The organism is Marinobacter sp. G5_S1_61_S3 (assembly GCF_054968585.1).
Map to the genome: position 1 here is coordinate 113,413 of NZ_JBQKUK010000005.1, position 111,868 is coordinate 225,280.

At 56.7% G+C, this 111,868-nt stretch carries 115 protein-coding genes and 6 tRNA genes (2 of these 121 running past the window's edge); 81 read left to right on the forward strand and 40 right to left on the reverse strand.

Annotated elements, in window-relative coordinates; all coding sequences use genetic code 11:
• Positions 1-611 carry the 3' portion of a three-Cys-motif partner protein TcmP gene (tcmP, locus tag ACTRWH_RS06200; protein ID WP_462826088.1) on the forward strand. 502 nt of this gene lie to the left of the window's left edge, so the window shows 611 of its 1,113 coding nt (coding positions 503-1,113); the start codon falls outside the window, past its left edge; its stop codon occupies positions 609-611.
• Here the strand turns inward: tcmP and ACTRWH_RS06205 are convergent.
• From ACTRWH_RS06205 to ACTRWH_RS06215, 3 genes are all read right to left on the reverse strand, one after another.
• The gene (locus ACTRWH_RS06205) at positions 592-1,335 is read right to left on the reverse strand and encodes a DUF5131 family protein (protein ID WP_462826090.1); all 744 of its coding nucleotides are present in this window, start codon (positions 1,333-1,335) and stop codon (positions 592-594) included. The two genes, tcmP and ACTRWH_RS06205, sit on opposite strands and share 20 nt — an antisense overlap.
• Before the next feature lie 360 nt (positions 1,336-1,695).
• Entirely contained in the window at positions 1,696-1,986 is a 291-nt protein-coding gene (locus tag ACTRWH_RS06210) for a hypothetical protein (RefSeq protein ID WP_462826091.1), read from the reverse strand.
• On the reverse strand, positions 1,979-2,188 hold the full coding sequence (locus tag ACTRWH_RS06215; RefSeq protein WP_462826092.1) for a hypothetical protein: 210 nt from the start codon (positions 2,186-2,188) through the stop codon (positions 1,979-1,981). Before ACTRWH_RS06215 ends, ACTRWH_RS06210 begins: the two co-directional genes overlap by 8 nt.
• Before the next feature lie 53 nt (positions 2,189-2,241).
• Between ACTRWH_RS06215 and ACTRWH_RS06220 the strand changes: the two genes are divergently transcribed.
• Together ACTRWH_RS06220 and ACTRWH_RS06225 are read left to right on the forward strand one after the other, a co-directional pair.
• Positions 2,242-2,904, forward strand: coding sequence for an SOS response-associated peptidase (locus ACTRWH_RS06220; RefSeq protein ID WP_462826094.1), 663 nt, complete (start codon positions 2,242-2,244; stop codon positions 2,902-2,904).
• Positions 2,905-2,919: 15 nt separating this feature from the next.
• A complete protein-coding gene (locus ACTRWH_RS06225) occupies positions 2,920-3,078 on the forward strand; it encodes a hypothetical protein (protein WP_462826096.1) in 159 nt (52 codons plus the stop codon).
• A gap of 11 nt (positions 3,079-3,089) precedes the next feature.
• Here ACTRWH_RS06225 and ACTRWH_RS06230 read toward each other — a convergent pair whose 3' ends face one another.
• The 12 genes from ACTRWH_RS06230 to ACTRWH_RS06285 all read right to left on the reverse strand — a co-directional run bounded on the left by ACTRWH_RS06230 (position 3,090) and on the right by ACTRWH_RS06285 (position 8,891).
• The gene (locus ACTRWH_RS06230; protein WP_462826097.1) at positions 3,090-3,464 is read right to left on the reverse strand and encodes a hypothetical protein; all 375 of its coding nucleotides are present in this window, start codon (positions 3,462-3,464) and stop codon (positions 3,090-3,092) included.
• A 125-nt stretch (positions 3,465-3,589) separates the two neighbouring features.
• A complete protein-coding gene (locus ACTRWH_RS06235) occupies positions 3,590-4,435 on the reverse strand; it encodes a DUF2303 family protein (RefSeq protein ID WP_462826098.1) in 846 nt (281 codons plus the stop codon).
• Positions 4,436-4,440: 5 nt separating this feature from the next.
• Positions 4,441-4,815, reverse strand: a complete 375-nt coding sequence (locus tag ACTRWH_RS06240; protein ID WP_462826100.1) for a hypothetical protein — start codon at positions 4,813-4,815, stop codon at positions 4,441-4,443.
• Between the two features lie 20 nt (positions 4,816-4,835).
• Positions 4,836-5,219: a DUF7673 family protein gene (locus ACTRWH_RS06245; protein ID WP_462826101.1), complete on the reverse strand. Its 384-nt coding sequence runs from the start codon at positions 5,217-5,219 to the stop codon at positions 4,836-4,838.
• A gap of 10 nt (positions 5,220-5,229) precedes the next feature.
• Positions 5,230-5,424, reverse strand: a complete 195-nt coding sequence (locus ACTRWH_RS06250) for a hypothetical protein (RefSeq protein ID WP_462826103.1) — start codon at positions 5,422-5,424, stop codon at positions 5,230-5,232.
• A 27-nt stretch (positions 5,425-5,451) separates the two neighbouring features.
• Entirely contained in the window at positions 5,452-5,715 is a 264-nt protein-coding gene (locus ACTRWH_RS06255) for a pyocin activator PrtN family protein (RefSeq protein WP_462826104.1), read from the reverse strand.
• The gene (locus ACTRWH_RS06260) at positions 5,712-5,990 is read right to left on the reverse strand and encodes a phage antirepressor KilAC domain-containing protein (protein ID WP_462826106.1); all 279 of its coding nucleotides are present in this window, start codon (positions 5,988-5,990) and stop codon (positions 5,712-5,714) included. Before ACTRWH_RS06260 ends, ACTRWH_RS06255 begins: the two co-directional genes overlap by 4 nt.
• Positions 5,987-6,415, reverse strand: coding sequence for a LuxR C-terminal-related transcriptional regulator (locus ACTRWH_RS06265; protein ID WP_462826108.1), 429 nt, complete (start codon positions 6,413-6,415; stop codon positions 5,987-5,989). The genes ACTRWH_RS06260 and ACTRWH_RS06265 overlap by 4 nt, the downstream gene beginning before the upstream one ends.
• A gap of 197 nt (positions 6,416-6,612) precedes the next feature.
• Positions 6,613-6,957 carry a hypothetical protein gene (locus tag ACTRWH_RS06270; protein ID WP_462826110.1) on the reverse strand — a complete coding sequence of 115 codons (345 nt, stop codon included), beginning with the start codon at positions 6,955-6,957 and terminating at the stop codon, positions 6,613-6,615.
• Positions 6,950-7,582 carry a hypothetical protein gene (locus tag ACTRWH_RS06275; protein ID WP_462826111.1) on the reverse strand — a complete coding sequence of 211 codons (633 nt, stop codon included), beginning with the start codon at positions 7,580-7,582 and terminating at the stop codon, positions 6,950-6,952. Before ACTRWH_RS06275 ends, ACTRWH_RS06270 begins: the two co-directional genes overlap by 8 nt.
• A complete protein-coding gene (locus tag ACTRWH_RS06280) occupies positions 7,579-8,379 on the reverse strand; it encodes a TIGR04255 family protein (RefSeq protein ID WP_462826113.1) in 801 nt (266 codons plus the stop codon). Before ACTRWH_RS06280 ends, ACTRWH_RS06275 begins: the two co-directional genes overlap by 4 nt.
• Positions 8,380-8,483: 104 nt before the next feature.
• Entirely contained in the window at positions 8,484-8,891 is a 408-nt protein-coding gene (locus tag ACTRWH_RS06285; RefSeq protein WP_462826114.1) for a helix-turn-helix domain-containing protein, read from the reverse strand.
• 112 nt (positions 8,892-9,003) lie between these two features.
• Between ACTRWH_RS06285 and ACTRWH_RS06290 the strand changes: the two genes are divergently transcribed.
• The 7 genes from ACTRWH_RS06290 to ACTRWH_RS06320 all read left to right on the forward strand — a co-directional run bounded on the left by ACTRWH_RS06290 (position 9,004) and on the right by ACTRWH_RS06320 (position 11,994).
• On the forward strand, positions 9,004-9,228 hold the full coding sequence (locus ACTRWH_RS06290) for a YdaS family helix-turn-helix protein (protein ID WP_462826116.1): 225 nt from the start codon (positions 9,004-9,006) through the stop codon (positions 9,226-9,228).
• Positions 9,229-9,255: 27 nt separating this feature from the next.
• Positions 9,256-10,209, forward strand: coding sequence for a hypothetical protein (locus ACTRWH_RS06295; RefSeq protein ID WP_462826117.1), 954 nt, complete (start codon positions 9,256-9,258; stop codon positions 10,207-10,209).
• Positions 10,210-10,237: 28 nt separating this feature from the next.
• Entirely contained in the window at positions 10,238-10,600 is a 363-nt protein-coding gene (locus ACTRWH_RS06300; RefSeq protein WP_462826118.1) for a hypothetical protein, read from the forward strand.
• Positions 10,590-10,928, forward strand: coding sequence for an antiterminator Q family protein (locus tag ACTRWH_RS06305; protein ID WP_462826119.1), 339 nt, complete (start codon positions 10,590-10,592; stop codon positions 10,926-10,928). Before ACTRWH_RS06300 ends, ACTRWH_RS06305 begins: the two co-directional genes overlap by 11 nt.
• Before the next feature lie 157 nt (positions 10,929-11,085).
• Positions 11,086-11,505, forward strand: coding sequence for a glycoside hydrolase family protein (locus tag ACTRWH_RS06310; protein WP_462826120.1), 420 nt, complete (start codon positions 11,086-11,088; stop codon positions 11,503-11,505).
• 8 nt (positions 11,506-11,513) lie between these two features.
• A complete protein-coding gene (locus ACTRWH_RS06315) occupies positions 11,514-11,780 on the forward strand; it encodes a hypothetical protein (RefSeq protein ID WP_462826121.1) in 267 nt (88 codons plus the stop codon).
• The gene (locus ACTRWH_RS06320; protein WP_462826122.1) at positions 11,770-11,994 is read left to right on the forward strand and encodes a hypothetical protein; all 225 of its coding nucleotides are present in this window, start codon (positions 11,770-11,772) and stop codon (positions 11,992-11,994) included. The genes ACTRWH_RS06315 and ACTRWH_RS06320 overlap by 11 nt, the downstream gene beginning before the upstream one ends.
• Positions 11,995-11,999: 5 nt before the next feature.
• Here ACTRWH_RS06320 and ACTRWH_RS06325 read toward each other — a convergent pair whose 3' ends face one another.
• Positions 12,000-12,290, reverse strand: coding sequence for a hypothetical protein (locus tag ACTRWH_RS06325; protein WP_462826123.1), 291 nt, complete (start codon positions 12,288-12,290; stop codon positions 12,000-12,002).
• Between the two features lie 34 nt (positions 12,291-12,324).
• Between ACTRWH_RS06325 and lysC the strand changes: the two genes are divergently transcribed.
• The 22 genes from lysC (at position 12,325) to ACTRWH_RS06435 (ending at position 33,649) form a co-directional block, all read left to right on the forward strand.
• Entirely contained in the window at positions 12,325-12,570 is a 246-nt protein-coding gene (gene lysC, locus ACTRWH_RS06330) for an Rz1-like lysis system protein LysC (protein ID WP_462826164.1), read from the forward strand.
• On the forward strand, positions 12,570-12,953 hold the full coding sequence (locus ACTRWH_RS06335; RefSeq protein ID WP_462826124.1) for an HNH endonuclease: 384 nt from the start codon (positions 12,570-12,572) through the stop codon (positions 12,951-12,953). Before lysC ends, ACTRWH_RS06335 begins: the two co-directional genes overlap by 1 nt.
• A 91-nt stretch (positions 12,954-13,044) precedes the next feature.
• On the forward strand, positions 13,045-13,506 hold the full coding sequence (locus ACTRWH_RS06340; RefSeq protein ID WP_462826125.1) for a P27 family phage terminase small subunit: 462 nt from the start codon (positions 13,045-13,047) through the stop codon (positions 13,504-13,506).
• Complete coding sequence (locus ACTRWH_RS06345; RefSeq protein WP_462826126.1) at positions 13,506-15,194, forward strand: terminase TerL endonuclease subunit; 1,689 nt, start codon at positions 13,506-13,508, stop codon at positions 15,192-15,194. The genes ACTRWH_RS06340 and ACTRWH_RS06345 overlap by 1 nt, the downstream gene beginning before the upstream one ends.
• Complete coding sequence (locus tag ACTRWH_RS06350; RefSeq protein ID WP_462826127.1) at positions 15,188-15,382, forward strand: hypothetical protein; 195 nt, start codon at positions 15,188-15,190, stop codon at positions 15,380-15,382. The genes ACTRWH_RS06345 and ACTRWH_RS06350 overlap by 7 nt, the downstream gene beginning before the upstream one ends.
• Positions 15,382-16,647, forward strand: a complete 1,266-nt coding sequence (locus ACTRWH_RS06355; protein WP_462826128.1) for a phage portal protein — start codon at positions 15,382-15,384, stop codon at positions 16,645-16,647. The genes ACTRWH_RS06350 and ACTRWH_RS06355 overlap by 1 nt, the downstream gene beginning before the upstream one ends.
• Complete coding sequence (locus tag ACTRWH_RS06360) at positions 16,635-17,567, forward strand: S49 family peptidase (protein WP_462826129.1); 933 nt, start codon at positions 16,635-16,637, stop codon at positions 17,565-17,567. The genes ACTRWH_RS06355 and ACTRWH_RS06360 overlap by 13 nt, the downstream gene beginning before the upstream one ends.
• A 73-nt stretch (positions 17,568-17,640) precedes the next feature.
• Positions 17,641-18,921, forward strand: a complete 1,281-nt coding sequence (locus ACTRWH_RS06365) for a phage major capsid protein (RefSeq protein WP_462826130.1) — start codon at positions 17,641-17,643, stop codon at positions 18,919-18,921.
• 81 nt (positions 18,922-19,002) lie between these two features.
• Positions 19,003-19,350 carry a hypothetical protein gene (locus ACTRWH_RS06370; RefSeq protein WP_462826131.1) on the forward strand — a complete coding sequence of 116 codons (348 nt, stop codon included), beginning with the start codon at positions 19,003-19,005 and terminating at the stop codon, positions 19,348-19,350.
• 45 nt (positions 19,351-19,395) lie between these two features.
• Complete coding sequence (locus ACTRWH_RS06375; RefSeq protein WP_462826132.1) at positions 19,396-19,935, forward strand: head-tail connector protein; 540 nt, start codon at positions 19,396-19,398, stop codon at positions 19,933-19,935.
• 3 nt (positions 19,936-19,938) lie between these two features.
• Positions 19,939-20,490, forward strand: a complete 552-nt coding sequence (locus ACTRWH_RS06380) for a hypothetical protein (RefSeq protein WP_462826133.1) — start codon at positions 19,939-19,941, stop codon at positions 20,488-20,490.
• On the forward strand, positions 20,490-21,044 hold the full coding sequence (locus ACTRWH_RS06385) for a hypothetical protein (RefSeq protein WP_462826134.1): 555 nt from the start codon (positions 20,490-20,492) through the stop codon (positions 21,042-21,044). The genes ACTRWH_RS06380 and ACTRWH_RS06385 overlap by 1 nt, the downstream gene beginning before the upstream one ends.
• Complete coding sequence (locus tag ACTRWH_RS06390) at positions 21,041-21,490, forward strand: hypothetical protein (protein ID WP_462826135.1); 450 nt, start codon at positions 21,041-21,043, stop codon at positions 21,488-21,490. The genes ACTRWH_RS06385 and ACTRWH_RS06390 overlap by 4 nt, the downstream gene beginning before the upstream one ends.
• 4 nt (positions 21,491-21,494) lie before the next feature.
• Complete coding sequence (locus ACTRWH_RS06395; protein ID WP_462826136.1) at positions 21,495-22,247, forward strand: phage tail tube protein; 753 nt, start codon at positions 21,495-21,497, stop codon at positions 22,245-22,247.
• Positions 22,248-22,284: 37 nt separating this feature from the next.
• Positions 22,285-22,440, forward strand: coding sequence for a DUF7210 family protein (locus tag ACTRWH_RS06400; protein ID WP_462826137.1), 156 nt, complete (start codon positions 22,285-22,287; stop codon positions 22,438-22,440).
• A 65-nt stretch (positions 22,441-22,505) separates the two neighbouring features.
• Entirely contained in the window at positions 22,506-25,706 is a 3,201-nt protein-coding gene (locus ACTRWH_RS06405; RefSeq protein WP_462826138.1) for a hypothetical protein, read from the forward strand.
• On the forward strand, positions 25,703-26,101 hold the full coding sequence (locus ACTRWH_RS06410) for a hypothetical protein (protein WP_462826139.1): 399 nt from the start codon (positions 25,703-25,705) through the stop codon (positions 26,099-26,101). Before ACTRWH_RS06405 ends, ACTRWH_RS06410 begins: the two co-directional genes overlap by 4 nt.
• Entirely contained in the window at positions 26,098-27,564 is a 1,467-nt protein-coding gene (locus tag ACTRWH_RS06415; protein WP_462826140.1) for a hypothetical protein, read from the forward strand. The genes ACTRWH_RS06410 and ACTRWH_RS06415 overlap by 4 nt, the downstream gene beginning before the upstream one ends.
• A gap of 9 nt (positions 27,565-27,573) precedes the next feature.
• A complete protein-coding gene (locus tag ACTRWH_RS06420) occupies positions 27,574-29,652 on the forward strand; it encodes a hypothetical protein (protein WP_462826141.1) in 2,079 nt (692 codons plus the stop codon).
• On the forward strand, positions 29,652-31,496 hold the full coding sequence (locus tag ACTRWH_RS06425) for an RCC1 domain-containing protein (RefSeq protein ID WP_462826142.1): 1,845 nt from the start codon (positions 29,652-29,654) through the stop codon (positions 31,494-31,496). Before ACTRWH_RS06420 ends, ACTRWH_RS06425 begins: the two co-directional genes overlap by 1 nt.
• A 3-nt stretch (positions 31,497-31,499) precedes the next feature.
• Complete coding sequence (locus tag ACTRWH_RS06430; protein ID WP_462826143.1) at positions 31,500-33,416, forward strand: hypothetical protein; 1,917 nt, start codon at positions 31,500-31,502, stop codon at positions 33,414-33,416.
• The gene (locus ACTRWH_RS06435) at positions 33,416-33,649 is read left to right on the forward strand and encodes a hypothetical protein (RefSeq protein ID WP_462826144.1); all 234 of its coding nucleotides are present in this window, start codon (positions 33,416-33,418) and stop codon (positions 33,647-33,649) included. The genes ACTRWH_RS06430 and ACTRWH_RS06435 overlap by 1 nt, the downstream gene beginning before the upstream one ends.
• A 76-nt stretch (positions 33,650-33,725) precedes the next feature.
• Here ACTRWH_RS06435 and ACTRWH_RS06440 read toward each other — a convergent pair whose 3' ends face one another.
• Entirely contained in the window at positions 33,726-34,847 is a 1,122-nt protein-coding gene (locus tag ACTRWH_RS06440; RefSeq protein ID WP_462826145.1) for a hypothetical protein, read from the reverse strand.
• 187 nt (positions 34,848-35,034) lie between these two features.
• Here ACTRWH_RS06440 and ACTRWH_RS06445 point away from each other — a divergent pair, with 187 nt between their 5' ends.
• On the forward strand, positions 35,035-35,979 hold the full coding sequence (locus tag ACTRWH_RS06445; RefSeq protein WP_339752636.1) for an IS5 family transposase: 945 nt from the start codon (positions 35,035-35,037) through the stop codon (positions 35,977-35,979).
• A 242-nt stretch (positions 35,980-36,221) separates the two neighbouring features.
• Here ACTRWH_RS06445 and ACTRWH_RS06450 read toward each other — a convergent pair whose 3' ends face one another.
• On the reverse strand, positions 36,222-36,689 hold the full coding sequence (locus ACTRWH_RS06450) for a DUF4124 domain-containing protein (RefSeq protein WP_462826146.1): 468 nt from the start codon (positions 36,687-36,689) through the stop codon (positions 36,222-36,224).
• A 492-nt stretch (positions 36,690-37,181) separates the two neighbouring features.
• Between ACTRWH_RS06450 and ACTRWH_RS06455 the strand changes: the two genes are divergently transcribed.
• Both ACTRWH_RS06455 and ACTRWH_RS06460 read left to right on the forward strand, forming a co-directional pair.
• Positions 37,182-37,961, forward strand: a complete 780-nt coding sequence (locus ACTRWH_RS06455; RefSeq protein ID WP_085680064.1) for a CLCA_X family protein — start codon at positions 37,182-37,184, stop codon at positions 37,959-37,961.
• Between the two features lie 41 nt (positions 37,962-38,002).
• Positions 38,003-38,773 (forward strand): SDR family oxidoreductase, encoded by a 771-nt coding sequence (locus ACTRWH_RS06460; protein ID WP_462826147.1) that lies wholly within the window; start codon positions 38,003-38,005, stop codon positions 38,771-38,773.
• 32 nt (positions 38,774-38,805) lie between these two features.
• Here the strand turns inward: ACTRWH_RS06460 and ACTRWH_RS06465 are convergent, their stop codons facing one another.
• Positions 38,806-39,144, reverse strand: a complete 339-nt coding sequence (locus tag ACTRWH_RS06465) for a hypothetical protein (RefSeq protein ID WP_075194767.1) — start codon at positions 39,142-39,144, stop codon at positions 38,806-38,808.
• 194 nt (positions 39,145-39,338) lie between these two features.
• Here ACTRWH_RS06465 and ACTRWH_RS06470 point away from each other — a divergent pair, with 194 nt between their 5' ends.
• A complete protein-coding gene (locus ACTRWH_RS06470) occupies positions 39,339-40,253 on the forward strand; it encodes an AEC family transporter (protein WP_075194768.1) in 915 nt (304 codons plus the stop codon).
• Here the strand turns inward: ACTRWH_RS06470 and ACTRWH_RS06475 are convergent.
• A complete protein-coding gene (locus ACTRWH_RS06475; RefSeq protein WP_085680066.1) occupies positions 40,233-41,210 on the reverse strand; it encodes a zinc ABC transporter substrate-binding protein in 978 nt (325 codons plus the stop codon). The two genes, ACTRWH_RS06470 and ACTRWH_RS06475, sit on opposite strands and share 21 nt — an antisense overlap.
• A 162-nt stretch (positions 41,211-41,372) precedes the next feature.
• Here ACTRWH_RS06475 and gltX point away from each other — a divergent pair, with 162 nt between their 5' ends.
• From gltX to ACTRWH_RS06490, 3 genes are all read left to right on the forward strand, one after another.
• Positions 41,373-42,857: a glutamate--tRNA ligase gene (gene gltX, locus ACTRWH_RS06480; RefSeq protein ID WP_036204988.1), complete on the forward strand. Its 1,485-nt coding sequence runs from the start codon at positions 41,373-41,375 to the stop codon at positions 42,855-42,857.
• A gap of 112 nt (positions 42,858-42,969) precedes the next feature.
• Positions 42,970-43,045, forward strand: a tRNA-Ala gene (locus ACTRWH_RS06485).
• 7 nt (positions 43,046-43,052) lie between these two features.
• Positions 43,053-43,128 (forward strand) — tRNA-Glu (locus tag ACTRWH_RS06490).
• 81 nt (positions 43,129-43,209) lie between these two features.
• Here ACTRWH_RS06490 and ACTRWH_RS06495 read toward each other — a convergent pair.
• The gene (locus ACTRWH_RS06495) at positions 43,210-44,061 is read right to left on the reverse strand and encodes a 6-pyruvoyl trahydropterin synthase family protein (protein WP_085680068.1); all 852 of its coding nucleotides are present in this window, start codon (positions 44,059-44,061) and stop codon (positions 43,210-43,212) included.
• 113 nt (positions 44,062-44,174) lie between these two features.
• Between ACTRWH_RS06495 and ACTRWH_RS06500 the strand changes: the two genes are divergently transcribed.
• The gene (locus ACTRWH_RS06500; RefSeq protein ID WP_085680070.1) at positions 44,175-44,771 is read left to right on the forward strand and encodes a nucleotidyltransferase family protein; all 597 of its coding nucleotides are present in this window, start codon (positions 44,175-44,177) and stop codon (positions 44,769-44,771) included.
• Positions 44,772-45,008: 237 nt separating this feature from the next.
• Entirely contained in the window at positions 45,009-45,755 is a 747-nt protein-coding gene (locus tag ACTRWH_RS06505) for a hypothetical protein (protein ID WP_036204995.1), read from the forward strand.
• Positions 45,756-45,816: 61 nt separating this feature from the next.
• Here ACTRWH_RS06505 and ACTRWH_RS06510 read toward each other — a convergent pair whose 3' ends face one another.
• From ACTRWH_RS06510 to ACTRWH_RS06520, 3 genes are all read right to left on the reverse strand, one after another.
• A complete protein-coding gene (locus tag ACTRWH_RS06510) occupies positions 45,817-46,914 on the reverse strand; it encodes a response regulator (RefSeq protein ID WP_041333750.1) in 1,098 nt (365 codons plus the stop codon).
• Positions 46,915-46,963: 49 nt separating this feature from the next.
• Entirely contained in the window at positions 46,964-48,334 is a 1,371-nt protein-coding gene (locus ACTRWH_RS06515; protein ID WP_075194775.1) for an MORN repeat-containing protein, read from the reverse strand.
• Between the two features lie 159 nt (positions 48,335-48,493).
• On the reverse strand, positions 48,494-49,015 hold the full coding sequence (locus tag ACTRWH_RS06520; protein ID WP_226909934.1) for a hypothetical protein: 522 nt from the start codon (positions 49,013-49,015) through the stop codon (positions 48,494-48,496).
• Between the two features lie 98 nt (positions 49,016-49,113).
• Here ACTRWH_RS06520 and ACTRWH_RS06525 point away from each other — a divergent pair, with 98 nt between their 5' ends.
• Positions 49,114-52,038, forward strand: a complete 2,925-nt coding sequence (locus ACTRWH_RS06525; RefSeq protein ID WP_085680077.1) for an insulinase family protein — start codon at positions 49,114-49,116, stop codon at positions 52,036-52,038.
• Between the two features lie 75 nt (positions 52,039-52,113).
• Here ACTRWH_RS06525 and ppsR read toward each other — a convergent pair whose 3' ends face one another.
• A complete protein-coding gene (gene ppsR, locus ACTRWH_RS06530) occupies positions 52,114-52,929 on the reverse strand; it encodes a posphoenolpyruvate synthetase regulatory kinase/phosphorylase PpsR (RefSeq protein WP_007154087.1) in 816 nt (271 codons plus the stop codon).
• Positions 52,930-53,082: 153 nt separating this feature from the next.
• Here ppsR and ppsA point away from each other — a divergent pair, with 153 nt between their 5' ends.
• Together ppsA and rraA are read left to right on the forward strand one after the other, a co-directional pair.
• Positions 53,083-55,476, forward strand: a complete 2,394-nt coding sequence (ppsA, locus tag ACTRWH_RS06535) for a phosphoenolpyruvate synthase (RefSeq protein WP_369810883.1) — start codon at positions 53,083-53,085, stop codon at positions 55,474-55,476.
• A gap of 25 nt (positions 55,477-55,501) precedes the next feature.
• The gene (gene rraA, locus ACTRWH_RS06540; RefSeq protein WP_036205000.1) at positions 55,502-55,984 is read left to right on the forward strand and encodes a ribonuclease E activity regulator RraA; all 483 of its coding nucleotides are present in this window, start codon (positions 55,502-55,504) and stop codon (positions 55,982-55,984) included.
• A 64-nt stretch (positions 55,985-56,048) separates the two neighbouring features.
• Here rraA and ACTRWH_RS06545 read toward each other — a convergent pair whose 3' ends face one another.
• The 3 genes from ACTRWH_RS06545 to ACTRWH_RS06555 form a co-directional block, all read right to left on the reverse strand.
• The gene (locus ACTRWH_RS06545; protein WP_226909933.1) at positions 56,049-56,351 is read right to left on the reverse strand and encodes a PilZ domain-containing protein; all 303 of its coding nucleotides are present in this window, start codon (positions 56,349-56,351) and stop codon (positions 56,049-56,051) included.
• 181 nt (positions 56,352-56,532) lie between these two features.
• Complete coding sequence (locus ACTRWH_RS06550; protein WP_036205846.1) at positions 56,533-57,204, reverse strand: TIGR04211 family SH3 domain-containing protein; 672 nt, start codon at positions 57,202-57,204, stop codon at positions 56,533-56,535.
• Between the two features lie 117 nt (positions 57,205-57,321).
• On the reverse strand, positions 57,322-57,621 hold the full coding sequence (locus ACTRWH_RS06555; RefSeq protein ID WP_007154082.1) for a YciI family protein: 300 nt from the start codon (positions 57,619-57,621) through the stop codon (positions 57,322-57,324).
• Between the two features lie 86 nt (positions 57,622-57,707).
• Here ACTRWH_RS06555 and ACTRWH_RS06560 point away from each other — a divergent pair, with 86 nt between their 5' ends.
• A complete protein-coding gene (locus ACTRWH_RS06560) occupies positions 57,708-58,586 on the forward strand; it encodes a PHP domain-containing protein (RefSeq protein ID WP_075194777.1) in 879 nt (292 codons plus the stop codon).
• Here the strand turns inward: ACTRWH_RS06560 and ACTRWH_RS06565 are convergent.
• A complete protein-coding gene (locus tag ACTRWH_RS06565; protein WP_007154080.1) occupies positions 58,583-59,122 on the reverse strand; it encodes a YecA/YgfB family protein in 540 nt (179 codons plus the stop codon). The two genes, ACTRWH_RS06560 and ACTRWH_RS06565, sit on opposite strands and share 4 nt — an antisense overlap.
• A gap of 3 nt (positions 59,123-59,125) precedes the next feature.
• The gene (rne, locus tag ACTRWH_RS06570) at positions 59,126-62,308 is read right to left on the reverse strand and encodes a ribonuclease E (protein WP_085680082.1); all 3,183 of its coding nucleotides are present in this window, start codon (positions 62,306-62,308) and stop codon (positions 59,126-59,128) included.
• 704 nt (positions 62,309-63,012) lie between these two features.
• Here rne and rluC point away from each other — a divergent pair.
• Genes rluC through ACTRWH_RS06585 form a run of 3 tightly spaced genes read left to right on the forward strand, consistent with a single transcriptional unit; the run spans position 63,013 to position 65,727 of the window.
• On the forward strand, positions 63,013-63,954 hold the full coding sequence (rluC, locus tag ACTRWH_RS06575) for a 23S rRNA pseudouridine(955/2504/2580) synthase RluC (protein ID WP_185906490.1): 942 nt from the start codon (positions 63,013-63,015) through the stop codon (positions 63,952-63,954).
• Between the two features lie 50 nt (positions 63,955-64,004).
• On the forward strand, positions 64,005-64,652 hold the full coding sequence (locus ACTRWH_RS06580; RefSeq protein WP_085680086.1) for an HAD family hydrolase: 648 nt from the start codon (positions 64,005-64,007) through the stop codon (positions 64,650-64,652).
• 25 nt (positions 64,653-64,677) lie between these two features.
• Complete coding sequence (locus ACTRWH_RS06585) at positions 64,678-65,727, forward strand: S49 family peptidase (protein WP_036205005.1); 1,050 nt, start codon at positions 64,678-64,680, stop codon at positions 65,725-65,727.
• On the opposite strand, the gene ACTRWH_RS06590 is transcribed toward ACTRWH_RS06585, so the two are convergent.
• Positions 65,694-66,329, reverse strand: a complete 636-nt coding sequence (locus ACTRWH_RS06590; protein ID WP_036205007.1) for a Maf family protein — start codon at positions 66,327-66,329, stop codon at positions 65,694-65,696. The genes ACTRWH_RS06585 and ACTRWH_RS06590 overlap by 34 nt on opposite strands.
• A 121-nt stretch (positions 66,330-66,450) precedes the next feature.
• On the opposite strand from ACTRWH_RS06590, the gene ACTRWH_RS06595 reads away from it, so the two are divergent.
• The 13 genes from ACTRWH_RS06595 (at position 66,451) to putP (ending at position 80,313) form a co-directional block, all read left to right on the forward strand.
• Entirely contained in the window at positions 66,451-67,005 is a 555-nt protein-coding gene (locus ACTRWH_RS06595) for a YceD family protein (protein ID WP_085680088.1), read from the forward strand.
• A gap of 71 nt (positions 67,006-67,076) precedes the next feature.
• Entirely contained in the window at positions 67,077-67,256 is a 180-nt protein-coding gene (rpmF, locus tag ACTRWH_RS06600) for a 50S ribosomal protein L32 (RefSeq protein ID WP_036205010.1), read from the forward strand.
• Between the two features lie 43 nt (positions 67,257-67,299).
• Complete coding sequence (gene plsX / locus ACTRWH_RS06605) at positions 67,300-68,301, forward strand: phosphate acyltransferase PlsX (RefSeq protein ID WP_227517892.1); 1,002 nt, start codon at positions 67,300-67,302, stop codon at positions 68,299-68,301.
• A 129-nt stretch (positions 68,302-68,430) separates the two neighbouring features.
• Entirely contained in the window at positions 68,431-69,366 is a 936-nt protein-coding gene (fabD, locus tag ACTRWH_RS06610; RefSeq protein WP_075194783.1) for an ACP S-malonyltransferase, read from the forward strand.
• A gap of 16 nt (positions 69,367-69,382) precedes the next feature.
• On the forward strand, positions 69,383-70,126 hold the full coding sequence (gene fabG, locus ACTRWH_RS06615; protein ID WP_462826148.1) for a 3-oxoacyl-ACP reductase FabG: 744 nt from the start codon (positions 69,383-69,385) through the stop codon (positions 70,124-70,126).
• A 132-nt stretch (positions 70,127-70,258) separates the two neighbouring features.
• A complete protein-coding gene (acpP, locus tag ACTRWH_RS06620) occupies positions 70,259-70,492 on the forward strand; it encodes an acyl carrier protein (RefSeq protein ID WP_007154069.1) in 234 nt (77 codons plus the stop codon).
• A gap of 115 nt (positions 70,493-70,607) precedes the next feature.
• Positions 70,608-71,855 (forward strand): beta-ketoacyl-ACP synthase II, encoded by a 1,248-nt coding sequence (gene fabF / locus ACTRWH_RS06625; protein WP_036205013.1) that lies wholly within the window; start codon positions 70,608-70,610, stop codon positions 71,853-71,855.
• 7 nt (positions 71,856-71,862) lie between these two features.
• Complete coding sequence (locus ACTRWH_RS06630) at positions 71,863-72,678, forward strand: aminotransferase class IV (RefSeq protein WP_462826149.1); 816 nt, start codon at positions 71,863-71,865, stop codon at positions 72,676-72,678.
• A 5-nt stretch (positions 72,679-72,683) separates the two neighbouring features.
• Complete coding sequence (gene mltG, locus ACTRWH_RS06635; protein WP_462826150.1) at positions 72,684-73,751, forward strand: endolytic transglycosylase MltG; 1,068 nt, start codon at positions 72,684-72,686, stop codon at positions 73,749-73,751.
• Positions 73,748-74,380: a dTMP kinase gene (gene tmk / locus ACTRWH_RS06640; RefSeq protein ID WP_075194786.1), complete on the forward strand. Its 633-nt coding sequence runs from the start codon at positions 73,748-73,750 to the stop codon at positions 74,378-74,380. The genes mltG and tmk overlap by 4 nt, the downstream gene beginning before the upstream one ends.
• Positions 74,381-74,447: 67 nt before the next feature.
• On the forward strand, positions 74,448-75,227 hold the full coding sequence (locus tag ACTRWH_RS06645; protein ID WP_421860403.1) for an AraC family transcriptional regulator: 780 nt from the start codon (positions 74,448-74,450) through the stop codon (positions 75,225-75,227).
• A gap of 201 nt (positions 75,228-75,428) precedes the next feature.
• Positions 75,429-78,608, forward strand: coding sequence for a bifunctional proline dehydrogenase/L-glutamate gamma-semialdehyde dehydrogenase PutA (putA, locus tag ACTRWH_RS06650; protein WP_462826151.1), 3,180 nt, complete (start codon positions 75,429-75,431; stop codon positions 78,606-78,608).
• Positions 78,609-78,822: 214 nt separating this feature from the next.
• Entirely contained in the window at positions 78,823-80,313 is a 1,491-nt protein-coding gene (gene putP, locus ACTRWH_RS06655; RefSeq protein ID WP_085680104.1) for a sodium/proline symporter PutP, read from the forward strand.
• A 261-nt stretch (positions 80,314-80,574) separates the two neighbouring features.
• Here putP and acnB read toward each other — a convergent pair whose 3' ends face one another.
• Positions 80,575-83,169, reverse strand: a complete 2,595-nt coding sequence (acnB, locus tag ACTRWH_RS06660) for a bifunctional aconitate hydratase 2/2-methylisocitrate dehydratase (protein ID WP_036205853.1) — start codon at positions 83,167-83,169, stop codon at positions 80,575-80,577.
• Positions 83,170-83,363: 194 nt separating this feature from the next.
• On the opposite strand from acnB, the gene ACTRWH_RS06665 reads away from it, so the two are divergent.
• Positions 83,364-83,966 (forward strand): MiaE family protein, encoded by a 603-nt coding sequence (locus ACTRWH_RS06665; protein WP_036205028.1) that lies wholly within the window; start codon positions 83,364-83,366, stop codon positions 83,964-83,966.
• 13 nt (positions 83,967-83,979) lie between these two features.
• On the opposite strand, the gene ACTRWH_RS06670 is transcribed toward ACTRWH_RS06665, so the two are convergent.
• Positions 83,980-84,915, reverse strand: a complete 936-nt coding sequence (locus tag ACTRWH_RS06670) for a LysR family transcriptional regulator (RefSeq protein WP_462826152.1) — start codon at positions 84,913-84,915, stop codon at positions 83,980-83,982.
• A 119-nt stretch (positions 84,916-85,034) separates the two neighbouring features.
• Between ACTRWH_RS06670 and ACTRWH_RS06675 the strand changes: the two genes are divergently transcribed.
• The 3 genes from ACTRWH_RS06675 (at position 85,035) to ACTRWH_RS06685 (ending at position 87,370) form a co-directional block, all read left to right on the forward strand.
• Entirely contained in the window at positions 85,035-85,805 is a 771-nt protein-coding gene (locus tag ACTRWH_RS06675; RefSeq protein ID WP_007154058.1) for a ferredoxin--NADP reductase, read from the forward strand.
• A 101-nt stretch (positions 85,806-85,906) separates the two neighbouring features.
• Positions 85,907-86,245, forward strand: coding sequence for a DMT family transporter (locus ACTRWH_RS06680; RefSeq protein WP_087148974.1), 339 nt, complete (start codon positions 85,907-85,909; stop codon positions 86,243-86,245).
• A 15-nt stretch (positions 86,246-86,260) separates the two neighbouring features.
• Positions 86,261-87,370 (forward strand): hypothetical protein, encoded by a 1,110-nt coding sequence (locus tag ACTRWH_RS06685; RefSeq protein WP_227663865.1) that lies wholly within the window; start codon positions 86,261-86,263, stop codon positions 87,368-87,370.
• Here ACTRWH_RS06685 and ACTRWH_RS06690 read toward each other — a convergent pair.
• Positions 87,364-88,086 (reverse strand): DUF2182 domain-containing protein, encoded by a 723-nt coding sequence (locus ACTRWH_RS06690; RefSeq protein WP_199447509.1) that lies wholly within the window; start codon positions 88,084-88,086, stop codon positions 87,364-87,366. The genes ACTRWH_RS06685 and ACTRWH_RS06690 overlap by 7 nt on opposite strands.
• A gap of 40 nt (positions 88,087-88,126) precedes the next feature.
• Complete coding sequence (locus tag ACTRWH_RS06695) at positions 88,127-88,732, reverse strand: DUF1326 domain-containing protein (RefSeq protein ID WP_379865340.1); 606 nt, start codon at positions 88,730-88,732, stop codon at positions 88,127-88,129.
• Positions 88,733-88,860: 128 nt separating this feature from the next.
• On the opposite strand from ACTRWH_RS06695, the gene ACTRWH_RS06700 reads away from it, so the two are divergent.
• Entirely contained in the window at positions 88,861-90,846 is a 1,986-nt protein-coding gene (locus ACTRWH_RS06700; protein WP_288353942.1) for a winged helix-turn-helix domain-containing protein, read from the forward strand.
• Here the strand turns inward: ACTRWH_RS06700 and ACTRWH_RS06705 are convergent.
• Positions 90,821-92,617, reverse strand: a complete 1,797-nt coding sequence (locus tag ACTRWH_RS06705) for a glycerophosphodiester phosphodiesterase family protein (RefSeq protein ID WP_462826153.1) — start codon at positions 92,615-92,617, stop codon at positions 90,821-90,823. The genes ACTRWH_RS06700 and ACTRWH_RS06705 overlap by 26 nt on opposite strands.
• A gap of 33 nt (positions 92,618-92,650) precedes the next feature.
• The gene (locus tag ACTRWH_RS06710; protein ID WP_136633814.1) at positions 92,651-94,519 is read right to left on the reverse strand and encodes an LTA synthase family protein; all 1,869 of its coding nucleotides are present in this window, start codon (positions 94,517-94,519) and stop codon (positions 92,651-92,653) included.
• A 99-nt stretch (positions 94,520-94,618) separates the two neighbouring features.
• Here ACTRWH_RS06710 and ACTRWH_RS06715 point away from each other — a divergent pair, with 99 nt between their 5' ends.
• The 5 genes from ACTRWH_RS06715 (at position 94,619) to ACTRWH_RS06735 (ending at position 99,958) form a co-directional block, all read left to right on the forward strand.
• A complete protein-coding gene (locus ACTRWH_RS06715) occupies positions 94,619-95,500 on the forward strand; it encodes a hypothetical protein (protein WP_462826154.1) in 882 nt (293 codons plus the stop codon).
• Between the two features lie 260 nt (positions 95,501-95,760).
• Positions 95,761-96,786, forward strand: coding sequence for an amino acid ABC transporter substrate-binding protein (locus ACTRWH_RS06720; protein WP_126812256.1), 1,026 nt, complete (start codon positions 95,761-95,763; stop codon positions 96,784-96,786).
• 93 nt (positions 96,787-96,879) lie between these two features.
• Entirely contained in the window at positions 96,880-98,067 is a 1,188-nt protein-coding gene (locus tag ACTRWH_RS06725) for an amino acid ABC transporter permease (protein ID WP_126812258.1), read from the forward strand.
• Positions 98,067-99,152, forward strand: a complete 1,086-nt coding sequence (locus ACTRWH_RS06730; protein WP_136633128.1) for an amino acid ABC transporter permease — start codon at positions 98,067-98,069, stop codon at positions 99,150-99,152. Before ACTRWH_RS06725 ends, ACTRWH_RS06730 begins: the two co-directional genes overlap by 1 nt.
• 95 nt (positions 99,153-99,247) lie before the next feature.
• Complete coding sequence (locus ACTRWH_RS06735) at positions 99,248-99,958, forward strand: amino acid ABC transporter ATP-binding protein (protein WP_136633129.1); 711 nt, start codon at positions 99,248-99,250, stop codon at positions 99,956-99,958.
• A gap of 47 nt (positions 99,959-100,005) precedes the next feature.
• On the opposite strand, the gene ACTRWH_RS06740 is transcribed toward ACTRWH_RS06735, so the two are convergent.
• Both ACTRWH_RS06740 and ACTRWH_RS06745 read right to left on the reverse strand, forming a co-directional pair.
• Positions 100,006-100,731: a UDP-2,3-diacylglucosamine diphosphatase gene (locus ACTRWH_RS06740; RefSeq protein ID WP_199447514.1), complete on the reverse strand. Its 726-nt coding sequence runs from the start codon at positions 100,729-100,731 to the stop codon at positions 100,006-100,008.
• Entirely contained in the window at positions 100,728-101,237 is a 510-nt protein-coding gene (locus ACTRWH_RS06745; protein WP_041333789.1) for a peptidylprolyl isomerase, read from the reverse strand. Before ACTRWH_RS06745 ends, ACTRWH_RS06740 begins: the two co-directional genes overlap by 4 nt.
• Before the next feature lie 138 nt (positions 101,238-101,375).
• Here ACTRWH_RS06745 and ACTRWH_RS06750 point away from each other — a divergent pair, with 138 nt between their 5' ends.
• The 3 genes from ACTRWH_RS06750 to ACTRWH_RS06760 all read left to right on the forward strand — a co-directional run bounded on the left by ACTRWH_RS06750 (position 101,376) and on the right by ACTRWH_RS06760 (position 106,799).
• A complete protein-coding gene (locus ACTRWH_RS06750) occupies positions 101,376-103,052 on the forward strand; it encodes a glutamine--tRNA ligase/YqeY domain fusion protein (protein ID WP_462826155.1) in 1,677 nt (558 codons plus the stop codon).
• Positions 103,053-103,092: 40 nt separating this feature from the next.
• Positions 103,093-104,475, forward strand: a complete 1,383-nt coding sequence (gene cysS / locus ACTRWH_RS06755; RefSeq protein ID WP_151982499.1) for a cysteine--tRNA ligase — start codon at positions 103,093-103,095, stop codon at positions 104,473-104,475.
• A gap of 143 nt (positions 104,476-104,618) precedes the next feature.
• Positions 104,619-106,799: a malate synthase G gene (locus tag ACTRWH_RS06760; protein ID WP_286847807.1), complete on the forward strand. Its 2,181-nt coding sequence runs from the start codon at positions 104,619-104,621 to the stop codon at positions 106,797-106,799.
• A gap of 54 nt (positions 106,800-106,853) precedes the next feature.
• On the opposite strand, the gene folD is transcribed toward ACTRWH_RS06760, so the two are convergent.
• The gene (gene folD, locus ACTRWH_RS06765) at positions 106,854-107,711 is read right to left on the reverse strand and encodes a bifunctional methylenetetrahydrofolate dehydrogenase/methenyltetrahydrofolate cyclohydrolase FolD (protein ID WP_075196075.1); all 858 of its coding nucleotides are present in this window, start codon (positions 107,709-107,711) and stop codon (positions 106,854-106,856) included.
• A 164-nt stretch (positions 107,712-107,875) separates the two neighbouring features.
• On the opposite strand from folD, the gene ACTRWH_RS06770 reads away from it, so the two are divergent.
• The 7 genes from ACTRWH_RS06770 to clpX all read left to right on the forward strand — a co-directional run.
• Positions 107,876-107,952, forward strand: a tRNA-Pro gene (locus ACTRWH_RS06770).
• A gap of 50 nt (positions 107,953-108,002) precedes the next feature.
• Positions 108,003-108,079: transfer RNA gene (locus ACTRWH_RS06775), tRNA-Arg, on the forward strand.
• Positions 108,080-108,173: 94 nt separating this feature from the next.
• Positions 108,174-108,249: transfer RNA gene (locus ACTRWH_RS06780), tRNA-His, on the forward strand.
• Positions 108,250-108,304: 55 nt separating this feature from the next.
• Positions 108,305-108,389, forward strand: a tRNA-Leu gene (locus ACTRWH_RS06785).
• 314 nt (positions 108,390-108,703) lie between these two features.
• A complete protein-coding gene (gene tig / locus ACTRWH_RS06790; RefSeq protein ID WP_036205090.1) occupies positions 108,704-110,008 on the forward strand; it encodes a trigger factor in 1,305 nt (434 codons plus the stop codon).
• 185 nt (positions 110,009-110,193) lie between these two features.
• Entirely contained in the window at positions 110,194-110,829 is a 636-nt protein-coding gene (gene clpP, locus ACTRWH_RS06795) for an ATP-dependent Clp endopeptidase proteolytic subunit ClpP (RefSeq protein WP_036205091.1), read from the forward strand.
• 77 nt (positions 110,830-110,906) lie between these two features.
• Positions 110,907-111,868, forward strand: the 5' portion of a protein-coding gene (gene clpX / locus ACTRWH_RS06800; protein ID WP_007154039.1) for an ATP-dependent Clp protease ATP-binding subunit ClpX. Its footprint extends 322 nt past the window's final position; only the first 962 of its 1,284 coding nucleotides appear in the window; the start codon lies at positions 110,907-110,909; its stop codon lies beyond the right edge, outside the window.

Here is a 111,868-nt window from a genome sequence, read left to right on the forward strand (position 1 = left end):
ATCTGATCTTCTTCATAACCTCCTGGACTCTTAATCGTTTCGCGGACCATGACAACATTAAGAAATATCACGAGGGTATCGGTGAGCATCTTAAAGACGCGAAAGCTGAGCACATTCACCGAAAGGTTAAAGACTACTATCAGTCCCTGGTGCCAGCAGGGCATCAGTATCACCTGGCTCCATTTTCCCTGAAAAAGGGCCCCAACGTTCACGGCATTATCTTCGGTACCAGTCATATCGCTGGGATGCGTAAGTTTCTGAATGTCGCGTGGAAGATCGACAGCGATCGAGGGGAGGCTGACTTCGATATCGATGATGATCGGTTGATTGATGACACCCATCAGATGGATATGCTTGGCGATGATAGGCGGCCAAAAAAAGTGGAGATGTTCCAGGAAGAGCTCAAAGAGGCCATTATTTCTGGCCGCTTAGGTAGCGATAAGGCCGTTCATGAATTTTCAATCTACGCAGGTTTTCTTCCGGTGAAACATGCGAAGCCAGTTGTCGACCAGCTTCGCAAGGAGGGTGTGCTTGAGATCGATGGCGGCGGTGTTCGCCTGAGCGACGCCTGCTGCAAAGAACCTCGGCGGTTTATCCTAACTGCACCGTAGGAATCATGTCCCAATTGCGGCCGGACAACTCGCGGCCGTTCTTCTTCTTGGAGCGGCGAACGCCGTCGGCTCCCCAATTTCCCCATTGTTTAAAGAAAAACGGTACTCCAGCTGAGAGGCATTGATCTTTTACGTTGAGGGCCCATTCGGCCTTCATCGGCCTGGCCTTTGCTCCAGATTCGCCGCCAACAATCACCCAGTGAATGCCACTCAGATCAATCTTCCCTAACTCTTCAAGCAGTGGCTCGACAGAGAGAAAGCGCGTTTCTGCCGGTACTTCTCTGAGTAAGTCGATCCTTGGAAGGCCGTATTTTTTATCTTCTACGGAGACTCCCATCCAGGCATTCGCGGGAATCTTCTTTCCTCTGGAGTACTCGACCATGCGCTCAGCACGCTTTGTGAGAATCTGGAAAATATGCTGTGGGCAACGGTCTATCACGTTCATCACCGCGTCGATGTATGAAGCAGGGACATCTTCGTGGAAAAGGTCACTCATAGAGTTAACGAAATAGGTCGTTGGCTTCTTTCGCTGCAGCGGTTGTCCCAGCCTCTCCGGGTGTAGCGAGAGCGCGAAGCCGTTCTCATAGCCATTGGCGCCCATGGCTTGAAGCCTTTTTGCCATGGTTTCGGCATAGCAGTGTTTACAGCCAGGCGAAACCTTTGTGCAGCCCGTTATCGGGTTCCATGTTTGTTCTGTCCACTCAATTCCTGTTTGCGTCGCCATGGTAGAAATCCTTGCTGTATGGATATACAGTAATTTTGGTATTAGTTTGGCCAAAATTCAATGTTGTTCCGAATTTTAGGCGGCTTATGCCGGTTTGGAAAATGTAAAGAATTGTAACTAAAGCCTGTTTTTGCACTTGCATCTTTGACGACTCGTTATAGCGTCGAAAGCGTGGCCACATTTCTATCAATTCTCAATGGAGTAACGAGATGAAAACGGATGAAAAGCTCAACGATGTTTCCGCCTGTGAAGATACCCTGGTTGTCATTGCTGATATTGCGACCAGTGGCGGGATGTTGCAGAGAGTCCTGGCCACGGGTGTCGCTTCAAATCGAGTAGCAGAGGTGTGCGAGGGGCTCTTCATGGAGATCCGAGACCTCGCCGGCTCTGCCGGTGCTGCCAACGGCGATAGTGATACATGATCTGCCGGTAGGTAATAGCGGCATCCTGGTTATGATCCAGCTCGGCGCGTGACTGGATGCCACAGGCCTGCAGAATGAAATCCCGGGCATCATCGACCGTGTGGGTGCCGTCTGGGATGTCCAACTGGAATTTCGCTGCCCTGCGCCTGTCCAGGTAAAGGCGAAAAGTTTCATCCTGGCAGAGCATGGCAGCGTTTCTGGCGCGGAAGCCACCTTTTAATTCAGGCATTGCTCTGCATTGCCTTCAGCTTGCTGTGGTACTTGATAACCACACTCAACTGCCGCAGGTTCACCGTTTCGATAGATTTCCCCTGCTGTTCCAGCAACTCCAGCACTTCGGCCTGCTCCTCCAGGTCCATCTGTTTCAGCTCCATGGCAGGCTCCAGCAGGTCAATGGCCTGCAGGGTATGGCGGATCTGGCTGGCTTTCATAAGGTCGCTCCTTGAGGCGCTATACTCACTGGGTGAATAGGTTGGAGTAGGTTATGTGTGGTCGTTTTAACGTGACGGATGATCCCCTGGTGCAAGGCTTGATGGAGGGGCTGGGTATGCCGCTCTATCCACGTCCGAGGTCGAACGTTGCACCGGGAAGCACTGCGGAGTTCGTGCTGGACGACGGCGGCGGCCGGCAGTTGTTGGAGGGGGTCTGGTCCCTTTTGATCGAGCCTCACCCTTCTGGCCCCGGGTACCGGCCCAATCCCAAGTTCAAGACATTCAACGCTCGCTCTGATCGGCTGACGAGCAGCCCGCTGTGGAAGCGCGTGTATCCGAAGCAGCGCTGTATCGTGCCTATGTCGGCGTTTCACGAATGGCGCGATGGGCAGGTCTACAACATTCACCCGGAGGGCGAAGCCATTGCGATGGCGGGCCTGTGGCAGCGGTACCGGAACGGAGACGATGAGCTGCTGTCCTTTACGACGATCACCCTGCCGCCCCATGAGCGCTTTGCTCATATCCACGATAAGAGTATTCCGCTGATGCTGCGGCCGGCGGATTTCGATGCGTGGCTGGATCCGCACTTTCATAATGTGGATGCGTTCCAGGGGCTGATGCGCAGCCACATTCCGGCGGCGTTGGTTTGTCAGCCAGTGCGGAGCCCGAAGGACCTGGAGCCGGTTGGGGCGGCTGAGGTTATCCCGGCTGACTAACAAGCGGGCGAGCCGGTGCCATATCAGCAGGGTGTGCACACGTTTGATTTCTTCCCGTATGGCCCGGCGGATCTTGTGGCACATGCGAAACGCTGGCCCGTGGAGTGCCTTTCCCTGGTTGGCTTTGCCGACGAGGGTGCGGGCCTGCTGGTGGGCGCGGACCAGGTCGTTTAGGCGGGTGGTGATCATGCCGCACCCCGAATCGCTGCCAATGTAATGGCCTTCCCCTGCGCCAGAAGCTGCTCCAGATAGGCAATGTACCGGTCAGCGTCGGTCACCTGTTCGAGAAAGTCTTCCTCTTTTTGTTCCTGATCCAGGAAGTCGTACTCGTAAAGTCGAAGCCGAAGGAAGGCAATTTCAGGGCGTGGGGATTCATCCTCAGGGATGATGGCGTCTACTGGCCTAATAACGGCGGACACGTGATTCGTGTGGCCGTGAACTTCAGCGAATGCCTGTGCGAGCCCGCGTGTCGTGATCTCTAGAGAGAGTTGGCAAACCTTTAAAGCACGCTCCCGGAGGTTGTCGACAATCTGCTCTGTGGTCATGGTGGGTACTGACATGATTTTCACCTGTGTTTTTCTGGTTGGTGTTGATCAGTGGTAGCCGGCTATTTGCCTGAGTGGTGCATCCGGCAGGGCTCTCACTACGAAAGCCCTCTCAGATGCGCCCCCGCAGGGGCGATCGGTTACGGTTGGAAGCTTCCAACGAAGGTCTGCACCAGGTCGCCGTCCAGGGCGTGAACCAGGTGCTCGCGGAATTCCTTGGCCATTTCTTCCTGGTGGTGCTCCAGGCGAACAATGCGCATGATCAGGCGGGGTGTCTCACCGGTGATCAGGCTCACCCGCAGGCGGAAAGTGCGCTCGTCCAGGCCGTGGTAGGGCTCGCAGGTGTACTCGATGAACGCGGGCAGTGTGTCTTTGTTCTGGGCTTCCACTTCGCTCATGGCGCTACGGCGGCCGCCGAAGGTGCGTTCCTCGTTGGTGCTCTCTGAGTTGGCGCTGATCGTGATCCGGCGTACAGCAGCTACGGCGCCGGGTAGGCTCAGCGGTTCGCCGTTCTCGGCAGTGACTTTCAGCTGGGGAGACCAGTCTTCCAGCCATTCGGCGAGCTCCTTTTGATCCATCGCTTTACCGTTCTTGCTCAGCAGCTCTTCGAAAGCGGCGGTTTTCGGCAGGGTGAGGTTGGCCGTGTGGTCGCCGTGGCCGGGCTCATGAAGCGTGCCGAGGTTGAAGAACGTTCTGGCGGTCATGTTGTCCGGATCCACAAAACACGCAGCGCCGTCCGCCTCGTACTCTTCGCTGCTGTGAACCTCACCCGCTGCCAGGTTGGAGTACTCCGCGAACTCCTCGATCTGGCTGGTTCGCATTGCGCCCCGAAAGCGCCGGCGCAAGGGCAGATACGGTTCCAGGTCTTCCACCTTCACGCTCAGCGGCAATGCGATAGCCGTGTCGGCGGTGTGCTCCAATACTCTTTCAGCGGCGGTACCAGCGGTCAGGTGGCCGATGGCGTATTCCAGTGCTTGCTTATCCATGGTGCTTAGTCCTCAGTTTTCGGGCTGGTTTCAGGCTCACCGGTGCGGGTGAACAGCTGGTTCTGGTTCTCCGGGAATATGCTCACCATCCCGCCGGTGTTGACGTGCATGGGTGTTTCCGTGGTGTCTTCCTCGGAGATCTTGCCGCGCAGGGTGGGCACGGTGTACTTCAGGGTGTGGCCGATGTTCACCTGGTAGCTTTGGCCGATGCGCTTTATGTTCAGCTTGATATCGATGCTGCCTTTGTCGTTGTTGTCGACAACGCCGCCGGCTACCTCGCTGATGGCGCGGGCCAGTTTCTGGATGAACACGCCACCGTCCAGGTCTTCCAGGAACTGGTTAACGTTGGTGTCTCTGTGGCTTGGTGCAGGTGCGCTCATTGCTACTCTCCGTTGGTTTCTTATGGCTGGCTGGATAGCCGCGCTTTGGGTGGTGCGGGTGGTTCCGGCCGCGTGATGCTGCGAACGGGCGTGGGAACAAACCCTTCACACCGAATTGCGCTCAGGTTGTCTTTCACCTGGTCGATCGCTTCCTCACTGATGAACCTGTCCAGGCTGGTACCGGTGGTCATCAGGAAGGCGAGCAGCTGCAGCGCCTGGTGCATGCGCGTGGGGCACAGGTTGGCGAAGTCCTGCAGGTTCAGCGGGTTCTCGTCGCCGGCGTAGAGCGCCAGCAGGAATTCACCGGTGTGCCGGGCGTCGCTGCCTTCGCCGTTGGCGGCCAGGTGCTGCAGTTCATGCAGAGCCCGCTCGATGTCGTTGGCGGATGCGTGAAGCGTGATCATGATGTGGTCCTTATGGTTTCTGGCTGTCCACCAAACGCAGGCGAGGGCGAAGGCGAGTAACAGTGCATGGCTGATCATTGGCGGCTTGCTCCAGTTTCGGGCGGTACCGGAATCCTTCCCGCTTCCACACCAGGCGTTTGCCTTGGGCATTGGCGAAGCGGATCAGGTCGATGACGCGGGTGTTTTCAGGTAGGTCAAGATTCACAGGTGATTCCTCTTCCGGGCTGGTTGGTCAGGCAGCGTTTACCTGGTCCCACTCTTTGCGGGCTTTGGCGCGCTGATCATCGATGTAGTCCGCCAGGTCCTGGGCACTGACCAGCCACTGGCTTTTCTGAGTGCCGGCGCGGTAGGCCGCGATTGGTAGCTGCGCTTTGGCGGCTCGGTTCTTGGCCATCTTCGGGTTCAGGCCGAAGAACTTGTCGGAGATGGATTCCAGCGGAATCTCGGCGGTACCGAACTCGGCCATCAGGGCAAAGAAGGTGGAAATCTGGTTCACGATGCCTCCTGCATATCGATTTGCTCTGCGAGTTCTTTGCGCAGGAATTCCAAACCGGCGGGGCTGACCAGGGTTTTGGCGCTGTGTTGCAGACCGCGTACCGGGTGGTTGAATGACTTGGTTTCCACCTTGAACAGCCCGCGCTTGGTGTAGCGCCAGTTCGGCAGGCGCTGATTGTCCAGAATGCCCCGGCCTTTCAGCGTGCGGATCATCTTGCGCGGGCCAAGGTTCAGCGTTTTGGCGGCTTCGGCGAGTGTGATGTATTCAGGAATCATGCGGCCTCCCTCTCTGCCCAATGCAGATGGTTCAGGTGTGTTGGCATAACGATGGGGTAGTCGTCGGCATCCCGACGGTTGACGGTGCGCACCCGGGCTACCCGTGGCGTGCGCAGAACCATTGGCTGATCGCCGGTACCGGGCAGGGCGCTGGCGCCGATTAACAGGCCGATGGCTAGTTGCCTGGCTTTAACCAGCCCGGCTTTAAACGCGCGGCTGATCAGGAGTTGACGGTTCGGGGCGTTGAACTGGCGCAGCAGGCTGATCATGTGGAACTTCACCGTGCCCAGCGTGATGGACAGCAGTGTGCCGATCGCTTCGTTTTCCTTGCCTTCGACTACCCAGACCAGTACTTCACGCTGACGTGGGGTCAGGGTGTTGTCTGGGTCGTGGATTTCGAATTCTGTGCCTGTGCTGTTAGTCATGCGCATATCACTGATTAGCTTTAGTTTCGTGAAAGGTAGCGCAAGGCTAATTTGCTAGTCAAGTAAAACTAACAACATTCTTTGTTATTTTTGGCTTATTTCGGAGCTATTGGAGGAAGGGTGGCCGACCATTCAGGCACAAAAAAAGCCCCGGAGGCGTTGGCCTGCGGGGCTTTAATCAGTTTTCAATGGTAGCTTTATAGTTGCTCGATTTGTTTCCGGGCTTCTTCAGCTTTTTTCTTCAATTTTCGAGCTTGCTTGCTAGGAAATGGTTTGTGCAGTTTGTAATCACAGAGGTTTCGCTGCTTGCAAAGGTCGTCCAGATCAGTTGCAAGCTTTTCTGCGCCGCGATCTGCAAGAGATTTGATTACAGCCCTATGAGTTCCGCCGCCTCTGTCGTCACCTTCCATGCCAACCACTTTTGCCGCTAGCAGGTGGCAGCCGTAGTAGTAACGGCTAATAGCTGAGCGTCGGTGAGGCTCGTCGGGGTCTCCTTGGAATAGTGTATCCCCGACATCAAATAGGTTTTCAGGATCAATCATTGCTGTCCGTATCGAATGAAAGAAAGATTCTGTAATCGACCAATTTAAACTGAGGCTTTATGACGTCATCGAAAATGGAGCATTCCAACTGATAAGCGAGATCATAGTCGTCAAATGAAAACTCTGCATTGATATAGACAGAGTAGTCTTTATCGCCTGGTTCGGAAAAAACGCAGACTTCTCCACTAGAAAACTTCGGGTGGCAGATGGCTTTTCTAGCCGCACGTTCTACTAAAGTAGTGATGTCACCGTTGCGAGCGAAAAATATCGCGAGCTCATCAGGGTTCTCGATATTGAGGTAATTTCCAATTCTGGCTACCGCGTCCCTTGGGCTATTTCCGTTACTCTGTTCAGGAAAAGCAAAAGTCTCGGCTTCCTTCAAAAAGCCGCCGATGAGCTGGTACATTGAGGAATGCTGAAGCAAAGTAGACGAGCGTTCAGTCAATGCGAGGGCAAGTTCGAGCTCATGGTGTTCGGGCTCGCTACTAACGATTGAACCAGCAGATACTTTCCGGCCTGAGATATAAGGGTTTTCGTAATCATCCGCAAATGAAAAAACCTGCTTCCCAGTGAATGCAGTTGCTGAGAACGCCTGATCAAATGTGACACCTTCGGTCATAGTCATTTGTTTAGTCCAATACGCTCAATGGCCTGTTCAGACAGGATGTCGTTCAATAGTTTCTTATTCAGATCATGGGCATGGCCGCATAGTTCTCGAATTATACCAGTATCAAACTGGTCGCCTTCGCCCTCACGCCCTTTAATGCAACGAATTATGTGAACAATTTCAGTTCGATGCGTAGTTTCGGGTGGATGGTTAGTGGACAGATTTACATTCTCTATGTATTCCCGGCCATCCGTGTGTTCTTTCCACCCCTGGAATAAGTGCCAAAGCGGAGCATTTCGTCTTCTAATGCTTTCTGAAAATAAGTCGCTGTCTGGCTTGAAGAATTTTGCTAGGTCGTATTCTTCATTGGATAAATTCCAGTGAAACCTGTCTACAAACTGAACACCTAATTCATCAAAAGAAACGGTCTGAATGTCCGCCCGCTCAAAAAGCGTTGACAGATAATGCAGAGCGTTTTCGATAAAGTCGCTCCAGCCAGTATAGGAAAGCGTTCTAATACCACACTTTGTTGGCTCTATATCAAGCTGCCAGTCTAGGAGGTTCGGTTCCTCCGAGCGAGGTATCTCAAGTGTCCATCCAGCGAACTTTGGTGCTGCAGTCGGGGGAGCACTGTCATTGATACTGAAATTAAAGGACTCTTTTTTGTGAGCTTTGGGGAAAAGGTCCTGCATTTCCTCGTTGAGGTTTTGCAGTCGCTTAAGCTGATCCTTGCCAAGCTCCTCGCTGAAAACCAATGCAACGGCCACGATCGAGAGGGAATGACTGGCTTTTCGATCGAAGTGAACGTTATCCATGGAACTCCTTCCGTTCAATTATTTTCGATTCGGCAGTGTAATCACTAAGCTGGTCTATGTCAGTCAGTGTAGAGTATTTTTTGTTATTTATACGTAATTATCTCTCATTCCGCCTTTTTTGCGGTGGCGACCGCGTTCAGCATCTGCGTGAAAGAATCGGCCAGCGCCGGTGTGAAGACCTTGGCGGCTGTCATGTGAGATACGCACTGGATGAACCTGGCGTGTTCGGGTGACGCCTTAGCTATTTCAGCCATTGGGGTTCGAGGCTGGTTTTCTTCGTCATCGCCATAGGTTTTAGGCCCCTCGCCGAAAGCAAGCCACCAGAACCGGTAGCCTGTCAACTGAGCAAAGCCTTTGAGATTGTCCAGGTTGATGTTGCCCTTACGCTTCCAGTTCAGGACTGAGGTGCGCGCAACTCCCAGAGTGTCTGCTATTTCACTCATAGCAAGTGGGCCATTTTCAATGGCCTCTCGGATTCTGGCCGCTCTCGCGTTGAAGTCGATCTCTTTCATGAATCGCATGTTAGCCTTTAACTAATCAGAGAGTAAGCAATTAAACTTGATCAGCAATTAGTGTGACGCTACTCTATTTAGGCTAATTCGGAGGTAGCGTATGACTAATTGCATGCTTGATAAGCTCGTAGACTGTTTGGGAAGTAAAAAGGAGGTCGCGCGAATCTGCAGCGTCAGGCCACCAACTCTTCACAATTGGACCCGCATTCCCGCTCATCACGTTTTGATCCTCGAAGAGGCTGTGAAGGCCAAAGGTGGTGACATAGACCGATACTCCATGCGTCCAGATATCTTTGGAAAGTGTCCTGAGTCTATGTCTCAGAAGTCTGTAGCGTAACTCGCCACTCGGACAGGAGCAGTATTGATGCGATCCCAGTGGAATGATGCTGAGGATGCTGCGCTGCAGGGGCTGACGCCTGAGGCGCAGATCATCTATCTCCGTGGCTTTCGGCGGTACATGGATTATTCGTCCGGTATCGCGGGTGGACCCAGGCGGAAGGTTTCCTATAAGGCGTTGTCGGAGCTGATCGCGGTGGATCCGGACTGGGGCAGCCGCCGTTGCCGTGACGATATGCCCAGCCTTGGTCGTGTCAGGGCGCGTGTGGCAGAGCTGCAGCGGGCCGGGCTGGTGGTGAACCATGCCTCAAACCGCAGCGCGGGGCTTGTTTTTAAACTGCCGCTGGCTGACACGGGATTAATCCGTCCAGAAAAGGAACAACACAAGGAGCAGCACAGGGAGCAACACAAGGAACTGCATAGCGGGAAAGTGGTTAAGCTACCGAAATCACGGGAAATAATAGGTGACGAACCGGCAAGGAACGACACAGGGAGCAACACAGGGAGCGACACTAGGAACAACACACATCTGTTTAACTCTACTGTACTTAACTCTACTGACGCGGGCGGGCGCGACAATGAAACCTGGCCCGATGACTTCAAGCCGCAAAAACCCACCGAATGGGGGAGCTTCCTCGGCCGTGAGCGCCACTGGGCTTTCCATCGTGTTTCCAAGCCAAAACTGATCGTTACCTACCAGTACTGGACCCAGTTGGGGCTCAGCATTGGGGATATGCGCCAGATCATGGCCAGTGCAGAAGCCAGCCTTGGCCGCACTCCGGATGGTCCGGAGTGGTACAGGCCCTTTGTGGAAAGCTATGCCACCGAACAACAAAGACTTTCTCAGGACATCCAGAACCGACAACAGCGAGGTATCCATGCCGCAAGCCCGCCAGATCCAGAGCGTCGTTCAAGACGTGACGAGCAGGATGAAGTCCGCAGGCAACTCTCAGACCCCGACTACGCCCTCGAGCGATGGTAATTTCAGCACGGAGCAAAAGCAGAAAACGGTGCTGTTCTTCAGCCGCTTGCAGTTGATTTATGGCAATCGCTTCAGCATCCAGTGGTCGGATGAAAAAACACTGAGGCTGGCCCGTAGGGAGTGGGCAAAGCAGATTGATGAATTGTCCTGGCCGCAGATCGAGAAGGCTCTGGAGCGTGCCAAGGGAAAGCTGATGGCCGGTGATGGGGATTTCTACTGGCCGGATGTTGGGCGAATACTGGGCCTGGCCAAGGACGCCAGTGGCGCTGCCCAGCGAGTGTTTCCGAGGGCGCTTCCAGAAGGTGAGGCAACAAAGCAGGCCAGGAAATCGACAGGCAGGAAAGGTATGGCGGCCGTCTGGTCCGTGCTGGGAGGTGGCCATGCTGGTTGATACTCAGCAACGGCTGGACGCCTGGGGCCATTGGGTGCGGGCTGGTGGTGTTGCCCTTGGCTGCAAGGCCGTGGACCTGGGTGTTGGAGGTACCGTGTCATTGCCCATGTGTTCGGACGATGCGGCCCTGCAGGTGGATAGCGCCGTTGCCAGGCTGAAAAATCGTGATCCGGAGATGGGCCGAGTTCTGGTGATGGCGTACCTCAGCCAGCTGAGCCTGACCAAGATTGCAAAGCATTCAGGCCTTGGTAGCCGTGAGCGTTGCCGCTACTTGCTGGGTGCTGCTGAAGCATGGGTGGATGCTGTTCTCCATGTTGCGCAAAACTAATAGACGATTAGTATTGTTGACATCCTGCATGCAGAAAACTACTCTCTTTCCCGTAAGGTGCAGGAAGTGCATCTGAGGAAGTCGAAGCGCAGCAAACCCTGACGTTACTACTCTTTCAACCCGGCCCTGGCGCCGGGTTTTTTTATGGGTGGATTTTATGAACAGACAGCTTCTCCTGGAGCAGCTGGAGCGCCATGAAGGCCTTCGGTTGAAGCCGTATCAGGACACGGTGGGCAAGACCACAATCGGCTATGGCCGCAACCTGGATGACCGTGGGATCAGTGAGGATGAAGCTGGTTTCATGCTGGATAACGACATTGACCTGGTTGAGGAAGAGCTGGAGCGGATGCCCCTGTACCTCAGCCTGGATCCGATCCGGCAGGTGGTACTGGCCAATATGGCGTTCAACATGGGCATGCCAACGCTGCTGACCTTCAGTCGCATGTTGGGTGCCTTGGCTGAGAAGGATTGGGACAGGGCAGCTGCTGAGATGATGGACAGCAAATGGGCCCGGCAGGTGGGTAGTCGCGCGGATGAACTCTCTGAACTGATGCGGCGGGGTGAGGCCCTGCAATGAGGGATGAGGTGAGCGATCGTAGAGGTTGGCACGTTGATAAGGGCATTCCCATTGCTGTGATTGTCTCAGTGATTATTCTGGCTGTGTCCATATCGCGTGATCAGTCGAAGCAGGATGAGCGCATTGCCTTGGTGGAGACATCAGTGCACATGCTCCAGCAGGCACGGATCAACGACCAGGAACGTGCAGAAAAGAACTTTGATGAGCTAAAGATGGATCTCAGGGCAATGAACGCCAAGCTGGACCGGCTTATCGAGAGCGAATATGGCCGATAGCCAGCATCCCAACCCGAACCAGTGGTGGTTTCACCGCAGGCTGATGGCTTATCTGAGCATCATGGGCTTGTACCTGGTTACTGGTTCCATGCTGCTGGGAAGCATCCAGGCGGCCATGGTGCCGCTGGCTCAGACGTTGTGTTACGTGTTCAGTGCGAACCTTCTCTACTACTACGGCGGTAATGCCGTGGAATACCTGAAGAGCAAACCATGATCCTCTCAAAGGTAAAGATTGCGGGCCTGGGGGCTGTAGTGCTTCTGATCGGTGCTACTACAGTGCTGATCCTTTGGCTCAATGCTGAACGGGATAAGCTGCTTGCACAGGTGGCTACCCAGGCTGAGCAGCTGAGCAATGCAGCCCAGGCGAACCGAGAGAACCTGTCTACCATCCGGGCCCTGGAGGGTTCTATACAGTGGCGAGAACAGAAAGCCCAGGAGCGCCAGCAACGCCTGGAGGAGCGCGAACACGAACTGGCCGAAGTGCAGGCCGAACTGAAAGAGGCAATGCAAGATGCTCCAGACTGTGTTGATCAGCCTTGGCCTGATGCTGTTTTTGACATCATGCGCAGAGACACAGTACTTGACCCGAACCGTGTACCTTCGGGATCCAGTACCGGCGGAGTTCCTGGCGCCAACCCAGACACCCGGGCCGGAAGCTAACCTGATCAGCTACTGCCCAAGTTACGTGGAAGTGCTCAAGGACACCGTAGAGGCCTGCAATGATGACAAGGCAGACGTGCGGGGCTGGGACCAGAACCAAGCTGAGAAGCTGCAGGAGTTGAACCAGTAATGCCGGCAGCGATACCCAGGCAGTGCAGGCAGCACACGTGTCCTGCAACCACCACTGCCCGCAATGGCTACTGTGATGCGCACCAGGCGCAAGCCAGTGGCTGGATGGATGAGCGTAGAGGATCGAGTACCGAACGTGGTTATGGTGGTGACTGGAAGAGAACACGCGAGCGGATCATGCGCAGGGATAAAGGCCTGTGCCAGCCCTGCATAAGGAATGACAGGGTGATGCCGGCCAAGGCAGTGGATCACATCATTCCGAAAGCGGAAGGCGGAACGAATGATGATGAGAACCTGGAAGCTATCTGCAAGCCGTGTCACAAAGCGAAAACCCAGGCGGAATCCCTGCGGGCTCGTGGGGTAGGGCGGGGTCCAGACTTTTGAGCGTCGGACCTGTCGACCGCTGCCTGTCCGTGACTTTTTACGATGGCAAAATTGAGGTAGGGGGGGTATCCGAAAGGGTATCCCTTTTTTTATGACAGCAGGACGTAGACCAAAGCCAGCACAGCTCAAAGTCCTCGAAGGAAACTTCAGGCCGGATCGGGACAGCCACGGCGCCAACGAACAACGGCCGATCGGTTTACCCGATTGCCCGAAGTGGCTGCCACGCTCCGCAAAGAAGTACTGGAATGAGATAGGCCCCCAGCTGGAGAAGGCAGGGCTGATCTCCGTTCTGGACCAGGCGGCGTTTGCGGCGCACTGCGATTCCTGCGGCAAGTTTGAAGAGATCACCAGGAAGCTGAAGCGCCTGGAGGACTTCATTGATCACACGCCGCAGAACTACGCGGTGCAGTCGGTGTACTTCCAGATCCGGAACAAGCTCTGGGACCAGGTAATGAAGAGCTCCAGCGAGTTCGGATTGACGCCCGCCGGCGCTGGCAAGGTGAAGGCAACGTCACAGGGGCAGCTGGATCTCGGCGGCTTTGAGGACATGTGATGGCTCGGGACTACGTTGCCATTGCCATGGAGTACGCCAACGCCGTTCTGACAGGAGAGATACCAGCGTGTAAATGGGTGCAGCTGGCCTGTCATCGGCAGCTGAATGATCTGAAGCGTGAAGGTACCGCCGAGTTTCCGTACTGGTTCGAGCCGCAGCTGGCCAACCGGGTGTGTCAGTTCATCGAGCTGCTGCCACACGTCAAGGGTGAATGGGCCCGCACCCGGCAGCGGTTGGAGCTGGCTCCCTGGCAGATCTTCCGGCTGACCACGGTTTTCGGTTGGATCAACAGCGAGGGTTACCGCCGGTTCAAGGCAGCTTACAGCGAGATCCCCAGGAAGAACGGGAAGTCCAGCGAGACTTCCGGTGTGGGCCTGTACCTGCTGACCGCAGACGGTGAACCAGGTGCTGAGGTTTATTCAGCAGCGACTACCCGCGACCAGGCGCAGATTACCTGGAAGGACGCCAAACAGATGGTGGACCGGACACCGGGCTTGCAGGCCCGCTTCGGCGTGAAGACCAGCAGCCACACGGTGTACGTAGACAGCACCAACAGTGTGTTCCGCTCACTGAGCCGGGATCAGGGCGGCAACCACGACGGCCTGAACGTTCACGGCGGATTGATTGACGAGCTGCACGCACACAAAACCCGGGAGATCTTCGACGTAATCGAAACCGGTACCGGCGCTCGATTGCAGCCATTGCTCTGGATGATTACGACCGCCGGTTTCAACAGGGCGGGCATCTGCTATGAGCAGCGGGCCTACGTGACCAAGATCCTGGAGAACGTCGTCCAGGATGAAAGCTACTTCGGGATCATCTACACGATCGATGAAACCGACGACTGGTCAGACCCGGCGGTATGGCCGAAGGCAAACCCGAACTGGGGGCTGTCGGTAAACCCTGACGACATCGAGCGGAAGGCGCGGAAAGCCATGACCATGGCCAGCGCTACCAACAACTTCCTGACCAAGCACCTGAACGTGTGGGTGAACGCGGACACGGCCTGGATGGATCTGCAGGCCTGGGAGCGCTGCGGTAATCCGGCACTGACGCTGGAAGGCTGCGCCGGGCGCAAGGCGTTCATCGGCCTGGACCTGGCCAGCAAGATCGACGTAGCCGCGCTGATGGTTGTTGTGGAAGACGACGACGGCGGCTTCACCGTTTTCGGCAAGTACTACATCCCGGAGGACGCCGCTGAAGACGGCCGCAACCAGCACTACGCCGGTTGGGCCCGGCAGGAACTGGTCACGCTGACACCAGGTGCAACAACAGACTTTGCCTTTATTGAGGACGATCTGCGAGAGCTGGCCACCCTGCTGGATATCCAGAGCGTTGGGTTCGATCCCTGGCAGGCCACGTACCTGGCCACGCGAATGCTGGAAGAGGGCATGCCGATGATCGAATACCGGCAGACCGTCCAGAACATGAGCGAGCCGATGAAAACGCTGGAAGCGCTGACGCTGGAAGGGCGGATCCGCCACAACGGTGACCCGGTGTTGACCTGGATGATGTCCAACGTGGTGGCGCATCTGGACGCGAAGGACAACATCTACCCGCGCAAAGAGTTTCCGGAAAACAAGATTGATGCGGTTGTGGCGCTGATCATGGCCCTGGGCCGGGCGATCCGCTCGGAAGGGGATCAGGTACAGCCATCCATTTACGACACTTCGGATGTGACATGTTGATAGCAGCGATAACGTTTCTGGTTGGCCTGGCTGGTGCCTTGCTGGTTGCCTACGGTTCCTGGCTGGTGTTTCCGCCGGCGGGGTACATCGTCGGCGGCGTGCTTTGCTTGGTGTGGTCGTTCATGAGTGCCCGGGCATTGGCGGCAAGCCGATTCGATCAGGCGCGTTCAAAGCGGAGTGAAGGCTGATGTTCCTATCCAACTTCTTTCAGTCCAGCTCCACCAGCAGCGGCAAGCCTGGTAATGACTGGGGCAACTGGGTCAGCTCCATGACTGGCCGTTCCAGCTCTGCCGGAACCATGGTGAACAAGGATACAGCGCTAGCTCTGACGGCTTTGCGTGGATGCGTGACCCTATTGGCTGAGTCGGTTGCCCAGTTGCCCTGCGAATTATACAGACGCACTGCGGATGGCGGTCGCGAGCGGGCTACAGATCACCCGCTATATGACGTGATTCACTCTCAGCCAAACCGCAAAGACACCGCCTTTGAATACTATGAGCAATCTCAGGGCGCACTGGGGTTGGATGGCAATCACATCGCGTTGATTGATCGTGATGGTGCTGGCTACGTGCGGGAGTTAATTCCCATCAGCAATAAGAAGGTGAGGGTGCTTAAGGGCAACGATGGTATGCCTTATTACCACCTGATCGACCAGAACGAGATTCTGCCAATGCGTATGGTCCATCACGTGAAAGGCTTTTCACTGGATGGCTTCGTGGGCGTGTCACCAATTGAAACGAACGCAGACGCCATCGGACTGGCGATCGCCACAGAAGAGCACGCATCAGCGGTGTTCTCTCGCGGTACCACGATGTCTGGTGTGATCGAGCGTCCACGGGAAGCTTCGCCAATCACTGACCAGGGAAAGCTGGATAGATTGCTGAGCAAGTTCGCCGAGCGCCACAGCGGCATTCGCAATATGTTTAGCGTTGCCATGCTCCAGGAGGGGATGACCTACAAGCAGTTGGCCATGGATAACGAGAAGGCTCAGCTGCTGGAAAGCCGAAAACACTCAATGGTCACTGTTTGCCAGCTGTATAAAGTGCCACCGCATATGATTCAGATGCTGGACGAAGCCAAGTTTAACAATGTTGAGCACATGGGCCTGCAGTACGTAATCTACACGCTGCTGCCGTGGATCAAGCGGCACGAGTCCGCAATGATGCGCGACCTTCTGCTGCCTTCCGAGCGCTCGGATCTCTACATCGAATTCAACGTCAGCGGCCTGCTGCGCGGTGATCAGAAGTCCCGTTATGAGGCTTACGCGATCGGCCGCAACTGGGGCTGGCTGTCTGCCAATGATGTTCGTCGCATGGAGAACATGCCGCCGATCCCAGGTGGCGGCCGTTACCTGACCCCGCTGAATATGACCGATCCGGGCGATTCCGCCCAGGCGTTGAATGCTACGCCATCCCAGATGAAAGAGATTGAGGACATCCTATGTCGCGCCTGATCAATTACCCGCACGTTGCGTCGATGGTGTTCGGCGTGCCGCTGTTCGCCACGCCGGCGCTGGTCACTGCCGTGAAATCCGTATTGGAGCCCCGCCTTCTCGGTAAGGGCATGGATTCCGCTGAAAAGATTGCGCCGCTGGCGCTGGTGGATGATGACCACCGAACCACCCAGGCTCAGCAAACCGGCAACCAGCTGGCGGTGATTCCGGTTCACGGCATTCTGGTACCGCGCCGGGGGGAGATCACTGAAAGCTGTGAAGAGCTGGTTTCTTATGAGCTGCTGCGCGGGCAGATCGAAGCTGCCCGGCGTAACGACCAGGTGGCGGAGATCGTTCTGGATTTCCACACCGGTGGCGGATCCGCCCTGGGCTGCAAAGAGGCGGCGGACTACATCCGCATGGTCTCCACAGAAAAGCCGATCACGGCGCTGATCAACTTTGCAGCCTGCTCTGCAGGATATTTCCTCGCCGCTGCCTGTTCCAGGGTTGTGGCCAGCCCCACGGCCATGGTGGGTTCTATCGGTGTGATCATCGAGACCTACGATGTAAGCCGCGCGGAGGAAGCGGCTGGCATCAAGTTCAACACCTTCTTCCGGGGTGGGCACAAGAACGATGCTTCACCCCATGAGCCAATCACGGACCAGGCCACGCTGGAGATCGGCAAGCGCCTGGACGCCGCATATGAAATGTTCACCAGCTCAATAGCGGAATATCGAGGGCTGGATCTGGACGCGGTGATTGCGACTGAAGCCCGTGTTTTCTCAGCCAAAGAAGCGCTAACGCTCAAGCTGATTGACGAGGTGGCCCCGGCACAGGATGCCGTGAACGCCATCGCAGCAACTCACCGACAGACAGAGCAGGGCGGTAGCCGGCGGATCTCCGCTCAAGCCCATGCCCTGAGTACGCAATGCCAGCTCTAGCCAGGCGGCGGAGCAGCTAACCAGGCGGCCATTTGGCCGCCTTTTTTATATCTGAAAGAAAGAGGAACGTGTTATGGATCCGATCGAAGAACTCCGCCGCAAGCGTGCGGAAGTGAATCAGAAGGTTCAGGCCCTGGCCGCAGCAGAGCAGGAAGCTGGCGAGCTGACCACCGAACAGTTGACGGAGTTTGATGCTCTTAAGGCTGAGTTCGACCAGCTGACGACAAGAATGGAGCGCGCCGAAACAACTGAGGCAATGAACGCGCTAACCGCAAAGCCAGTAACTGCTGGCCGTCAGGCTCCGGCAGTTCATACCAAGCCTGAGCTGAAGCAATACCAGGGCGCCAGCGCTGCCCGCATGGTTATGTCGATCGCGGCCGGCGGCGGCAACCTGGGTGATGCGGTGAAGTTTGCCCGCAACGAGATTGGCGATATGGATGTTGCCATGGCCATGGAAACCGGTGCTGGATCCGGCGGCGCCCTGGTACCGGAAAACATGCACGATGAAATTATCGAGCTGCTGCGCCCCCGTACCGTCGTGCGCCAGCTGGGTGCCCGGAACGTGCCGCTGCCTAACGGCAACCTGTCCATGCCGCGCATGGCGTCCGGTGCCAGCTCCGGTTACGTGGGTGAGGGCAACGACGTGCTGGCCAGCGAAGGTAGCACCGATGACGTGAATCTGTCTGCGAAGACCATGATCACCCTGGTGCCGATGTCTAACGCGCTGATTGGCCGTGCCGGGTTCCGTATCGAGCAGATCGTGTTGAACGACATGATCAACTCCATGGCGGTGCGGGAAGACAAGGCGTTCCTGCGGGATGACGGCACCAGCAACACTCCGACCGGTTTCAAGAAAACCGCAACGGATGGCGGCCGAACTTCCGCCTGGAGCGGTACCGCTGACCTGGCCACCATCGATGCCTACCTGGACGGCCTGATGCTCACCCTGATGAACAGCGATAGCTTGCTGATTCAGCCAGGTTGGGCGATGTCTCCGCGCACCTACATGAAGCTGTTCGGCCTGCGTGACGGCAACGGCAACAAGGTGTATCCGGAACTGGCACAGGGCCAACTGAAGGGCTACCCGGTGCAGCACACCACCACAATTCCCACCAACCTGGGGGCTGGTACCAACGAGTCCGAGATTTACTTCGCGGACTGGAACGACGTGGTGATCGGCGAGCAGGAAAACATGAAAGTCGATTTCAGCCGAGAGGCTACTTACAAGGACAGCGGCGGCAACCTGGTGTCGGCGTTCAGCCGCAACCAGTCGGTTGTGCGTGTAGTGGCTGAGCACGATATCGGCTTCCGTCATCTGGAAGGCCTGGTGCTCGGTACCGGCGTTACCTGGTAAACCAGGCGCCGGTTGTCGTTCGCATGGCGGCCTGGCCGCCATTGCTTAAACCCTGATTGCGTAAATTCGAGGAGCCACATCATGGCTGGACAAAAGAACGATCAACTGACGGCTGAGCAGAAGGCGGCTCAGGAAGCAGAAGAGAAGGCGAAGCAGGAAGCTGAGGAAAAGGCTCGCCTGGAAGCAGAAGAGAAGGCAAAGCAGGAAGCTGAGGAAAAGGCTCGCCTGGAAGCTGAGAAGAATGCCAAGGCTAAATCGAGTGAAAGCGTAGTGGTTACATTCGTGAAGCCCTACAGCCGCTATAGCCGGGGCGACATCGCGGGCTTTGAAGCAAAGGAAGCTGAACGCCTGGTGAAAGGGCGCGTTGCGGTGAAGGGCACCAAGCTGCCTGCCAAAAAGGCAGAGCAGGATCCTGAGCCCAAAGCTTAAACCCAAACCCTGTGCCGGCTGCGGCCGGCCAAAGGACACCAGCCGATGATTACGATTGAACAAGCGAAAGCCCACCTTCGGGTGGAGCACGGCGAGGAAGACACGCTGATCACTTCGCTGATTGCTTCCGCGTTTCGGCACATCGAGAACCGCACTGGTCAGGTATTCGACCAGCGCGACGGCATCGTGATGCTTGCCGATCGGCTGCCCAGGGGATCGGAAGGGCTGGAACTTCAGTGGACACCCATTCGGGAAGTCACGGAGGTTTCTTATCTGGATCCGGACGGCGTCAGAACGGTGCTGGAATCCAGTGCCCTGGACGTTGAAAAGCGCGGTGTCTATCCCGTTCTGTATCCCGCGATAGATAACACCTGGCCGGACCACAGGCCTCAACGGGCCAGTGTTCAGATCACGGTTAATGCTGGGTGGGAAGAATGCCCTGCGGATGTCAATTCCGCTGCCCTGCTGATCATAGGGCACCTATACGAACATCGTGAATCCGTCGTGATTGGCACGATCTCCAGTGAACTCCCGATGGGCGTTGAGATGCTGCTCGCGCCTTACGTCATCCACAGGGTTGGTTGAGCTATGCAAGCCGGAACACTTAAGGACCGCGCCACGCTTTATGCCGCCCGTCGGGACGGGGCGCCGCCAACCTGGCCATTGATCGGCAAGCTGTGGGCGGGTTTCCAGGAGCCCCGTTCTGTTGGCCGCGGTGAACAGACTGGGATTCGCGCTGTTGACAGCACGTTTGTCCGCTTGCGCTACCACCCGGAGCTGGTCCAGGGGCAACTGCTGGAACGCCAGGGCATGTGGTACCTGGTGGAATCGGTAGAGCCAGGGGAAAGCCGCAGCGAGCTGGCGGTATCGGCGCGGCGGATTATTGGTGTGGATGCCCAGTATCAGCAGCGCGGAGAACAAGACAGCAGCGACGTGCTGGCGTTCATCACCCGCGAGAATATTTACATAGGCCCGATGAATGAGCCTCGGCTGCAGATCGAACTGTTCCAGCCGCAGTTGCCCTACCCGTGGGGCCGGCGTGGCGACACCATCACCCTGCGCGGATCCACCTACACCGTGGATGGTGTGGTGGAAGGCAGCGACGACGGCGTAACTATTACCGTGATGGTGACCAGCTAATGCCTCGTCGACAGCCACAAATTCAGTTAGATGGTCTGGACGAAGTTGTTAAGTCCTTGGAGGACCAGCCCCAGGCCATCCGCCGTGCCACCCGGGCGGCCATTAATGACCAGGCGCGGGACAGTAAAAAAGAGCTGGCTCAGCTCATTGCCCGGGATGGCGTATCCCGCGCCAAAGCGGGCGGCCAGATCACTCTGCGGCGGGCCACTAACAAGCTGCCCGTTGCAGTGCTGGCCCCGACCAGCCGGCGCATACCGTTCCGGTTCTGGAAAACCACCACCCGGGTGACAGACAGCACGGGTACCCGCGCCAGCGTGTGGATCAAGAAAGGCGGGCAGCTGATGCGGGTGTGGGGTTTTGTGAACCCGAAAAGTAAGAACCGCGCCATTCTGACCCGGCACCGAAAGGTAGGTGAGGACAGAATCAAGCCAGCTGCTGGCCACAGCGTAAAGCTGCACTTCCAGGCCGCTGCGGACCAGGCCTACGTGAAAGGTGTTAAGGAATCCCTCAGCGATAAATTCATAAAACGCTACAACGAGCAACTGAAAAAATGACCGCAATCGCAACGCAGGTAGTCAATGAGCTGATCGCCCGGCTGGAGGAAATCTCCACGGCTAACGAATACGCCACGGATCTGCCCGGAGACGTGCAGGACGAAGACCCGGCGCTGTACTTTGATGAGCACACGCCGCTGCCATGCATAGGCATTCGTAACCTGACTGATCGGGTGACGGGGCATAACCGTGGGGCAACGATGCAGGTCCGAACAGTGGAAATTGTGGCGTACCTGGAGCGAGGTGAAGGCACACGGACGCGGCAGGATTCACTGCTGCAGGACATTTACCGAACCATATTCCGGCCGGAGAGCATCAAGTTCAATGGCCTGGCAGTCGAGATCGAAGCCGGCGAGGCTCAGCTCGACGATGTAGAACTCGGCAGCAAGATCATCCCGATCTACCTGCCGATTACCCTGACGTACAACACCCTGAACTGGAGCTAACCCTATGTCCTATAAAGACACTGGCCTGATTTTCGCCGGCAACATCTACATGGCCAAGATGGCAGGTGATGTGGCCACGGAATTCGCGGGCCCTATCAACGTATCCCGCATGGAGCTGACGCCGCCCCAGCCCGAAAGTGTGAACCGAACCAGCTTTGAGCGCGACACATATGGCCAGGTTCTGGACAGCGTCAACCTGCCTGGTGAAGCGCCGCGTATTGCCATGGACTTCGACTCGCTGCCGTCGTCCCTGTTGGCGGATGCCCTGGCCGGTACCGTGCAGGGCTTTGACAACAGCGTGGAGACGGTTACCGGCGAAGCTATGACGCTGATCAACGGCATGTGGCTGAAGCTTCCGAACTCCCATGTGGATACCTCCACCATCGTGGTGACCACGGATGCCGGAGCAACGGAGCTGGTGCGCGATACTGATTACCAGGTGGAGTCTGCCTCGGGCCTGATTCGCGCCTTGAACGATACAGCGGCCGTAGCGGTAAATATCGATTACGACACTGCTGCTACCAGCGGTAACCGAGTGCTGGGTGCTACCGAGATCTCCAAAAAGCGCCAGATCATCATGGACGGTAAGAACCTGGTAACAGGCAAAACCGCAGCGGTGACGGTGTGGAGTGCCGCCTTCAGTGCCACCCAGGCGCTGGACCTGATGTCCCGTGAGTTCATCACCGGCACCCTCGAGGGAACCATGGTTACCCCCGAAGGCAAAACCAGCCCCTACGAAATTGACTTCGTAGAGTAAACCCACCAGCCCATTGGCTAACCAGGAGTACACCGATATGGCTAAGCAAGAACCAGAAGCAGTGCGGGCGGATACAGTGAGCGCGAAGCTTAAAAAGCCCCACCGCCATCGTGGCATTCACTATCCGGCGGGTGCGGAAGTAAAGCTCACCAAAGCCCAGGCAGAGCGCCTGACCCGGCGGGAAGTAATCTGACCTGCCAGTAAGTAAAGCCTGAAACCATCCCCGCTGCGGCGGGGTTTTTTGTGCCCGGAGCATCCATGGCCAACAACCAGAAGCAAGAAGTTGAACTGCTGATCAGGGCAGGCGTCGAGGGTCTGAAGTCCATGGGCCAGCTTGTGAAAGAGCTGGAAGCGTTGGGTGAGGATACCGGTGAAGCCAGTGAGCAGTTGGAAGGTCTGGCTGGCAGCCTGAAGAGTTTGCGTGACCAGCAGAAGCTGGTGAAGCAGTTCGCCGATCTGAAGGGCGAAACCCGGGACCTGGCGCGCCAGCAGGATGAGGCGAAGACCAGGGCCACCGAGCTGGGCAAGGCGCTGGCCCAGACAGAAAAGCCGACCAAGGCACAGCGCACCGAATTTGAGAAAGCCCGAAAGGCTGCCAATTCGGCAGACCAGGCGTGGCAGTCGAACCAGGTTGAACTGAACCAGCTGCGAGACAGCCTGTCGGATGCTGGCATCAGCACCGGCAACCTGTCTGACGAGCAGTTGCGCATTAAGCGCGAAATCGCCGGTGTGGACGATGAGATCAGCAGTGTTACTTCCGAGCTGACTCAGATGCGCGACAGCGCCCGCCTGGCTGCAGCTGGCAGCAGGGAACTGGGTGACGACGTTGCTGAATCTGGCAAGCGTGTAGGCACGTTCCGCGATCGCGTCAAAGGGCTGGGCCCCGTACTGGGTACCATCGGATCCGGGCTGAAAACAGCGGCCATTACGGTCACCGGCTTTGCGGCAACCGTTGGTGCGTCCGTTGCCACGATGACGCTGTTCAGTCGATCCCAGGGCGAAGCCGCGCGAAACATCCGTAATACCTCCGATGCGATTGATATCAGCGCTCAGAAGCTGCAGGAATTCCAGCTGGCTGGTAAAGAGTTCAACATTGAAGGGGAGAAAACCAGCGACATTCTGAAGGATGTCACTGAAAAGATCGGTGACTTTTCCGCAACGGGGGGCGGCGAAGCCGCTGACGTATTCGAACAGCTCAACCTGAGTATTGAAGATTTCCGCAACCTGTCTCCGGATCAGCAAATCCTGAAGCTGTCTGAGGCGATCACTCAGCTTGATTCCCGTTCAGAGCAGGTGTTCTTCCTCGAGTCATTGGCAAGTGATGCCTCTCTGCTGTTGCCGCTACTGGATAATAACGCGGCGGCCTTGCGCCGGATCTCCCAGGAAGCCCAGGCAAGTGGTGCCATCATTTCCGACGAGGACCTGGACGATCTCACCAGAGCCAACGATATCTACAACGATATCGATCTGAAGCTGAAAGGCCTGGTAAACCGCATTGGTGTTGAGCTGGCGCCAGTTGTTGCTAAATCCACCGACCGGGTGCTGAAGCTTTTCAACACCTCTGGTGGTGCGGACAAACTGATCGGCGTATTCCAGAGGCTGACAAGCTCCGCTACCGATTTCTTTGAAAGCCTGGTTAAAAACCAGTCCTCAATCGGAAGCGGGTTTCAGACGCTGGTGGATACCGTCCAGTTCCTGGGTAATGGCATTACGGCTGTGTTCCGAACCGTCCAGACTGCTGGCGGTGTTGCCGTTACGTTCGTTGCAGCTACGTTGGCCAACTTCTTGACGGTGGCGGCGAAGGTTACCGAGGGGCTGAACAGGATCGGCGTTGTCAGCGATGAGGCATACGGAACGCTGCAGGCAAAAGCTGATGCGGCCAATGCCACAGTTAATGCATTGGTTGAGCAGACAGCTGAGTATGGCAGGAAGGCTCAGCAGGCCGGGAAGGATGCGGCCAATGCATTCGATAACAGTGCGAAGGCCGCTAAGAAAACCGGCGAGGAAATAGACGACACCATTGCCACGTTGAAGCCGCTGCCGGAAGCATTGAGAAAGACGGGTGACGAAGCCTCTAACACTCTGGAAAAGCAGGCTGTATCAGCGGAGCGCTCTAAGAAAGCGCTGGAGGAAATGGGGCTTGAGGCTGGCCGCGCGCTGAGCGGTATCAGCCAGGATGCAAAAGAGTCTGTCGCCGGGCTTTCAAATGTTGCTGATCGAATCAACAGCCTTGGCGCCACTAGTAAACAGAGCGCTGAAATCCTGCGTAATGGCATCAGCTCCGCGCTTGAGGACATCAGCACTGCTGAAGAATTCGACCTGATCGAAACCAAGGTTCGTGAGCTTTTTGCTGAGGATAAGATTGACAACAGAGCGCTGGATCAGGCGCTGGCGAAAATCAAGGAACGGCAGAAGGAGATCGCCACCGGTACCGATAGCGTCAAGGACAGCGCCACGGATGCAGGCAAGGAAGTCGACAAGCTGGCGGAGAAAACCAAGGCGGCTGGCGACCAGGCGAAGGATGCAGGCAATAAGTCACAAGGTGCCTTCGATGGTTTTGGCGCTGTTATCTCCAATGCCCGGCAAAGCGTTAGTGCCCTGAGTGATGCTGCGCGCACGCTGTTTGAGCAGCGTTTCCTTGGCAACGACTTTACGCCCTCAATGGATTCCGCGCAGCAGCGGCTGGATGCTGTAAACCAGGAAGTGGCCAGGCTCGACACCTCGGCAAGGCGCCTTCGAAACAACACCTTTGCTGACTACTTCACCAACGTCGCCCTGCAAGCCGCGCGGGTGAAGCAGGAATTCTACGAGCAGGCGGTAGCCGCTGAGCAGCTGCAGGAATCCGTAGAAAGTGGCGCTTTCTCGCTGGAGCAGCTGGCCAATATCAGTGAGCGATCGGCTGACAAGTTCAACCTCCTGGATAACCAGCGGCTGTCCGGCCTACAGTCCGCCATCGATGCCGCCCGCTCAAAGCTCGAATCCCTAAACTCTTCTGCCGAATCCACCCTCAACAGCCTGCGCCAGCGGCTGGCGGACATTCAGGGCGATACCGAAGAGGCTCAGCGCCTGCAATACGAAGCCGAGCGGAAGCGCCTGCAGGAACAGCTGGAGCAAGCCAGGCAGGCGGGGGCAGACAATGCCGCTGCGGACTACGCCCGCGCCCTGGAACAGTTGGAGAAGATCAACAAGATCGAACAGCAGAACCGGCGCGAGGAAGAAAACGAACGCGAACGGGCAGCTGCCGATCGCCAGCGCCAACAGGAACAGGCGGAGCGGGAGCGGCAGCGAGAGGAGCGCGAGCGCAGCACAACCACCAACCGACAGCAGAGCCAAGCCAGTTCACCCAGGCAAACCATCGTTCTGCAGACACCCAGTGGAGGCCAAACCGAAGTGGAAACATCGGACCCTGACGGGTTCCTAAGTGTGCTTGAACAGGCCGGACTCAGGAGCGCTCAATGACCCTGCCAATAACACTCAGCGATGGCACCACGACATTGACGTTGCCATCCGATCTGGACTGGCGTGATGAATTTGCGTGGACGCCGGTAGAGCACAGCACTGACTACAGCGCCACTGGCAGCCTGATTGTTCAGGAAGGGGAGCGGCAGGACGGCAGGCCAATCACTTTGTTTGGTGGGCGTGATGCCGCTTGGGTATACCGGGCTTTGTTGCTGCAGCTTTATGCCATGGCGAGCCTGCCGGATCAGCAATTTACGCTTTCGCTTTGGGGCACAGAATACAACGTGATGTTTCGGCGCCCGGCAATCGAGGCTGAAAAGATCAATCGCGCACCGGATCCCGATGCGGACCACCGGTATGCAATCACACTCAACTTTATGGAGATCAACCCGTGACCATTACCAACGAGCAGATAGTACTTGCTGAGAGCCAGGTCATGGCCGATACCGAGGACGGCGGTGGTCGCATGAGCGGGAACGTCGTCGAGGAAGGTGCAGTAAATAACACCATGCCGGATGTCTCCCGGCTTGATCGGGTTTATGGTCGGGTCAACATGCGTAAAGGGTTCCTCTCCGTTCGGTCACCGAATCAGGACACTCTACTCGGTGCGCATACGATCGCGCTCCGAAACCCGGCTGATCCCAGAGTGGGGGTCACTCTGTTTCAGACTGGCAGCCACACGGACAGGCGGGATGCAGCCCGCGATCGCATCGAGTCCTATGTCGTTAAGGCCACCGAGGCCAACTTCTGGCTTTGGGGCGATCAGCTCGAGGGACAGCGCGGGATATCCGCACTGCAGCGGACGGACGCAATCCCTCCGGAGACGGGAGAGGTCTACGCCCTCAGCGAGGGATCGACCGAGCAGTATGTCAGGGTGACCGAGGTCGAGGTCGCGACACAGTCCTTTACGATCCAGGTCGGCAACGACTTCAGGGACTTCGACCTCCAGACGTTGCAGATCTCGCTGGCGAACCAGCTTGAAACCGACTTCACCGGATCGGATCCGCGCCCGACCGGTAAGGAAGCGGGCGCGGCCGCAATCCTGACGACTCAGGTCGCCGATGCCGCTCGTTACTACGGGGCGAAAAAGCTATCCGTAAGCGCGGCTCCCGGGGACCTGACGGCGCAGCTCGAATCGGTCTACAACAATCTGGTTCCGAGCGCACAGAGCGAAACCGCTCTCGTCGACCGAAACGGCGGGCCAGGTCGGATCCCGGTCGTGCCTGCCTCCGCGAGCACGATCTCGGTCGACGCCGACGACGTGAATCTCGACGGCGATAACTATGCCGTGTATTACACCGGCCGCGCGATCGTTCCCGGCAGCCTGGTTGTGTCAGGAAGCAACGGCAACTATGCCGACGATGGCGGAAAGCTCGAGCATACGGGCGGCAGTAACTATGTAGTGGAGTCGATCGTCGACTATGCGGAGGGAGTCGTTCGCATCAGATACGACCTCAGCAGCCGGAGAAACGCTCCTATTACGCTCACATTCATACCTGGTGCGGCGTTCTCTCAGCAAAGCTACACGGCGTCACAGGAGGTCACGCTCCAGACTCGATCCCTGACCTGGGTATTCCAGCCTCGGCCGATCCCCGCACCAGGGACGCTGATCGTTGAGTATCGGGCGCTCGGTCGCTGGGCAACGCTTCGGGATCTCGGCGACGGGAGGCTCTCCGGAGACGGTACCGGCCAGGTCGACTACAGCACCGGCACGATCAATATCACCATGGCCGCACTTCCGGATGTGGGGACCGAGATCATTTACTCCTGGGGCGATGACCAGTCTTTCGATATCCAGGACGGCACAAGCGACGCTCCGATCAACGCGGTCGAGCTCCGGATCACAGACACATACTAAGGGGCATTTATGGCAGGCATTGGAATGGTATTTCAACCTCGGAGGAACATCACTCCGAGCACGCTCACAATCGATTGGTCGATCGGTGCCAGCAATTACAGCCTCACGGACGACGGCGTCGGCAACCTGACAGGCAACGGATCTGGAACCGTGAACTACGGATCCGGCCAGGTCAACTTTAAGCCTAACCCGGCGCCGACTCCGGCTGATGGGGATTACTCCGTCAGTTACAACGAGTTCAGCGGATCCACAAAGAAAACCGACAGCGTCACGCCGACACAGGCGGAGATCACAAAGGCGCTGGCGGACAGCGATATCCGTCCGGGCTCGCTGGTGGTGGTTGCTCAGATCGAGCGGATCAAGGAATACGTTGACTATTCGACCTACGGCAGCGGCGGTACCGCCGACGAGCGCAGGACATACACCCTGGAGGCCGTGGCGCACGACGACGGTAACGGCAATCTCAAGCGCGACGGCGTGATCGTGGGATCCGTGGACTACGTCGCCGGCTCGGTCACCTTCGATATGCGCCAGAACTACAACTATACGGTTCTCGAGCAGGGCTCCGGCTTCCTGGCTCAGCAGTGGAAGCAGAACGGCACGAACGGTCTCGAGGACTACGACACCGGCACCGATATCACGTTCGCGTACACCGTGAGTTCGGATCCGGACACGGCGCAGGCGAAAACGATACCGATCCCTGGCTTGAAGATCGCGCTTATTCCTGGATCTCCTCGCCCGGTGATTCCTGGCTCGGTCCTGTTCACCTTTGGCGGCAAGACATACCGAGATAGGTCGGGAGCGATTATCACCGACTGGTCACCTGTGACCGACGCAGGCACGAGCGCCGGCTCGATCGACTACTCGACTGGTATCGTCGAGCTGAACACCTGGCCAGTCTCTCAGAACCTCGCGACAGCCGCGAACATCCTCTCGTGTCTGACTTGGAAAGGGGAGAGGACCAGCTATTACAGCAAGTTCCGGACGGCCGGCGCTCCGCTTCGGCAGGCGTCGTTGATCCTTAACGCGGTCACCGAGTCCGGCGTTGAGGTCAGTGTCCAGGCCGCCACTGACGGCACACTCACCGATGACGCGATCGCCTCGGGCAAGGTCGACACCGAAACCGGGATCGTTACGATCGAATGGGCCGAGCCGATTTTCCCGACCTCCCTCAAATACTCGGCCGTGGCCTACAAGTATTTGCCGCTGGATCCTGGCCTCCTGGGGCTGGATCCGACTAGGCTCCCGAGTGACGGCCGTGTCCCGATTTTCCTGCCCGGGGATGTGGGCGTGTTCAGTCACACGATTGAGACCGAGGTCGTCAGTCCGACCGCCGGCGGTACCCTGACATTCACCAGGGATCACCAGGCGGAAGTGTGGGTCAAGGGTGCCGATGGCCTGACACTGGATCCGAACAGCTACACGCTCGACCGCGAGGCTGGCGTCCTCACGTGGGGCGATCCGTTGGTACTCCAGGACAGCGAGGGCGCAAGCATCACAACTCCGCTAACTGTCTACGACCGCGTCGAGGATATGGTCCTGATAACGGACGTGCAAGTATCTGGCCTCGTGGGTTTCAATGCGCAGCTTTCGCAGGACTACCCGGCTGGAGAGGCGACCCTATCCTCGGCGGTCCTTCACGGTGATTTGAGGGCGCGTGTGTACAACATCTTCCACCAGGCGAGTTGGACCTCCGAATGGTCAGACGAGCCGATCGGCAGCGACACCACCGCGAAATATAACGACGTCGCGTATCCGTTCGAGATCACGAACCAGGGTTCGATCAAAGAACGTTGGTTGATCCGTTTTACCACGGCGACCAGCTTCCAAGTCGTTGGCGAGACTGTCGGCGTTATCGGTAACGGAAACACGTCGACAGATGTCTCGATCATAAACCCGGCCACCGGGGCGCCTTACTTCACGATCCGACAGGAGGGCTGGGGTACCGGCTGGAATGCCGGCAACTCGCTGCGGTTCAACACTGACGGAGCTCAGGCGCCGTTCTGGATTGCTCGGACCATTCTGTCCGGTCCCGCGACAGCGACCGAGGATTCATTCGCGACACAGAACCGGGGGGATGCTGACTAATGGCAGGTTCAGGATGGGATCCAACTGGTATCGAGGCGGAGATCACGATCAGCGGAGATGGGCAGACGGCAACCAGGTCGGGTGACGAGACTTTCGGAACCGTTAGAGGTATAGAGGGAAGGTCTAAGGGGCGTCGGTACTTCGAAATTTCGCCGGACGATGTCACCGACGATATCTTTTGTTCTGGTGGTTTTATCGGAGCTGGAGCAAGTCTCGACGTTGATCTCGGAACCGGTACGCCAATCGCTGGAGGATGGAAGCCAGCCTCCGGAACATTCAGTTACAGCTATCCTGGCGGATCCGGAGCACGAGAAAGCCAGCCTGACGTAAGCGCCGGTGTTCTCGGTATCCTGATCGACTTCGACGAGAAGACTTGCACGGTCTACAGGGACGGGGCGATCGTCTGGGTTGAGTCGATGGATATTCCGAACGACACCGTTCTTTATCCGGCGGCCAGCCTTTACAGTGATACCAGCATGACCTTGCAGACTGTTGAGCCTTTCCAGTTTCCACCGGCCGTTACGTTCATTGCTTGGGACAAGCCAGACAGTGCGCTTGGGAGCCGTGTCGCCGGACTCATGGAGATTGAGGGCGTGCCAGTCGAGAGGATGCTACGGGCGTTTAGTTTCGAGCGCCTGACGTTCGTCCTGGATGACCAGACGATCACTGAATCAAAGCCGCTGGGACAGACCGTAAGCGATCCCGGGACGGGGGAATACGAAATCATTCTCCGGGATGGCTTTCCGCGTGAAGTGTTCGTCGTGGCCTTCGATAACTACGGCGAAGAGTTCACGCCGGACGCGGCTATTGCGGTCGGTGATCGGATACACCCGACGGCGCCAAACGGTTACGTCTACGACTGCGTCACCGCTGGCGATCTGTCATCGTCCGAACCCTCATGGTCAACCGACACCGGCCAGGACCAGACCGTCGGTACCGCTGTAGTGCGGCCGGCGCTTTTCTATCGGCCTGCAGTGCATGGGCCGATCAATCCGGAGATCATAGAGATTGGGCTCAACATCCAAGTTATGAGAAAACCAATAGCGCTCGGTATCGACTTCACAATTTGCGTAAAGCCGGACGGCACTGTAGCGGCATGGGGTAACAATCAATACGGAGCAACAGACGTTCCCGCAGGCCTTACCGATGTTGTCGCGGTTTCCTGCTCCTACTACGACGCTTACGCTCTTAAATCCGATGGCACCGTTGCTGGATGGGGGCGTGGTCTGAATGGATCTCAGAACATTCCAGCCGGTCTATCCGGGGTGATCGGTATATCCGCAACTGGCTACGGCTGCATAGCGCTTAAGGATGATGGAACTGTAGTCACATGGGGTAGTACTTCAGGCTCGACAAGCGCGACAGACATCGCTCAAGTTGCGAGTGGATACGATCACGGCATTGCTCTTGATTCTGAGGGGGCAATTGTTACCTGGGGCGACACCGGAAACGGTAAGCGGAGTGTGCCTGCTGGGCTGAACATTGCAACCATCGTGGCCGCCGGTCTGGAGCATTCCCTTGCTTTTTCTTCCGATGGTACCGTCTATGCTTGGGGGCTAAACGGCGATGGCCAATGCAACGTTCCGGCCGGCCTTGGTGGTGTTATAGATCTTGCTGGTGGCCGTTTTCACAGCGCCGCATTGATTGATACCGGAGAAGTCGTCGTGTGGGGTTCATCTAACTATGGTGTGCGGAACCTGCCAGAAGGTCTGGGCGACGTCGTCATGATTGCCTCGTTCTATTACACGATGGCTGCAGTTCAGAGCGACGGGACTATTGTCATGTGGGGCAATAACGACGACGGACACGCCGATGTACCCGTCGGCGTAACGGCCAAGGTCTAACCGATGCCCTACCTGATACCGTCGCCAGTCTTCGCAGATTTCAACCTCGAGGCTTCGGAATACCGACCGCCAGCGGATCCGATGGCGGTCAATTTCAATATCCTGGATTCTGGCGAGATCCCGATTCAGTACCCGATCCCGCCGGGGATCATGGTCACGTCGTCGCTGGCGGTCGAACTGACGAGCTCGGCGCCGGTTAGCAGCTCCGGCGTCGGTTACTCCATGACGCCGGCACAGAAGGCTGTCAGGCGCACTCTACGCGTGGCGATGGCCTCGAAGCAGTTCGACGGCCGATCGCCTCAGCAATGGGATAAGGTGGTGGCGAAGGACGAGCCGATCACGGAGGGCGTCCAGCCCTGGAGGGCAGCGGCGGTCAAGGGTCCGGGAGCGAACGCCAGCGGATGGGATCCTGTAGCGATCAAGGACGCCAGGCGCGGCGGGCCTGCTCAGGCCTGGGACAGCTCAATTCGTCCGATCGACCAGGAATCGGGACAGGGATACGGCTACCCGCGAGCCAAGGACGTGATCGATCGACAGTCGAGCATCGACAGTGCAACGTATTGGGAGCCGGAGCCGGCCGCGATCCTGGACGGATACGCCCCGGGGGCTTCCGACTTCAATCTGATATCGAGGCCGTACAACGTGCCCAGCGCGGCCGTCACCGATTTCAATCTCGACAGACACACGAGGATCATTCCGCCGGTTATCCCGACCAGGCCGCTATTCAGTGACCTGGATCTTCAGGGGTGGACTACCAACAAACCGGCAGACAATCGCTTTCGTCATCCCTGGGACGACAAACCCCGTAAAGGAACCGAGGTCGATTTCGACTATGACCAACAACCTCCGCTACCTGGTGATCCGCCAGATGAACCTGAAATCAAACGGACCTATATCATCATGAACAGCAGCAGCTTGATCGCTACAGCGGAGAATATGCCCCTTGAGTTCTCCGATCTAACCATCGAACTGGACATTGATAGCTTCGCCTGGAAAATGAGTTGTAGCATACTCAACCGCCAGAGCATGGATCTAATACGGCCAACAGCCCAGGGCCCGGCCGAAGTGATCGCGACAGTGAACGGACACCAGTGGCGCTTCATCGTGGAGCGGTACAGCCTGGACAAACGCTTTGCTAAGGAGCGGTGGAGGATAACCGGTGTCAGCCGACCCCAGTTACTGGCAGGCCCATACGCTCCCAAGCGTACTGGCCGGATTGACCAGCCAACCAATATGGCTCTGGCAATGACAAACCAGGTGGAGTTCACCGGCTTTACAGTCGCGCTCCAGGATGGCTTGTATGACTACGTTATCCCCGCCGGAGCTTGGGGGTATGAGGGCAAGACGGCCATGGAGGTGATCTCCGAACTGGCGGCCGCCGTTGGTGCGGTGGTCATTCCGGATCGAACCGACGACATCCTGCATATCTATCATCGCTACAAGCAAACGCCGCCATGGTATTACCCCGGCTTGGCCGAATCCGATCTGGATGCCGTCATCCAGGATTCCATGGTGACTGGTTACTCATCCCAGTGGGAGCCTCAACCGGAATACAATTATGTGTTTGTCAGCGGAATCACCGATGGCGTATCGACAGAGGTGATCCGGCAGGGAAGTGCAGGCGACCAAGCCGCCCCGGATATCTATGATGAGCTCAATGTTGAGGCTCAACAGTGCCGTCTGCGAGGGATAACTGCGTTGTCTGCTGGTGGCAATCAGGAGATCGTCACTATTGAAACGATCCTCCCAACCAGTGGTTCCCCTGGTCTCATAGTGCCCGCAATGCTTGTCGAATACCGAGACACTAGGGATTCGTCCGCGACCTGGCGAGGCAATGTGCTGGGTGTTTCAATCAACGTCAGCAAGCCTGGAGCCAGCCGGGTTATTCAAAACGTTAAAGTCGAGAGGCACCACTACTGATGGCAACCGTTAACCCTTGGTCCCGGTTCAAGCAACTACTTCCGCGAGCAGCCCGATACATAGTAACCATCCAGTCCGTTCAGACGGACGGTACCAGCTTGGCCACTCGCCGGGATGGGGAGGTAGTCCGGTTGAAGGGCACTCCGGTAGAGGCTGGGAAGAAAGCGTGGGTAGAGGGGCAGCAGATCATCGGCGAGGCGCCGGATCTCCCCAGTGCCACGCAGTATGTATAATACTATAAATAACTGAGTTGTCGCGTCGTTGGATGGGTAGGTCATGATGTCTGCGTGTTACGTCTTTCCATGACAATTATCGTGGTAGATATTTAGGTCCTGCCTTCTTTTGCACCTGTTTTTTGAACTTTTTTTGCTTTCTATCCATCTTTGAAATAGGAATCTCTACTCGAATTGCTCCATCGCCGATGATCATATATTTCTTGAAGAGGTCAAAAAATGACATTCCCGAAATATTGTCCCTCATGTCATGTAGTATCATGGCGAGCGCATCACCTTGTTTCAGATCAACACTAGATCTATCCAAGTCATGATAGTATGCCCGTACCGTCTTCTCATCCGTATCTATATCTGTATTTATCTCTGTTTTAATGAGGAAAAGTTGGGTTCCATAAAAGAATATGTCCTTAACACCTTCTTTGCTCTGACGAGCTTCAAATGAAGGCGGTATATAGGCATTGAATTCAAGGGATTTCCTTACAGCCTCACGGGTGTTTCTTACATGTTTGAATAATAGAGCATAGTAGATGCTCTCCGCATTTATTTCTTCGAGAACATCATGCATGGCTTTGACTGCGAAGCTTCTATTGGATAAGAAGACACCAAAGCTACCTGGCGCCAGCTCACGCTTTGCTGGCAATCCGTACCACCATCCTACTATTAGGTTTCTTAAGTTGGTTCTTTTTCTTGTCGGGACTTCAATGTGGTGGTCTAGGTAGTAGATCATTCTTGCGACAGTGTTGTAAAAGAATGCTTCAAGCCTTCCTGACCTGAGAATGTAGCTTCCCCGGTCTGACTTGTATCCAGGTTTGAGGCTGTCAATAATATTCTTTAGCAAATAGCAGAATGTCTGTGGAACTGAGCCAGATCCGTGGGATTCTTTTTCCAGATATTGAGATAGTTCTCGAAAGTAAACTAAGTCAGATTCACTTAATGCGCTGGAAGGATTAGTGTCATTTTGATCAACTTTCCGAAGCAAGTCTAAGGAATATGATGTCAATTCAAAGTTTCGCTGTCGGACTATTTTATATCTTTCCTTTATGTCTTCTTCTTGCAGTAAATTCTTAATGCTTTTGGCGCCAAAATACGCTGCACCGAGAGCGGCAATCCCGATTGCAAAACTCTCAAAAATATTTGCGTAGTCAACCAAGGAAAAGGCTTGGCCCGAAATATCGTCAGCTATATTTAAGTTTTCCATATGTAAAATCGCTTATTAGTGCAGATAATCTACTTACTTAACTCTCGGGTTTTATGCGCCAACTACTCTGATAGCTATATAATTGGATAGCTGCTGAAACTTTATTTTAGAGCTAAGGAGACTCTGAATAAGTCTCAAAATCAGCGATAATTCGGCCATCGTCAACCGCATAGGATTCAATGTCGCCATGGATCAGATCACCTTCTCCGAAGCCGAGTACCAGACCAAGAAGCGCAAAACCCGCCGCGAGATCTTTCTGGAACGGATGGACAAGCTGATTCCCTGGAAGCAGCTGGAGAAAAAGGTAGCCCGCCATTACCCCAAAGGCCAGACTGGTCGACCGCCTTACCCGCTGTCTACCATGCTCCGCGTTCACTGCATGCAGTTGTTCTATAACCTCAGCGACCCGGCCATGGAGGATGCCTTGTACGAGATCGAATCCATGCGTCAGTTCGCCGGCCTGAAGCTGGACCGCTTGCCGGACGAAACCACGATCCTCAAGTTCCGCCATTTCCTGGAGCGCCACGGCCTTGGCAAAGTGCTGTTCAAAGAAGTGAACAAGCACCTTGAGAAAAACGGCCTGATGCTGCGTGAAGGCAGCATTGTCGATGCCACTATTATCTCTGCACCCAGCTCCACCAAAAACGAAAGCGGCCAGCGCGATCCGGAAATGCACCAGACCAAGAAAGGCAATCAGTGGCACTTCGGCATGAAAATGCACATCGGCGTTGATGACACTCTCGGACTGATTCACAGCATCGACACCACGGCGGCCAACGTTCATGACATCGTTCCCACCGGTAAGCTGTTGCACGGTGAAGAGCAACGCGTGTTCGGTGATGCCGGTTATCTTGGCGTTCAGAAGCGGGATGAGCATAAGGATCGCAAAAACGTCTCTTGGTTCATCGCCAAACGGCCTGGGACTCGGAAGAAACTGGATGCCGACAAGCTGAAAGCCGAAGAAATCAAAGCCAGTGTTCGTGCCAAGGTGGAGCATCCGTTCCGGTACATTAAACAAGTCTTCGGTTACGGCAAGGTCCGCTATCGCGGACTCGCCAAAAACACCAACCGTCTGCATTTGCTGGCTGCGTTCAGCAACCTGCTGATTGGTGAAAAATACCTGCTGGCATAGGGCCAGTGCGCCTGTTTTCCGCCAAAATGGCGGGAAACGGGCAAAAAACACACGAACATTGGGAGAATAGTGTCTGAATCTTCGGTTTTTGCCGGCTCAAACCAAAATCGGCAAAAATCAGCGGTTATTCAGACCTTCCCTAACTAAGGCTAGCATATCACACTAACAGTGAAGCCTGTTTGGGTGACCCATGCAGCCGGTGCGCGAATCAAACTAGAAGTTTAAACGGAACAGGTAATTCGCTAGTTTGTGCGATAGTAACCACTCCAATCTGAAACACAGCCATTCCTAAAATACACATAGCTCGATGAATAGTCAGGGTAGTGGTATGCCCACTGGATGGAACTGCCACCCGTGTTGATGCTACTGGGCGATCCCCAGGATCTGCGTACATCTGCCGGCTTCATTCCTCGAGTGATTTTATTCTGAACCAATAGCTGCCGCAGCCTGGTGGAATTGATGTAGGAGCACGACTCACTATTAGATTTGTTGGCACGCTTCTCCGGTTCGTAGAACTCGGCATCAGTGCCAGTGTCAAAGCGGCCGCCAATCGCTGGGGCTGGTTTGTGGTCGATCTCCCTGGAGTCCTTCCCGCAGGGCTCGTCGGAAAATACAGCCTGGCCATTGACAGTGCATTTATAGATGGCGGCGATCGCCACAGATGGGAACATGGTGAGAATCAATAAAGCGAAGAGTGCTTCCTTGAGCATGCTAACCTCCTTTTGTGATTAGCCTATCGGAGTTACACGATTCAGTGTGTCAAATGGTGTTAAAGCATGCGGGGATTTGGGGGCGGGTGTTTTTAGCGGTGCTCCTATAATGCTCCAAGCCTTTTCTATTTTCTTTTAGGCTTATGATTTATATATAAAAATATAGTTCGACTTTCCAATCCATCATCGGGGCCACACAGAAGCGGCGGGAGGGCTTCAGAGTGGGAGTTTCCTGGGGCGCGTTCATGTTCATTGACTGCTCAGTTATACCGTTCACAAGTGATTCGAGGGGGCACAGTTTATCAGGAAAACGCACCTTTTGGCGTGAGGGGGTGTGCGAAAGGTAGTGTAAACACGGATGTCGCGACTGGATTCACGAGTCGTTGACGTGGCGATCAATGCGCGACAAAATACTGTATAAATAATCAGTATTGGGTCGAAGGCATGCTCGATTCGGCCTTTCAAAATTTCAACCAGGCAGGTGGATCCGTCATGACTGGACAAGGCCCGGTATCTTTTGTTGACGTTAGGCGCCGGTTCGAATTCCGGAGCATTGAAGTGGGTCGTTGGGTTACACCGCCTGAACGGGACCGGGCGGCAGGCAGGTTCTATGAGGCTTTGTGCGATCTTATGAGTATCCTCCAGGGCCCGGAACATCTGATCTCGTTGCGTGGATCACTGGGGTTGCAGTACGGGATCGGCGGCCGGCCGGGCGTTGCCGCGCACTACATCCCTGCAACCCGACAATTGGCGCTTGCGAAGAATGCGGGGGCAGGAAGCCTGGCCCACGAATGGTTTCACGCTTTCGATCATTACATGGGGCATAAGGCGTTCCGCCGCCTGGGGAGTGGCGGATTCGCGTCCAGTGGTTGGCTGGATAGCGCTGACCAGAAGGAGCATCCTCTCAACAAACGATTGGGCGCCTGTTTTCAGGCCATCTTGCTGAATGAGGATGGTACCAGCCCCAGTTCGTTGTTTCAGTGTTCGAAGCGGGCGGATACGCAGATGAAGGTGCTTTATTACGCGAGGCCTGAAGAACTCTGTGCCCGGGCATTTGAAGCGTTTGTTGAAGACAGTCAGCCGCAGAGCAATTTTCTGGTCAGGGGGACCGTCTACTCTGACGAGGCCAGGGCAGGTCTTTATCCGAAAGGAAAGCAGCGCCAGCGAATCAACGACGCGTTTGAAGGCTACTTTATGGCACTGGGTGGAGCACTTTATCGTGAGCATGCTGAAGATGGCCCTGTTGGCCAATCTTTGTCGTCAACTTCCTGAGATCATCCACATTCGATCGATAACAAAGACAGGGTTGCCTCATGAACAACTGCATTTTTATCACTGGCGCTGCCGCCGGTATTGGCCGGGAGACCGCCCGTCTTTTTGCCTCCAAGGGATGGTTTGTCGGTGCTGCTGACCGGGATGAGGCGGCCCTGGCATCGCTTGAGAGTGAACTGGGGGATGATCGGTGCAGTACCCACATTGTGGACGTGGTGGACGAGACATCGGTCAGGCAGGGCCTGGCAGACTTTGCCAGTCGTACGGGTGGCCGGTTGAGGTTGCTTCACAATAATGCCGGCATTCTGAAAGTCGGCCCGTTCGAGAAGATCAATTTGGCCGCGCATCGGGCCGTGGTAAAGGTCAATGTGATTGGGCTGATGACGGTTCTGCACGGCGCCTTCCCGTATCTGAAGGCAACGCCGGGTGCCCAGGTGGTGAACATGAGCTCGGCATCTGCCGCCTATGGGATTCCGGACTTCGCGTCTTACTCCGCCAGCAAGCACGCCGTACGTGCGATGACCGAGGCTCTGGATATTGAATGGGAGCCACACGATATCCGCGTGTGTGATCTGATGCCTCCGTTCGTGAATACCGGCATGGTGCAGCAGAACGAGCAGGGATCCCGTTTATTTGAGCGCCTGGGTGTTAACCTGACTCCGGACGTCGTTGCAGCACAGGTGTGGGCTCAGGTCGAGCAGCCACGTCTGCACCGACCAGTTTCCATGCAGTTCCGGGCATTGTGGCCCATCGCCAAATCCGCGCCCACGTCCCTGACCCGGCGTGTGTTAAGAAAACTCTGGCGTCAGTAGTCTGCTTTTGGTCCGGATCACATCCCAGACGATCAACGCGGGTGGTTGGTGGCCTTTTCAATGTACCTTTGCTGCATCTGTTCGGAACCAAATGCCGGCAACGAAAGGGTGGGGCCACTAATATTCAATGGCTGTGGACTTGTCCCGGTTTGATCACGCAAGGGAGCACCCGCTGTCTGATCGAAATTTTGTTGCAGTGCATCCATGTTGCCAAGGCCTGCATTGGCATTCATTAGATCGTCTTCCGTCATAGCTGAAAAGCCGGCGCCGAGAGTGGAGGGAGTGGTTTTTGCCTTGTTACCCGCCGTTGTCTCGCCGAGGGCGTTAAACGAGGCAAGTGTGACGATAATCAGGCATCCACGGCGGAACATTGAAAGCATCCTTTTTTCAGATAATTAGCGATCTTAGGGTATTTATTGGTTGATCAGGCGACAAGCGCGGGCCGGCTGTCCTGGGACGTATGTCGCAAAAAGCATCACATTTCGCACTAAGCGCTATTTAGATGCATGCCATTGAGCTTTCTAATACGATACGGCGTTACTAACATCTGCGGAACGCTATTTATATGCCAGTAATGGTTCAGGCGCTGGTGCCTGTATTTGTATTGATTTTGTTGGGTTATCTGTTCCGGCGCTGGCATTTTCCAGGGGGCGACTTTTGGCCCCAGGCGGAGCGCTTCACCTACTACGTCCTTTTCCCGGCGATGTTGATCTTCAAGTTGGGCCAGGCTCAGGTGCCAGCGTCAGCCTACGGCGATATCCTCATTTTGATCGTTGCCATGCTGGCCGCAATGACCCTGTTGCTCATTGCGCTGCAATGGCTCTGGCGTTGGCCGGGGCCGGTATTTTCCTCGGTATTTCAGGGCGGTATCCGTTTCAATTCCTACGTGGCCCTGGCAACAGCCGGTATGTTGCTTGGGGATGACGGCCTGTCGCTGATTGCCATTGCCGTGGCAGTGAAAGTACCGTTGCTGAACCTGCTTTGCATCCTGATGTTCTCCGTGGTGGCGGGGCAGGGTGCGGTGAAGCTGAAGCCCGTATTCAAGGCTGTCGTCTCCAACCCTCTGATCATTGGTTCGGTGGTTGGGATGTTCTGGAGCTATTTTCAGATTGGCTTCCATCCACTGGTGGCAGGTATTCTCGAGCCATTAAGTGACCTTGCGTTGCCGCTGGGTTTGATGACGGTGGGTGCTGGCCTGCAGCTAAAGGCGCTACGCGGCGCCTCCATGCCATTCCTGGTGTCCTCGATGGCAAAGCTGGTAGGTTTCCCGCTGCTTACGGCAGGGTTGGCACTGCTGCTGGGCCTGGAAGGGATGATGGTTCAGGTGGCCATACTGCTGGCAGCGCTGCCAACAGCCACTTCTTCATACATCCTGGCGCGCCAGCTTGGTGGTGACGCGCCCTTGATGGCGGGCATCATCAGTGGCCAGACCTTGCTGGCCATGGTGACTATTCCCCTTCTACTTGGCATCCTCTGGTAAGCACTTGAGCACAGCGTCTGCAAGGCTCTGTTGAAAAGTGATGTAGCCGTCTTGATCGGTTTCAATATCGGTGGCGAGCGGGTCCCAGGTACTGAATGTTATGTCCAGACCTTCGGTGATTGAGCGCCACCATTGACGGTTGAACTGAGGCTCAGTCAGCAGGCAGGGTTGATTGGCGTTGCGCAGTTTTTCCTGGACTTCTGCGATGTGGCCGGCACCTGGAGACAGTTCCGGGTTCAGCGTCAGAATGCCTTCCAGGTTCATGTTGTAGTGTCCCACGAAGCGGGTGAATGCGTCGTGGTATGTGAAGAGATCAATGTCGCGAGCAGGATCCAGGCGTTGATTGATCGCTGTCTCGGTCTCGGCCATAGCCTGCTCGAAACGCGCCAGATTGGCGTCAAGCACGTGGGTGTCTGCACTTTTCAGGGTTGCGAGTACCCGGTGAATATCCCGCGCCATCTCAACCGCCAGGGCCGGATCCAGCCAAATGTGCGGATCCTCTCCGGAGCCGTGGTCGTGGTGATGGTCGTCATGACCGCCTGATTCTTCATGGTCGTCATGGTGGTTGTGATGTTCATGTTCGTCATGGTCACCGTGATTGTTGTCTGACTGCACTTCCGGCACGTTTTCGCCGTGCATGAGTGAATAGGTGCGATCCCGGAACTCGCTTCCGCCGAGCAGTCGGGTCAGGAAGGTTTCCATCTCAGGGCCCACCCAAAAAATGGCGTCAGCAGCTTCCAGTGCCCTGCGCTGTGAGGGTTTCATTGAGTAGTTGTGCGGGCTGGCGCCAGGCTGAACCAGCGTGGTGATTTCCACATCGTCAGTGGCTATGGCTTTCACCAGCAGTTCGATGGGCTTGAGGGAGGTGACAACCTGGGTGCTTGCCAGGGTGCTGGTGGATGCCAGGAGTGTGGCGGCACCCAATGCGATGAGGCCTGTAAAGCGGCTAGTGGTCATGTGACTGAGACTCTGGAAAATTAATGGTACGTTATAATATAACAATACGAGCGGCGAATGAAGAGGGCGATCGCCTGACCATGCGAAATCCGGCTGTGGCCGGTATAATGCATGGCTTTTAATGCATAGCCTTTTTCAGGCTGACACCATCAGGATGTTTTCATGACCGTACGTACCCGAATCGCACCGTCTCCCACCGGTGATCCCCACGTTGGCACCGCCTTCGTGGCGTTGTTTAACCTGTGCTTCGCCCGTCAGCACGGTGGCCAGTTCATCCTGCGGATTGAAGACACGGATCAGGTTCGCAGTACGCAGGAGTCTGAACAGGACATCCTGAATGCCTTGCGCTGGCTTGGGCTGGAGTGGGACGAAGGCCCTGACGTAGGTGGCCCCCATGGTCCCTACAGGCAATCAGAGCGGAAGGATTCGTATCGTCAATACGCGTTGGACCTTGTCACCCAGGGGCATGCGTTTTATTGCTTCCGCACACCTGAAGAGCTGGATGCCATTCGCGAAGAGCGTAAGGCTCAGGGCCTGAATCCAGGTATCAAGGGCAATCTGGAGCTGACTGAGGAAGAGGTCAAGCGTCGCCTGGATGCTGGTGACCCCTATGTTATCCGGATGAAAGTACCGGAAGACGGCGTTTGTGAAATCGACGATATGCTACGCGGCACCATCGAAATCGACTGGTCCCAGGTAGATAGTCAGATCCTGCTGAAATCCGACGGCATGCCCACCTACCACCTGGCCAATGTGGTTGACGATCACCTGATGGAAATCACCCACGTGTTGCGTGGAGAAGAGTGGATCAACTCTGCGCCCAAGCACAAATTGCTGTACGAATACTTTGGCTGGGACATGCCGGTACTGTGCCACCTGCCGCTACTGCGCAATCCGGATAAGAGCAAGCTGTCCAAGCGCAAGAACCCCACCAGCATCAACTTCTACGAGCGCATGGGATTCCTGCCGGAAGCGGTTACCAACTACCTGGGCCGTATGGGCTGGTCCATGCCGGATGAGCGCGAGAAATTCACCCTGGATGAAATGATCGAAAACTTCGACATCCAGCGGGTTTCCCTGGGCGGCCCGGTTTTCGACGTGGAAAAGCTGCGCTGGCTCAACGGTCAGTGGATCCGTGACGAACTCAGCGACGACCAGTTCGTCGAGCGCATGCGCCACTGGTGGTTCAACGAGCAGGCGCTGCGGGATCTGGTGCCTCACATCAAGGGCCGGGCGGAAGTGTTCAGTGATGTATCGCCGATGGCCTCGTTCATGTTCTCCGGCATGCTCAACCTCAAGCCGGAAGACTTCGGTCACAACAAGCTGGATGAAAGCCAGGTCAAGCGGGTGCTCCAGTTTACCCTGTGGAAGCTTGAAGCCCAGCGCCATTGGAGCAAAGAGAATATCTTTGCCGACGTTAAAGCTCTGGCCAAAGCCATGGAGCTGAAGATGGGTGATTTCATGTTCGCCATCTTCGTCGCTGTCGCCGGTACCCCTAACTCCTGGTCCGTTATGGACTCCATGGCTATCCTTGGTCCGGACATGACCCGGTCTCGCCTGCGCCATGCTCTTGAGGTAATGGGTGGATTCTCCAAGAAGGAAACCAAGCGGGTGGAAAAAGAATACGCGGCATTGCTGACGGAATAACCAATCTGTTGAATTAGTAAGCGACCAGAACAGGGATGTTCACGAAACTGAAAAAACGTTGGAAAAAAGGTTGACGCCCCAAGGGTCGATCCTTAATATACGCAGCCGTTGAGGGGCCATAGCTCAGCTGGGAGAGCGCAACACTGGCAGTGTTGAGGTCAGCGGTTCGATCCCGCTTGGCTCCACCAATTTCTAGTCCCCTTCGTCTAGTGGCCTAGGACTCCGCCCTTTCACGGCGGCAACAGGGGTTCGAACCCCCTAGGGGACGCCAATACGGCTCAACCGGTTTAGTCCGCCGGTAAGCCATCAAAAAAACCGCCTTCGGGCGGTTTTTTTGTGTCTGAAGGAAATGTCAGCGGGACGCTATAGCCCCTTTGCCGACGCCTTCATAGGCCTTGACACGAATGGCGTCCTCCGGAAACTCGGATTTCAACTGTCCGGCAATGTGCGCCGCAATAAGCTCCACTGTGGTGTCCGAATCCAGCATATAAACCCGGCTCTCCGGCAATGTCAGCGCAAATTCCCCCTGATTCGCCTCGTATTCAAAGGTGACGTACGCTGTGCCATCCTCGGCCACCCAGCGTTGGGTTACGTCCTCCTCGGAGCCCACATAGATATCCTGCCACCGCTTGGCCCATTGGTTCTCAAGATCCCGGTCTCTGTGCTCATTGCGGTCGATCCGAATAGGCGAGCGATGCCCATGGGCGATTCGCTGGCAATTACCCATGTGTTTCTTCAGGCCGTGAACATAGTGGTAGTAGGCCCCTTCAATCACATCTTCACGTAACTCAATATCCACATCCGTCACGTTTGCCGGCAAGACTGCCCGTAACTCCTGCTCCAACAGCCGGGCAACGGCAGATGGCACTACACGGTCAGACGACAGCCACACCACCGCTTGGTCCGGGGACCGATGAAGAATCCGGGTGCCGTCGGTCAGATGCCAGGTGAAGCTGTCTGGCTCATCCTCATTCCACTCAAGCCCCTTATAGGCTCTTGGGATCACCAGCCGGTGGTCCACGCGCTCGTCGATGACCCGTTTGATGGTGCGTTTGACGTTGCTGAAATCAAACACCATGCCTTGGTCATCCAGTTCGCCACCGAGCACCACATCCACAATCCAGCTTTCACCGACGAGCCCTCTGGAAGCATCCAGGTAGGCGAAGTCGATAACCGTTAGATTGTCTACGAAAAGGTGATTCATCGGAGGGGCCTGGCAAGAAAAGGTTGATTGATGCGCAGATTCTAGCAAAAATCCGCCAACGCTAGCAGCCTTGTATGACTTGCGTCAGGGGTAGCGAGGAGACCCAAGTACAAATGCACACTATTGCCGGTTCCGATTACCACGCTTTTCCTGTTCTACTCCTGGCGGCAGGAGCCTCCAGGCGTATGGGAAGGCCGAAGGCGCTACTTAAATTCAATGATGGCACGTTAATGGATCACGCTGTGTCCCAGGCCAAGCAATTGGGAGCGAACGTTACGGTTGTCTCTGGTTCTGGATACCCCTTGGTACGGTATCGATGTCGTAATCAGCCCTCTGCCTGGTGTTACACGCCTGATTGGGTATTTGGGATGGCTGCTTCATTGAAATCCGGGCTCCAGACTATAGGCCCACGAGCCAAGGGCGTATTTGTCACTCTTCTTGATCAACCGTTAGTTTCGGAGTCTGATCTTCGCTCTCTGGCATTTTGTGCGAGGCAAGAGGTGAGTGAGCCGTTTGCGGCAGATATCTACGGTAATCCCGGCGCTCCCGCCTACATACCCAGGCGCCTATGGAAAGAGATAATGATGCTGGAGGGTGATCGCGGTGCGGCTCGTATACTGACTCGTCATCAGGCCAAAACGCTTGCCATCAAGGGTGTTGAATCCGATGTGGATACGCCAGAGGATTGGAGGCGAATCCGCTACGATTAAGGCATTGCAGGTGCAGAGGATCTGTCTCTGGGCGGCCCAACGGTGTCAGGTTTTTATGCATATAGCGCTCGGATAGAAATCGAAAACACCCCTTACTCTATGAAACTCCGATGAATTGTGATTTTGGCGCGAGCTATGCTTTGGTCATGTGAGGAGGCTGGGGATTCGGCGTTGTCTCCGTGGTGGTTTGGGCATTGATCGAGCTCCCAGGCCAAAATCAAGCATGGAGGGTTAATCATGCATAACCTGACTAGAAACTCACTGACGCCTTGCCTGCTGGCATCGGCGTTACTCTTTTCCAGTGGCAACTCGTCTGCAGCGTTACTTGACGCTTTTGAAAACGGTGGATTCGAAGGTTATACCGGCAATACGAACTCATTCAACAGTGATGTGCCTCCCGGCTGGACTACAACAGAGGGTACGCCGGATGTGTTCAATGCTGGTACAACCATGAATAATTTCGCCTGGCAATCAAGCAGCACCGGCGGTGATTTTCTTCATGGTATTGGCTGGGATGGTCGAGCAGGATCGCCCTATGTGGAGAGTGCCTTGCAGGTTGGTCTCGAAGGGCTGGTTATTGGGCAGCAGTATGAGATTTCCTTTGAGCAGAGTATAAGCAATAGCGCGTTCTCCGAGGCAGGAGGTTATTGGGAGATCATCTTTGGGACAGAGAGTCAGAATTCCTCTGCTATGGAGATGCCCGACCTGGGCACAATCGCGGATTGGATGTGGGAAACCATGATTTTTACCGCGACTGCTGAGATCCAGACACTTGAAGTTATAGCGCATAGTACCTTTGGGCCAAGGGCCGACCTGGGCATAGACAGCTTTTTCCTGGGTGATCCGGGTACCAACCCGGACAATCCGGACACTCCAGATGTCCCTCCAACGGCATCTGTGCCGACTCCAGCAAGTCTTCCGTTGTTTGCGTTGGGGTTGACCGGGGTTCTGATAGCGGGATTGAGAAGACGTCGTCAGTGCTAAGAGCAGAAATACCGAGCCGGGTAACCCGGCTCGGTATTTCCGTCGTTTTGTTGTCCTGCCTTCAGGCGAACAACCCTGAAAGCCAGGCGATGCCCACCGCAAAAATACCAAGGCTGGCGGCCAGGCCGACGGTGTAGATGCGAGAGGTGGCGGAGCGCTGTTGTGCCACGAACAGGTCAATGGTGCGCTGGGCGATGTCCTCCGCGGTTTCCCGGGAAATTTCATGGGCCTGCTGGATGGCCTCGGATTGCAGGGTCTGCCAGAACTCGGTATCAATGGTTTGTACGCTGGTGATGTGATCCTTGAGTTCCGCCATGTGGTCACTGGTGAAGCCGGTATTGCGAGAGAGGTCTTTGCGCAGGTCAGCGAGTTCCCGGCCCAGGTTCAGGTTAACTTCCGCCGCCACGTCGTCACGCAGGTTGCGGGTGCGCTCTTCGATCATTTCGGTCACCGCGTTCAGGCGTTCCTCAACCGCGGTTTCCTGCTTTTTGCTGGATTCGTCCAGTACCCGCTTAAGATGGTCAAACTGCTCGTCGAACAGCGAGCTGAGTAACTCGTGCAGGCGGTTGTTAATGTGGGTTTTTACCGCTGAGCGGGCGATCTGTTCGATCAGATCGCTGGTCAGTGGGACAACCTGGGGGCCGCTGTTGTCGCTCGCGTGTAGCCCATCGTCGGCTTTTGGTGACATTTCCAGGGAGGCATCGGAGGGAATGTCGAGGATGTCATCGTCCAATTCATTTGGCTCAGCATCCAGTTCCGGCGGTTCGGGCAGATTGCCTTCGGTCACATCACTGTCGAGCTGGTCGAGAACGAGGCTAAGCCCCTCGGTGTGTGGGGGCTTGGTCAGAATGTTGTAAACGCCGAAGTTGCGGGCTTCCTCCATGAACGACGACGATTTCTTGGAGGTACACATAATGATGGGGATGGCGGCAGTGTCGGGGTTGCCCTTGATGGCCTTGGTGGCCTCCACACCGTTCATGCCCGGCATAAGGTGATCCATGAAAATCACGTCTGGACGTTGATGGGAGCTCAAAAAATCCAATGCCTCCTCTGCCGAGCCAGCCATGTTCACCTCCATGTCCCGGCCTTCCAGCAGTTTGCTCAGGGCAAATCGAGCCACTTTCGAGTCGTCTACCAGGAGTGCATTCTTGATCGCCATGTCACAACCTCAACCTTTACAGCGTGTGTGTTCATTATCGGGCCGGCGTTTACCAGCCTTCAAGTGTCGGGCACTGGGTGGCCCGGTAGCTTTTCTCCCGATAACAAACACCGGGTTCCTTGGTCCGGGCAGTAAATACCTCCCCGGCTGCCGTTGTCAGGCGTACCTGTCCATAGGGTTCGCCGTACCGGAAGGTCGCTTCAATCGAACTGCCATTGGGGTTCAGTAGCAGCCCTTTGCCGTGGAACGAGCCTTCAATATACTGGCCTTCGTATTTTTTTCCATCAGCGAAGACTTCCTTGCCGTTCCCGTGGAACTCGCCGTTGGAGAATTCCCCTTCGTAGTGGCGCCCGTCGGGGTAGGTAAGAGTGCCTTCACCATGGAATTCGTCATCCTTGAAGCCGCCGACATAGAGCATGCCGTCCGAGGTGGTGAGCGAGCCATGCCCGTTGAGCCTGCCGCCTGACCATTGTCCGGTGAGAATGTCGCCATTGGCCATGGTGAGCGTGCCCTGGCCGTCAAACTGGTCATTGCGGAACTGGCCGGTGTAGCGGGTGTCATCCGCGTCACGCCAGGTGCCTTCGCCATGACGCTGGCCTTTTTCCCAGTCGCCTTCATAGCGGCTGCCGTCCGGGAGCCAGGCGGTGCCCTTGCCGTCAAATTCGCCGTCCACGAAGTGCCCCTCATACCTGAGTCCGTCGGCGTCTTCGTAGGTGCCATCGCCGGTTTTGATGCCGCCAACCCAGGTACCGTCCCGGTACTCCACCCTCGTATAGGCCTCCAGTTTGCCCACCAGGGTTTTCTCATTGCCGGCGGCGATAGCCACGGTCTGTTGCCAGGGCTTGTAACCTTCCTTGCGGATGATGATGTCGTATTTGCCCGGCTCCAATTCCAGATCCAGCCGTGTGGCCCCGTGGTTCTTACCATTGATGGTGACGTTGTCGCCGACGACATTGGAGCGCAGGATCAGCAGCCCGGTTGTGGGAGGCTCTGGCGCATCGCTCCGAGCCTCCGTTTCCGGCATGGCAGACACTGGCTCTGCCATCGCCAGCATCTTGGGGTCTTCCGGCAGGTCGGGAACGGAAAAAGGCTCTGCGTTTATGCGGTTGGCGTCGGACGCGGTCTCGGAACCGTTGACTGGCGTCTCTCCGGATGCCGCCAGGGCATCGTTTTCCAAGGGCAGTTCGAGGTCGTTTTCGGCTACGTCTTCCCTGCTATTCGGCTGGTAAAGTTCGTCCGAACGCTGCGCGTCCACTGGGGTATCCATGGACGCACGGGCAATGGTCTCTTCGGTGTCCGGGGCGGTGGCTACCGGTTTCATGCCCCTGGACAGGTCATCGCGGACAGACGCAAAGCCTGCCGTCACCAGAAGCATCAGTGCCAGTGCGTTGACAAACAGGAGGGGTCTGAAATCGACCATGGACAACCTCTCAATTCTGCATTCGTGTAACTGCCAATGTTTCGCCCGTTTCATCGTCGTTAGTCAACGGGTATGAGGGATGGCACCGCTTCATCTTACCCAGTCGGGGCAATGTTATGTAACACAAAGTCACTGAAGTTCACGAGAATGCAGGACAAATCACACTTTGTCCGGAAGCTGGTCATGGTTGAGCTGTTCCCAGGAACGCATGTAGACGTCTGCTTCATATTCGTAGGGGGATTTGAACGGCGTTAGCACAAAATCGAAGACCAGAAAAAAGAACCCGATCGATGCCCAGGCGATGACTAGCGTGCTCAGGGTGTTTGCCTGAATTTCCGGGTTGGCGTCGACGAACCCTTCGAGCAACGGGATCAGGTCGGACGCCATGACCACCGGGTTGAAGCTGGAAAGTACAAAAGGTACCCAGAACGCGATGAAAACCGGAAAGAAACCAAAGGACCAGAGCACCCGGCGAAGCAGATACATACCGATGGCGCGCCAGTAACGCTGCCTTATTTCCGGAACGCGGCGTATGCGCTCCAGGTAGCGTCGGCGCTCGGCCCAATAGGCGGCCACCTCCGGAGCGTGGATGGCGCGGCGATTGCCGGCGGCCTGGTGGGCGGATCTGGCCGACTTTGGCGAAGCGTCCGATGTGTGGATTTCGTGGGGTTCGGTGGTCATGGCGTTGGGTACTGCCTTGTCGCTTCTGGTTAGTGCATGATAATAGAAAGTACGTGTTACCCTACAATCCCCATTTAGTTAAAGACAGGACAGTTTGAATGGCTGCAGTGATCGAAAACACCGTCCATCCGGCCTTTGAAAAGCTTCGCAGTCACCGGATCAGCACGCTGAACGTGACGGTCGAGGAATACCGTCACCGCAAAACCGGTGCCCGCCACTTGCACCTGGCGGCGGATAACGACGAAAACGTGTTCTTTGTGGCCCTGCGAACCTTTCCCATGGACTCCACCGGTGTTGCTCATATCCTGGAGCATACGGCGCTGTGTGGCAGCGAGCGTTTTCCGGTGCGCGATCCGTTTTTCATGATGATTCGCCGGTCCCTGAACACCTTTATGAATGCCTTTACCAGTAGTGACTGGACGGCTTATCCCTTCGCCAGCATGAACCGCAAGGATTTCGACAACCTGTTGACGGTTTATCTGGACTCGGTGTTCTTTTCCTCTCTGGACCCGCTGGACTTTGCCCAGGAAGGGCATCGCCTCGAATTCGATACGCCAGACGATCCGTCCACCGACCTGGTCTACCGCGGTGTGGTCTACAACGAAATGAAAGGCGCCATGAGTGCGCCCACGTCACAGCTGTGGCAGAACCTGTCCAGCCACCTGTTCCCGACCACCACCTACCACTACAACAGTGGTGGTGAGCCAGACCACATTGTAGATCTGAGCTACGACGACCTGTTGCGCTTCTACCGTCATCACTACCATCCCAGCAATGCGATCTTTGCGACCTACGGGGACATTCCAGCTCACGAGCATCATGAACGCTTCGAGGAGCTGGCTCTGAAGCGGTTTGATCGTCTGGATGTGGAGCTGCCGGTACGTGATGAGAAGCGGATGTTCTCGCCGGTGCGCGTCGACCAGAGTTACGCCGTCAGTGAGGGCGAGGAAACCGGCCACAAGACCCATATCGTGATGGGCTGGTTGCTGGGACACAGCTTTGACCTGCAGGAAAACCTGGAGGGGCAGCTGCTGGCCAGTGTTCTTCTGGAAAACAGTGCGTCGCCCCTGATGCGGGCGCTGGAAACCACCGATATTGGTCATTCGCCGTCTCCGATGTGCGGCCTGGAAGACTCCAACCGTGAAATGACCTTTGTCTGCGGCATTGAGGGCAGTGACCCGGAGAGGCAGGACGACCTTGAAGCGCTGATCGAACAGACGTTGGCGAAGGTAGTGGAAGAGGGCGTCAGTGAGGATCGCCTGGAAGCCATTTTGCACCAGTTGGAATTGCATCAGCGCGAGATTGCCGGCGATAGCTTCCCGTATGGCCTGCAACTGATCATGACCGCGATTTCGCCGATGGTCCATGGCGGCGATCCGGTTGAGCTCCTGGATTTGGAGCCGGTCCTGGCTGATATGCGGGAAAAAATCCGTGATCCTCAGTATGTGCCCGGCCTGATCCGCCGCAAACTGCTGGAAAATCCGCACCGCGTTACCCTCACGCTGCGTCCGGATGACAAGCTGGAGAGTCGTCGCCAGGCGGCAATTCGCGATGCCCTTGCCCGCCGCAAGGCCTCGTTGACTGACGAAGAGGTTCGCCAGATTATCGAGCGCGCCCAGGCCCTGGAAGAACGGCAGACACGGAAAGACGACGATTCCATCCTGCCGAAGGTTGACCTGACCGACGTTCCCCTGCAGTTGCCGGAACCCGAGGCGCGGTTCGCCGGCGACATGCCTGCGACCATTTATGCCCGTGGCACCAATGGTCTGGTGTACGAGCAGGTGATCCTGCCGGTACCGAACCTGATCGAGGAAGAACTGTTGTTGCTGCCGTACTACACCACCCTGATTCCGGAAGTGGGTTGCGGCGACTTGGATTACCTGCAGATGCAGGATCGTATTTCGGCGGAATCCGGTGGCATCAGTGCGTCCTTCTCCGCCAAGGGAAAAATCGACGATGTTCAGGATCTTGAGGGTTATATCGTCTTTAATGGCAAGGCGCTGGCTCGAAACCGCGAGGCGTTGACTCGCCTCCTGAACGACGTCTTTGATGGCGCCCGCTTTGATGAGAAGGAGCGGGTGCGGGAGCTGATTGCCCAGATTCGTTCCCGCCGCGAGCAGGCGGTTACAGGCAGTGGCCATGCGTTGGCCATGGGGGCGGCATCGCAGGGAATCAGCCCGGGTGCGTGGCTGTCGTTCCGTCTTGGGGGATTGGAAGCTATCCGTGGCGTCAAGGCGCTGGATAAGTCCCTCAGCGAACCGGCCGAGCTCGACAGATTCTGTGAGCGGCTTGCAGCACTGCACGAACGTATTCGGAACCAGTCCCGTCAATTCCTGCTGATCGGTGAGGAAGAGCAGCTGGACCCGATGCTGACGGAAATGAAGACCGTTTGGGGCGACTCCGGTGCGGGAGAGCAAGCAGCCTGGAAGCTTGAGCCCGTCAGTTATCAGGCGCGTCAGGCGTGGTTAACGTCAACCCAGGTGAACTTCTGCGCCAAAGCCTACAGCACGGTTGCAATCGACCACCCGGACGCAGCGGCACTGACCGTTTTGGGTGGTTTCCTGCGCAACGGCTACTTGCACCGGGCGATCCGTGAAAAGGGTGGCGCCTATGGCGGTGGAGCTGGCCAGGACAGCGTGAACGGCACGTTCCGTTTCTTTTCATACCGCGATCCCCGGTTGGGCGAGACGTTGGAGGATTTTGACAACGCCCTGAAGTGGCTGCAGACCGAGCAGCACGATCCTCAGGAGCTGGAAGAATCCATTCTCGGCGTGATCGGGCAACTGGATCGCCCACGGTCACCAGCTGGTGCAGCCCGCCATGCTTTCCACAATCGCCTGTTCGGCCGGACGCCCGAGCAGCGTGCGCGTTTCCGGGAACGGGTGTTGGCGGTGACCCTGGATGATATGAAACGAGTGGCCCGCGAGTGGTTGAAGCCGGGCAGCGCCAGTGTAGCGGTTGTCACCAGCTTCGAAAATCGTGATACCGCTGAAAAACTGGGGCTGGAAATCCAGGAGCTATAAGGCACCTGAAAGCACCCGAAAACGGAAGGCCGACGCTCATTAAGGGAGAGGGCGTCGGCCTTTTTGTTATCTGCTCTATCGGTTCCGTTTAAGCCCGGTGCTGACCATGATGCGCGTAGAGATTTCCTCCACGGAATACGCGGTTGTGTTGAGGTAAGGAATTCGTTCCCGGCGGTACATCAGCTCAATTTCCTCAATTTCATGCATGCACTGCTTCATGGATGAATAACGGGAGTTCGGTCTGCGTTCGTTGCGGATGGTTGCCAGCCGCTCCGGCTCGATGGTCAGCCCAAAAATTTTCTCCTTGTGAGGCCGCAGCGCAGCTGGCATTTGCTGGTCGTCCAGATCTTCCTCGGTTATGGGATAGTTGGCCGCCTTTACACCATATTGCAGGGCCAGATACAGGCAGGTGGGCGTCTTGCCGCTGCGAGAGGCGCCGACGAGAATCAGGTCTGCCTCGTCGTAATGACGCGTGCGGGCGCCGTCATCGTTATCCAGCGCAAAATTAACAGCATGGATGCGCCGTTCGTAGCTGCCTTCGTTGTTGATGGCGTGTGATTTGCCAACGGTATAGGACGACGAGGACTGCAGCTCCTGTTCCAATGGATTCAGGAAGGTACCGAAGATATCCACCATGAAACCGTTTGCGCCGGCGATAACATCGCGGATATCGCTATTAACGATGGTGTCGAAAACCAGCGGCCGCATGCCATCGATTTCCTCCGCTTTATTGATGCGCTTGACCATCTCCCGGGCTTTGTCAGCGTCATCAATATATGGCACCGTAATGCGTTCAAACTCAATTTTCTCAAATTGTGCCAGAAGGCTGTGCCCCAAGGCCTCGGCGGTCAGGCCGGTGCCATCGGATATAAAGAAAGCGGTTCGTTTCATGGTGTGCGGTCCGGCTCCGTATTTGGCGGCTACCCTAGGTAAATTCCACAGGTTACAGTATCATACACGCCAAGTTCGAGAGCCCGCAGTGGAGAATGCAGTAATTGCAGGGTTGAAATCAGCTCCACCTGTCCGGTTTGGCTCTTTGCTACAATGAATCAAGGGAGACACGCTTTGGAAGATTACATTATCTGGTTTGATCACCTGGGAATGTCAGACGTTGACCGGGTCGGGGGAAAGAATGCCTCCCTCGGTGAAATGATCAGTAATCTTGCCAACGCAGGTGTTACCGTTCCGGGTGGCTTTGCTACAACCGCTCACGCCTACCGTGAATTCCTGGCCAAAGACGGTCTTCGTGAAAAGATCGACAACGCTTTGGACGCTCTGGACATCAATGATGTGAACGAGTTGGCTCGGGTCGGCTCCGAAATTCGCCAGTGGATTCTTGATACGCCATTTCCGGACGCGCTGGAAAAGCCACTTGCGGACGCCTACGCAAAGCTACGTGACGGCAACGACAACCTCGCGGTGGCGGTGCGTTCGTCAGCCACTGCGGAAGATCTTCCGGATGCGTCATTTGCTGGCCAGCAGGAGACTTTCCTTAACGTTGTGGGCCTGGAACAGGTGCGGACGTCAGTAAAGGAGGTCTTCGCCTCCCTGTTCAATGACCGCGCCATTTCCTATCGTGTCCACCACGGTTTTGATCACAAACAGGTAGCCTTGTCTGCTGGCATTCAGAAAATGGTGCGCAGTGAGACCGCTGCCAGTGGCGTTATGTTCACCCTGGACACGGAATCCGGTTTCCGGGATGTCGTGTTTATCACCGGCTCCTACGGCCTGGGTGAAACGGTGGTGCAGGGTGCTGTGAACCCCGATGAATTCTACGTTCACAAGCCCACCCTCACGGCGGGCAAGCCTGCCGTTCTGCGCCGCAACCTGGGTAGCAAGGCCATCAAGATGGTTTACCACACTGACCCCGCCGCAGAGCAGTTTGTGGAAACGGTCAAGGTTGAACAGGACGAACGTAATCGCTTCTGCATCACTGACGCGGAAGTGGAAGAACTGGCCAAGCAGGCCATGATCATCGAAAAGCATTACCAGCGCCCGATGGACATTGAATGGGCGAAAGATGGCGACGACGGCCGTATCTACATTGTGCAGGCCCGTCCGGAAACCGTTAAGAGCCGCGCTTCGGCCAACGTGATGGAGCGCTATCTGCTCAATGAGACCGGCACCATCCTGGTGGAGGGCCGCAGTATCGGCCACAAGATTGGCAGTGGCCCGGTCAAGATCATCACCAGTATCAAGGAGATGGACCGCGTACAGGCGGGCGATGTTCTCGTTACGGATATGACCGACCCGGACTGGGAGCCGGTGATGAAGCGGGCGTCCGCCATCGTAACCGACCGCGGTGGGCGTACCTGCCATGCTGCCATTATCGCGCGGGAGCTTGGTATTCCGGCCGTGGTGGGCTGTGGCGATGCCACGGAGATTCTGAAAGACGGCCAGGAAGTGACGGTGTCCTGTGCCGAAGGCGACACCGGGATGATCTACGAGGGCAGCCTCGATTTTGAGCTGAAGGAAAACACGGTAGACTCCATGCCCGCCATACCGTTCAAAATCATGATGAACGTGGGTAACCCGGACCGGGCCTTCGACTTCCAGGCGTTACCCAATGAAGGTGTCGGCCTGGCGAGACTCGAGTTCATCATCAACCGCATGATTGGCGTTCACCCGAAGGCGCTGCTGAATTTTGACGGCCTGCCGCGAGATATTCGTCAGACGGTGGAGAAACGGATCTCCGGGTACAGCTCGCCGGTGGACTTCTACGTCGACAAGCTGGTCGAGGGAATATCCACCCTTGCCGCTGCCTTTGCGCCCAAGAAGGTGATTGTGCGGCTGTCCGACTTCAAGTCCAATGAATACGCCAACCTGATCGGCGGTACCCTTTACGAGCCCGATGAAGAAAACCCGATGCTGGGCTTCCGTGGTGCCTCCCGGTATATCTCCGAAACCTTCCGTGATTGTTTCGAGCTTGAATGCCGGGCGTTGAAGAAAGTCCGTAATGAAATGGGGCTGACCAACGTTGAGATCATGGTGCCTTTTGTCCGCACGGTGGGAGAAGCCGAGCAGGTGGTGAACCTGTTGGCGGAAAATGGTCTCAAGCGTGGCGAGAACGGATTGCGTGTGATCATGATGTGCGAGCTTCCCGCCAACGCCCTGTTGGCCGAGCAGTTCCTGGAGCACTTTGACGGCTTCTCGATTGGTTCTAACGACCTGACCCAGTTGACCCTGGGGCTGGACAGGGACTCCGGCATCATTGCCCACCTGTTTGACGAGCGGAATGACGCCGTCAAGGCGTTATTGGGCAGTGCTATCCAGGCCTGCAAGAAGGCCAATAAGTACATCGGTATCTGCGGCCAGGGGCCCTCGGATCATCCTGACCTGGCCAAATGGCTGATGGATCAGGGGATCGATTCCGTATCCCTGAATCCGGACTCGGTACTGGATACCTGGTTCTTCCTCGCGGACGAGAAAATCGACTGACCATTTCGAGAAAAGGAGCACGTGCGTGCCTATCGTAACCCCTGATCTGTGTGACGATTACCCCGAAATCCTGGTGGTAGAGCCGGGTTTCCGCAACTTTGGTGGCGTGGACGCCTTCGGGGGCGAGATCGTGACGGTGAAATGCTTTGAGGACAATTCCATCGTTAAGGAACAGGTTGCCCTGCCGGGTAACGGTCGTGTGATGGTTGTCGATGGTGGCGGATCAAAGCGGGCCGCTCTGCTGGGTGACATGCTGGCCGAGAAAGCGGCGGGTAATGGTTGGGCTGGCCTGGTGATCTATGGCTGCATTCGCGATGTAGATGTCATTGGAAAGACAGCCCTGGGAGTGCAGGCGCTGGGTACGCATCCGCGCAAGACCGAGAAGCGTGGAGTGGGTGATCTGGACGTGCCGGTCACCTTCGGAGGCGTGACCTTCCATCCTGGCCATTACATCTATGCCGATAACAACGGTATCGTGGTTTCCGAAAAGCCACTGAAGATCGACTGATACGGCCGTTTGCCCGGTAGTTCCCCCGTACTCTACCGGGCTACATTTCCCTTGACCGCACCGGTCAGCGTTTTACCTTTACAATCTCCATCCCCAGGAGAAACCCATCCCCGTCAGGAACACAGCGAAGCACGCGGCAGACCGTTTCGAATGGCGGGAATTGCTCGCTGGTGGAAGGTAGAAGGGTGTGGATTTCATCCCCTTCGGCAAACGCCCTTTCTACGTATAGCTGCATGCCAGTGCCGCTGAGATCCCGGCAAATGCCTGGAATCGCGACGCCATTGCTGTCTGTGAGTTCGATTTCCGAGTTCATTGTCATGCGGTGGAAATCGCGTTTTTCTGAATAGTCCTTCATGGTTTCAGACATCCCGGCACCTCGCGGTTGTTGTTTTGTTAGTTATAAATGCTAAGGGCGGAAGCGTCAAAGAATTCATGGGAATAAAAATTCGGGAAGCCCTTATATTTAGTATTTAGGTTTCCCGAATGACACTATATGTGGGTTTTCGAAGAGGCGCTTCCTCCAACGTCTCCCGCGATGGGGAGGTGTTCTATGCCCAGTTGTCCGTTTTCCGTGAAGGCTTGAGCAGCGGGATAACAAGGGCCAAAATCACCCCGAGCAGCACAAGGGCTGCACCCAGTAGCATGAAATCGGATTCCTTTTTGGCTTCCAGGCGCTCCTTTTCTGCAGTGAGCACTTCCAGGTCGTTGCGCAGCTTCTGGTTCTCTTCGCGAAGCTCGCTATTCCGCCGATTCAGATTGATGGAGTCCGAAGCGACTTCCTTGATATTACGAAGTTCTTCGCTGAGTCTTCCTGCGCGGGCTTCCAGGGACTCTTCCGAGCTCCTGAGTTCGTTCCGTTCCGTTGTGACTTCCTCAAGCTGCGTCCTGAGATTATTCAGTTCATTGCGGGCTTGTTCCAGTTGCCGGTTGGTGGCTTCCAGACGTTGGCGCGCAATAGGAGTGTCGGTGAGATAGCGTGACACCATCCAGCCTTCGATGCCGTCCGGCGTGCGTACACGGCTATACCCTGATTCCGATGTTTCCAGCAGCTCAAGCGAGGTTCCGCTCCGGACTCCTGAGTGCAGGATTCGGTACTGTGTCCCTTCACCACTTCGGATCGGAGCGTAGAGCGTGTCATCGACATAAACGGTTTTGGCGTGGGTTGACGTTGCAGCCACCATCAAAACGATAATGCAGGTAATCAGACGTAAAGGCGTCACTGGTTTTATTCCCTGGAACAGCGATTTAAGGCGCAATTTTGTCATAGATGCCGGGTCATACAAGGTGGAGTTCATTACAAAAAGCTCATGGTGCCAGGTGCAGGCAACCGTGCGCCCTCAGGGCAGTACAGCCTTGAAGGGTTTGACGATCACTTTCTGGTACACACCGGCATCCACGTAGGGGTCGGCATCGGCCCAGGCCTGGGCCGATGCCAATGAATCAAATTCGGCTACAACCAGGCTGCCGGTGAACCCTGCGTCACCGGGTTCCGGTGTGTCCAGGGCCGGGTGGGGACCCGCGACCAGAAGGCGGCCTTCGTCTCTGAGCAGCTTTAGCCGTTCAATGTGGGCAGGACGGGCAGAAGACCTCAGCGGCAGGCTGTTCTCGACATCTTCGCTGATGATGGCGTAGTACATGATATTCTCCGGATATTTACTGACACAGTGTAATACCTGGCTGGTACACTGGCGTTGATGGTATTTACTCTGAAATCGGGAAAGATGTGACTATAACCCAAGAAGCTGACTTCTGCATTGATCTGCATTGCCACACGACGGCGTCCGACGGCGCGCTGCCACCGAAGGAATTGGTCGCACGTGCGCACGCCAGAGGTGTTACCCACCTTGCCATAACAGATCACGATACCATCGCCGGGCTTGAAGAAGCATCGGAGGCCGCACGGGAGGCTGGTCTTACGCTGATCGCCGGTACCGAGCTGTCCTGCCTCTGGAAAAGTCACACCATACACGTAGTCGGGCTTGATTTTGACGTTGATGACGACCGTCTGAAGCAGGCATTGGAGCGGCAGAACACGAACCGTTGGTCCCGAGCCCGCACCATTACCGACAAGCTTTCAAAGCTGAAAATTGAAAACCTGCTCGAGAAGGCAACGGATAAGGCGGGCGGCGACGTGCCCGGTCGGCCTCATTTTGCCAGGGTGCTGGTGGAAGAGGGGGTGGTAAAGGATATCGCCCAGGCGTTCAAGCGCTACCTTGGAGCTGGCAAGGCGGGGGATGTAAAGGGTTTCTGGCCTGAATTGCCGGAGGTAGTCCGGTGGATTACGGAGGCCGGAGGTGTGGCCGTGCTGGCTCACCCCAGGAAGTACAAGCTTACCGCAACCAAACTGCGCGCGCTCGTTGCCGACTTCCGTCAGGCGGGAGGCCGGAGTATTGAAGTCTCAACGTCGGGGCAGTCCAGCGGTGATCTGGGCTTTTTGGCGGAACTGTGTCGTCGGGAAAACCTGCTTGCCTCCCAGGGCAGCGATTTCCATTTTCCCGGTGCACCCTGGTGTGAGCTTGGGGTCATCATGAAAATGCCAGACGGGCTTGAGCCTGTCTGGCATCATTTCAAACAACCGGCAGGGGTTCCCGCAGCGGTTTAATCCGGTGCGTGGAACAGCAGGTATAGGTCGGTCAGCGAGTCGGGAATGGCGTCCGCCATTTGCCGGGACAGTTTCTCGCTGTTGCGGACATTCTGGAAGTCTTCATCCTCGAACAGCCCAGACAGCGTGAGCATCGGCACCAGCAGGTCTGCGGTTTCCTCCTCGCCGGCTTCCAGCCAGGCTTCCTCATTCTCGAGGAAGGTGTCCACGAACCCGGCACACCAGTTCTCCAATGCATTCATCGGATCGCCATCTTCAGGTTCCGGCAACTCAAGGGGCTGGCCCATGTCCAGTGCGTGTGCCATATCCCTGCCGAGTTGCTCAACGGCCTGGCGGAACACATCCGGAACCTGGCCGCTGGGCGCCTGTTCGGCGCCCGTGGCCAGCCTGAAGATGTCTTCAGTGCTCAAGGATGTCGGGCCTACCACGCTGGCGCAGACAACCCCATGCAAACCGAAGAAATCCAGGGCCTCGTCGCCCCAGGGTTCTGCGAAAAGGATGTCTTCCAGCGCTTCGATGTCCGAATCTGATAGCATTCGTCAGTTACTCCCGGCCTTTTTGGCCTCTTCGGCTGCCCGCTGACGCTTACGGACTTCCCTCGGATCATTGTAGGCACGGCCCGGGGTTACCGGTACACTCACCTGCTCACTCGGCTTTTCTTGCTCAGCCGCGGGCTCAACCGGCTTCTCTGCAGGTTTTTGCGTTTCCTCTGCCTCGGAGGCCTCGGCTTTCGGTTCCGCCGCTGGTTTGCTGGTCGTTTCCTGCGGTTCTTTCACCGTATCCGCTGCTGCCGGCTCGCTCGCCGGGGTGGCGGTATCGGGTTGTTCCGCTTTCTCGGTTTTGGTTGCCGTCGGCTCAGCGTCAGCAGTGCTGTCGGCCTTGGATTCAGCCTTGGATTCCGCCTTGGGTTTGGTGTCAGCTTCTGTTGGTTGTGGCTTGGCATCCACTTCCTGCTTGGGGGTTTCGGCCTCTACCACGGCCTCTGGGGTTTCTTTGCCCGGAGTTGCCTTTTCAGCCTTGTCGGCCGTCGTCGCATCTGCGTCGGTGGGTTCAGCCTTCTTTTCAGCCGGTTTCCTGGATGACCGGCGTGGACGGGCAGGGCGTTTCGGCTTCTCCTCAGCAATAGTCTCGGACTCTGCTTCAGATTTCACTGCCTCATTGCCCGCGGTGTCCGGCTGGTCGGGCTTCGCGGTGCCAGACGTTGCCGGCTGCGGCTGTTTTTCGGGCGCTTTATTGGGCTCCGCACTTTCGGCCGTTGGTTCCGCAGGTTTCGTCGCCGATTTCTCGACCGGTGCTTCCGTCGCGCTTTCCGCTGACGTCGCTTCGACAGGCTTTTCAGCCACGCTTTCCGCCGGCTTCGGCTCTGCCGTATTGGCCGCGGCTACGTCCGGCTTTCCTGCGGGCTGAGTTGCAGGTTGCTTGTCGGTCTGCTCTTCCGGCTGAGTATCCTTCTGATGCCTTTCGCTGCGGGCGGACTTCCGATCTGCCGGTGTTGACGCCGGGTTTTCAGCAGGGGAGCCGTCGCGATTACGATTACGTCTTGGTTTGCGACGTTTTTCATCGGAGCCGGACTTGTCGGCGGCAGCGCTTTTCTGGGAACTGGTGTCCTGTTGTTCCTGACGGTCCTTCTGGTCCCTGCTGGTCTGGGGCTTGTTGCGCCCTTGCCCGCGTCCCTGGCCGTCTTTGCGGTTGCCATCCCTGCGGCTATCGGCTGTCTTGTCGGCGCTCTTGTCAGCACTTCCCTGCTGGCCCTGGCCACTGCGGCCCTGGTCGTCTCCGCGATTGCGGTTTGCACCTCGGTTACGTCCCCGGTTGTCATCGCTGCGGCTGCTGTCGCCACGATTGGCGCCGGCCTGACGGCGGTCAGCACCACTGCGATTTCCGGAGCGGTTGTCGTCGCGGGCCACCCTGGATTTACGACGGTCCTGGCGGTCCTGGGTACGGCGGTCGTCACGGTTGGAGCCGCTAGGCTGTTCCCGTTTCACTGGTGGTTCACCGATGACTTCCTCACCGCTGAAGAAATCCGCAATCTTGCGGCCAAGTTTGCGGAACAGGCCATCAGTCTGTTCGGCCGGGGTTTCTTGCGCTGCCTTTTCCGGGGCAGGTGCGGGCGCAACCGGGCGAATGGCTTTCACCGCTGCCTGTTCGCGGACCGGTGGCTGGGCAGCAGGGGCCTCGAAGATTTCTTCTTCCCGTTCACTGTATTCCTGAGCGACCTGGTAGCTCGATACATGCTCCACGCCGGTCTCATCGTCACGCATGCGCAGGATTTCGAAGTGAGGTGTTTCCATGTGAGGTGCGGGAACCACCACCACTTCTACTTCCTGGCGTGCTTCGATGTCGGCCAACTGCTTGCGCTTCTCGTTTAGCAGGAATGTGGCAACGGCGACGGGCACCACGGCACGGACCTGGCCGGTCTTTTCCTTGGAGGATTCCTCGTAGATCAGGCGCATGATGCTCAGGGCCAGAGACTCAATGCCCCTGATGGTGCCCTGGCCTTCACAGCGAGGGCAGACTTCGCTGCGGGTCTCGCCCAGGGATGGGCGCAAACGCTGGCGAGACATTTCAAGCAGGCCAAAGCGTGAAATCTTGCCCACTTGTACCCGGGCGCGGTCGATTTCCAGTGCTTCGCGCATCTTCTGCTCGACTTCGCGCTGGTGCTTGGCCGGGGTCATGTCGATAAAGTCGATCACGATCAGGCCGCCCATGTCCCTGAGACGCAGTTGGCGGGCAATCTCTTCCGCCGCTTCCAGGTTGGTCTGGAGCGCGGTTTCCTCAATGTCGTGGCCCTTGGTGGCACGGGAGGAGTTGATGTCAATGGACACCAGTGCCTCGGTGGGATCGATCACGATGGAGCCACCGGAGGGCAGCTTCACTTCACGCTGGAACGCGGTCTCGATCTGGCCTTCGATCTGGTAACGGCTGAACAGGGGGATTTCGTCCTTGTACAGCTTGATCTTGTTTTCGAACGAGGGCATGACGGCGCGAACGAAGTTCAATACATCCTCGTACACCGTTGCGGCGTCAATCAGTACCTCACCAATGTCCTGGCGAAGATAGTCGCGTACAGCGCGGATAATGACGTTGCTTTCCTGGTGAATAAGGAACGGCGCCTTGCGCTCACCGGCGGCCTGGGTAATGGCCTCCCAGAACTGGACGAGGTAGTCCAGGTCCCACTGCAGCTCTTCGGTGGTGCGGCCGATGCCGGCGGTACGAACGATGATGCCCATGGACTTGGGCACCTGTACATCGTTCATGGCCTCTTTCAGCTGCGCCCGCTCTTCACCTTCGATACGACGGGAAATGCCGCCGGCGCGAGGATTGTTGGGCATGAGCACGAGGTATCGGCCCGCAAGGGAGATAAAGGTGGTGAGGGCTGCACCCTTGTTGCCACGTTCTTCCTTATCCACCTGAATAATGACTTCCTGACCTTCGGCAACCACATCCTTGATGTTGATCTTGCCTTCAATCTGGCCGGGTGATTTCTTGAAATACTCCTTGGAGATTTCTTTGAGAGGAAGGAATCCGTGGCGTTCCGCGCCGAAGTCCACAAAAGCGGCTTCCAGGCTTGGCTCTACACGGGTTATGCGACCCTTGTAGATATTGGCTTTCTTCTGCTCACGGGAGCTGGATTCGATGTCGAGGTCAAACAGACGCTGGCCGTCAACCAGGGCTACGCGCAACTCTTCGGGATGAGTCGCATTGATCAGCATTCTTTTCATGGAAAGAAATGGTTCCTGTCGTTTGGTTTGGACAGAAAACCTGGGGAATAGCATCAGCGAAGCAGAACTTGCGTGCCGTGGGCCCCTTGTAACAGGGGTAATCCGACGGCCAGACGAATCAGATCCCTGCGGGGAATTTTCCCGGGGTTCCGAGGCCACCGCCGACGGTTCGCCTGCCTGTGGGCAGGAAAGAGTCGCTTTGGGTCAGAGTCTGTTGGCGCATGTTATCCGTTTTCAGGTTCACGCGGGTGCCTGGGTCTCACGTCGTATTCGTATGCTGGACGGCCCGGCCCTGCGTGCTGGTAATGATTCTTCGCGATGTCGCCCGACGGTTTTCCGTACGGTTTCTTGTTCCCCCGGCTTCTGGACAGTCGCTGTAATCAGCGTCTTCCGTTTTGGCCCGGGAGGATTTCAATCGCCGAGCCCGGTAATGATTGGGCTTTCGGCGTTCAAACTCTCAAATAGTGTCGGTATACTCCTGCCGCTCCGGCTTCTGGCATACTGGCCAGGCCGTAGACAAACGGCAGAGCACGCCGGAATATAACAGTATTCGCCGGCTCCTTCAATCCCGCAGGGTTTCCAGCGGTAAGGTATCCATGTCCAGATCGACCAGGCAAAAACGTCCCTCTTCGTCATCGCAGCCTGTCAGTGGCGAAAAGAGTAGCTCTGTGCCCGGCTCCAGAGGTGGCGAAATCAGGCAGGGTGTGCGAAAGGTGGTGGTTGATGAGGATAACCACGGTCAGCGCGTGGACAACTACCTGATGGCGCAGATCCGGGATGTACCGCGCAGTATCATCTATCGGATTATCCGCAAGGGCGAGGTGCGCGTGAACAAGGGCAGGGTGAAGCCCGACACCCGTCTGAATACGGGTGATGAGGTGCGCATTCCACCGGTTACCCGAAAGGAAAAGCCGGCGCAGGTAGTTCCAGGCTCCCGGGTTCAGGGGGTCATGCAGGACGCGGTGGTGTTTGAAAATGATCAGATGCTGGTGGTTAATAAGCCATCCGGTATAGCGGTTCACGGTGGTAGCGGGCTGGATTTCGGGCTGATCGAAGTCTTGCGGGCGGCGCGGCCGGAGGCCCGGTTTCTGGAGCTCGTGCATCGGCTTGATAGGGATACATCGGGGCTGGTGATGGTTGCAAAGAAGCGTTCTGCGTTGCGTTATCTGCAGGACGAGTTGCGTCACAAGCGTATTCGTAAGCATTATCATGCTCTGGTGGCGGGCGACTGGCCTGGGGCTGTCAGGAAGGTCAGCGAGCCGTTGCTGCGGTTTGAGCTTGGCTCCGGTGAGCGCCGTGTTCGCGTGGATGAGGCTGGAAAGGACTCTCTCACCCGCTTCCGGGTATTGGACTCCTTTTCAGGGTATACCCTGGTTGAGGCCTCACCGGTAACCGGTCGCACCCATCAGATCCGTGTTCACAGTGCCTGGGCGGGGCATCCGATTGCTGGCGATGACAAGTATATGGATGATGTAAGCCTGCGGGCATTTCGTTCCGCCGGCGGTCAGCGTTTAATGCTCCACGCCCGCGCCCTGGACTTTACGCTGCCCTCCACGGGAGAGCCAGTTCATCTTGAGGCTCCCTATGATGAGGCTTTCAGCGAACTCATGGCCAAGCTGGCGGCGCGCCGGAAGGCCTCCGAATAATCCGTTGTTCTGTGGTTCGCAAGCAGAATGACCGCACCAAGGTAGTATCAATGGACGTAAAGGTCGTGATTTTTGACTGGGACGGAACGCTGGTGGATTCCGTTGATCATATTGCCGACAGCCTTCATCAGGCGGCCACCGAGCTGGGGTATCCGGAACTGGAGCGGGAAGCCTATCGCGATATTATCGGCCTGGGCATGATTGAAGCTCTGGAAAAGCTATATCCCGGTATAACGCGGGAGGAAATGACGGCGATTCGCGAAGGTTATGCCCGTTATTTTTTCTCCAAGGTGACTACGCCCCAGAATGTGTTTGCGGGCATGGCGGACGTACTGGCTGACCTTCGTACAGCGGGGCGCGGCTGCTCGGTGGCCACCGGCAAGAGCCGCCGCGGCCTGGAAGGTGCTTTGGTGTCCAGCGGGCTTGGGCCGCATTTTGATATCACTCGCTGCGCGGATGAAACCCGCTCCAAGCCCGACCCGGCAATGCTCGGAGAGATCATCCGCTTTTACGGCATTGAGCCGGCGGAAGCGGTTATGATCGGCGATACCCGGTACGATCTTGAGATGGCCCAGCGTATCGGGATGCCGTCTATTGGTGTGGAGTGGGGTGTGCATAAACGTGATGTGCTGGGGCATTACGCACCGCACGCGGTCGTCGATTCGGTAAAAGACCTGCGCGACGTACTCGGCCTCTGAGCCGCAACAGTAACAGGAAGTAGCAATGAGCGATTGGGAATCAGACAGGCATCCTGGCTGGGGGAGCGAACCAGAAAACCCGGAAAGCGGGGCGAAAAGGCCTGAGGGAAGTCGCCGCAAGCCGGCGATGCCGCCGGAGTCGGCTCGTGATTGGAAATTGATCGAAAAGTTGGTGATGTCTCTGCAGTCAGAGCAGCGAAAAAGCCGTCGCTGGGGGATATTTTTCAAGCTGCTGACGTTCGGGTATCTCTTTGCCTTGCTGCTGATGATCCAGTTCCCGCTAAGCGGTGCGCTGGAATCCGCTGCCAAGGGAAAGCATACGGCACTCGTTGAGATCGAGGGCACTATTGCGGCAGATGAGCTCGCCAGCGCCGACAACATCGTAGGTTCCCTGCGCGAAGCGTTTGAGGCAGAAAATTCGGTGGGGGTGATCCTGCGCATCAACAGTCCGGGCGGCAGTCCGGTCCAGTCCGGTTACGTCTATGACGAAATCGTTCGGTTGAGGGGTGAGTATCCGGAGAAAAAAGTGTACGCGGTGATTTCCGATATTGGTGCCTCTGGCGCCTACTATATTGCTGCGGCTGCTGATGAAATATACGCCGACAAGGCGAGTCTCGTGGGTTCCATCGGTGTGGTGGCCGGAGGTTTCGGATTTACGGGGATCATGGACAAACTGGGGGTCGACCGCCGTCTGTACACGGCGGGTGAGAACAAGGCGTTCCTGGATCCGTTCTCACCGGAGGAAGAAGAAGAGGTGCAATTCTGGCAAGACGTTCTGGAAACCACTCACAGTCAGTTTATCGAGAGTGTGCGGAAGGGGCGGGGTGATCGGCTTGCGGATGACGAGCAACTGTTCTCAGGGCTGGTCTGGAGTGGTGAGCAGGCGCTTGAGCTTGGCCTGATTGATGGTCTTGGCAGTTCTTCGCATGTGGCGAGACAGGTGATAGGCCAGGAGGATCTTGTGGACTACAGCCGCCGAGAATCGCCGTTCCAGGAAATTGTTGACCAGTTCGGCGTTTCTGTGGGCAGTGGTATTGCCCGCTACTTCGCTGAATCGCGGCTGGAGCTGCGCTGAGGGTCGTGGGGCTGATGCAGTGGATTCAGCCCCCAATTTAGCAGCATTCTGGTGAGTGCGATCAACGGCAGCCCGATCAGGCTGTTCGGATCGTCCCCTTCCAGTCGCTTGAACAGGGTGATGCCCAAGCCTTCCATTTTGAAGCTGCCTGCGCAGTCGTAGGGTGTCTCAGTGTGTAGGTAGTTGTCGATTTCGTCCGCGTCTAGCTCCCGGAAATAGGCATGGAAGTGTTCGCAGTGGCTCTGCCGTTCGTTGGTGCCGGAATCCAGCAGTACCAGGCCCGTCAGGAATGAGACTCTCTGGCCGCTGCTGCGCTTCAGCTGCTGCACGGCGCGCTCATGGTTTCCCGGCTTGTTCAGCACGGTGCCATCCTCGAGGCAGGCAATCTGGTCAGAGCCGATGATCCAGTGGTCAGGATAATCCCCGGCGAGCGCTTCGGCTTTCTTTAGCGCCAGTCGCACGGCCAGCTGTTCCGGGCCTTCACTTATCTCTGGTGATTCATCGACGTTCGGTGATGCGGCCTGGAAGGGCAGTCCCAGCCGTTCCATCAGCTGTCGCCGGTAAGGTGATGATGAGGCAAGCAGAAGTGGGCGGTGTTGCATTGGGTTCCTTATGTCATTGCTTGGTATTATCGTAGAATACACCTATCCGCAGTGTAACCCTTGCCCAAAAGCGCATGAAGTCTTTGACAGCGGGCGGTCAGGTCCCTAAAATTGCGCGCCTATGTCAAAAGCCTCAAGCACCGAGCTGCCCAAAACTGTCGATCCTTACCGATTGGCAGAGCAACAAATAGTGTTGGAGGGAGAAATTCCTCTGCAGGCATTGTCTCGTTTTGGTGATTCTGTATTTGGTTTTGAGGACGGCGCAGTGTGCCGGGTGAGCCTGTCATTCTCCATGGACGGCGAACGCCGACGCATGGTGACAGGTGAGCTGGAAGCACCGGTTACCCTGGAGTGTCAGCGCTGCATGGGGCCCATGCAAAAGACACTGGTCTCCCACTTTACATTGGGGTTGGTGACCAGCGATGAGCAGGCCCAGCAGTTGCCAAAAGAGCTTGAACCGTTTCTGACGAACGATTTCAGCGCGGATTTGTGGTCCTTGACTGAGGACGAACTGTTGCTGGTTCTGCCGCCGTTTCCGCTTCATGAGCGTGACGAATGTCCCGCCCGAGAAGAGCTGGAAGCCTTTGAACCGGATGAATCCGGGGACGAGCCGGTCAGGAAGTCTGAAGACAACCCGTTCAGCGTACTGGCGGATCTCAAGACAAAGAAACATTAATCAGGCGTCGTTTTCCCTGGAAACCGTCGCGAATTTAACGAACACACGTTTATCAGGTCAGGAGCATAATCATGGCTGTACAGAAAAATCGAAAAACCCGCTCAAAGCGCGGTATGCGTCGTTCACACGATGCTCTGAGCACGGCAGCTCTGTCCACTGACACCACGACTGGTGAAGTGCATCGTCGTCACCACGTGTCGCCGGACGGTTTTTACCGTGGCAAGCAGGTAATTGAGGCTCGCGACGAGTAAACCGTCGCGAGCAATCCACCCGCCAGTGCGAGATGGAGGAACGGTGAAGCCGGTCACCATCGCAATTGACGCCATGAGTGGTGATCGCGGAGCCGATGTTGTGGCCTCCGCTGCACTGGATGCGGTGAAAGAAAACGAAGCCTTGAGTCTCGTTCTGGTAGGAATCCGGAGTGAGCTAGAGGCTTTGTTGCATCCTGGGCACTCGCGAATTCGTATCGTCGAAGCTGCCGATGTCGTGCGGATGAATGAGCGGCCCTCCCATGCGCTTCGCCACAAACGCAATTCGTCCATGGCCGTGGCGCTGGGGCTTGTTCGCGATGGCGTTGCTCAAGGTTGTGTCAGTGCTGGCAATACCGGCGCGCTCATGGCGTTCGGCCGTTCTGTTATCCGTATGTACCCGGGTATTGAGCGCCCTGCAATCGCCAAACTGATTCCGTCGCTTCGGGGGCGTTGCCACGTGCTCGATCTGGGCGCCAACGTGGACTCCACTGCGGAAAACCTCTATCAGTACTCACTGATGGGCTCACTGATGGCATCGGCCATCTGCAATCAGCCAGAACCTCGAGTCGCTCTGCTTAATGTTGGCGAAGAGGAGATCAAGGGCAATGAGCAAGTGCGGCTTGCCTCTCACATGCTGGCCCAGTGCGATACCATCAACTACATCGGATACATCGAGGGCAGTGATCTGTTCCGCGACGTGGCGGATGTGGTGGTGTGCGACGGTTTCGTCGGGAATATTGCCCTGAAGACGGGTGAGGGCGTTGCCGGTCTGCTGATTGAGTTGCTGGAACAAGCCTTTACGAAAACGTTTTACGGCAAGTGCGTCGGCTTCTTCGCGCGGCCGATCATCGGACGGCTGCTCCGGCTTATGGACCCCTCAAGGCATAACGGTGCCAGTCTCCTTGGCCTTCAAGGGGTGGTGATAAAGAGCCATGGCAACGCCAACGAGCGCGCCATGCTGGCCGCCATACGTCAGGCGGTTCGTGAAGTTGAGCTGGAAGTGCCCAGCCGCATAAACGACCGTCTCGATGACCTGATGATCTGAGCGCTCAAGCCTTAACCTGTCCCTGAGACTAAAGTCTCTCCCCATTTTTGCTAGATTGGCTGGATCGGCCCCCAGGTTGTACTATTGGCTAATCTCCCGTAACCCCTCATTGACGGTAAGATTCCCACTATGAAATCAGCCTTTATTTTTCCCGGACAAGGATCGCAGTCTGTCGGTATGCTGGGAGCAGCAGCCGAGAACTGGCCGATCATAGAAAAAACGTTTTCCGAAGCCTCCGATGTACTGGGGTATGATCTCTGGCACCTGTGCCAGCATGGCCCTGCGGAAGAGCTTAATCAGACCACGGTTACCCAGCCAGCGCTGTTGGCGGCGAGCGTCGCGCTCTGGCGGCAGTGGTTTGTAGCAGGAGGTCAGGCGCCTGACTTTGTCGCCGGGCACAGCCTGGGTGAGTACAGTGCGCTGGTTGCAGCGGAAAGCCTGAACTTTTTTGATGCCATTAAACTGGTGCAACTGCGTGGCGAGCTCATGCAGGCCGCCGTGCCAGCCGGCGAAGGCAAGATGGCAGCCATTCTTGGTCTCGAAGACGACGACGTAACCGCCGCCTGTGCCGAGGCGGCGAATGGTGACGTGGTTGCCGCCGTCAATTTCAATGCCCCTGGGCAAGTAGTGATTGCTGGTGCTGCTGGAGCGGTTGAACGCGCCATCGAAGCCTGCAAGGCCCGAGGTGCCCGCAAGGCCATGCCATTGCCGGTGAGTGTGCCTTCCCACTGTGCCCTGATGAAGGGAGCCGCGGAGGAACTGGCAACCGCGTTGGACGAAGTAACGTTTAACGATGCTGTCATCCCGGTAGTTCAGAATGTTACCGCTTCCGTCGCCCAGGACAGTGAATCCCTCAAGGCTAATCTGGTCAAGCAGCTATACTCTCCGGTGTTGTGGACCGATACCGTTCGTAAACTGGTGGCAAATGATGTGCGGATCGCTGTAGAGTGCGGCGCCGGTAAAGTCCTTGCAGGGCTGGCGAAGCGCATTGACCGTGAATTGTCGGTTTACGGCATTGACGAGCCGGATGCGCTGGCAAAGGCGTCAGAGGCATTTGGACAGTAATAAATAGGAGCAACACATGTCTCTTGAAGGCAAAACAGCGCTGGTAACGGGTGCAACTCGCGGGATCGGAAAGGCCATTGCAAAGGCGCTGGCAGATCAGGGCGCCATGGTGGTCGGTACGGCAACCAGTGAGAATGGCGCCGAGTCGATTTCCGCTGACCTGAAAGCAGCAGGCGCGAAGGGTTTCGGTATCGTAATGAACGTCGCCGACCCAGGCAGCATCGAGGCTGGCCTGAAGGAAATCAACGAGAAAGCCGGTGCGCCGGCGATCCTGGTCAACAACGCAGGGATCACTCGTGATAATCTGCTGATGCGGCTGAAGGACGATGACTGGGCGTCGGTGGTGGAAACCAACTTGTCCAGCGTCTACCGGACCAGCAAGGCCGTATTGCGGGGAATGGCCAAGGCGCGATGGGGTCGGGTGATCAATATCAGCTCGGTTGTGGCTGGTATGGGTAACCCCGGACAGGCCAACTATTGCGCTGCCAAGGCCGGAGTTGAGGGTTTTACCCGCAGCCTGGCGAAAGAAATGTCGAACCGGGGCATTACCGCCAATTGCGTAGCGCCCGGATTTATCGATACGGATATGACCCGAAAACTGGACGACAAGCAACGCGAGGCTATGATGGAAGTCATACCTGCCGGTCGTCTGGGTGAGCCGGAAGAAGTGGCTGCGGTGGTTGCCTTCCTGGCGTCGGAGGCCGCTGGTTACGTGACGGGCGAAACGATCCACGTGAACGGTGGTATGTACATGGGATAGTCCCTGCGGGGACGTGTGCGCAAACCCTTGTCGCACAACATGTTTGAATGGAACCCCTGCTTGTTTGCAGGTATGGTTTAAACTAAACTGGCAGCACTTAAGTTGCTTGGTTGACACAAAAGTGAGGACATTATGAGTACAGTTGAAGAGCGCGTGAAGAAGATCGTTTGTGAGCAGTTGGGCGTTAAAGAGTCCGAAGTTCAGAACACATCTTCTTTTGTAGAGGACCTTGGCGCTGACTCACTGGACACCGTTGAGCTGGTCATGGCACTCGAAGAAGAGTTCGAGACCGAGATTCCCGACGAGGAAGCGGAAAAGCTGGCGAGTGTCCAGGACGCGATCGACTACATCGTCGCGCACACCTGATACTCTGCACGCTTTATCGCCAGGCAAAAAGCCGTCCATGTGACTAGACATCGGACGGCTTTTTTATTGGCAGGAATTCCAGTCCATGATCAGCAAGGAACTCAGGTGAAGGGGTATGGCTAAACGACGTGTTGTAATCACAGGCATGGGAATGCTCTCGCCACTGGGTAACGATGTGGATTCGTCCTGGGACGGCATTTGTTCCGGTCGCAGCGGCATTGCCGGAATCGACCGTTTTGATACCACCGGATACAACACACGGATCGGCGGTGGCATCAAGAACCTGGATATTGAACCGTACCTGTCCACGAAGGACGCCAGAAAACTGGATGCCTTCATTCATTACGGCCTGATCGCCGCTCAACAGGCGGTAGATGCCAGTGGTCTTGATGAGTACACCGATCTTGATCGTGAAAGGGTAGGGGTTGCCATCGGCTCAGGCATAGGCGGTCTTGAATACATCGAGAAGAACGTGATCACGATGGAGAAGTCCGGGCCGCGAAAAGTGTCTCCCTTCTTTGTGCCAGCCTCCGTAATCAACATGATTTCAGGAAACGTGGCTATCCGCTTTGGCTATAAGGGCCCAAACATCGCCATCGTGACAGCCTGCACGACCGGCACCCATAACATTGGCTATGCAGCGCGCACCATTGCTTACGGTGATGCCGATGTGATGTTGGCCGGCGGTTCGGAAATGGCCACCACCCGAAGCTCAATTGCCGCGTTTTCGGCAGCGCGTGCGCTGTCCACCCGCAATGACGACCCGGAAAAGGCCAGCCGGCCGTGGGATCGTGGCCGCGACGGCTTTGTGCTCAGCGACGGCGCCGGCGTGCTGGTGCTGGAGGATCTCGAGCACGCGAAACGCCGTGGTGCCACCATTCATGGCGAAGTGATCGGTTTCGGTATGAGCGACGATGCGTTCCATATAACTGCTCCCCCAGAGAACGGTGAGGGTGCCGCGCGCTCCATGAAGAATGCGATTCGCGATGCCGGGCTCGGCGCCGACGACATCGACTACATCAATGCCCATGGCACTTCGACGCTCGTGGGAGACCTGGCAGAAGTGTCTGCCGTGAAATCGGTATTTGCCGACCACGCTTACAAGTTGGCTGTCAGCAGCACCAAATCCATGACCGGGCACTTGCTTGGCGCTGCCGGGGCCGTTGAGGCGATTTTCTCGGTATTGGCGATCCGGGAAGGTATGCTGCCGCCGACCGTCAACCTTGACGATCCCGATGATGGTTGTGACCTGGATTTTGTGGCCGGTAAGAGCCGCAAAGCTGATGTCCGGGTTGCGTTGTCCAACTCTTTTGGCTTTGGTGGTACAAACGGCACCCTGATTTTCCGTCGTTACGAGGATTGACCGGGTTGTGTTGAACGTTATTCGCCCCGACGGCAATGGAGTTTCAGCGACAGACCGGGGGTTGGCCTACGGTGATGGGTTGTTTGAAACCATCCGTATGCGTGGCCGGCAAGCCGTGCTGCGCTCATACCATCTGGATCGTATGGTGGCCGATGCTGGCCGCTTGGGCATTCCGGTTGAGCGCAGTGACCTGGATGCTGAAATTAGCCGCTCGGGTTGCGATTTGGCGTCCCAATACGGCGACGACTGGGTGCTGAAGCTCGTCCTCACTCGAGGGAGTGGCGGGCGAGGTTATCGGTCTCCTGTCGAGTGTGAGCCAAGCCTGATTGTCACCTCCTCTCCGATGCCCATACTTCCCCCGCCGGGAGGAGTGGTTGCAGCGCTGTCCGAGTTTCCACTCACCGTGAATCCGAGGCTGGCGGGTATCAAGACCCTGAACCGGCTGGAGCAGGTGATGGCAAGCCGTGAGTTCAGTGGCGAGGAATTCGAACTGATCATGGCGAACGCCGACGGGCAGTTGCTTGAGGGGACGCGAACCAACCTCATTATCAGGATGGAGGGAGAGTGGGTAACCCCTCCGGTTGAGAGCCTTGCAGTGGCCGGCGTCATGCGGCAGTTCGCCCTTGAGTGTCTGCGCGCATCCGGCCATACCATCCGGGAGCAGATCATCCAGCCTGCGTTGCTGTCGTCACCCGGGCTGCGTGGACTGTATCTCGTTAACAGCGTTGTGGGTATTGTCGCGGTTTGCAGATTGGGCAGCGTTGATTTGCCAGTTGATGATGGGCTTGAGACAATCTGCGACCCTCTGAAAACTTTGGAATAAAAAGCTTGTTCAAGAAGTTATTCATCTGTGTGTTGTGTCTCTCCGTCCTGGCGCTTGCCGGGGGTGGTCTCTGGTTATGGCAGGGGCTTCAGACCCTTGAGCAACCTGTAGCGTTGGATGAGCCGGTTCTGTTCAGCGTGCCCTCCGGGAGCGGTTACGGTCAGGTTGCACGTAAACTCGAAGCGGAAGGCCTTGTGGGCGACAGTCTGTGGCTGAAGATTCATGGTCGTCTTTACCCGGAGCAGGCGCTATTAAAGGCTGGCGAATATGAGTTCACCGATGGCATGACCAGTCTCGACATGATCAATGCGATGGTTGCCGGTGACACCAAACACTGGCAGATTCAGTTTATCGAAGGCTGGACCTTCCGTGACATGCGCGCCGCGCTCGCCAGCAGTGAGCGTCTTGGGCAGGTGACCGCCGACTGGGCCGACGACCGGATCATGGAAGCGATGGGTGCCAAAGGGGCGCATCCCGAGGGCCGCTTCTTTCCGGATACCTACCTGTTTACCAGCAGTGAAACCGACCTTGATCTGTTACGCAGGGCCTTTGAGCGAATGGAAGAGGTGCTTGCGACGGAATGGCAGGCCAAGGCTGAAAACCTGCCTTACGATTCTCCCTATGACGCTCTGATTATGGCGTCGATCGTTGAGCGCGAAACCGGTGCGGTTCATGAGCGGGAGGAAGTGGCCGGCGTCTTTGTCCGGCGCCTGGAGAAAGGTATGAGGTTGCAGACCGATCCTACGGTCATCTATGGGATGGGAGAGAAATACCAGGGGCGTATCACTCGCAAGGATCTGCGAACCCACACTGACTACAATACCTATCGGATCGACGGACTTCCGCCCACTCCCATCGCGTTGCCCGGCCGGGAAGCGATTCATGCGGCGCTGAATCCGGCTGAAGGCGATACGCTCTACTTTGTGGCGCGTGGCGATGGCACCCACAAGTTTTCGAAAACCCTGGCGGAGCACCAGAAGGCCGTGAGGGCGTTTCAGCTCAACCGCCGTTCAGACTACCGTTCGTCTCCAGCACCGTCTCCGGATACAACAGCGGAAGAGGGTGGCCAATGACCCGCAGAGGGCAGTTTATTACCTTTGAAGGTACGGAAGGGGTTGGTAAGTCCACTCAACTGGCGAACGCCGCAAGTACGCTGGACGCGCTTGGCGTTGAATGCGTTGTAACCCGAGAGCCCGGCGGCACCCCGATGGCGGAGTCCATCCGCGAGCTGTTGCTGGCGCCGCGTGATGAGCCCGTGAACGAAACCACCGAGCTGCTGCTGATGTTCGCCGCCAGGGCGCAACACCTTCATACGCGTATTCTTCCTGAATTGGAGGCTGGTCGCTGGGTTCTGTGTGACCGGTTCACCGACGCCACCTTTGCCTATCAGGGGGGAGGGCGTGGTGTGCCCGCCGATCGCATAGCGCTACTGGAAAGCCTGGTGCAGGGCACGGTGCGCCCGGATCACGTTATCCTGCTGGACGCACCGGTGGAAACCGGTATGACCCGTGCCCGCCATCGGGGGGATCTGGACAGGTTTGAACAGGAAGCGGTAGCGTTTTTTGAGCGAATACGCGAGACCTATCTCGCTCGCGCCGCCAGCGCGCCGGGCCGTTATCACATCGTGGACGCCTCCCAGCCGATTGAGGCGGTCAGCGACGAGGTCGCGGGCCTGCTTCGGAGTCTGGTGAATCGGGCGTAGTCGTGCAAGTTTGCCGATGATCTGCTTTAATTGAGCTACATTCTCAGGAAATTTCCGGATCGCGGGCATGTTGGACGCACGTTTGCTCAAGCTTCCCACCGCTTCACACCATCATCGTCACGAGCATCATCAGATTGTTGTCGGTGTTCGTGGAGAGGCCGACCTGAGTGTGGATGGAACAGGTTCACACCTGGACACCTGGCGAGCCTGCCTGGTGCCCACTGAAGCGCGCCACGATTACTGTGGTGATCTGCAGAACCATGTTCTGGTTATCAACCTCGATCCCTACATGCCGGCCATCAATAGTCCTGGGCACAGTGAGTATGAAACACTCGCGCCTCTGTTTGAGCGGCCGCGCACACTGGTTCTGGACAATAAGCTGCAAGGGCTGGTTCAGTTCGTAGCGGGAGAGTTCGATCGCTCGCCGGATAATCAGGATATGCAGCGGCACATGGGGGCAAGCATCCTGCACTGCATGGCCGGACGCATGAACGAAGGCAGGGAGGTTCGCCAGAACCGCCATGCCATCAGCCCAGACACGATCCGCCGTTACATCATGGAGAATATCCAGCGAAAGATAACGGTGAGCGATCTTGCCGGTGTGGCCTGCCTCAGTGTCAGCCGCTTCCACGAGATGTTTCGTGATGTGACGGGTATTACCCCCCACCAGTTTCTGCTCCAGACCCGGCTTGACCAGGCCGTGCAATTCCTGACCATGACTTCCTTTTCGGTCTCCGAAATCAGTTACCGGACTGGGTTTTCCTCCCAGAGTGCCCTCACCAACGCGCTCAGAAAACACAAAGGTACGACGCCCTCCAGATTGCGTTTTGGTGACAAAGTCGCCTGATTTGTTAAAAAAGCCTCATTTTCGGACGAATTTACAAAAGAATCGTAGGATTTTGTAAGCCTGAAGTCCGTAGTAATACTAACTTAACAGGGTAGCTGATCACGTCACAGCGCAGTACGGTACGTACGCGTTGCCTGACCCAACCATAATAAAAGTTCGAGGGGCCCGGCCATAGACGGGAACCGTCGGCGAGGCGCTCAGATGTTCAATGCAAGCAAGGTGCTCGAGCCTGCATTTCAGGAACAGCCAAAGTCGTTCTTCTGGCAAGCGATTACTGCCAACTACGCCGTCGACGAAACACGTTACCTCAACGAACTGATCCCCCTTGCCCAAAGCGATGCTTCTGAGCATCGAGACGTCACTGAAACGGCAACGAGCCTGATCAGAAAGGTCCGCGAGCAGGACGACTCCGTCCATATGGTCGACGCACTGCTGCAGGAATACAGCCTGGATACCGAAGAAGGCATCCTGCTGATGTGTCTGGCCGAGGCGTTGATGCGTATCCCCGACAAATACACCGCCGATGCGTTGATTCAGGACAAGCTGTCGGACGCTGACTGGAAGAAGCACGTGGGCCGCAGTGAGTCGACCCTGGTCAATGCCTCCACCTGGGGGCTGCTGCTGACTGGTCGTGTGGTCAAGATGGATAAACGACTGGACGGTTCCCCGTCCAGTATCTGGAAGCGTCTTATCAAGCGTAGTGGCGAGCCGGTCATTCGGAGCGCGATGTACCAGGCCATGGCCATTATGGGCAAACAGTTCGTGCTCGGACGGGATATCGACGAAGCATTGAGGAACGCCCGCGAGTACCGGGATTTGGGCTACACCTACTCCTTCGACATGCTCGGCGAAGCGGCAATGACCAGGGGCGACGCTGACCGTTACCTGAAGGACTACATGGATGCCATTGAGTCCGTGGGAACCGATACCTACCCGGACAGCCGGGCACCAGCGCCCTCAATTTCCATCAAGCTATCAGCCCTGCACCCTCGATACGAGGCGTCCCAGGAAGAGCGGGTTCTGGAAGAGCTTTACGCAACAGTCATTGACCTGCTGACGTTTGCGCGGGAAAAGAAGGTATCCATTACCATCGATGCCGAGGAAATGGATCGGCTGGAAATCTCGCTAAAGCTGTTTGAGAAGGCATTTACATCACCGGTTGCAAAGGGGTGGGGTGGTTTTGGCCTGGTTATCCAGGCCTATTCCAAGCGTGCTTTGCCGGTATTGTGCTGGTTGACCAAACTGGCGAAACAGCAGGGTGACGAGATCCCCATTCGCCTGGTCAAAGGGGCCTACTGGGACACCGAGATCAAAATCTGCCAGCAGTTGGGCCTGGAGGGCTACCCCGTATTTACGCGCAAAGAGGCTACCGACACCTCCTATCTGGCGTGTCTGCGTTATTTGCTGAGTGACTACACCGAAGGAGCGTTGTATCCGCAGCTTGCGAGCCACAACGCCCATACGGTTTCCTCGGTTCTGACCATGGCGAGGAACAAAGGGCGCAGGATCGAGTTCCAGCGCCTGCACGGTATGGGAGACGCCCTCTACAACAGCATCCTTGAGGACAACAATCTTCCGGTTCGCATCTACGCCCCTGTGGGAGCTCACAAGGATCTGTTGCCGTATCTGGTACGACGGCTGCTGGAGAATGGGGCAAATTCCTCATTTGTTCACCGGTTGGTGGACGCGGCAACGCCCATAGAGGCTCTGGTGCAGAATCCGGTTCAGGAACTGCAGGGATACGACTCACTGCCCAACGACCGAATTCCATTGCCCGTCGATATCTTTGGCAATGAGCGGCGCAACTCCAAAGGGATGAATATCCATGTAGCGGCTCATCTGGATCCGTTGCTGAATCATCTTGGCCAATGGGCAAAGAAACGCTGGGAAGCTGCACCGGTCATTGGCGGCGAAAAGCGCCGGGACGGAGCGCGGAGTGATATCCATGCGCCCTACGATCGCTCCCAACACGTTGGTCAGGTGTACTGGACGACCGAAGCCCAGGCGGAAGAAGCCCTGGCCGTTGCCACGGAAGGTTTTGTTTCCTGGCGGGAGCGTCCGGTGGAGGATCGTGCCGCCTGTCTCGAGCGTTACGCCGAGCTGATGGAAGCAAATATGCAGGAGCTGATGGCGATCTGCTGCCGTGAAGCCGGGAAAACCATGCAGGATGGTATCGACGAGGTGCGCGAAGCCGTCGATTTCTGTCGCTATTATGCCCTCCAGGGCAGATCCCGCTTTGGCAAGGCCTTGGCTCTACCTGGCCCCACGGGCGAGAGCAATGAGCTTTACATGGAAGGGCGGGGCGCCTTCCTCTGCATCAGCCCCTGGAACTTCCCCCTGGCTATTTTTACTGGCCAGGTGATGGCGGCGTTGGTGGCAGGGAACTCTGTTATCGCCAAGCCTGCGGAGCAGACAAGTCTGGTTGCTCAACGGGCTTTTGAGCTGATGTTGGAAGCTGGCTTCCCACCCGATGTGATTCAATTTTTACCCGGTGATGGCGCAACAATCGGCGGCAAACTGACCCCGGACCCCAGAATTGCCGGCGTCGCCTTCACCGGCTCTACACAGGTAGCGCACATACTCAATCGCACTCTGGCGCAGCGTGAGGGGGCAATTGTGCCCCTCATCGCCGAGACCGGCGGACAGAATGCCATGATTGTGGACAGCAGTGCACTGCCGGAGCAAGTGGTCAGAGATGTCATCCAGTCCGCTTTCGCCAGTGCCGGGCAGCGTTGCTCGGCACTGCGTGTGCTCTATATCCAGAAAGAGGTCGCTGAGCGCACAGAAAGCCTGCTGGCAGGCGCCATGCAGGAACTGACGGTCGGCAACCCTGAGCGTCACAGCACCGATGTCGGACCGGTGATTGATCAAGAAGCGCGGGATGGTCTGAAAGCCCATCTGACCGAGCTTGGTAAACATGCCAGGTTGGTATCGCAGGCGCCAATACCGGAGGCCTGCCGCGACGGCTACTTTGTTCCACCGTCCGCCTACGCCATTTCAAGTATCAACGAGTTGAAAGACGAACACTTCGGCCCTGTTCTCCATATAGTCCGCTACACTGCAGAGAAGCTGGACGATGTGATCGATGAAATTAATGCGGCGGGTTATGGACTTACCCTGGGTATTCACAGCAGAAGTGAGTCCACAGCGGCCTATATCGAGCGGCGGGTAAAAGTGGGCAATACCTACGTTAACCGAAACCAGATTGGCGCGGTTGTTGGTGTTCAGCCTTTCGGGGGGCGGGGACTTTCCGGTACCGGTCCCAAAGCTGGCGGGCCGCACTACCTGCTACGGTTTGCGACGGAGAGAACCCGCACCATCAACACCACAGCGGTGGGTGGAAACGCGTCACTGTTGTCGCTTGGCATTGAAAAGGTTTGATAGGGCGCTTTGCTCACAAGGCAGTGCGGAACGAAAACCTGAACGATAGGAGGTAAGTATTGAGATGGGGAGGCAGGCGTTGTAAGCCGTAGCGCCTTAATGACGTGAGTAGTTTAGCGAGTCAAAAAAACAAAGGGTGCGACTACCGGGTTCACCGTGGTAAGCGCGCTAAACGGTCGGAGTTGATTCCGTCCATTTGAACTGGAGGAGTTTCATGGCTATTGGAGTTTGGATCAGTCTATTTGCTTACTTTGCGCTCATGATCGCCATCGGCGTTTATGCCATGCGCAGAGCTACGTCTTCATCCGAAGATTACATGTTGGGTGGGCGAGCCCTCAGTCCAAAGGTGGCGGCCCTGTCGGCCGGTGCTTCGGATATGAGTGGCTGGTTGCTTCTCGGGTTGCCCGGGGCGCTGTTTGCATCGGGCCTGGGATCGGCCTGGATCGGTATCGGCCTGCTCGTGGGTGCGTTCTTTAACTGGACCCTGGTAGCGCCGCGTCTTCGTGAACAGACGGTTCACTATGGCAATGCGATCACCATCCCCTCCTTCCTGGCAAACCGGTTCCCGACACAGGCGCTTTCCTTGCGTACCGTGTCAGCCATCGTCATCGTTGTCTTCTTCGCGGTTTACACGGCATCCGGTCTGGTTGCGGGCGGCAAGCTGTTTGAGAGTGCGTTCTCCGGCATCTTCAATTTCGGTGGTTTGAGCGACTATGCGGTTGGTATCGTCATCACGCTGGGTGTGGTGTTGGCCTACACCGTGGTCGGCGGGTTCCTGGCAGTAAGCATGACGGACTTCGTACAGGGCTGCATCATGATGCTGGCACTGGTCATCATGCCGGCGGTTGTCCTCTTTGGTGAAGGCGGCGGTGGTTTCGCCCAGGCGTCCCAAACCCTGAACGAAGTCGACCCTACGCTACTGTCGTGGACGGAAGGCCTGACGCTCATCGGTTGGTTGTCTGCGGTAACCTGGGGTTTGGGCTATTTCGGCCAGCCACACATCATTGTGCGTTTCATGGCGATCCGTACGCTGGATGAAGTACCGACTGCCCGCAACATCGGCATGTCCTGGATGCTTATCTCCCTGATTGGCGCCGTCTCCCTCGGTGTGTTTGGCCGGGCGTACGCGATTCGCAATGGTATGAATATCGAAGATCCGGAAACGATCTTTATCCTGCTCTCGGACCTGCTGTTCCATCCGCTGATCACAGGCTTCCTCTACGCGGCACTGCTTGCTGCAGTCATGAGTACCATTTCCAGCCAGCTGCTGGTGTCGTCTTCTTCACTGACCGAAGACTTCTATCGCCTGTTCCTGCGTAAAGAAGCGACCGACAAAGAATGCGTCGGCGTAGGCCGTGTGTGTGTTGTACTGGTAGGCCTGGTAGCTGCGGTTATTGCCTCCGACCCGAACTCTCAGGTTCTGGCCCTGGTCAGTAACGCCTGGGCAGGCTTCGGCGCCGCATTTGGCCCGCTGATTATCCTGTCACTGATGTGGCCGCGCACAAACGGCGCTGGCGCCATCGCAGGCATGGTTGTGGGTGCTGCGACTGTCATGATCTGGATCTCTCTGGGCTGGAACGGTGAGTTCATGGGTGGTCCTGGCGTGTACGAGATCATTCCTGGCTTCATTGCTGCTTTCATTGCCATTATGGTGGTGAGCTCGGTTACTGAAGATGCCGGTGAGTATCAGCACATCACCCGGTAAACAGGCGCGTTTTCAACGCTCTGAGTAAGAACAGGGGCTCCTTCGGGAGCCCCTTTTTTGTAGGTCTGTTTACAAGGGGCTGGGCCCGCCGCGGGGTACCTTTTCTTCTGGGAAAAAGAACTCGCTGCGCTCAGACACCTTTTCCCCGGCAGAAAAGGCACCCCACACCGTGCCCGATCTGACTCGTAACGTTTACTTCAAACAAAAAAACGCCAGCCCGAAGGCTGGCGTTTCCATGGAGCTAAACCAGAAGGTCAGGTTTTAAGCAACGTTCGCTTCAGACGCCTTCTTGGTGTAGTTCTCCATCTGGTCGAAGTTGAGATACTTGTAGATCTCTTTCGACATGCTGTTCAGGTCCTTGGCGTACTCCATGTACTCCGCCGGAGACGGGAGTTTGCCCAGTACCGCACCAACCGCTGCCAGTTCCGCAGAGGTCAGGTACACATTGGCACCATCGCCCAGACGGTTCGGGAAGTTACGGGTGGAGGTGGACAGCACCGTGCTCTTGGCTGCCACGCGGGCCTGGTTACCCATGCACAGGGAGCAGCCCGGCATTTCGGTGCGAACACCGGCGGTGCCGTAGGTGTTGAAGTAGCCTTCTTCCATCAGCTGCGCCTGGTCCATCTTGGTAGGCGGAGACATCCACAGGCGGGTCTTCAGCGGCTCCTTGTTCATCTCCAGCAGCTTGCCAGCAGCGCGGAAGTGGCCGATGTTGGTCATGCAGGAACCGATGAACACTTCGTCGACCTTGTCGCCGGCGACTTCGGACAGGAACTTGGCGTCGTCCGGGTCGTTCGGGCAGCACACGATCGGCTCTTTGATGTCAGCCAGATCGATTTCCACAACGTGGGAGTACTCGGCGTCTTTGTCGGCACGCATCAGCTTGGGATCGGCAATCCACTCTTCCATCTGCTGGGCGCGACGCTCCAGGGTGCGCGGGTCGCCATAACCTTCGGCGATCATCCAGCGCAGCATGGTGATGTTCGAACGCAGGTACTCAGCCACGGACTCTTCAGACAGGTTGATCGTACAACCGGCTGCGGAACGCTCAGCGGAAGCGTCAGACAGCTCGAACGCCTGCTCAACGGTCAGGTGCTCAAGGCCTTCGATTTCCAGGATGCGACCGGAGAACTCGTTGATCTTGCCTTTCTTCTCAACGGTCAACATGCCTTGCTTGATGCCGTACAGTGGGATCGCATGTACCAGATCGCGCAGCGTGATGCCTGGCTGCATTTCGCCCTTGAAGCGAACCAGGACGGATTCCGGCATATCCAGGGGCATAACGCCCGTCGCTGCAGCAAACGCCACCAGACCGGAACCGGCCGGGAAGGAGATGCCCATTGGGAAGCGGGTGTGAGAGTCGCCGCCGGTACCGACAGTGTCCGGCAACAGCATGCGGTTCAACCAGGAGTGGATGATGCCATCGCCCGGGCGCAGGGAAACACCGCCGCGGGTGCGGATGAAGTCCGGCATGGTGTGCTGCATTTCCACGTCAACCGGCTTCGGATAGGCGGCGGTGTGACAGAATGACTGCATCACCAGGTCGGCCTGGAAGCCCAGACAGGCCAGGTCTTTCAGTTCATCACGGGTCATCGGACCAGTGGTGTCCTGGGAGCCGACCGTAGTCATGTGCGGTTCGCAGTAAGTGCCGGGGCGAACGCCTTTGTCTTCTTCCAGACCGCAGGCCTTGCCGACCATCTTCTGACCCAGGGTAAAGCCTTTGGTGCCTTCTTCCGGATCATTCGGCAGACGGAAGATGTCTGTGGCGCCCATGCCCAGTGCTGCGCGCGCCTTGGCGGTCAGGCCACGGCCGATGATCAGCGGAATACGGCCGCCGGCCTGAACTTCGTCCAGGATAACCTCTGACTTGAAGCCGAACTCCGAGATGGTTTCACCCGCCTCGTTCAGGATCTTGCCTTCGTAGGGACGGATGTCGATAACGTCGCCCATGTTCAGGTCGTCAACCGGTGCTTCGAAAACCAGGGCGCCAGCATCTTCCATGGTGTTGAAGAAGATCGGGGCTACTTTGTTACCAATGCACACGCCACCGGCGCGCTTGTTCGGAACACCCGGAACGTCGTCACCGAAGAACCACAGTACTGAGTTGGTGGCAGACTTACGTGAGGAGCCGGTACCAACAACGTCGCCTACGAAGGCAACGGGCAGGCCCTTGGCTTTGATGTCGTCGATCTGACTCATTGGGCCAGTAACACCGGGCTCTTCCGGCTTCAGGCCATCACGCTCCATTTTATAGGCAGCGCGGGCGTGCAGCGGGATGTCCGGACGGGACCAGGCATCGGGAGCCGGTGACAGGTCGTCGGTGTTGGTTTCGCCGGTAACCTTGAAAACCACCATCTTGGTGCTTTCGGGAACCTTCTTCTTGTTGGTGAACCACTCGGCGTTGGCCCAGGATTCAACCACAGCCTTGGCGACCGCGTTGCCGGCGTCCATCTTTTCCTTCACATCGTTGAAGGCATCGAACATCAGCAGGGTGCGCTTGAGCTTTTCGCCGGCCTGTTCGGCCAGTTCAGAATCGTCCAGCAGGTCGACCAGGGTCGCGATGTTATAACCGCCCTGCATCATGCCCAGCAGATCAACGGCCTTTGGCTTGTCCAGCAGGGGAGACGTTGCTTCACCCTTAACAATGGCGGTCAGGAAAGCGGCTTTTACATAAGCGGCTTCGTCCACACCCGGCGGAACGCGGTTTTCAAGCAGATAGACCAGCGTCTCTTCCTCGCCGGCTGGCGGGTTTTTAAGGAGATCGACCAGTGCGGCGGTCTGCTCAGCGTTCAGAGGCTTCGGGGGAATGCCCAGAGCCTCGCGTTCTGCAACGTGTTCACGATAGGCTTCTAACACGATATGGACCCTCATCAGTTGGAATGTCCCGCGCCTTGGGCGTCGTTGCCTGGCGGGAGTTTTATGGCGAAAAGGCGCTAAGTTGGCGCTGCATTCTATAGGAAACCCCTTATAAAGTTAAGTTGGACTGTGGTCGGATATTGTGGTTTGTTGCGGTATACTGCCGTGCCCGAGAAGCCGACCTGCTGTAAACAATGACCGATTCCCTCGACCAGATTCACGATTTCCTGCCCTGCAAAACGCCACAGCGATGGATTGAAAACGCCCTGGCCAATCAGGACCTGATGCTGATTGATCATGCCCATTGTGAGAAAAAAGCAGCGTCCACGGCGCTGAGTTTGATGTATCGCTATGTGGATAACACCGACCTGCTCAACAGGATGTCGCGTCTTGCGCGGGAAGAGTTGCGTCATTTCGAGCAGGTGCTGGCTATCATGAAAAAGCGGGGGGTGAGTTATGGTCACCTGAGCCCGGCTCGATATGCAGCCGGGTTGCGGCAGGAAGTACGCACAGAAGATCCCGGTCGGCTGGTGGATGTGCTGATCGTGGGTGCCATTATCGAGGCCCGTTCCTGCGAGCGGTTCGCGGCGCTGGCACCGCATCTGGATGCAACACTGTCAGATTTCTACACCGGGCTGCTGAAGTCCGAAGCCCGACACTACCGTGACTACCTGACATTAGCCGAGCAGGCCGCAGGAAACTCGGTGGAGGATCGGGTTGCGACCTTCCTCGCGCTGGAGCAACAACTGATTGAGACACCGGACACCGAGTTCCGGTTCCATAGCGGGCCAGTCTGACTTTAGAGCGGAATCAAGAAAATTTCCTGTCGTACAACAGGCCGCGCTCCTCAGGAAGCGGTGGATCCTGAAGCTGTTCGCACAGGTCAATCCAGCGGTCGATGCCGGCGCTCCGATACTTCTGTTTGTGCAGTATGAAATAGAAGGTTCGGTCGAACTGTCGTTCCTCCGGAACCTTCAACGGTACGAGGCTGCCCCGCCTGAACGCATCGGCAAGGCACACCCGTGATAGGCAGCCGATCCCAAGGTTGGCTTCCACCGCGCGTTTAATCGCTTCGGTATGCTCGAGTTCCAGCAGTATGTCCAGGTCTGGCAGCAGGCCGTGCATGCCACGCTCAAAGGTCTGCCGGGTGCCGGACCCCTGCTCACGCATCACCCAGGTTGCCGAGCGAAGGTCCGCATCCGAAAGCCTACCCTTCCGGGCAAAGGGGTGGTCCGGGGAACAGAAGACCACCAGCTCGTCTCCTCGCCAGGGTATAACCTCCAGCTCAGAGGATTGCAGTTCACCTTCAATCAGCCCGATGTCGAGTTCAAAATCCTTGACGCGCTGGGCTATGGTGCGGGTGTTGGCCACTTCAAGCGCCACTTTCGGGTGGGTAGGGGTATTCATGTATTGGGCCATGACGCCAACAGCCAGATAGTTACCAATAGTGAGGGTAGCGCCGACTTTCAGGGCGCCGACTTCAGTATGCTTGCTGAACGCCTGTTCCAGTTCCCCGGCCTGGGCCAGCAAAGCCTCGACCTTTGGCCGATAGAGACGGCCGAGCTCATTGAGCTGCAGTCGTTTTCCGACCCGGTCGAAGAGCTGGATGTCGAACTGGCTCTCCAGTTCTTTCAGGGCGCTACTGGCCGCGGACTGAGACATGGCCAGGGAATCCGCCGCACGGGTGATGTTCTGGAAGTGCGCCGCAGCCAGGAAGACCTCGAGTTGGCGGAAGCTAAACTTCATAATCGATAATTCCGAATAAGGTTATGAAAATATCCCATTTTGTCGATAGGTTACCCTTGGGTTACTATTTACACAATGATTTTTACTTATTTGCTAACGGCTAACGAACGGGCGATACCATGAGCAACCTGAATAAAGAGCGTGTAACAAGTGTTCGTCACTGGAACGACACACTCTTCAGCTTCACCACCACCCGTGATCCGGGGTTCCGGTTCAAGAATGGCCACTTCACAATGATTGGCCTGGAAACCGATGGTAAGCCGCTGATGCGTGCCTACAGCATCGCCAGTGCCAACTATGAAGAGGAGTTGGAGTTCTTCTCAATCAAGGTTCAGGACGGCCCGCTGACGTCACGTCTGCAGAAAATTGAGGTTGGTGACGAGATCATGGTCAGCCGCAAGCCCACCGGTACCCTGATTATGGACAACCTGCTGCCGGGCAAGAATCTCTGGCTGATCAGCACGGGCACCGGTCTGGCACCTTTTATCAGCATCATCAAGGACCCGGAAGTCTATGAGGCCTTTGATAAAGTCATCGTGACCCATGGCGTTCGCTACAAGTCCGAGCTGGCGTACCAGTCCGAGATCGAGGAGCTGCCGAATAACGAGTTCTTCGGTGAAATGGTGGATGGCAAGCTGCTTTATTATCCTACGGTCACCCGTGAGGATTTCCGTAACACTGGGCGTCTGACCGACGCTATGGAAAACGGCAAGCTGACGAAGGACCTGGACCTTCCGGAATTTGACCTGGAAAATGACCGGTTCATGGTGTGCGGCAGTCCCAGCATGTTGAAAGACACCTGCTCCATCCTCAATAACATGGGGTTCAAGGAAGCACGCCATGGTAACCTCGGCCACTATGTGATCGAGAGGGCCTTCGTGGAGCAGTAAATCCTCCGCGTCGCCAGGGTTGATCCCAATGTCCGCAAAACCCCGAAGTGAGAGCTTCGGGGTTTTTGCATTTTGCGCCAGTCTGAAAGGTGAATTGTGGAATGATTCAGTGGTTATATTTGTCGGTGGCTATCGTTGCGGAGGTCATCGGAACCTCCTTTCTAAAAAGTTCTGAGGGTTTCACCCGTCTGTGGCCGTCGCTGGTTGTGGTGGTGTCCTACATCCTGGCGTTCTACTTCCTGGCGTTGACCCTGAAAACCTTGCCAGTGGGAGTGGCATATGCGGTGTGGGCCGGTGCCGGCGTGGCCTTGATTGCGCTGGCGGGCTACCTGTTCTTTGGGCAGACGCTGGACCTTCCCGCCATCCTCGGCATCGGCCTCATCGTTGCCGGCGTTATGGTAATCAACGTATTCTCAGGCAGTATAGGGTCAACGCATTGAGGCAGAGGTGGATGTTTGAAGAAGGCCATGGTGATTCTGGGTATCGCGCTGCTGGTTGCCGCAATTGCCAGTGTCGCCTCCGATCCGGTACCCATTGAGCAGAAACTGATTTCGATTCAGGCCCGGGAGGCATTGCCCGGTTTTGACGGTATCGGGGACGAGCCTGTTGACGTCCAGGCCGCCATTCTGGACCTGGGGGACGATCCTCTTCTGCTCCTCAAGGCCCAGGCAGCTTTGATGGCACACCCTGACATGGCCCGCGCCGTTTTTCCGCTTTATGCGTCCGAGCCGGAATTCCAGGAGGTGTTGCGCACCTATGGAGAAAACGCCCTGCCGCCGATTCACTACTTCCTTCGCCAGCCCATCAGCTCCATTGAATGGATGAACAAGGCTGCCCGTCAGTATGAACGCGCCCGGGACTATATTGCTGAGCTCCGCGGCAAGGACCAGAGCGAACGGACGCCGGAAAAAACGGAGTCTTTGACGCCCGAACAGCGAGGCTGGTACGCAGTGAACTTCATCCGCAACGAGGGCCACGATTTTCTCGGGCAATTCGTGGTGGACGGGAATGGTCAGACCCAATGGGTACAGACCGAGAGGATAACGGAAGGGGTTGCCCAGTTCTTCACCAGCGGCGTGCGACAGTTGGAGGCGGATTATCGAACTGGAGAAGACATCTCCGCCAGTGACATAGGCTGGGCATCGGTGGATGTGTTGGTGTTTGCCAGTGCCGTAAAGGTACTTCGGGCCGGTCGCACGGCGGCAAAGGCGACCCAGGGGGCCAGGTTTTCAACACGCTCGGCGGCATTGGCTGCCCGTATTACCGGTAGCGGGCGGCTGATTCTCCGTAGCGCCCGCTATGCGAAGTGGCCCCTGATCATTGGCGCTGGCTACCTGGTGGTCGGCCACCCCAGCATCATCAACGACTTTTTTGCCGGGGTGGCCGATGTACTGGGTGTCTCCCCAATGATGGTCCAGCTCGCGGGCTGGTTGCTGATCCTAGTGCCGCTGTTCTATCTGGCAAGCTGGTTACTTTGGCCGGCCATCGCGCTGTTGAAGGGGCTGCTTGCGCTGCTCTACCGGCTTGCTGGCCGCAGGCCCGGTTATTTTTCCGGCCTTCAGTAGAGGGTTCCCACCAAAAGCCCCCCGACCATCAAAACGGCGCCGGTAATCCGGCTAAACGTTTGCGGCCAGGGCACCAGTTTCTCCGCCAGGAAATAGAGCGCAAGCACTGCCATCCAGGCCAGGTTCATCACTCCGCCGACGAACATTAGCAGCATCAGCGCCCAGCAGCAGCCGGTGCAGAAGGCGCCATGGCGGGCTCCCATTGTAAAGGCACCGATTGCGCCGTCGCGCCATTCCGTCATCAGGAAGGTTATGGGTGACTGGCATCTGCTCAAGCAAGCTTGTTTTAGAGAGCTGAACTGGAAAGCCCCAGCGACAACCAGCAGGCAGCCCCCGAGAAGTGGTTCCAGATGCCCCATTGCCGAGGTCATCAGGGTGTTGGCGTGCAATGCCCATTGAGCCACGGCTGCGACCGCGCCGAAGGCGGCCCAGACGGCAAGGTACCCGGCCATGAAAAGCCAGGTTGGTACCGCGGCCTTCTCGAGCTGGCGCCGGCGCTGGTGAACCCGGATATAGGTCATGATCATCGGGGCCGCACCCGGAAGCATCATGGCGGCCATCATCACCATCCACATGACGGTGCCAAGACCGAGGAATGACAGACCTGAACCGGCCGCCATAGTCATTGGCATGGCCATATAGGCCCATGCCAATGCGGTCAGAATCCCCAGGGAGGCGCCAATGGCTGCACGCTCCCACCAATGAATCTTAGCCATTGTCAATTCCATCGAAATCACCTCAGGTGTCTCTCCGTTGTCAGGGGCCGGCGTATTCGAATGGAGAGTAGAGCGCTGTCCGCGCGCTCACATCCAGATCGATGCCGTGATTCCGATGGCGCAAACTCCGTGACTTCGCAACGACCAGTGAGTGGCCCGGAGCGACGGCCAGTGGGTGGTTGTCGATCGTGACCTTGCGTCCATTCTGGCCTGCGATCGCTTTGACATCGGCTTCATAGGATGAGCCGATGGTCAGGTGCCGCCCGCCGTCATCAACGGAAAACCCGATGGGCTGTCTCTCGACAGCAAGAACGTCTCCGATCATGGAGGCCAGCAGTTCCGGGTGGCCGCCGGCCTTGCCGCCGAAGATATTGCCAAGCGCTTCCTGCTGGTGCTCATCGGCGCGTTGGTCGAGGTACAACACAACTTTCCAGTTGCCTTCTGCCATGGGCCCCGGGGCGTTGAGCGCAAGCGCTATATTCAGATCATCAAGCGCCACCTCGCCGTAAGCTCCTTTCTTGATGTGCCAGCCGACCAGGGCCGAGCAGTCGCCTTCTGTCGGTGGCTCCAGGTAAATGCATGGGCAAGCGCCTTTGCATGTGCAACTTTCAAGATAGTCACCCTGAATTTGCCATTGGGTGCTCATCGTCGACTCCTTACTCAAATTGAGGGTTGGTGTGCGGTTACTGCTATTGTCAGTTATAGCCCTGAATAGGTGTTTTGAGGTGATGAGGGGATGAGAATATCGTGAGAATGTAGCGGAGGGAGACGATCATGCCGCAACGGATGTCCGACATACTGGCGGCCCGGGCTCACCGGACGTTTGTAGGGCGCGATACAGAGCTTGGCACCCTGGAAACCATGTTGATGCCAAAGGGGCCGAGGGTGTTACACGTTCACGGTATCGCCGGCATTGGTAAGTCCGCGTTGCTGGCGCGTTTCGCAACGATCGCCCGGGCCGGGGGAGCAGCGGTTGTCCTGCTTGATTGTCGCCATGTGGAGCCCACAGAGCAGGGTGTGCTCGGGGCGCTCGCGGAGGCCATTGGTGACACAGGATCGCGTGCAAGGGACATCGCTGATCGGTTGGGAGAGCTGGGCGGCGCTGTTGTACTGGCCTTCGATACCTTTGAAGTATTCAGGCTTCTGGATACCTGGTTGAGGCAGGCGTTCATTCCGCTATTGCCCGAAAACGTAAGGGTGGTTCTGGTGGGGCGCCAGCCGCCTACCTCAGCCTGGTACGCGAGCCCGGGATGGGGGTGGTTAATGCGGGCTGTCCCGGTTTCCTCGTTGACCGACACAGAGGCGGAGAACTTCCTGCAGGGCCTGGGCCTGGAGCAGGCGGACATATCCCTGATCGCCCGCTGTACTCATGGCCATCCGTTGGCGTTGAAGCTCGCTGCAGCCGCAGTGAGGGAGGCCTCGCCGGAGCAATGGCCCACCGGTGCGCCTTTGCAGCGCGCCCTTGATGAACTCACACGGATTTTTCTTGAGGATGTTGGTGATGAGGTTACCCGGCGGGTGCTTGAGGGGGCGGCCGTTGTCCGCCGGGTAACCCTGTCGCTACTGCAAGCGCTGTTTCCGGATGTGCCGCCCCAGGATGCCTGGGAGAGGCTGCGTCGCTTGCCCATTGTGGTTGGCGCCAGCGATGGTCTGTTGATCCACGATGCAGTGCGAGAGGCCATTGCGCGTTCCCTGCATGCGAGTGATCCGGCGCGCTATCTCGAATACCGCCGTACAGCCTGGCGGCAATTGGCGACAGAGGCGGGCGTTGCCGGTGGCGGTGATCTCTGGCGATACACCGCCGACATGTTGTTCATGATTGAAAACCCCGTGGTGCGGGAAGCGTTCTTCCCGAGTGGTTCCCCCACGTTCGCCGTAGAGCCGGCCCAGGCAGACGATGGACCTGCGCTGGAGGATATTACCCATACCTGGGAGGGAAGTGAGGCCGCCGGAGCTTTGATGGCGTGGTGGCGTCGTTTGCCCCAGGCATTCTCATCGGTCCGGGACGGTGAGGGCCGCATGGTAGGTTTCTACGGCAAGCTCCGTTCGGACGAACTCCAGCCGGCCTGGCTGCTGGACGATCCGATAGCTGGCCAGTGGTATTCCCATCTCAAACAACATCCCATGCCCCGGGATGCCATTGCCCTGTTTTGCCGCCGCTGGTTGAGCATTGATGACGGAGACTCTCCGGGTGACGTACAGGCAGCGGTCTGGCTGGACCTGAAACGTGCCTACATGGAGCTCAGGCCCAGACTTCGCCGTGTTTACCTGACGGTCCGGGATATCGGCGCCTATGCTGCTGTCGCCAGACGGTTGGGTTTTGAAGTGCTGGAAGATCACACCGTTGTGTTGGATGGCCGACGCTACCATTCTGCCGTGCTCGATTTTGGCCCCGCCTCGGTGGACGGCTGGCTGGCGGACCTTGCAGCTGCGGAGCTTGGCGTTCGGCGTGCGAACGAACTGTTGGACCCGGACGCCCGGGAACTGGTACTCGAAACGGGCAGGGTAGCTCTGACGCCACTGGAATTCGGTGTCATGCGTTACCTGAATGCTCGTGAGGGCAAGGCCGTGTCGCGCAGTGAACTGTTGCGGGATGTATGGGGGACGCGATACGAGGGTGGCAGCAACGTGGTTGACGCGGTGGTTCGCACTTTGCGCAAGAAACTGGGGGATCAGGCTGCCCGGGTCGAAACCGTGTCTGGCGTCGGGTATCGGCTACGGCCAGGTGGGCAGACTAGCGCAGCCAGTTCCGGAGCTTGATCACCAGAAGTTCTGCGTCGGTCAGTGCCTGCCGGCGTTGCAGCAGTTGCGCCAACACAGCCGGTCGGTCGGTAATGATATTGTCCACCCCCATGTCGATGAAACGTGACATCGCCTGCGGCGTATTGACCGTCCAGACATGCAGTTCGTTGCCAGCACGGTGGGTGCGAGCCACTGTGGCGGGAGTGACACGGTTCTGTCGCAGGCCCAGTATGTCAAAGTGTTGCTCCCACAGCGGACCAACGATGAATTGTGCCAGCAGGCTGGTTTTCAGCGAAGGCTCCAGTTGTCGCGCTTCGGCCAGGACCCGCCATTCGGCGGCTGCAATCACCGTGTTCTCCACGGCATCCATGCGCTGCAGCATATGGACCACCTCCCTGGTCAGGTCGGGCGTCTCCGGAGCGGGCTTCAGATCGAGGTATAGATGGGCTTGTCCTCTGGTGGTTTCAATGACCTGTTCCAGGGTGGCGATTCGCTCATCGCTGAACGCAGGGCCGAACCACGAACCAGCGTCCCGGGCACGGGCCTCTTCCAGGGTGATATCGGAGATCTTGGCGTTCAGGCCGAAGACACGTCGCATGTCGGTATCGTGCCAAAGCACCGGCACGCCGTCTGCGGTCATGCGGATATCCACTTCAACGTAGTCGGCGCCATCCTCAATGGCTTGTCTTATGGCGCTCATGGTGTTTTCCGGCGCCTTGAAAGCACTGCCACGATGGGCAGTGATGGAAACATCGTCCTGGTGGTCGAAGGATTGCAGGACAAACCAGGCCTGGGTGGCGGCCAGGATGATGATTAAAAGCTCGGCCGACCACGCCAGTGGTGAGGCCCGCCGGGGCAGGGTTTGGGCAGTGCTGTGACGGTGGTGCCCCGTTGCCTGCCTATACACGCTGTATATCAGCATGCTGTAGGCCGCCATGCCAGCAAAGGCGGCGGTGAGGGTGAACAGGATATAGAGCGCGATCAGGCCCAGGGTGACGGGCATCAGCACGCCCATTCGCTCCGGCAGGCTCGTTATGATCTCGCCCCCCACTGCCTGGAACAGCCATGTAACCACGATGGGGATCAGCGCCAGGCCGACCAGGCCTGCGATGATTGCGCCCATCACAGGCAGGCGCTGGCCGTGGATATAGCGGCTACTTTGTCTGAGAGCGTCGCGCGCACCTCTGCGCTCCAGCAGGAGCAGGGGAACCGATAGTACCCAGCGCAGATAAAGCCAGCCGTTACATGCGGCGATTCCCAGCGCTGCGACACCAGATATGCCCAGGAACCACCAGACTTCGGGTGGCCGTTCCAGCTTCAGATAGTAGATGTCGTGGGGGGAGATCAGCCACTGGTAACTCACCACTATGGCCAGCAGGAAAGGCACAGCGATCAGCGCATGGCCGCCCAATTGCAGCAGGGTGAGGGTGAGTAGTTGTTTGAAACGTCGCGCAAGAGCCCACAGCGTCGCAATGGCTATCCGGTATTCGCGGCCTCCGCCGGAGGCGGCAATCCAGGTCATGCCCGCCTGTTGCAGGATTACCAGGAGAGCGGTCAGGGTCGCCGTTGCGCCGATCCATAGTAAGCCGCCAGGGGACACCACAAACTGCACCAGCCCACCAGTGCTGATGGCGGCGTGACCGGTTATCGGCCGAAGCGCTGCCAGGCCGCTGGAAAAGAGCGGCGCAATGGCGGCCAGAACGAGGCCGGTGAAAAACAGATAAAAGACCAACAGCGCCCGGCGATGAACGTGCAGGAATGCCAGAGTGTGCAGTGCAAGAATCTTCATTCAGGTAGCCGTTCCCATATCGAAGTTTCAAGCTCAGGGGTCCTCAGCGGGCTTCATGAGGGCTGCCCTGTTGAACAATGCCGTGCGCTCATCGAACGTCAGGAATGGTTCGGCATTCGTCGCCTCAAGCGTGCCAAACAGCCGCTCCGGATTAAAGCGCCAAGTGGTGCAGTCGGTCATCAGTTCGCTGCAGCTCAGAAGCTGCCCCGATTCCCTCAGGAAATACTTGAGCCCTGTATAGGTGTCCGCCAACAGCAGGTCGCGTTGCTGTTTCGGTTGCTTGACCATCAGGCTCCGGCCAATCATGTCGCCGGCCTCTGTTCCGAGCCCCGTTGCATCCAGGATGGTGGGTGGAATATCGATTTGCGCCACGATCTGGTCGCGATTGGCGTAATCTTCGAGTGAATCGCTGTCCGGAGGACGTATCGCCAGCACACCAACGTTGCTGTTCAGAGGTACGGATTCATGATCCTTGCGAATGAATCCGCCGGACTCATCCGATGTGATAATGACTAAAGTGTCGTCAAGAATGCCGTCGGACGCCAGGTCGTCAAGAAACCGATTCAAGGCATCTTCCATGGTTCTCATGGCCTTCTTACGCGCCTCCTGAGGCTCCGGTGTGATGTCCTCGGTGCTCAATTCGTCATCCAGTGGTTGTTGCTCCGGCTCTTTTCCGATTTTAAACGGGTGATGGGTCCCCACGTTCAGCAGGGTGACCATCCACGGGCCGGGCTTCTCATCAAGCTGTCGCAGACGCTTTGCAACGTTGCTGAAATAGATCGGATCAGGTGGCCCCCAACCTTCCACTTCTTCTTCGGGGCCGTTGAAGATCGTTGCGCCGGTGACGTCGATAAATCCGGCCTGCGGCATGAACTCACCCTTTTGCATGTAATCCAACGGCGCGGCCTGCCAGTAGGCCGTGTGGTAGCCATGTTCCTTCAGATGTTTGGGCATGCAGTCCACCACAACCCGGCCTTCAGCTACATCAACCATTTTCCGCGATTGCCGGCGGAAGTCCGGGTATTCGCCACACAAGATGGCAAAGGTGCCGCGATCTGTCTGGCGCTCCATGCTCAGCGAATTCCGGTAGATACGAAATCCATGACGGCGCAGGTTTTCTTCAAGGCTGGCCAGGGTAACGGTTGGGTCGAGATCGTGATAGCGGCTCAGGCTTGGGAAATAGCCGCCGGACATACCCTCAATCATGACCAGCAGCACGTTGGGGTGGTCCCTCACAATGGGGGCGGCAACCTGGTGACGAAAAAAACTCGCCGTCTGCAATGTTTTCAGGGCCTTTTCAGACCCGTTGAGCTCCTCGTCTTCCGTGGATAGTGCTGGGGCGAGTGGCCCGATGATCGCCCCTGGTATCTGGGCGAAGAAGCTGGCGACAACGTTGTTTGCGGGCGTTGTAAGGCTCTGGAACGACACGCCATAGACCGCGGCCACGAGCACCGCAACCACCACCTGCCCGGTCCTGCCCGCCGGCAGTGCTTCTGTGTCGATACGACGGTGCTGCCAATGAAGAATCCAGGCAAGGGAAAGGTAGACGGGAAGCCAAAGCGCGTGAATGTTGATCAGGCTGCCAGTCACAAAGGTCGGATCAACGCCCTTGCCAATCAGTGACAGCTGGAACAGGGTTCCGTGAACGGTAAGGTGCATACCGGCAACAAACGTTGCGCATCCCAGAACCACGACCAGAATAACCCTGGAAATGCCTCTGGTGATGCACAGCAAAACAGCGAGAACAAACGCACCGGCCAGGTCGCCGGCAATCATTGCCAGCGGATCGGGAACGACACCGCTTTGCAGCACATAGCTCGCCCTGACAACAACCAGCCAGCAGAAAGCCAAAACCAGTGTCTGGCGGAAATGTCTGGCCATGAGCCCAGAGAAAAATGTCATAGTGTGGTCCGGTATCGAGCGGCGGTTGAGGTCGTCAGCATTGGCGTGAATGGCCGGGCGCCAAACAAACAGGTTATCGCTACCGGCTGGAGGCTGGCAATGTCGCGGAACGTTTATGAATCACTGGTAATCGGATGGCTGATCATTTTTACCCTGTCAGGGTGCTCCGATGAAAAGGATCCCCCGCCTGCGGGAGCAGAATCGACAAGCGTGCAGGACGTAAGCGCACCTACGATTACGCTAAGTGACGCTGAACTCGACTGGGTAGGGCAGCAGATTTTTCGTAACGAATGTTCTGCGAAGAAAGCCTGCCTTGTGCACTGGAACAAAGGGGAAGCCTTTCCGTCGCTCGGTATCGGGCATTTTATCTGGTATCCGTCGGCAGTGGAGGGGCGGTTCGTAGAAAGCTTTCCCGCACTGATTCGGTACATGGCCAAGCGTGACGCACCATTGCCCCGCTGGCTTGCACGGCTGGATCCATTTGACGCGCCATGGCCCGACAGAGCCGCTTTTCTCGAGGTAGCAGATTCTGCCCGTGTTGCTGAACTGAGGGAGTTTCTGCTGGCGACCCGGGATCTCCAGGCCGGCTTTATTGTCCAGCGGGCAAGTAGCTCCCTGTTACGCGTCATTCAGGCAGCTCCTGACGCCCAACGAGCACGTGTAAAGCGGCATCTTGAGGAACTGGTCAGCACGTCCGGCGGGGTTTATGCCGTCATTGACTATGTGAACTTCAAGGGGGAGGGGTTGTCCGCCACGGAGCAATACAACGGTGAAGGATGGGGGTTGTTACAGGTCCTTCTTGCCATGAAAGGCGATGACCGGCCGACCCTTGACCGATTCCGAAGCGCAGCCGCCGATGTATTGACCCGTCGGGCCGGGAACGCCGACGCTCCGATCGAACGAGAGCGCTGGCTGGCGGGCTGGCTCAGTCGTTTGGAAAGCTATCGGGAGCCGGATCATACTTTGGTCGCACCAAAATAATTCGTGAAAACTGGTCCAATTGGCGAACGCCTTCTACTTTATAGGGAAGTGGTTGAGAAATTGCCTGCCCTATGGTCTGTCAGCGCGTGCTGATGTGAGGCATTCGCTGCACAAAGTTGTGGCCTGTAGAGGTTGAAGACAGTATTCGAGGCTGCTTGTTTGATAAAACAAATACTATAAATCAACACGTTGGTATATCTGGCTCGTAAATTGCTCATATTCAGTGCACCTCTAACCAACGGAATTTTGGAGATAAGATAATGAAGAACGCCAAGTCGATTGCCGTCGGCGCAGCCATGCTGTGTGGAGTTTTTACCGCTTCGGTTGCTAGTGCGGCTACGACGCTTGAAAGCGTCAAGGAAAAAGGGCATTTGCAGTGTGGTGTAACAAGTGGTCTTCCGGGGTTTTCACAGCCGGACGACAAAGGTAACTGGACCGGTATAGACGTCGACACCTGTCGTGCCGTAGCCGCAGCGATTTTTGGGGACGCTAAGGCGGTCGAGTTCACGCCTTTGACCGCGAAAGAGCGTTTTACCGCACTCCAGTCGGGTGAAATAGACATGTTGTCCCGTAATACCACGTGGACGCTTACCCGGGATGCATCGCTGGGTCTCAACTTTGCCGGTGTTAACTACTACGACGGTCAGGGCTTCCTGGTGAACAAGGGCATTGGCGTGGACGATGCCACCCAACTGGACGGTGCGACTGTCTGTATCCAGGCCGGTACAACCACCGAGCTCAACCTGTCGGATTACTTCCGCGCCAAGGGCATGGAATACAAGCCCATTGTATTTGACACCTCTGAACAGACGGTCCAGGGCTTTGCGTCCGGTCGTTGTGACGTGCTGACCTCAGACCGTTCACAGCTTGCGGCACTTCGCTCCAAATTGTCCGACCCCGATTCCGCCAAGATCCTTCCCAACACCATCTCCAAGGAGCCCCTTGGACCGGTCGTACGCCAGGGCGATGACCAGTGGTTCAATATCGTGAAGTGGGTGTTGTCGGTACAGATCAACGCTGAAGAGCTGGGCGTTACCAGCGCCAACGTTGATGACATGCTGAAGTCTGACAACCCGAACATCCAGCGTCTGCTGGGCACTGACGGTGATATGGGAGCCAAGCTCGGTCTGCCGGATGATTTTGGTGCCAAGGCCATCAAACAGGTCGGCAACTACGGCGAGATGTACGATCGTAACGTAGGCCCGGACACTCCGCTTGGTCTGGAGCGGGGCATCAACGCCCTGTGGACCGAAGGTGGTGTTATGTACGCGCCTCCGGTACGTTAATACCTGAAAGCACCCAGTGGGCGCGCTCCCGTTGGAGCCGCCCACTGACATCTGTGATTCGTTTCGTCGCGGGCTAGCTTTCCGGGAACATGCATGAAAAAACAAACCTTTGATTCCAAACCTGCGGGGCCAAAGCCCTGGTACGACCCGCGGGTTCGCGCTATTTTTTTCCAGGTAGTAGCCATTGCCCTCGTCTTCTGGGGTGGCTGGATTCTTATCGACAATACGCTTTCCAATATGGAAAGCCGTGGCATTAGCACCGGTTTCGGGTTCCTTGATGAATCAGCCGGGTTCGGCATCATCATGAGCCTGGTCCCTTACGACGCCACCATGTCGTACGGTCGAACCTTTTGGGTCGGCCTGACCAATACCCTTCTGGTATCGGCAATGGGTGTGGTGACCGCCACTATCCTCGGTTTCATCATCGGTGTCGCCAGGCTTTCAAGTAACTGGCTGGTTGCCAAAGTCTCTCTGGCTTATATCGAAGTGATCCGCAACATCCCCCTGCTGCTGCAGATTTTCTTCTGGTACTTTGCGGTGCTCAGCAGCCTGCCTTCACCGCGCCAGAGCGTGGACGTCGGCGGAGCTTTTTTCCTCAACAATCGTGGCCTGTATGTGCCGGAGCCGGTGACTCAGGATGGCTTTGGTCTGGTGTGGGGAGGCGTTCTCGCGGCCATTGCAGCCGTCATTGGCATTCGTATATGGGCCAAGAAGCGCCAACTGGCGACCGGAGCGATTTTCCCAACGTTCAAGGTGGGCGTGGGCATCCTGGTTCTGGTTCCGATAGTGTCGTACCTCCTCGCCGGTCAGCCCCTGGAATGGGATTTGCCAGCACTGAAGGGCTTCAATTTCGGTGGTGGCATTTCCATCATTCCGGAACTGGCGGCGCTATGGATTGCCTTGTCCCTGTATACCGCCAGCTTCATCGCGGAAATCGTTCGGTCCGGCATCCTGTCGGTCAGCAAGGGGCAGACTGAGGCATCGAAGGCACTGGGCCTTCCGAATGGTCTTACGCTCAGATTGGTGGTGATTCCCCAGGCGATGCGGGTGATTATCCCGCCGTTGACGAGCCAATATCTCAACCTGGTGAAGAACTCCTCGCTCGCTACGGCCATCGGTTATCCCGATCTGGTCGCGGTGTTCATGGGAACCACACTGAACCAGACCGGCCAGGCCGTGGAAGTTGTGGCCATTACCATGGCCGTTTATCTCACCATCAGCCTGTTGATCTCCCTGTTTATGAATATCTATAACCGGGCTGTAGCGATTAAGGAGCGATGATGGCTGAGTCAACCATGAAAGCGCCAAAAAGGCGCATTGATCCGGTCCGGTGGGCGCGGGAAAACCTGTTTTCAAGCTGGCACAACACGATCCTGACCCTGTTGGTGGGCTATCTGATTGTGACCAGCGTGGGTCCCTTGCTCAATTGGGTATTGCTGGATGCGAACTTCCAGGGCAGTGACCCGAGTGATTGTACCGGAGCGGGAGCCTGCTGGCTGTTTATCAACCAGCGGCTTAATTTCTTTATCTACGGGTTTTACCCCGAGGAATTCCAGTGGCGCGTGGACATCATGTTCGGCCTGCTGGCACTGTCTTTCGCGCCTCAGTTCATTGAACGCTTTCCTGGCCGTAAATGGCTGGGATTGTTCGGCCTGACCGGGCTGCCGATTGTCGGCTACTTCCTGATTCCGGGTGGCGTGTTTGGCCTGGAGGAGGTTCAGAGTTCGAAGTGGGGTGGGCTGATGCTGACGCTGATCCTGGCGTATATCGGCATCATTGCCTCGCTGCCAATCGGCACCTTGCTGGCATTGGGGCGTCGCTCCGAGATGCCGATCATCCGTGGGCTCTGTGTGGTTTTCATCGAAGTGTGGCGAGCAGTCCCGTTGATTACGGTTCTGTTTATGGCCTCGGTGATGCTGCCGTTGTTCCTCCCGGAGGGCATGAACTTCGAGAAACTGGCGCGGGCACTCATCGGTATCACGCTCTGGCAATCGGCTTATATGGCGGAGGTCATTCGTGGCGGCCTGCAGGCGATTCCCCGTGGGCAGTACGAAGCCGCCAGTGCGTTGGGCCTTGGATACTGGAAGAAAATGGGACTGATTATCCTGCCCCAGGCGCTCAAGCTTGTTATTCCCGGCATCGTTAATACGTTTATCTCGTTGTTCAAGGACACAACGCTGGTGCTGATTATCGGGCTATTCGATATTCTCGGCACCGTTCAATCGACGGTTACGGACCCCGCCTGGCAGAACGTGGCCGTGGAGGGGTATGTCTTTGTGGCGTTCTGTTTCTGGGTGTTTTGCTTCGGCATCTCCCGATACAGCCAGAACCTTGAGCGCAAACTAGATACCGGTCACAGAACCTGATGGGTAAACCAATGACAGAACAAACGCAAACTCCTGATACGCAATCGTCACCGTCCTCGGACGTTGGCAAGTCCGATATTATTCGGGTGGAGGGCATGCACAAGTGGTACGGCGATTTCCACGTGCTGAAGGACCTCAACCTGGCGGTTCGCCATGGCGAGCGCATCGTGATATGTGGCCCCTCCGGTTCGGGTAAATCCACGTTCATTCGCTGTATCAACCGGTTAGAGGAACACCAGCAAGGCAAAATCATTGTCGACGACGTGGAACTGACCGACGATGTACGTCAGATCGACAGCGTCCGGCGCGAGGTTGGCATGGTGTTTCAGCATTTCAACCTGTTCCCGCATTTGACGGTGCTCGAGAACTGCTGCCTGTCGCCGATCTGGGTGCGGAAAACGCCGCGCAAGGAAGCTGAGGCTACGGCGATGGAGTATCTGGAACGGGTGAAAATTCCGGACCAGGCCAACAAATTCCCAGGTCAGCTTTCCGGCGGTCAGCAACAGCGGGTGGCTATCGCCAGGGCGCTGTGTATGAAGCCGAAAATCATGCTGTTTGACGAGCCGACGTCCGCGCTGGACCCTGAGATGATCAAGGAGGTGCTGGACGTCATGATTGAGCTGGCGGGCAGTGGCATGACCATGTTGTGCGTTACCCATGAGATGGGCTTCGCCAAGACGGTGGCTGACCGGGTGATTTTCATGGACGGTGGTGAAATCGTTGAAGAGGCGCCGCCCCACGATTTCTTCACCAACCCGCAGGAGCCCAGGACCCAGAAGTTCCTGAAGCAGATCCTGCAGCATTGAACGGCCTGCAACACCTAACGAAAGAGCCGGGCGTCGCCCGGCTCTTTTTACAGTGGTTGTTTGGTAAGAACCGGTTCCTTGTCCGGTTCTACCTCCAGCCACCAGACGTTCTCGTCCCAGTCGCCCAGCACAATCCGCTTTGCCGGCTTACCGCCTGCCTCCAGCTCGTGAACAGCCGGACGATGGGTGTGGCCGTGGATCAGTCGTTGCACCCCGTGCGCCTCCATTTCCTTCACCACCTCATCCGCGGTGACGTCCATAATGAACTCTTCCTTGCCCTGGTTCTTGGCCATGCTGATTTCCCGTAATTGACGGGCCATCTGCTGACGTTCGGCCAGGGGTCGTTGGAGAATCATCTGCTGCCATTGCGGGTTGCGCATGTTGGCGCGGAATTTTTGGTACTCCACATCCGCGGTACACAGGCTGTCACCGTGCATTAGCAGGGTAGGCGTGCCGTAAAGATCCACCACCGTTGGGTCATCCAGTAGAGTGGCGCCGATTCGGTTGCAGTAATCTTCGCCAATCAGAAAGTCCCGGTTTCCGTGCATCAGGTACAACCTGGTGCCCGAGTCACTGACCGCGCGCAGTGCCGCCGCAATCTGCTCCTGCAGGGGCGTTCGCTCGTCATCGCCAATCCAGGCTTCGAAAAAGTCGCCGAGAATGTAGAGTTGCTCCACCCCTCGGGCCTTGTCTTCAAGGAATCCCAAAAACGCGTTGGTGATGTCCGGGCGGGACTCTTCCAGGTGTAAATCTGAGATGAACAGCGTGGTCACGCCGCGCCTCCGTCCCCTGTGATTTCGGCTTTCTCGATCACCACATCTTCTGCAGGCACATCCTGATGGCCTGCACGCATAGTGGTACGCACCGCGCGAATGGCATTAACGGTTTCCATGCCTTCCACAACCTTGCCGAAAACGCAGTAGCCCCAGCCTTCGGCATTCTCGGCGGTGTGGTCGAGGAAGCCGTTGTTCTCGACGTTGATGAAGAACTGCGCAGTGGCGGAGTGCGGGTCCATGGTGCGGGCCATGGCAACGGTGCCCTGCATATTGCTGAGGCCGTTGTTGGCTTCGTTTTGAATGGGCTCGCGGGTCTTTCGCGGGGTCATCCCCGGTTCAAAGCCGCCACCCTGAATCATGAAGTTGCTGATGACACGGTGGAAAATCAGCCCGTCATAGAAACCGTCGCGAACGTACTGTTCGAAGTTTTTGGCAGTCTCGGGGGCCTTGTCGTAATCCAGTTCCAGAGTGATGTCACCGTGGGAGGTTTTCAGCAGAATCATCAGGGTTTCCTGTTCAAGTAGGTATTAAAAGCAACGTGGCTGTTATTGTACTGAAGAGTTTGTACGCGTGCATGAGTTAGGCAATGATTTGTGAGTATAATACGCGGTTTCAGATACACACCCTACGATTGAGATTGTATGAGCGCCGAGTCCAAGAAAGCCCATAACTTCATCCAGAGCCTGATCGAAGACGCTGTTGCCAAAGGCGAACACACGGGTAAGGTTGTGACCCGTTTTCCGCCCGAGCCGAACGGTTACCTGCACATCGGCCACGCCAAATCCATTTGCCTGAATTTCGGCATTGCGGAAACCTTTGGCGGTGAATGCACGTTGCGGTTTGATGATACTAATCCGGAAAAGGAATCCCAGGAGTATATTGACTCCATCAAGAAGGATGTTCATTGGCTGGGTTGTGAATGGAGCGGAGAGGTTCGCTACGCTTCGGACTATTTTGACGCCATTTACGACTTTGCCGTTGAGTTGATTGAAAAGGGCAAAGCCTATGTGTGCGCACTGACTGCCGATCAGATGGCCGAGTACCGGGGTACGCTTAAAGAACCGGGCCAGAACAGCCCCTATCGTGACCGGCCGGTGGAAGAAAACCTTCAGCTGTTCCGTGATATGCGCGCCGGTGAGTATCAGAACGGTGAGTTGGTGCTGCGCGCCAAAATCGATATGGCCTCCCCGAACATCAATCTGCGGGACCCGATTCTGTACCGGATTCGTTATGCCGACCATCACCAGACTGGCGATAAATGGTGCATCTATCCGATGTATGACTTCACTCACCCGATTTCCGACGCCATGGAGGGGATTACGCACTCCCTGTGCACACTGGAATTCGAGGATCATCGCCCGCTCTATGATTGGGTGCTGGACAACATCTCAGCTCCCTGCCAGCCACGGCAGATCGAATTTGCCCGGCTGAATCTCAATTACACCATCACCAGCAAGCGCAAACTCAAGCGTTTGGTGGACGAAGGCTTTGTGGATAGCTGGAATGACCCACGCATGCCCACCATCTCCGGAATGCGCCGCCGTGGTTATACCCCGGAGTCCGTCCGTACCTTCTGTGACATGATCGGTGTCAACAAGGCCGGCGGCACTGTGGATATGGGGATGCTGGAGCACGCCATCCGCGAAGACCTGAACACCCGTTCGCCCCGCGCCATGTGCGTAATGCGGCCGTTGAAGGTGACACTGACCAATTACCCGGAAGACAAGACCGAAACCCTGGTGTTGCCGGTTCACCCTCAGAACCCGGACATGGGCGAGCGTGAAGTGACCTGGAGCCAGACCCTGTACATCGACCGGGAAGATTTCGCGGAAGAACCGCCCCGTAAATGGAAACGTCTTGCTCCGGATCAGGCGGTGCGTCTGCGTGGCGGATACGTCATGACCTGCCGTGAGGTTATCCGTGACGACAGCGGTGAGATTGTTGAACTGAAATGCGAGTACGATCCCAATACCCTCGGCGTTAACCCCGAAGGCTACAAACCGAACGGTGTCGTTCATTGGGTGTCGGCCACTGACAGCGTTGAGACGGATATCAATCAATACGACCGCCTGTTCAACCATGAGTCGCCGGACAGTGATAAAGAGACTGACTTTGTGGACCTGATCAACCCGGAATCTCTGGTGGTCCTCAAAGGCGCCAGAGTAGAGAAGAGTTTGGCCCAGCCCCGTACTGATTTGCCATATCAGTTCGAGCGTGAGGGGTATTTCTTCTGCGATCAGGAGCTGACTGAGGCAGCAGGCCGTCCGGTGTTTAACCGTACCGTGACCCTCAGGGATTCCTGGGGCAAGGGCAAGTAAGTTCGGTGATACATTCATTCAATTATTTAACGAGCGTAGCGTGATTAGAATCTACAACACCCTTAGTCAGCAAAAGGAAGAGTTCCAGCCGATCGAACCAGGAAAGGTTCGCATGTATGTCTGCGGCATGACGGTATATGACTACTGTCATTTGGGGCATGCGCGGGTGTTGGTGGCGTTTGATGTGATCACGCGGTACCTGCGTCACAGCGGCTACGATGTCCAATACGTGCGCAATATCACCGACATCGACGACAAGATCCTGCGCCGGGCTGACGAGAATGGCGAAGTTTATAGCGACCTCACCAAGCGCATGATCAAGGCCATGCACGAGGATGAGGCCAAGCTGGGTGTTTTGTCGCCTACAGAGGAGCCGTGTGCGACCGAATACATTAATGACATTGTGGCCATGATCCACAAGCTCGTTTCAGGCGGTCATGCCTATGCTGCCGATAACGGCGACGTCTACTTCTCCGTAGAGTCGTACTCCGATTACGGCAAACTCAGCAAGAAAAAGCTTGAAGACCTTGTGGCTGGCGCAAGGGTGGATGTTCAGGAAGCCAAGCGCAGCCCGGCGGATTTCGTGCTTTGGAAAGCCGCCAAAGAGGGTGAGGTAAGTTGGCCTTCGCCTTGGGGAGATGGCCGTCCAGGCTGGCATATCGAATGTTCCGCCATGTCTAACCGCTGCCTCGGCGAAACCTTCGACATCCACGGCGGCGGGCCGGATTTGTTGTTCCCGCACCATGAGAACGAAATTGCCCAGTCCGAGTGTGCCAATGGTCACACATTCGTGAACACCTGGATGCACGCCGGTGCTATTCGGGTGAACAAGGAGAAAATGTCCAAGTCCCTGGGCAATTTCTTCACCATCCGTGAGATCTTTGAGAAGTATGCGCCGGAGGTGGTGCGTTACTTCCTGGTGTCCAGTCATTACCGCAGTCAGGTGGATTACTCGGAAGAAAATCTCGCGGAAGCAGGGCGTACGCTCACCCGGCTCTATCATGCCCTGCGTGGTCTGGTGCCGGCCAAGAACGTGGCGGAAACGGAACACGACCAGCGTTTTGCCGAGGCCATGAATGACGACTTCAACACCGCAGGAGCCATTGCGGTTCTTCATGCTGTCGCTAATGAAATCAACCTGGACCGCAGGGAAGGGCGCGACGAAAAGGCTAACCAGCAAGCGGCAGTGCTTGTAAGGCTCGGGGGTATTCTGGGTTTGTTGCAGCAGGACCCGGAAGCCTACTTCCAGGCCGACACTGGCGGCGAGCTCAGTGCAGACGACATTGAGGCGATGATCCAGGCCCGAGCCGATGCGCGAAAGCAGAAAGATTTCGCCGAGGCGGACCGTATAAGGGATGAGTTGGCCGATAAAGGCATTATCCTGGACGACAGTCGCGAAGGCACCAGCTGGCGCAGGGGATGATGTCAACCAAAGGTCGTGTTGTTGGCGCGGGAATGACCTTGTAGGGAAATTCCCGTACAATACCGCCCTCGAATTATAACGGCCCTGACGGGTAAACCCGTAAAAAGGGCAGGGAATACAGTAACCCACTGAGGCAAACAACGATGACAGAACGCGTACAAGTCGGCGACCTTCAGGTCGCAAAGAACCTGTTCGATTTCGTTAATAACGAAGCAATTCCGGGCACGGGTGTCGACGCTGACAAATTCTGGGCCGAGTTCGACAAGATTGTTCACGAATTGGCTCCCCGCAACAAAGAGCTGCTTGCCAAGCGCGACGACATCCAGGAGAAAATGGACACCTGGAATCGTGACCACAAGGGCCAGAAGCTCGACATGGCCGAGTACAAGTCGTTCCTGAAGGATATTGGCTACCTGGTTGATGAGCCTGGCGACTTCAAAATTTCCACCTCGAATGTGGATCCGGAAGTGGCCACCATGGCGGGTCCCCAGCTTGTGGTTCCGGTGATGAACGCCCGTTTTGCACTGAACGCTGCCAACGCCCGTTGGGGTAGCCTTTACGACGCGCTGTACGGCACCGATGCGATCTCCGAGGAAAACGGCGCCGAAAAAGGCCGTGGCTACAACCCGGTTCGTGGTGCCAAGGTCATTGAATTTGCGCGCAACCTTCTGGACAGCTCCGCTCCGCTGGCTTCTGGCAGCCACAAAGACGCAGCCCGGTATCTGGTTGAGGGTGGCAAGCTGGTGGTCAAGTTGCAGAACGGTGAGTCTACCGGCCTGAAAGACGAGTCCGGCTTTGTGGGTTACACCGGCGCCGCCGATGCACCCACGGGCGTGCTGTTGGTCAAGAATGGCATGCATTTCGAGATTCAGGTCGATGCCAGCCATCCGATCGGGAAGGATGACGGGGCGCATGTAAAAGATGTGCTGATGGAGTCGGCTCTGACCACCATCATGGACTGTGAGGATTCTGTCGCTGCCGTGGATGCGGATGATAAGGCTCTGGCCTACCGCAACTGGTTGGGGCTGATGAAGGGCGATCTGGAAGAGACCTTCGAGAAAGGCGGCCAGCAAACCACCCGCAAGATGCACGGTGATCGTGCCTACACCAAGCCGGAAGGCGGAGAGCTGGTGCTGAAAGGCCGCAGCCTGATGTTTGTGCGTAACGTGGGTCACCTGATGACCAACCCTGCCATCCTGCTGAAAGACGGCAGTGAAGTGCCTGAGGGGCTGATGGACGGCCTCATGACCTCACTGATCGCGATTCACGACCTCAAGGGCACTGGAAAGCTGCAGAACAGCACCACCGGCTCGGTTTACATTGTTAAGCCGAAGATGCACGGGCCTGAAGAAGTGGCGTTTACCAATGAGTTCTTCGGTCGTGTTGAAGATGCGCTCGGTCTGCCGGCCTTCACCCTGAAAGTTGGCATCATGGACGAAGAGCGGCGCACCACCGTTAACCTCAAGTCCTGTATCCATGCCGCCAGGGAGCGTGCCGTATTCATCAATACCGGCTTCCTTGACCGCACTGGTGACGAAATCCACACATCCATGGAGTTGGGGCCGTTTATCCGCAAGGGGCCGATGAAGCAGGCTGCCTGGATTCAGGCCTACGAGCAGTGGAACGTGGACGTCGGGCTGGAAACCGGTTTCCGTGGTGTTGCCCAGATCGGTAAAGGTATGTGGGCGATGCCGGACCTGATGGCAGGTATGCTGGAAGCCAAGATTGGCCACCCGAAAGCCGGCGCCAATACCGCGTGGGTTCCATCACCAACAGCGGCTACGTTGCACGCCACCCATTATCATCAGGTGAGCGTTGCGGATATCCAGCAAGAGCTGGAAAGCCGCACCCGTGCCAACCTGGATGACATCCTGACCGTGCCTGTAATGGACGACCCGAAATCCCTGTCGGCGGAAGAAATTCAGCAGGAGCTGGACAACAACGCCCAGGGTATTCTTGGTTACGTGGTGCGCTGGATCGACAGCGGTGTCGGTTGCTCCAAGGTTCCCGATATCAATGACGTGGGCCTGATGGAAGACCGCGCTACCCTACGTATCGCTTCGCAGTTGCTGACTAACTGGCTCTACCATGGCATCTGCACCGAAGAGCAGATCAATGAAACCATGAAGCGCATGGCAGCGGTGGTTGATCGCCAGAATGCGAACGACCCGTCCTACCGTGACATGGCGCCGGAGTTTGAGGGCAGCATTGCCTTCCAGGCCGCCATGGATCTGGTTCTCAAGGGCCGTGAACAGCCAAATGGCTATACCGAGCCGCTTCTGCACGCCTATCGTCTGAAGGCGAAAGAGAAGTACGGTCAGTAATCCGGGCCGGTGATAAAAAACCCCGCGAATGCGGGGTTTTTTTATGAGGCCAGATTAATCCTTGTGTAGCTCGTTCGCTGCATAGAGCGTGTTCTGTAGTAGCGTGGCAATGGTCATCGGCCCTACGCCTCCCGGAACCGGGGTGATGTAAGCAGCCCGCTCCGACGCCGCTGCGAAATCCACATCGCCACGCAGTTTGCCGTCTTCCATCCGGTTGATTCCCACATCAATCACCGTTGCTCCGGGCTTGACCCACTCGCCCTTGATCAGTCCTGGCTTTCCGACCGCGGCAATCAGAATGTCCGCTTCCCGCACAAATTTCTCGAGATTGTCGGTAAACCGGTGGCATATTGTGACTGTGGCGCCTTTGAGCAGCAGCTCCATGGTCATCGGGCGGCCGACGATGTTGGATGCGCCGACGATAACCGCGTGCTGGCCCTTGTAAGGGGTGTCTACGCTGTCCAGCAGGGTGATGACGCCTGCGGGCGTGCAGGGTCTCAGGGCCGGTTTGCGCTGCATCAGGCGGCCGATGTTGTAGGGGTGGAAGCCGTCCACATCCTTGTCAGGGCGGATCTTTACCAGAATGGGGTCTGGGTCCATATGGTCGGGCAGGGGAAGCTGCACCAGGATGCCGTCTACGTCAGGGTTCTCGTTGAGCTCGTCAACCAGTGCCTCCAGGGCCTCCTGTGACGTGTCTTCCGGAAGGTCGTAGGAGAGCGACATGATGCCCGCCTCGTCACAGGCCCTGCGTTTGTTGCCTACGTATACGTGCGAGGCCGGGTCATTGCCCACCAGCACCACAGCCAGCCCCGGCGCACGAAGCCCCTGCTGTTTACGGGCCTCGGTTCCTGCCGCAACCTGTTGTCGCACAGAGGCGGCGATATCTTTTCCGTTGATCAGTTTGGCGCTCATGTCTTTGTCTTGTCGGTTGTGCGAAAATAAAGGCGCAGCATTGTCTCATGCTTGGGCTCCGTCGCCAATCGATGGGCGAAAACCCCAAATGCGTGTTGACGGACCGGTTCGGCGCCGGTAATATGCGCGCCAACTTTGCTGAGGTATCTGTTGTTCAGTTTAGACGGGGTATAGCGCAGTCTGGTAGCGCGCCTGCTTTGGGAGCAGGATGTCGGGAGTTCGAATCTCTCTACCCCGACCACTTTCTGGCCAGTCCAGGATATTGAACAGTCAGGTGGGCGAACGGTTTATGCGCTCGTAGCTCAGCTGGATAGAGCATCGGCCTTCTAAGCCGGTGGTCGCAGGTTCGAGTCCTGCCGGGCGCGCCATACCGCAGACGGTTTGATCCGTCCCGGAGACACCGAATCAGCAAAGTTAACCTGAAGTACCTGTTGGGGTCTGCCCGGCGGTAGTCTGGATGTGGTGGACGTAGCTCAGTTGGTAGAGCTCAGGATTGTGACTCCTGCGGTCGAGGGTTCGAACCCCTTCGTCCACCCCACTTTCCCGCTTACAGTGATGCGCAGCTCCTTTAGATTGAGAATTCCGATTTTTTTGCCTCGGTGGTGGAATTGGTAGACACGATAGGTTTAGGTCCTATTGCCGCAAGGCGTGGGGGTTCAAGTCCCTCCCGAGGTACCAAATCAGAAACCCTCTCAGAAACTCTGAGGGGGTTTTTTTATGGGTTACAGAAGTGGCTGGAGAGTGATTCCTGTCACATTGATGTTTATAGCCCCCTTTCTTTTTTGGTTTTAATCCCCAACTCTCGTTTCAGATAAAAGAGCGGGGCGCCCATATTCCCGGAAGTTGCCTGTAACAGGTGGATTCTCTCGGCACGGCAAACCGTGATAAACTACCCGCTTTTAAATTTGCGTCCTTTTCAGGAAATTCGTCCTGAAATCGATTTTAGCTTTTATTTTCATTCACATACCGAACCTGTAATTTGAGGATCTTCCATGCAAGTGTCTGTTGAAACGACCTCCAACATCGAACGTCGGATGACAATCGGTGTGCCCGCCCAGGAAATCGACCAGGCGGTTCAGAAACGCCTGCAGGAAACCGCTCGCACGGTAAAGATGAACGGTTTCCGCCCGGGCAAGGTGCCCATGCGTGTGGTGAAGCGTCGTTTTGGTGACAGTGTCCGTCAGGAGATTGTCGGCGAGGTTATGCGCGACAACTACATCAAGGCGCTGCAGGAGCAGGACATCAACCCGGCGGGTTGGCCGAAGTTCGAGCCGAAAACCATGGAAGAGGGCAAGGACCTGGAGTTCGTCGCCATTTTCGAAGTACTGCCGGAAGTGGAGCTGGGTGACTTCAGCAAGATCTCCGTTGAGAAGCCGAAAGCTGAGATTGCCGATAAAGACGTTGACACCATGATCGACAACCTGCGTCGCCAGCAGGCCACCATGAAGTCGGTCAAGCGTAAGTCCAAGAACAAGGATGTGGTGCTGATTGATTTTAAAGGCACTGTTGATGGTGAAGAGTTCGAGGGTGGTGCTGCCGAGAATCACAAGCTGACCCTTGGCTCAGGTCAGATGATTCCCGGTTTCGAAAAGGGCATCGTCGGCGGCAAGGCCGGTGAAGAGCTTGAAATCGAAGTGACCTTCCCCGAGGACTACCAGAACGAAGAGCTGGCGGGCAAGCCGGCTAAGTTCGATATCAAGATTCACGAGGTTCAGGAGCCGCAGCTTCCGGAGCTGGATGCTGAATTCTTCAAGAAATTTGGTATCGACGCTGAAGACGAAGCCACGTTCCGTGAAGAAGTGCAGAAGAACATGGAGCGTGAGCTCAAGCAGGCGGTCTCCAACAAGGTTAAGAATGACGTAGTTGAGGGGCTTCTGGAAAGCACCGAGCTTGATGTGCCCACGGCCCTGGTGGATCAGGAGATTGATCGCCTGCGCCAGGATGCGGTACAGCGGTTCGGCGGCCAGGTAGACTTCCAGCAGCTGCCTAAGGAAATCTTCGAAGAGCAGGCCCGTCGCCGTGTGAAAACAGGCCTTCTGTTCCAGGAAGTCGTCAAGCAGAACGACCTGAAGGCAGATCCTGCTAAAGTGGATGAAAAGATCCAGGAAATTGCGTCAACGTATGAACAACCTGAAGAGGTTGTGGCGCATTTCAACAGCAGCCCTGAACAGAAGCAGCAGATCGAGTCATCTGTTCTTGAAGATGCGGTTGTTGATCTGATTCTTGACCAGGCCAAGGTCAAGGAGAAGAAGCTGAAGTACGAAGAGGCTATCCAGGCCGGTCAGCAGCAGCGCTAAAGACGGCAGGGCTATTACAGATTGGCCCTGCATGCCTGGGAAGTAGAACAGCCGGTACGTCCGGCTGTTTTCATCTTGGCCCGGTGCTGGCACAGTAATAGCGATAAGAAAAACGAGGCGTAGCTGATTTATAAGCGGTGGCGATAAAACGCCACTCCATTGTCCAGAAGGAGTTCACGCGCATCATGACGCAGACACCAATTGATGGTCCCGCAATGGTTACCAATTCCGGCCTGGTACCAATCGTTATCGAGCAGACCGCACGAGGCGAACGTTCTTTTGACATCTTTTCCCGTCTGTTAAAGGAGCGGGTAATCTTCCTGGTGGGCCCGGTTGAAGACCATATGGCCAACCTGATTGTGGCTCAGTTGCTGTTCCTTGAGTCCGAGAACCCGGACAAGGACATTCATCTGTACATCAACAGCCCGGGTGGCTCCGTTACTGCGGGTATGTCTATCTATGACACCATGCAGTTCATCAAGCCCGATGTGGCCACGCTGTGCGTGGGTCAAGCTGCCAGCATGGGCGCTTTTCTGCTGGCGGGCGGTGCAGAGGGCAAGCGTGCCTGTCTGCCGAATTCGCGGGTTATGATTCATCAGCCGTTAGGCGGTTACCAGGGGCAGGCTACGGATATTGAGATCCACACACGTGAGATTCTGAAGATCCGTCACACCCTGAATTCTATCCTGGCCCATCATACCGGCCAGAAGCTGGACACCATCGCCAAGGATACGGACCGTGATAATTTCATGGATCCTCAGCAGGCGAAGGACTACGGGCTGATTGATTCTATACTTGATAAGCGTGTACCGAATAAATAATACTGAAGGTAATCGCAACATTCCCTGCCGGCGTATTGAGGTGAGTGCGCCGGCAAACCAAGCTCAGAGGTATTTCAATGGCAGATGAAAGAAACGGCAGGGGCGACGATAACGGCAAGTTGCTGTACTGCTCGTTTTGTGGAAAGAGCCAGCATGAAGTCCGTAAGCTCATTGCAGGGCCCTCGGTGTTCATCTGCGACGAGTGCGTCGATCTGTGCAACGATATTATCCGGGAGGAAATCCAGGAAAATGCACAGGAAGAGGCCAGTGATCGTCTTCCGACACCCGCTGAAATCCGCGACACGCTGAATGAATACGTGATCGGCCAGGACCGGGCCAAGGTGGTGCTGTCTGTAGCGGTTTATAACCACTACAAGCGCCTCCGCTACGGTGAGGGCAAGGCCGAGGTAGAACTTGGCAAGAGTAATATCCTGCTGATCGGCCCGACGGGTAGTGGTAAGACCCTGCTTGCCGAAACGCTGGCTCGGATGCTGAATGTTCCCTTCACTATTGCCGACGCAACCACGTTGACCGAGGCGGGCTACGTCGGTGAAGACGTCGAGAACATCATCCAGAAACTTCTGCAGAAATGCGACTACGATGTCGACAAGGCCCAGCGGGGCATTGTGTACATCGATGAAATTGACAAGATTTCCCGCAAGTCTGATAACCCGTCCATTACCCGGGATGTGTCCGGTGAGGGCGTTCAGCAGGCCCTGCTCAAGCTGATTGAGGGCACCGTGGCGTCCGTTCCTCCCCAGGGCGGCCGCAAACACCCGCAGCAGGAATTCCTGCAGGTGGACACCGGTAACATGTTGTTTATCTGCGGCGGCGCCTTTGCCGGCCTGGATAAGGTGATTCAGGAGCGCTCAGAGCGCAGCAGTATTGGTTTCTCTGCGCTGGTGAAGAGCCCGGACGACACCAAGAACACGGGCGATATCATTAAGGATGTCGAAACCGAGGATTTGGTCAAATATGGCCTGATCCCGGAGTTCGTCGGTCGTTTGCCGGTGGTGGCGACTCTGACGGAACTGGATGA

Excerpts from the sequence above, each read along its gene's own strand:
- ACTRWH_RS06205 (WP_462826090.1), bottom strand. The coding sequence starts at position 1,335 with ATGGCGACGCAAACAGGAATTGAGTGGACAGAACAAACATGGAACCCG.
- ACTRWH_RS06210 (WP_462826091.1), bottom strand. The coding sequence starts at position 1,986 with ATGCCTGAATTAAAAGGTGGCTTCCGCGCCAGAAACGCTGCCATGCTC.
- ACTRWH_RS06215 (WP_462826092.1), bottom strand. The coding sequence starts at position 2,188 with ATGAAAGCCAGCCAGATCCGCCATACCCTGCAGGCCATTGACCTGCTG.
- ACTRWH_RS06220 (WP_462826094.1), top strand. The coding sequence starts at position 2,242 with ATGTGTGGTCGTTTTAACGTGACGGATGATCCCCTGGTGCAAGGCTTG.
- ACTRWH_RS06230 (WP_462826097.1), bottom strand. The coding sequence starts at position 3,464 with ATGTCAGTACCCACCATGACCACAGAGCAGATTGTCGACAACCTCCGG.
- ACTRWH_RS06235 (WP_462826098.1), bottom strand. The coding sequence starts at position 4,435 with ATGGATAAGCAAGCACTGGAATACGCCATCGGCCACCTGACCGCTGGT.
- ACTRWH_RS06240 (WP_462826100.1), bottom strand. The coding sequence starts at position 4,815 with ATGAGCGCACCTGCACCAAGCCACAGAGACACCAACGTTAACCAGTTC.
- ACTRWH_RS06245 (WP_462826101.1), bottom strand. The coding sequence starts at position 5,219 with ATGATCACGCTTCACGCATCCGCCAACGACATCGAGCGGGCTCTGCAT.
- ACTRWH_RS06260 (WP_462826106.1), bottom strand. The coding sequence starts at position 5,990 with ATGATTCCTGAATACATCACACTCGCCGAAGCCGCCAAAACGCTGAAC.
- ACTRWH_RS06265 (WP_462826108.1), bottom strand. The coding sequence starts at position 6,415 with ATGACTAACAGCACAGGCACAGAATTCGAAATCCACGACCCAGACAAC.
- ACTRWH_RS06270 (WP_462826110.1), bottom strand. The coding sequence starts at position 6,957 with ATGATTGATCCTGAAAACCTATTTGATGTCGGGGATACACTATTCCAA.
- ACTRWH_RS06275 (WP_462826111.1), bottom strand. The coding sequence starts at position 7,582 with ATGACTATGACCGAAGGTGTCACATTTGATCAGGCGTTCTCAGCAACT.
- ACTRWH_RS06280 (WP_462826113.1), bottom strand. The coding sequence starts at position 8,379 with ATGGATAACGTTCACTTCGATCGAAAAGCCAGTCATTCCCTCTCGATC.
- ACTRWH_RS06285 (WP_462826114.1), bottom strand. The coding sequence starts at position 8,891 with ATGAAAGAGATCGACTTCAACGCGAGAGCGGCCAGAATCCGAGAGGCC.
- ACTRWH_RS06290 (WP_462826116.1), top strand. The coding sequence starts at position 9,004 with ATGCTTGATAAGCTCGTAGACTGTTTGGGAAGTAAAAAGGAGGTCGCG.
- ACTRWH_RS06295 (WP_462826117.1), top strand. The coding sequence starts at position 9,256 with ATGCGATCCCAGTGGAATGATGCTGAGGATGCTGCGCTGCAGGGGCTG.
- ACTRWH_RS06305 (WP_462826119.1), top strand. The coding sequence starts at position 10,590 with ATGCTGGTTGATACTCAGCAACGGCTGGACGCCTGGGGCCATTGGGTG.
- ACTRWH_RS06310 (WP_462826120.1), top strand. The coding sequence starts at position 11,086 with ATGAACAGACAGCTTCTCCTGGAGCAGCTGGAGCGCCATGAAGGCCTT.
- ACTRWH_RS06320 (WP_462826122.1), top strand. The coding sequence starts at position 11,770 with ATGGCCGATAGCCAGCATCCCAACCCGAACCAGTGGTGGTTTCACCGC.
- lysC (WP_462826164.1), top strand. The coding sequence starts at position 12,325 with ATGCTGTTTTTGACATCATGCGCAGAGACACAGTACTTGACCCGAACC.
- ACTRWH_RS06335 (WP_462826124.1), top strand. The coding sequence starts at position 12,570 with ATGCCGGCAGCGATACCCAGGCAGTGCAGGCAGCACACGTGTCCTGCA.
- ACTRWH_RS06340 (WP_462826125.1), top strand. The coding sequence starts at position 13,045 with ATGACAGCAGGACGTAGACCAAAGCCAGCACAGCTCAAAGTCCTCGAA.
- ACTRWH_RS06345 (WP_462826126.1), top strand. The coding sequence starts at position 13,506 with ATGGCTCGGGACTACGTTGCCATTGCCATGGAGTACGCCAACGCCGTT.
- ACTRWH_RS06350 (WP_462826127.1), top strand. The coding sequence starts at position 15,188 with ATGTTGATAGCAGCGATAACGTTTCTGGTTGGCCTGGCTGGTGCCTTG.
- ACTRWH_RS06355 (WP_462826128.1), top strand. The coding sequence starts at position 15,382 with ATGTTCCTATCCAACTTCTTTCAGTCCAGCTCCACCAGCAGCGGCAAG.
- ACTRWH_RS06360 (WP_462826129.1), top strand. The coding sequence starts at position 16,635 with ATGTCGCGCCTGATCAATTACCCGCACGTTGCGTCGATGGTGTTCGGC.
- ACTRWH_RS06365 (WP_462826130.1), top strand. The coding sequence starts at position 17,641 with ATGGATCCGATCGAAGAACTCCGCCGCAAGCGTGCGGAAGTGAATCAG.
- ACTRWH_RS06370 (WP_462826131.1), top strand. The coding sequence starts at position 19,003 with ATGGCTGGACAAAAGAACGATCAACTGACGGCTGAGCAGAAGGCGGCT.
- ACTRWH_RS06375 (WP_462826132.1), top strand. The coding sequence starts at position 19,396 with ATGATTACGATTGAACAAGCGAAAGCCCACCTTCGGGTGGAGCACGGC.
- ACTRWH_RS06380 (WP_462826133.1), top strand. The coding sequence starts at position 19,939 with ATGCAAGCCGGAACACTTAAGGACCGCGCCACGCTTTATGCCGCCCGT.
- ACTRWH_RS06385 (WP_462826134.1), top strand. The coding sequence starts at position 20,490 with ATGCCTCGTCGACAGCCACAAATTCAGTTAGATGGTCTGGACGAAGTT.
- ACTRWH_RS06390 (WP_462826135.1), top strand. The coding sequence starts at position 21,041 with ATGACCGCAATCGCAACGCAGGTAGTCAATGAGCTGATCGCCCGGCTG.
- ACTRWH_RS06395 (WP_462826136.1), top strand. The coding sequence starts at position 21,495 with ATGTCCTATAAAGACACTGGCCTGATTTTCGCCGGCAACATCTACATG.
- ACTRWH_RS06400 (WP_462826137.1), top strand. The coding sequence starts at position 22,285 with ATGGCTAAGCAAGAACCAGAAGCAGTGCGGGCGGATACAGTGAGCGCG.
- ACTRWH_RS06405 (WP_462826138.1), top strand. The coding sequence starts at position 22,506 with ATGGCCAACAACCAGAAGCAAGAAGTTGAACTGCTGATCAGGGCAGGC.
- ACTRWH_RS06410 (WP_462826139.1), top strand. The coding sequence starts at position 25,703 with ATGACCCTGCCAATAACACTCAGCGATGGCACCACGACATTGACGTTG.
- ACTRWH_RS06420 (WP_462826141.1), top strand. The coding sequence starts at position 27,574 with ATGGCAGGCATTGGAATGGTATTTCAACCTCGGAGGAACATCACTCCG.
- ACTRWH_RS06425 (WP_462826142.1), top strand. The coding sequence starts at position 29,652 with ATGGCAGGTTCAGGATGGGATCCAACTGGTATCGAGGCGGAGATCACG.
- ACTRWH_RS06430 (WP_462826143.1), top strand. The coding sequence starts at position 31,500 with ATGCCCTACCTGATACCGTCGCCAGTCTTCGCAGATTTCAACCTCGAG.
- ACTRWH_RS06435 (WP_462826144.1), top strand. The coding sequence starts at position 33,416 with ATGGCAACCGTTAACCCTTGGTCCCGGTTCAAGCAACTACTTCCGCGA.
- ACTRWH_RS06440 (WP_462826145.1), bottom strand. The coding sequence starts at position 34,847 with ATGGAAAACTTAAATATAGCTGACGATATTTCGGGCCAAGCCTTTTCC.
- ACTRWH_RS06445 (WP_339752636.1), top strand. The coding sequence starts at position 35,035 with ATGGATCAGATCACCTTCTCCGAAGCCGAGTACCAGACCAAGAAGCGC.
- ACTRWH_RS06450 (WP_462826146.1), bottom strand. The coding sequence starts at position 36,689 with ATGCTCAAGGAAGCACTCTTCGCTTTATTGATTCTCACCATGTTCCCA.
- ACTRWH_RS06455 (WP_085680064.1), top strand. The coding sequence starts at position 37,182 with ATGACTGGACAAGGCCCGGTATCTTTTGTTGACGTTAGGCGCCGGTTC.
- ACTRWH_RS06460 (WP_462826147.1), top strand. The coding sequence starts at position 38,003 with ATGAACAACTGCATTTTTATCACTGGCGCTGCCGCCGGTATTGGCCGG.
- ACTRWH_RS06465 (WP_075194767.1), bottom strand. The coding sequence starts at position 39,144 with ATGTTCCGCCGTGGATGCCTGATTATCGTCACACTTGCCTCGTTTAAC.
- ACTRWH_RS06470 (WP_075194768.1), top strand. The coding sequence starts at position 39,339 with ATGCCAGTAATGGTTCAGGCGCTGGTGCCTGTATTTGTATTGATTTTG.
- ACTRWH_RS06475 (WP_085680066.1), bottom strand. The coding sequence starts at position 41,210 with ATGACCACTAGCCGCTTTACAGGCCTCATCGCATTGGGTGCCGCCACA.
- gltX (WP_036204988.1), top strand. The coding sequence starts at position 41,373 with ATGACCGTACGTACCCGAATCGCACCGTCTCCCACCGGTGATCCCCAC.
- ACTRWH_RS06495 (WP_085680068.1), bottom strand. The coding sequence starts at position 44,061 with ATGAATCACCTTTTCGTAGACAATCTAACGGTTATCGACTTCGCCTAC.
- ACTRWH_RS06500 (WP_085680070.1), top strand. The coding sequence starts at position 44,175 with ATGCACACTATTGCCGGTTCCGATTACCACGCTTTTCCTGTTCTACTC.
- ACTRWH_RS06505 (WP_036204995.1), top strand. The coding sequence starts at position 45,009 with ATGCATAACCTGACTAGAAACTCACTGACGCCTTGCCTGCTGGCATCG.
- ACTRWH_RS06510 (WP_041333750.1), bottom strand. The coding sequence starts at position 46,914 with ATGGCGATCAAGAATGCACTCCTGGTAGACGACTCGAAAGTGGCTCGA.
- ACTRWH_RS06515 (WP_075194775.1), bottom strand. The coding sequence starts at position 48,334 with ATGGTCGATTTCAGACCCCTCCTGTTTGTCAACGCACTGGCACTGATG.
- ACTRWH_RS06520 (WP_226909934.1), bottom strand. The coding sequence starts at position 49,015 with ATGACCACCGAACCCCACGAAATCCACACATCGGACGCTTCGCCAAAG.
- ACTRWH_RS06525 (WP_085680077.1), top strand. The coding sequence starts at position 49,114 with ATGGCTGCAGTGATCGAAAACACCGTCCATCCGGCCTTTGAAAAGCTT.
- ppsR (WP_007154087.1), bottom strand. The coding sequence starts at position 52,929 with ATGAAACGAACCGCTTTCTTTATATCCGATGGCACCGGCCTGACCGCC.
- ppsA (WP_369810883.1), top strand. The coding sequence starts at position 53,083 with ATGAATCAAGGGAGACACGCTTTGGAAGATTACATTATCTGGTTTGAT.
- ACTRWH_RS06545 (WP_226909933.1), bottom strand. The coding sequence starts at position 56,351 with ATGTCTGAAACCATGAAGGACTATTCAGAAAAACGCGATTTCCACCGC.
- ACTRWH_RS06555 (WP_007154082.1), bottom strand. The coding sequence starts at position 57,621 with ATGTACTACGCCATCATCAGCGAAGATGTCGAGAACAGCCTGCCGCTG.
- ACTRWH_RS06565 (WP_007154080.1), bottom strand. The coding sequence starts at position 59,122 with ATGCTATCAGATTCGGACATCGAAGCGCTGGAAGACATCCTTTTCGCA.
- rne (WP_085680082.1), bottom strand. The coding sequence starts at position 62,308 with ATGAAAAGAATGCTGATCAATGCGACTCATCCCGAAGAGTTGCGCGTA.
- ACTRWH_RS06580 (WP_085680086.1), top strand. The coding sequence starts at position 64,005 with ATGGACGTAAAGGTCGTGATTTTTGACTGGGACGGAACGCTGGTGGAT.
- ACTRWH_RS06585 (WP_036205005.1), top strand. The coding sequence starts at position 64,678 with ATGAGCGATTGGGAATCAGACAGGCATCCTGGCTGGGGGAGCGAACCA.
- ACTRWH_RS06590 (WP_036205007.1), bottom strand. The coding sequence starts at position 66,329 with ATGCAACACCGCCCACTTCTGCTTGCCTCATCATCACCTTACCGGCGA.
- ACTRWH_RS06595 (WP_085680088.1), top strand. The coding sequence starts at position 66,451 with ATGTCAAAAGCCTCAAGCACCGAGCTGCCCAAAACTGTCGATCCTTAC.
- rpmF (WP_036205010.1), top strand. The coding sequence starts at position 67,077 with ATGGCTGTACAGAAAAATCGAAAAACCCGCTCAAAGCGCGGTATGCGT.
- fabD (WP_075194783.1), top strand. The coding sequence starts at position 68,431 with ATGAAATCAGCCTTTATTTTTCCCGGACAAGGATCGCAGTCTGTCGGT.
- fabG (WP_462826148.1), top strand. The coding sequence starts at position 69,383 with ATGTCTCTTGAAGGCAAAACAGCGCTGGTAACGGGTGCAACTCGCGGG.
- acpP (WP_007154069.1), top strand. The coding sequence starts at position 70,259 with ATGAGTACAGTTGAAGAGCGCGTGAAGAAGATCGTTTGTGAGCAGTTG.
- fabF (WP_036205013.1), top strand. The coding sequence starts at position 70,608 with ATGGCTAAACGACGTGTTGTAATCACAGGCATGGGAATGCTCTCGCCA.
- tmk (WP_075194786.1), top strand. The coding sequence starts at position 73,748 with ATGACCCGCAGAGGGCAGTTTATTACCTTTGAAGGTACGGAAGGGGTT.
- ACTRWH_RS06645 (WP_421860403.1), top strand. The coding sequence starts at position 74,448 with ATGTTGGACGCACGTTTGCTCAAGCTTCCCACCGCTTCACACCATCAT.
- putA (WP_462826151.1), top strand. The coding sequence starts at position 75,429 with ATGTTCAATGCAAGCAAGGTGCTCGAGCCTGCATTTCAGGAACAGCCA.
- putP (WP_085680104.1), top strand. The coding sequence starts at position 78,823 with ATGGCTATTGGAGTTTGGATCAGTCTATTTGCTTACTTTGCGCTCATG.
- ACTRWH_RS06665 (WP_036205028.1), top strand. The coding sequence starts at position 83,364 with ATGACCGATTCCCTCGACCAGATTCACGATTTCCTGCCCTGCAAAACG.
- ACTRWH_RS06670 (WP_462826152.1), bottom strand. The coding sequence starts at position 84,915 with ATGAAGTTTAGCTTCCGCCAACTCGAGGTCTTCCTGGCTGCGGCGCAC.
- ACTRWH_RS06675 (WP_007154058.1), top strand. The coding sequence starts at position 85,035 with ATGAGCAACCTGAATAAAGAGCGTGTAACAAGTGTTCGTCACTGGAAC.
- ACTRWH_RS06680 (WP_087148974.1), top strand. The coding sequence starts at position 85,907 with ATGATTCAGTGGTTATATTTGTCGGTGGCTATCGTTGCGGAGGTCATC.
- ACTRWH_RS06690 (WP_199447509.1), bottom strand. The coding sequence starts at position 88,086 with ATGGCTAAGATTCATTGGTGGGAGCGTGCAGCCATTGGCGCCTCCCTG.
- ACTRWH_RS06695 (WP_379865340.1), bottom strand. The coding sequence starts at position 88,732 with ATGAGCACCCAATGGCAAATTCAGGGTGACTATCTTGAAAGTTGCACA.
- ACTRWH_RS06700 (WP_288353942.1), top strand. The coding sequence starts at position 88,861 with ATGCCGCAACGGATGTCCGACATACTGGCGGCCCGGGCTCACCGGACG.
- ACTRWH_RS06705 (WP_462826153.1), bottom strand. The coding sequence starts at position 92,617 with ATGAAGATTCTTGCACTGCACACTCTGGCATTCCTGCACGTTCATCGC.
- ACTRWH_RS06710 (WP_136633814.1), bottom strand. The coding sequence starts at position 94,519 with ATGACATTTTTCTCTGGGCTCATGGCCAGACATTTCCGCCAGACACTG.
- ACTRWH_RS06715 (WP_462826154.1), top strand. The coding sequence starts at position 94,619 with ATGTCGCGGAACGTTTATGAATCACTGGTAATCGGATGGCTGATCATT.
- ACTRWH_RS06720 (WP_126812256.1), top strand. The coding sequence starts at position 95,761 with ATGAAGAACGCCAAGTCGATTGCCGTCGGCGCAGCCATGCTGTGTGGA.
- ACTRWH_RS06725 (WP_126812258.1), top strand. The coding sequence starts at position 96,880 with ATGAAAAAACAAACCTTTGATTCCAAACCTGCGGGGCCAAAGCCCTGG.
- ACTRWH_RS06730 (WP_136633128.1), top strand. The coding sequence starts at position 98,067 with ATGGCTGAGTCAACCATGAAAGCGCCAAAAAGGCGCATTGATCCGGTC.
- ACTRWH_RS06735 (WP_136633129.1), top strand. The coding sequence starts at position 99,248 with ATGCACAAGTGGTACGGCGATTTCCACGTGCTGAAGGACCTCAACCTG.
- ACTRWH_RS06745 (WP_041333789.1), bottom strand. The coding sequence starts at position 101,237 with ATGATTCTGCTGAAAACCTCCCACGGTGACATCACTCTGGAACTGGAT.
- ACTRWH_RS06750 (WP_462826155.1), top strand. The coding sequence starts at position 101,376 with ATGAGCGCCGAGTCCAAGAAAGCCCATAACTTCATCCAGAGCCTGATC.
- ACTRWH_RS06760 (WP_286847807.1), top strand. The coding sequence starts at position 104,619 with ATGACAGAACGCGTACAAGTCGGCGACCTTCAGGTCGCAAAGAACCTG.
- folD (WP_075196075.1), bottom strand. The coding sequence starts at position 107,711 with ATGAGCGCCAAACTGATCAACGGAAAAGATATCGCCGCCTCTGTGCGA.
- tig (WP_036205090.1), top strand. The coding sequence starts at position 108,704 with ATGCAAGTGTCTGTTGAAACGACCTCCAACATCGAACGTCGGATGACA.
- clpP (WP_036205091.1), top strand. The coding sequence starts at position 110,194 with ATGACGCAGACACCAATTGATGGTCCCGCAATGGTTACCAATTCCGGC.